Annotated in this window: 76 protein-coding genes (1 of these 76 running past the window's edge); 49 read left to right on the forward strand and 27 right to left on the reverse strand. The window is 69.8% G+C overall.

The window, feature by feature from the left end; genetic code table 11:
• The 4 genes from HV826_RS06600 to HV826_RS06615 all read left to right on the forward strand — a co-directional run.
• On the forward strand, positions 1 to 612 hold a 612-nt coding region (locus tag HV826_RS06600), incomplete at its 5' end, for a hypothetical protein (protein ID WP_176416153.1).
• 260 nt (positions 613 to 872) lie between these two features.
• Positions 873 to 1,289 (forward strand): hypothetical protein, encoded by a 417-nt coding sequence (locus HV826_RS06605; RefSeq protein ID WP_176416154.1) that lies wholly within the window; start codon positions 873 to 875, stop codon positions 1,287 to 1,289.
• Positions 1,289 to 2,314, forward strand: a complete 1,026-nt coding sequence (locus tag HV826_RS06610) for a peptidoglycan-binding protein (protein WP_176416155.1) — start codon at positions 1,289 to 1,291, stop codon at positions 2,312 to 2,314. The genes HV826_RS06605 and HV826_RS06610 overlap by 1 nt, the downstream gene beginning before the upstream one ends.
• A gap of 3 nt (positions 2,315 to 2,317) precedes the next feature.
• A complete protein-coding gene (locus tag HV826_RS06615) occupies positions 2,318 to 4,735 on the forward strand; it encodes a hypothetical protein (RefSeq protein WP_176416156.1) in 2,418 nt (805 codons plus the stop codon).
• Between the two features lie 51 nt (positions 4,736 to 4,786).
• On the opposite strand, the gene HV826_RS06620 is transcribed toward HV826_RS06615, so the two are convergent.
• The 3 genes from HV826_RS06620 to HV826_RS06630 are packed head-to-tail and all read right to left on the reverse strand — an operon-like array spanning position 4,787 to position 7,621.
• Entirely contained in the window at positions 4,787 to 5,899 is a 1,113-nt protein-coding gene (locus tag HV826_RS06620) for a hypothetical protein (RefSeq protein ID WP_176416157.1), read from the reverse strand.
• 1 nt (position 5,900) lies between these two features.
• Positions 5,901 to 6,737, reverse strand: a complete 837-nt coding sequence (locus HV826_RS06625; RefSeq protein ID WP_176416158.1) for an ABC transporter permease subunit — start codon at positions 6,735 to 6,737, stop codon at positions 5,901 to 5,903.
• Complete coding sequence (locus HV826_RS06630) at positions 6,734 to 7,621, reverse strand: ABC transporter ATP-binding protein (RefSeq protein ID WP_176416159.1); 888 nt, start codon at positions 7,619 to 7,621, stop codon at positions 6,734 to 6,736. The genes HV826_RS06625 and HV826_RS06630 overlap by 4 nt, the downstream gene beginning before the upstream one ends.
• A 299-nt stretch (positions 7,622 to 7,920) precedes the next feature.
• Here HV826_RS06630 and HV826_RS06635 point away from each other — a divergent pair, with 299 nt between their 5' ends.
• The 7 genes from HV826_RS06635 (at position 7,921) to HV826_RS06665 (ending at position 14,173) form a co-directional block, all read left to right on the forward strand.
• Positions 7,921 to 8,130, forward strand: a complete 210-nt coding sequence (locus tag HV826_RS06635; RefSeq protein WP_255217069.1) for a hypothetical protein — start codon at positions 7,921 to 7,923, stop codon at positions 8,128 to 8,130.
• Positions 8,131 to 8,192: 62 nt separating this feature from the next.
• Positions 8,193 to 9,161 carry a porphobilinogen synthase gene (hemB, locus tag HV826_RS06640; protein WP_176416161.1) on the forward strand — a complete coding sequence of 323 codons (969 nt, stop codon included), beginning with the start codon at positions 8,193 to 8,195 and terminating at the stop codon, positions 9,159 to 9,161.
• A gap of 192 nt (positions 9,162 to 9,353) precedes the next feature.
• On the forward strand, positions 9,354 to 9,743 hold the full coding sequence (locus HV826_RS06645; protein ID WP_255217070.1) for a hypothetical protein: 390 nt from the start codon (positions 9,354 to 9,356) through the stop codon (positions 9,741 to 9,743).
• Positions 9,740 to 10,384, forward strand: a complete 645-nt coding sequence (locus HV826_RS06650; protein WP_176416162.1) for an RDD family protein — start codon at positions 9,740 to 9,742, stop codon at positions 10,382 to 10,384. Before HV826_RS06645 ends, HV826_RS06650 begins: the two co-directional genes overlap by 4 nt.
• Positions 10,369 to 12,558, forward strand: coding sequence for an ATP-grasp domain-containing protein (locus HV826_RS06655; protein WP_176416163.1), 2,190 nt, complete (start codon positions 10,369 to 10,371; stop codon positions 12,556 to 12,558). Before HV826_RS06650 ends, HV826_RS06655 begins: the two co-directional genes overlap by 16 nt.
• Before the next feature lie 100 nt (positions 12,559 to 12,658).
• A complete protein-coding gene (locus HV826_RS06660; RefSeq protein ID WP_176416164.1) occupies positions 12,659 to 14,011 on the forward strand; it encodes a P1 family peptidase in 1,353 nt (450 codons plus the stop codon).
• 42 nt (positions 14,012 to 14,053) lie between these two features.
• Positions 14,054 to 14,173, forward strand: coding sequence for a hypothetical protein (locus tag HV826_RS06665; protein WP_002636551.1), 120 nt, complete (start codon positions 14,054 to 14,056; stop codon positions 14,171 to 14,173).
• A gap of 31 nt (positions 14,174 to 14,204) precedes the next feature.
• Here HV826_RS06665 and HV826_RS06670 read toward each other — a convergent pair whose 3' ends face one another.
• A complete protein-coding gene (locus HV826_RS06670) occupies positions 14,205 to 14,678 on the reverse strand; it encodes a hypothetical protein (RefSeq protein ID WP_176416165.1) in 474 nt (157 codons plus the stop codon).
• 104 nt (positions 14,679 to 14,782) lie between these two features.
• Here HV826_RS06670 and HV826_RS06675 point away from each other — a divergent pair, with 104 nt between their 5' ends.
• The 3 genes from HV826_RS06675 to HV826_RS06685 are packed head-to-tail and all read left to right on the forward strand — an operon-like array spanning position 14,783 to position 17,802.
• Positions 14,783 to 15,928: an AI-2E family transporter gene (locus HV826_RS06675; protein ID WP_176416166.1), complete on the forward strand. Its 1,146-nt coding sequence runs from the start codon at positions 14,783 to 14,785 to the stop codon at positions 15,926 to 15,928.
• Positions 15,929 to 15,988: 60 nt separating this feature from the next.
• Positions 15,989 to 17,239 (forward strand): hypothetical protein, encoded by a 1,251-nt coding sequence (locus tag HV826_RS06680; RefSeq protein WP_255217071.1) that lies wholly within the window; start codon positions 15,989 to 15,991, stop codon positions 17,237 to 17,239.
• A 50-nt stretch (positions 17,240 to 17,289) separates the two neighbouring features.
• The gene (locus tag HV826_RS06685; protein WP_176416167.1) at positions 17,290 to 17,802 is read left to right on the forward strand and encodes a hypothetical protein; all 513 of its coding nucleotides are present in this window, start codon (positions 17,290 to 17,292) and stop codon (positions 17,800 to 17,802) included.
• 16 nt (positions 17,803 to 17,818) lie between these two features.
• On the opposite strand, the gene HV826_RS06690 is transcribed toward HV826_RS06685, so the two are convergent.
• From HV826_RS06690 to HV826_RS06700, 3 genes are read right to left on the reverse strand one after another with little or no spacing between them, the layout of a single operon-like run.
• Positions 17,819 to 18,154, reverse strand: coding sequence for a Carotenogenesis protein CarS (locus HV826_RS06690; RefSeq protein ID WP_176416168.1), 336 nt, complete (start codon positions 18,152 to 18,154; stop codon positions 17,819 to 17,821).
• Positions 18,151 to 18,816 (reverse strand): DUF1109 domain-containing protein, encoded by a 666-nt coding sequence (locus tag HV826_RS06695; protein WP_176416169.1) that lies wholly within the window; start codon positions 18,814 to 18,816, stop codon positions 18,151 to 18,153. The genes HV826_RS06690 and HV826_RS06695 overlap by 4 nt, the downstream gene beginning before the upstream one ends.
• Positions 18,813 to 19,364, reverse strand: coding sequence for an RNA polymerase sigma factor (locus tag HV826_RS06700; protein ID WP_176416170.1), 552 nt, complete (start codon positions 19,362 to 19,364; stop codon positions 18,813 to 18,815). Before HV826_RS06700 ends, HV826_RS06695 begins: the two co-directional genes overlap by 4 nt.
• A 192-nt stretch (positions 19,365 to 19,556) precedes the next feature.
• Here HV826_RS06700 and HV826_RS06705 point away from each other — a divergent pair, with 192 nt between their 5' ends.
• Positions 19,557 to 20,321, forward strand: a complete 765-nt coding sequence (locus HV826_RS06705) for a ZIP family metal transporter (RefSeq protein WP_176416247.1) — start codon at positions 19,557 to 19,559, stop codon at positions 20,319 to 20,321.
• Positions 20,322 to 20,336: 15 nt separating this feature from the next.
• Here HV826_RS06705 and HV826_RS06710 read toward each other — a convergent pair whose 3' ends face one another.
• Entirely contained in the window at positions 20,337 to 21,533 is a 1,197-nt protein-coding gene (locus HV826_RS06710) for a metallophosphoesterase (protein ID WP_176416171.1), read from the reverse strand.
• Positions 21,534 to 21,704: 171 nt separating this feature from the next.
• On the opposite strand from HV826_RS06710, the gene HV826_RS06715 reads away from it, so the two are divergent.
• The 4 genes from HV826_RS06715 to HV826_RS06730 all read left to right on the forward strand — a co-directional run bounded on the left by HV826_RS06715 (position 21,705) and on the right by HV826_RS06730 (position 27,854).
• Positions 21,705 to 22,181: an FKBP-type peptidyl-prolyl cis-trans isomerase gene (locus tag HV826_RS06715; protein WP_176416172.1), complete on the forward strand. Its 477-nt coding sequence runs from the start codon at positions 21,705 to 21,707 to the stop codon at positions 22,179 to 22,181.
• A gap of 118 nt (positions 22,182 to 22,299) precedes the next feature.
• Entirely contained in the window at positions 22,300 to 23,490 is a 1,191-nt protein-coding gene (locus tag HV826_RS06720) for a cyclic nucleotide-binding domain-containing protein (protein WP_176416173.1), read from the forward strand.
• A gap of 437 nt (positions 23,491 to 23,927) precedes the next feature.
• On the forward strand, positions 23,928 to 26,036 hold the full coding sequence (gene fusA, locus HV826_RS06725) for an elongation factor G (protein WP_176416174.1): 2,109 nt from the start codon (positions 23,928 to 23,930) through the stop codon (positions 26,034 to 26,036).
• Positions 26,037 to 26,360: 324 nt separating this feature from the next.
• A complete protein-coding gene (locus HV826_RS06730) occupies positions 26,361 to 27,854 on the forward strand; it encodes a DEAD/DEAH box helicase (RefSeq protein ID WP_176416175.1) in 1,494 nt (497 codons plus the stop codon).
• A gap of 86 nt (positions 27,855 to 27,940) precedes the next feature.
• Here the strand turns inward: HV826_RS06730 and HV826_RS06735 are convergent, their stop codons facing one another.
• Genes HV826_RS06735 through HV826_RS06750 form a run of 4 tightly spaced genes read right to left on the reverse strand, consistent with a single transcriptional unit; the run spans position 27,941 to position 57,430 of the window.
• Positions 27,941 to 28,405, reverse strand: coding sequence for a DUF2269 domain-containing protein (locus HV826_RS06735; RefSeq protein ID WP_176416176.1), 465 nt, complete (start codon positions 28,403 to 28,405; stop codon positions 27,941 to 27,943).
• Positions 28,402 to 41,832, reverse strand: a complete 13,431-nt coding sequence (locus HV826_RS06740; protein WP_176416177.1) for a non-ribosomal peptide synthetase — start codon at positions 41,830 to 41,832, stop codon at positions 28,402 to 28,404. Before HV826_RS06740 ends, HV826_RS06735 begins: the two co-directional genes overlap by 4 nt.
• Positions 41,829 to 50,975 carry a non-ribosomal peptide synthetase gene (locus tag HV826_RS06745; RefSeq protein ID WP_176416178.1) on the reverse strand — a complete coding sequence of 3,049 codons (9,147 nt, stop codon included), beginning with the start codon at positions 50,973 to 50,975 and terminating at the stop codon, positions 41,829 to 41,831. Before HV826_RS06745 ends, HV826_RS06740 begins: the two co-directional genes overlap by 4 nt.
• Positions 50,972 to 57,430, reverse strand: coding sequence for a type I polyketide synthase (locus HV826_RS06750; protein ID WP_176416179.1), 6,459 nt, complete (start codon positions 57,428 to 57,430; stop codon positions 50,972 to 50,974). Before HV826_RS06750 ends, HV826_RS06745 begins: the two co-directional genes overlap by 4 nt.
• Positions 57,431 to 57,693: 263 nt before the next feature.
• Here HV826_RS06750 and HV826_RS37995 point away from each other — a divergent pair, with 263 nt between their 5' ends.
• Together HV826_RS37995 and HV826_RS06760 are read left to right on the forward strand one after the other, a co-directional pair.
• Positions 57,694 to 58,572, forward strand: coding sequence for a helix-turn-helix domain-containing protein (locus tag HV826_RS37995; protein WP_368670853.1), 879 nt, complete (start codon positions 57,694 to 57,696; stop codon positions 58,570 to 58,572).
• An 81-nt stretch (positions 58,573 to 58,653) separates the two neighbouring features.
• A complete protein-coding gene (locus HV826_RS06760) occupies positions 58,654 to 59,190 on the forward strand; it encodes a DUF2378 family protein (protein WP_176416180.1) in 537 nt (178 codons plus the stop codon).
• A 4-nt stretch (positions 59,191 to 59,194) separates the two neighbouring features.
• Here HV826_RS06760 and HV826_RS06765 read toward each other — a convergent pair whose 3' ends face one another.
• Both HV826_RS06765 and HV826_RS06770 read right to left on the reverse strand, forming a co-directional pair.
• Positions 59,195 to 62,797 (reverse strand): M1 family aminopeptidase, encoded by a 3,603-nt coding sequence (locus HV826_RS06765; protein ID WP_176416181.1) that lies wholly within the window; start codon positions 62,795 to 62,797, stop codon positions 59,195 to 59,197.
• A 9-nt stretch (positions 62,798 to 62,806) separates the two neighbouring features.
• Positions 62,807 to 63,688: an ABC transporter ATP-binding protein gene (locus tag HV826_RS06770; RefSeq protein WP_176416182.1), complete on the reverse strand. Its 882-nt coding sequence runs from the start codon at positions 63,686 to 63,688 to the stop codon at positions 62,807 to 62,809.
• Between the two features lie 66 nt (positions 63,689 to 63,754).
• On the opposite strand from HV826_RS06770, the gene HV826_RS06775 reads away from it, so the two are divergent.
• Positions 63,755 to 65,026, forward strand: coding sequence for a cellulase family glycosylhydrolase (locus tag HV826_RS06775; protein WP_176416183.1), 1,272 nt, complete (start codon positions 63,755 to 63,757; stop codon positions 65,024 to 65,026).
• A 16-nt stretch (positions 65,027 to 65,042) separates the two neighbouring features.
• Here HV826_RS06775 and HV826_RS06780 read toward each other — a convergent pair whose 3' ends face one another.
• The 3 genes from HV826_RS06780 to HV826_RS06790 all read right to left on the reverse strand — a co-directional run bounded on the left by HV826_RS06780 (position 65,043) and on the right by HV826_RS06790 (position 67,559).
• On the reverse strand, positions 65,043 to 65,783 hold the full coding sequence (locus tag HV826_RS06780) for a response regulator transcription factor (RefSeq protein WP_176416184.1): 741 nt from the start codon (positions 65,781 to 65,783) through the stop codon (positions 65,043 to 65,045).
• Positions 65,780 to 67,063 (reverse strand): sensor histidine kinase, encoded by a 1,284-nt coding sequence (locus HV826_RS06785; RefSeq protein WP_176416185.1) that lies wholly within the window; start codon positions 67,061 to 67,063, stop codon positions 65,780 to 65,782. The genes HV826_RS06780 and HV826_RS06785 overlap by 4 nt, the downstream gene beginning before the upstream one ends.
• A gap of 109 nt (positions 67,064 to 67,172) precedes the next feature.
• Positions 67,173 to 67,559, reverse strand: a complete 387-nt coding sequence (locus HV826_RS06790; RefSeq protein WP_176416186.1) for a hypothetical protein — start codon at positions 67,557 to 67,559, stop codon at positions 67,173 to 67,175.
• A gap of 122 nt (positions 67,560 to 67,681) precedes the next feature.
• Here HV826_RS06790 and HV826_RS06795 point away from each other — a divergent pair, with 122 nt between their 5' ends.
• The 7 genes from HV826_RS06795 (at position 67,682) to larE (ending at position 71,970) form a co-directional block, all read left to right on the forward strand.
• Positions 67,682 to 68,449: a HesA/MoeB/ThiF family protein gene (locus HV826_RS06795; RefSeq protein WP_176416187.1), complete on the forward strand. Its 768-nt coding sequence runs from the start codon at positions 67,682 to 67,684 to the stop codon at positions 68,447 to 68,449.
• Positions 68,437 to 68,676, forward strand: coding sequence for a sulfurtransferase TusA family protein (locus tag HV826_RS06800; RefSeq protein WP_176416188.1), 240 nt, complete (start codon positions 68,437 to 68,439; stop codon positions 68,674 to 68,676). Before HV826_RS06795 ends, HV826_RS06800 begins: the two co-directional genes overlap by 13 nt.
• 7 nt (positions 68,677 to 68,683) lie before the next feature.
• On the forward strand, positions 68,684 to 68,956 hold the full coding sequence (locus tag HV826_RS06805; protein WP_176416189.1) for a ubiquitin-like small modifier protein 1: 273 nt from the start codon (positions 68,684 to 68,686) through the stop codon (positions 68,954 to 68,956).
• 5 nt (positions 68,957 to 68,961) lie between these two features.
• Positions 68,962 to 69,603, forward strand: a complete 642-nt coding sequence (locus tag HV826_RS06810; protein ID WP_176416190.1) for a ThiF family adenylyltransferase — start codon at positions 68,962 to 68,964, stop codon at positions 69,601 to 69,603.
• Positions 69,600 to 70,013 (forward strand): M67 family metallopeptidase, encoded by a 414-nt coding sequence (locus HV826_RS06815; RefSeq protein ID WP_176416191.1) that lies wholly within the window; start codon positions 69,600 to 69,602, stop codon positions 70,011 to 70,013. The genes HV826_RS06810 and HV826_RS06815 overlap by 4 nt, the downstream gene beginning before the upstream one ends.
• A gap of 192 nt (positions 70,014 to 70,205) precedes the next feature.
• Complete coding sequence (gene cysC, locus HV826_RS06820; RefSeq protein ID WP_176416192.1) at positions 70,206 to 70,973, forward strand: adenylyl-sulfate kinase; 768 nt, start codon at positions 70,206 to 70,208, stop codon at positions 70,971 to 70,973.
• A 100-nt stretch (positions 70,974 to 71,073) separates the two neighbouring features.
• Positions 71,074 to 71,970, forward strand: a complete 897-nt coding sequence (gene larE, locus HV826_RS06825; RefSeq protein ID WP_176416193.1) for an ATP-dependent sacrificial sulfur transferase LarE — start codon at positions 71,074 to 71,076, stop codon at positions 71,968 to 71,970.
• Between the two features lie 42 nt (positions 71,971 to 72,012).
• Here the strand turns inward: larE and HV826_RS06830 are convergent, their stop codons facing one another.
• Together HV826_RS06830 and HV826_RS06835 are read right to left on the reverse strand one after the other, a co-directional pair.
• Positions 72,013 to 73,803, reverse strand: a complete 1,791-nt coding sequence (locus HV826_RS06830; RefSeq protein ID WP_368670854.1) for a hypothetical protein — start codon at positions 73,801 to 73,803, stop codon at positions 72,013 to 72,015.
• Between the two features lie 146 nt (positions 73,804 to 73,949).
• The gene (locus HV826_RS06835; protein WP_176416195.1) at positions 73,950 to 74,738 is read right to left on the reverse strand and encodes an AraC family transcriptional regulator; all 789 of its coding nucleotides are present in this window, start codon (positions 74,736 to 74,738) and stop codon (positions 73,950 to 73,952) included.
• A 78-nt stretch (positions 74,739 to 74,816) separates the two neighbouring features.
• Between HV826_RS06835 and HV826_RS06840 the strand changes: the two genes are divergently transcribed.
• The 3 genes from HV826_RS06840 (at position 74,817) to HV826_RS06850 (ending at position 76,200) form a co-directional block, all read left to right on the forward strand.
• Positions 74,817 to 75,308 (forward strand): DUF1772 domain-containing protein, encoded by a 492-nt coding sequence (locus HV826_RS06840; RefSeq protein ID WP_176416196.1) that lies wholly within the window; start codon positions 74,817 to 74,819, stop codon positions 75,306 to 75,308.
• A gap of 113 nt (positions 75,309 to 75,421) precedes the next feature.
• A complete protein-coding gene (locus HV826_RS06845; RefSeq protein ID WP_176416197.1) occupies positions 75,422 to 75,976 on the forward strand; it encodes a hypothetical protein in 555 nt (184 codons plus the stop codon).
• A gap of 59 nt (positions 75,977 to 76,035) precedes the next feature.
• On the forward strand, positions 76,036 to 76,200 hold the full coding sequence (locus HV826_RS06850) for a ribbon-helix-helix domain-containing protein (protein ID WP_176416198.1): 165 nt from the start codon (positions 76,036 to 76,038) through the stop codon (positions 76,198 to 76,200).
• Between the two features lie 27 nt (positions 76,201 to 76,227).
• On the opposite strand, the gene HV826_RS06855 is transcribed toward HV826_RS06850, so the two are convergent.
• Positions 76,228 to 77,073, reverse strand: a complete 846-nt coding sequence (locus HV826_RS06855; RefSeq protein WP_176416199.1) for a tRNA pseudouridine(38-40) synthase TruA — start codon at positions 77,071 to 77,073, stop codon at positions 76,228 to 76,230.
• A gap of 44 nt (positions 77,074 to 77,117) precedes the next feature.
• On the opposite strand from HV826_RS06855, the gene HV826_RS06860 reads away from it, so the two are divergent.
• From HV826_RS06860 to clpX, 3 genes are all read left to right on the forward strand, one after another.
• The gene (locus tag HV826_RS06860; protein WP_176416200.1) at positions 77,118 to 78,047 is read left to right on the forward strand and encodes an AgmX/PglI C-terminal domain-containing protein; all 930 of its coding nucleotides are present in this window, start codon (positions 77,118 to 77,120) and stop codon (positions 78,045 to 78,047) included.
• 27 nt (positions 78,048 to 78,074) lie between these two features.
• Positions 78,075 to 78,731, forward strand: a complete 657-nt coding sequence (locus HV826_RS06865; protein ID WP_176416201.1) for a hypothetical protein — start codon at positions 78,075 to 78,077, stop codon at positions 78,729 to 78,731.
• A 222-nt stretch (positions 78,732 to 78,953) separates the two neighbouring features.
• Positions 78,954 to 80,231 carry an ATP-dependent Clp protease ATP-binding subunit ClpX gene (gene clpX / locus HV826_RS06870; RefSeq protein WP_176416202.1) on the forward strand — a complete coding sequence of 426 codons (1,278 nt, stop codon included), beginning with the start codon at positions 78,954 to 78,956 and terminating at the stop codon, positions 80,229 to 80,231.
• Positions 80,232 to 80,298: 67 nt separating this feature from the next.
• On the opposite strand, the gene HV826_RS06875 is transcribed toward clpX, so the two are convergent.
• Positions 80,299 to 85,593 carry an ATP-binding sensor histidine kinase gene (locus HV826_RS06875; protein ID WP_176416203.1) on the reverse strand — a complete coding sequence of 1,765 codons (5,295 nt, stop codon included), beginning with the start codon at positions 85,591 to 85,593 and terminating at the stop codon, positions 80,299 to 80,301.
• A 178-nt stretch (positions 85,594 to 85,771) separates the two neighbouring features.
• On the opposite strand from HV826_RS06875, the gene crtI reads away from it, so the two are divergent.
• The 12 genes from crtI to HV826_RS06935 all read left to right on the forward strand — a co-directional run bounded on the left by crtI (position 85,772) and on the right by HV826_RS06935 (position 102,168).
• Positions 85,772 to 87,271, forward strand: coding sequence for a phytoene desaturase family protein (gene crtI / locus HV826_RS06880; RefSeq protein ID WP_176416204.1), 1,500 nt, complete (start codon positions 85,772 to 85,774; stop codon positions 87,269 to 87,271).
• Between the two features lie 1,412 nt (positions 87,272 to 88,683).
• Entirely contained in the window at positions 88,684 to 90,219 is a 1,536-nt protein-coding gene (locus HV826_RS06885; protein ID WP_368670855.1) for a radical SAM/SPASM domain-containing protein, read from the forward strand.
• A complete protein-coding gene (locus HV826_RS06890; protein ID WP_176416205.1) occupies positions 90,216 to 91,505 on the forward strand; it encodes a hypothetical protein in 1,290 nt (429 codons plus the stop codon). Before HV826_RS06885 ends, HV826_RS06890 begins: the two co-directional genes overlap by 4 nt.
• 128 nt (positions 91,506 to 91,633) lie before the next feature.
• Complete coding sequence (locus HV826_RS06895; protein ID WP_176416206.1) at positions 91,634 to 91,783, forward strand: hypothetical protein; 150 nt, start codon at positions 91,634 to 91,636, stop codon at positions 91,781 to 91,783.
• A gap of 125 nt (positions 91,784 to 91,908) precedes the next feature.
• Positions 91,909 to 93,207, forward strand: a complete 1,299-nt coding sequence (locus HV826_RS06900) for a hypothetical protein (RefSeq protein ID WP_176416207.1) — start codon at positions 91,909 to 91,911, stop codon at positions 93,205 to 93,207.
• 21 nt (positions 93,208 to 93,228) lie between these two features.
• Positions 93,229 to 94,461 (forward strand): arginase family protein, encoded by a 1,233-nt coding sequence (locus HV826_RS06905; RefSeq protein WP_176416208.1) that lies wholly within the window; start codon positions 93,229 to 93,231, stop codon positions 94,459 to 94,461.
• Positions 94,458 to 95,318: an arginase family protein gene (locus HV826_RS06910; RefSeq protein ID WP_176416209.1), complete on the forward strand. Its 861-nt coding sequence runs from the start codon at positions 94,458 to 94,460 to the stop codon at positions 95,316 to 95,318. The genes HV826_RS06905 and HV826_RS06910 overlap by 4 nt, the downstream gene beginning before the upstream one ends.
• Before the next feature lie 42 nt (positions 95,319 to 95,360).
• The gene (locus HV826_RS06915) at positions 95,361 to 96,458 is read left to right on the forward strand and encodes a cupin-like domain-containing protein (protein ID WP_176416210.1); all 1,098 of its coding nucleotides are present in this window, start codon (positions 95,361 to 95,363) and stop codon (positions 96,456 to 96,458) included.
• Complete coding sequence (locus HV826_RS06920) at positions 96,458 to 97,681, forward strand: arginase family protein (protein WP_176416211.1); 1,224 nt, start codon at positions 96,458 to 96,460, stop codon at positions 97,679 to 97,681. Before HV826_RS06915 ends, HV826_RS06920 begins: the two co-directional genes overlap by 1 nt.
• Entirely contained in the window at positions 97,681 to 98,571 is an 891-nt protein-coding gene (locus HV826_RS06925) for an arginase family protein (protein WP_176416212.1), read from the forward strand. The genes HV826_RS06920 and HV826_RS06925 overlap by 1 nt, the downstream gene beginning before the upstream one ends.
• Positions 98,572 to 98,579: 8 nt before the next feature.
• Positions 98,580 to 99,719 (forward strand): cupin-like domain-containing protein, encoded by a 1,140-nt coding sequence (locus HV826_RS06930; protein ID WP_176416213.1) that lies wholly within the window; start codon positions 98,580 to 98,582, stop codon positions 99,717 to 99,719.
• A gap of 7 nt (positions 99,720 to 99,726) precedes the next feature.
• Entirely contained in the window at positions 99,727 to 102,168 is a 2,442-nt protein-coding gene (locus HV826_RS06935) for an ADOP family duplicated permease (protein WP_176416214.1), read from the forward strand.
• Between the two features lie 76 nt (positions 102,169 to 102,244).
• Here the strand turns inward: HV826_RS06935 and HV826_RS06940 are convergent, their stop codons facing one another.
• The 5 genes from HV826_RS06940 to HV826_RS06960 all read right to left on the reverse strand — a co-directional run bounded on the left by HV826_RS06940 (position 102,245) and on the right by HV826_RS06960 (position 109,626).
• Positions 102,245 to 103,123 carry a protein-glutamate O-methyltransferase CheR gene (locus HV826_RS06940; protein ID WP_176416215.1) on the reverse strand — a complete coding sequence of 293 codons (879 nt, stop codon included), beginning with the start codon at positions 103,121 to 103,123 and terminating at the stop codon, positions 102,245 to 102,247.
• 6 nt (positions 103,124 to 103,129) lie between these two features.
• Positions 103,130 to 103,711, reverse strand: a complete 582-nt coding sequence (locus tag HV826_RS06945; protein WP_255208187.1) for a chemotaxis protein CheW — start codon at positions 103,709 to 103,711, stop codon at positions 103,130 to 103,132.
• A gap of 12 nt (positions 103,712 to 103,723) precedes the next feature.
• Positions 103,724 to 105,379: a methyl-accepting chemotaxis protein gene (locus tag HV826_RS06950; protein WP_176416216.1), complete on the reverse strand. Its 1,656-nt coding sequence runs from the start codon at positions 105,377 to 105,379 to the stop codon at positions 103,724 to 103,726.
• Positions 105,364 to 107,136 (reverse strand): chemotaxis protein CheA, encoded by a 1,773-nt coding sequence (locus HV826_RS06955; protein ID WP_176416217.1) that lies wholly within the window; start codon positions 107,134 to 107,136, stop codon positions 105,364 to 105,366. The genes HV826_RS06950 and HV826_RS06955 overlap by 16 nt, the downstream gene beginning before the upstream one ends.
• 348 nt (positions 107,137 to 107,484) lie before the next feature.
• Entirely contained in the window at positions 107,485 to 109,626 is a 2,142-nt protein-coding gene (locus HV826_RS06960; protein WP_255217072.1) for a carotenoid oxygenase family protein, read from the reverse strand.
• Between the two features lie 68 nt (positions 109,627 to 109,694).
• On the opposite strand from HV826_RS06960, the gene HV826_RS06965 reads away from it, so the two are divergent.
• Positions 109,695 to 111,767 carry a protein kinase domain-containing protein gene (locus HV826_RS06965; protein WP_176416218.1) on the forward strand — a complete coding sequence of 691 codons (2,073 nt, stop codon included), beginning with the start codon at positions 109,695 to 109,697 and terminating at the stop codon, positions 111,765 to 111,767.
• A 45-nt stretch (positions 111,768 to 111,812) separates the two neighbouring features.
• On the opposite strand, the gene HV826_RS06970 is transcribed toward HV826_RS06965, so the two are convergent.
• Positions 111,813 to 113,333, reverse strand: coding sequence for an Hsp70 family protein (locus HV826_RS06970; RefSeq protein WP_176411793.1), 1,521 nt, complete (start codon positions 113,331 to 113,333; stop codon positions 111,813 to 111,815).
• A gap of 279 nt (positions 113,334 to 113,612) precedes the next feature.
• Here HV826_RS06970 and HV826_RS06975 point away from each other — a divergent pair, with 279 nt between their 5' ends.
• A protein-coding gene (locus HV826_RS06975; protein WP_176416219.1) for a PrkA family serine protein kinase crosses the window boundary here: on the forward strand, positions 113,613 to 115,343 show its 5' portion. It continues 516 nt past the right edge of the window; only the first 1,731 of its 2,247 coding nucleotides appear in the window; its start codon is at positions 113,613 to 113,615; its stop codon lies off the right edge, out of view.

The following is a 115,343-nucleotide window of genomic DNA, read 5'->3' on the forward strand; positions in this document are numbered from 1 at the left end:
CGCTTGGAGTTGTCGTGGGGCTGGGGGTGGAAGCGGTTCACCGTCACCCTGGATGGAAAGGTCGTGAGAACGTTGGACGGCGGGGCGGCCGAGCTCAAGCGGGGGGTGTTCTTCAACCTCCCTGACGGAAGCACGCTGAACGTCCTGCTCCAGAGTGGCGCGTTTCGCACGGGCCTGGCGGTGGTGCGCAACGGGGAGGTCGTTCCGGGGTCGGACACGGACCCGGCGCAGCAGGTCAAGCGCGCGGCGCACCTGCTCTATTTCCTGGCGGGCCTGAACACCTTGCTCGGTGTCGTCGCCATGGTGGCGCGGAGTGACGTCCTGGAGGCCGCGGGGATGGGGTTGGGCTCCCTCCTCTTTGGGCTGGTGGTCGCGGTGCTTGGCTTCTTCACCTACCGGGGCACCCGGGCGGCGCCCATGCTCGCCGGCCTCCTGTACATCGCCGACGCGCTCTTCGTACTGGCGGACTCCGTCACGCAAGGAGGGCGCCTGCCCGTCTTCCCCCTTGTCATCCGCGCCGTCATCGTCGCCACGCTCTTCAAGGCGGCGAATGCAGCGGCCAATCTGCGCCGTCGCGAACAGGAAGATGCGGGCGCGTCGCTCCAGCCCTGACTCCTGGATCATCGACGCCCCCTGGCGAAAGCGCCAAGGGGCGTCGTGGGCAACGCGGAAGCGACCTCCCGCCCGGCCGGACGGACGCCGCTCGCGTCATGGGAGGACGCTCGTGCGTCCCGCTCGCACGCGGCCCCAGGCCACCCGGTCTCCAATGCCACCCATGTCCAGAGGCGGAGCCGGTGGCTCGCGGGTTGCTATGCCGATGAGCTCGTTGCGCCTCCGCTTTATTCGACGACTCGCTCCCCGGTCCTGGACACATGCTGACTCTCCGCGCCGAACAGCTTCGGGCGCTGGACGTCCACCGGCAGGACCAGTTCCTGACCGGCTTGGAAGGTCACCTCCAGCGTCACTTCCCGGCCTTCGTGGCCATGCAGCCCCGCGAATCGCTGCGCTCGTCCCTCCGCGAGGCGGTTGAAGAGGCCGTCTCAGTGGGACTGGAGACCCGGGGCGACGTGAGCGTCTACGTCAACCTCTGCGCGGTGCTCGGCTGGGACTTCGCGTCCGAACCCGAGAGCGCGTGGCTGGGCGCCTTGCTCCGTGACACATCCATCCCCTCCGCCTCGCACCGGCTCCAGTTGGGGGTTCAGGAGCTCCAGCGGCGCCTTGCGCTTGAGCTCCAACAGCGTGAGGCCCGGCAGCGGTTCGAGTCGGCCACGGACGCGGAGCGGCGCTGATGTTCTCAACACCCCTGGGCGTTTCACCCTTCCAGTTGGACACGGCGAACACGCAGTCGCGGAGCACCTTCGGCAGCACGCCGGTGTCTGGCTCCACGGTGCCGTGCCGGCCCGTGGACAAGATGGCCATCGAGGTCTTGGTCATCGACCTCCAGGGGCGGGTACTTCCTGGCCAGGTGCTCGAGCTGGCGTGGGGGCAGGCCGTGTACCGGCTGGAGACGAATGCCTACGGGGCGGTGCGCTTCGAGGGGCTGGAGGACTCCAGTTACCCGCTGACCTTGTGGGGGCTGGACCGGCGGACGTTGGACGTTCCGGTGGTCGAGTCTCTTTCATCCATGTGGGCGCGGAGCAGCCAGCCCGCGGGGTGGAGTGTGCTCGCGCCCTTGGCCTACCCGGAGGCGCTGCACGTCGTGCAGCCTGGCGAAGGGGTGGACAAGATTGCCTTTGGCTGGGGCCACCTCCCCGAGACCCTCTGGGACGCCCCCCAGAATGGGACACTGCGAGCCCGGCGGCGGTGGCGGAACCAGCTCGCTGCTCAAGACACGCTCTACATCCCTCCCAGGGAGCCCGCGACCCTCCAGGTCTCCACGGGATGCCTTTACGTGCTGCGTTTCAATGGCGGCGTGTCCCGGCTGCGGTTGCGGCTGGCGGTCGGGTTCGAGCCGCAGGACGGCGTTCCCTATCTGCTGGAGGTGCCAGACGCTCCCTCTCAGCAAGGGACCACACAGAATGGGTACATCGACACGGTGGTTCCCGCACAGACGACCCGCGTGACGTTGGTCCTCGACGGGGGAGCGACGCGCCTCGAACTCCCCGTGGACGCCTTGTTGCCGCTGTCGGACGACCGGGGCGTCCAGCAGCGGCTGCGCAACCTGGGGTTCCCGTGTGCGTCCTCCGATGGCACGTTCGACGACGTGGCCAAGGGCGTGCTGCATCGCTTCCGGTCCGCGGTCTCCCTGCCTCACTCGGACGTCGTCGATGACGACGTCCGCGGGGCGCTCTTCGCACTCCACGACCAAGGGTGATTCATGGCGGGCCCGTTGACTGTTGCAGAGGTTCTGGAGAAGCGGAGACAGGCGCAGCTCGAGCTCCACCAGGAAGCGCTCTCCGTGGTGGAAGGACGGAGCGTGGCCCTCTCGGACCCGGAAGGCCATACGACGGTCATCAACCTCCCCCTGCCGCCCGCGGTGTTCACGGTGGTGAGCTGGAACGTGCAGACCTTCGAGGCTGGGAGGAGCCTGGGGAACCCCTTCGTCAACAAGGTCATCAACAAGGTGCTCGAGGCGGTGAGCGCCGACGTCTGCATCTTGCTGGAGAGCCGGTCGGACTCCTACATCAACATGAACGCCATTGAGACGGGTCATGTTGGCGCCAAGGGGTGGAAGCAGGCCGTTGACGAGGAGGACCTGGATGACGACGGCGATGTCGATGAGGATGATGACGACGGCGTTGTCCCGGTCGACGATGAGGACGATGACGCCATCGACGAGGATGACGGCGGCGCGCAGTTCGACCTGCTCGACGGCGGCGAGCCGCTGACCTACCAGCAGAACGTCAGCGAGATGACGGGGAAGCGCTGGCTGCCACCCAAGAAGCTCTGCATCTATGAGCCCGCCATGGTGAAGCTGCAGCGGGACGTCCGGGATTTGAACCGCATCGAGAGCCTCGGGAAGAAGAAGAAGACGAAGAAGCTCACCAAGAAGGAGTCGGCGGCCCTCACGCGGCTCACAAAGAAGAAGGCCAAGAACCTGAAGGCGGACTCTCGATATTACGCTGCCGCGGAGCGCGCTCGGAAGAACGCGAGCCTGAAGAAGTTCCTGGGGGACTACGGCTATCACCCCAAGCTGCTCAAGGGCCTGTGTGTCGACTTGAAGGGCGCACCCGCGCAGGCGTGGATGGAGCAGCTGCGCGACGACGCCTTCCTCCCGGTGCGGAGCTATTACAAGCTCGTCTACGTCCAGGACGACTGGAGTGAGCAGGAGCTCGACTGGAGCACGGACATCTCCACGTGTCCGCCGCAGGACAACTGGCGCTTCGTGCTTCGTCTGAAGCGATGCGCGTGTGGCGAGTCCCTGGGGTCTGGCTCTTGTGGGAGCTGTGAGGACTTTGGGGCGTACACCACTCCGCTCCAGAACCTGCGACAGACCGTGGATGCGCTCACGTTCTACATGTGCACCTGTCAGGAGAGCTACTCCATCCTCCTTCGGCAGGGGACAGGCACCCAGAGCTCCAGCTCGATGGGGGTCTGGATGAAAGACAAGCTCGTGTCGGTGAAGTCCGCCGCGGCGCGGCTGGTGATGCGTGCGCCAGGCGAGGAGGACACGTCGCACGGCATGCCGGTCTTCAAGGCCGGCATGCTCCTTGGCTATCAGGACAACAGCATCGGCTTCTACGGGCGCTGTCCCTATCTCCTCCCGGTGGAGCTGTGGCTGCCGTATCGCGGCACCAGCCACATGATGTACCTCGTGGCCTTTCATGGCCCGTTCGGCCCGTCCACCAACGCGGGGGTGGAGCTCCGCGCCGCAGCGATGCGCGAGCTGATGAACGCCGGCACCGGGTCGACGAAGAAGCTCGAAGACGAAGAGGACGTGATGGTCATCGGTGACTTCAACCTGGACTGGGCTCCCGGCGTCCCAAAGCCCAGCGGGCAGCAGAAGATCGCCAATGCCCTGTACGAGGACTTCAGCACGCGTGGCTTCGAGCCGCTCATCCCGGATGGCATCGCGACCTCGCTGGCGAGCATCCATGGGGCCGCGAAGTGGAGAGAGAAGGCGCCAGACACCGCCGCCTTCACCAGCAGCGCCTATGACAACTGTTTCCTCAAGGGGAGCGCGCTGAAGTCGAGCGTGGCCTCAGCCGCGGTGCTGGATGTCATCTCCTGGATTGAGGCGAACCTTTCGGAGTTCGACCTCCCGGACGACGACCCCCAGAAGGGAAAGCTCGGAACGCTCTCCACGAAGCACCAGGCGTTCTACATCTACCGGAAGTACGTGAGCGACCACCTGCCCATCGTCTGCGACCTCCTGGTGGCCCCGCTGTCATCGCATACCCGGGCGTTGCAGGCGCAGGCGCGAGCCCTGACGAATCCCAATGTGGACCGCGAGGGAAGGGCGCGGACGCTCGCCTTGATGCGCTCGGTCACCCGGCCCTCCGTGGAGGCGGTGTTCCACTTCGACGAGATGATCGACTTCGGCGCAACGTCAGAGGCCGTGGACCAGTATCTGCCTTCCTATGAGGGAGAGACGCGCGTGGCGACCTGCGTGGGTCAGGTGGATCGGCACCAGGACGGGTACTTCGTCCTGAAGTGTGAGCCCTTCCAGGACCAGATTCTCTGGACGTCGTGGCGGCCAGATACGCGGCCGCACACGTTGGACAGGTTCCTGCGGTTCCATCCTCCGGGGACGCGTGTCCAGTGGACGATGCTCAATCCCCGGCCGGCGACGTAGCGCGGCCTTGACGGCAGCGTCGTGGGCAACGCGGGAGCAATGACTCGCGGCCTACCGCTCGGCCGCCTCCGCCGCGCTCCGCTCCTCCTTGCAGAACGCCAGCCGCTTCTGGATGACGTCGAGCGGCACCGCCATCTCCAGCTTGAACGACGTCCCATCCGGCTGGACGCGCGCGAAGTCGAGCAGCTGCGCCAAATCCTTCTCACCCTCCGCCTGCGCCTTGATGCGCGCCATGCTCAGCGCGGCGCCCAGCGTCTTGCCCAGGTCGGTGACTTCGTCGCCATTCGCGCCGCGGACCTCGGCGACCATCGCCACGTCGCCGCTCGCGTCCACGTGGAGCTCCACGTTCTGCGCCACCTGGCGGATGCGCTCCGCCAGCTCCGCCTGCTCCTTGGGCAACAGCCGCGCGAGCTGGTCCACGGACAGCACGCCGTACATCTCCCCGTAGGTGCTGCCCTCGGAGATGGCGGGCGGCTCGTCCGGGCCGCGTCCCTCCACCCGGTCCACCACCGCCTTCACCTCGTCCGGCGACTTGCCAATCACCAGCAGCTCGTTGTTCCACGTCGCCACCGCGGCTTCGCTTCGGCGTCGCGCCGTGCTCCCATCCGGCCGCGTCACCGTCATGTCGCCCGGCTCGTACACCCGGGCGCCTTCGCCGTAGTCCATGGACACGCGCTCGCCCAGCAGCTCCTTGAACTTCGCGTTGCCGAAGTTGCCCGACAGCATCATCCCTTCATCGGTGATGACCAGGCGGTCCAGGTCCTGGAGCGGGTCCACGCCGCTGAGGTTGCGCAGCTCCTCCAGCCGCTTCCCTCCATCCCGCATCAGGCAGTCCAGCAGCAGCTCACCAATGGGCGAGTGCCGCAGGGCGTTCGCCTCGATGACCACCGCCGTCTTGCCCTCTCCGCGGGGCAGGGCGGCCAGCAGGGGGTCCCTGGGCCGCGCGCGCTCCTGCGTGCCCGCGTCCACCTGCACGGGCAAGACCTGCGTCCGGCGCCGCTCCGCGCGCTCCCGCTCGGGGGCCCGCATCCGCCGGGGAAACTCCACCTTCGGCGTCTCCATGGCGGGCGCTTCACCCTGCCCGGTGAACATCAACACCGCGGCCACCACGAACAGCATCGCCGCCACGACGAGCCACACCCGGCGGCGTCCACGGTTGTCCATGTCAGTAGTCCTTTCCCTCGAAGCGCCAGAACCCCACCGCCAGGGCCCCGAATCCAAACACCAGCACGCCGAGCAACAACATGCCCAGCGAATGCACCTCCAGCGGCGTGGACGCGGCGATGTCGCCCGCGGCCATGGCCAGCGCGGACAGCCGCGGCAACACCAGCGTCACCGCCCGGAAGGCCTCCCGTCCGAAGCCTTCCTCGAAGAAGGGCGTCAGCTGCTGCCGGTAGCCCGCGATGATGCCTCCCACCAGGAAGACGAAGCCAGCGGCCGCGCACAGCGCCGCGCTGCGCACCAGCGTCGCCGCTGTCAGCATCACCGCGTACACCGCCGCGAAGCCCACGCACGCCAGCAGCCCGGCGATGAGCGGACCCGCCGTCCAGTACCCCGCCTTCACGCCGAAGATGAGCACCAGCCCCGTCGTCCCATACAGCGTCCCGCCCAGCGCCAGCACCATCACCCCCAGGAACGTCCCCGCCAGTAGGTGCCAGCGCTGAATCGGCAGCGCCAGCAGGTGCTCGATGCGCCCCGGTGACATCAGCGACGGCGCGAAGTCCGAGCACGCGACGATGCCGAACAGGATGCCGCCGTAGAACACCAGGAACGCCGCGGCCTGGTACACGGGCCGCAGGGCCACGTCGACGGAGCGGATGCTCGAGCGGAGCTCCTCGCCGAACAGCCGGGACGCCGCGAGCGCCCCATCCACCACCTCGATGCGCAAGCTCAGCGCCACCACGGCTAGCACCAGGGTGATGCCCACCATGAAGGCCAGGATGAACTTGCGCGACATCGCCTCACGGAGCACGTAGCCCGCGATTCCCAGGACGGGCTTCACGCCGCGGCCTCCACTGTTCCCATCAGCACCGACTCCAGGTCCGTTCCGTCACGCCGCAGCTCCACCATCAATGCCCCAGTCGCCCGTGCCCGGTCCAATGCGCCGTTGAGCGCCGCCGGGTCCTCTGCCTCGACGACGTACTGTCCCTCCGCGGCGCCTCGGATGAACCCCGCCGCCACCAGGGCCTCGGTGCTCGCCCCGGGGGCGAAGCGCACCAGCCACCGCACGCCGCCCCGCGCCAGGTCCTCCAGCCGGCCCTCGCGCACCACGCGGCCTCCCGCGAGGATGGCGACGCGATCACAGACCCGCTCGGTCTCCGCCAGCAGGTGCGAGTTGAGGAACAGCGTCGTCCCACGCCGCACCTCGTCCTGGAGGATGCGCCGCACCTCCATCCGCCCCATGGGGTCGATTCCGTCCGTGGGCTCGTCCAGCACCAGCAGGGAAGGGGTGCCCACCAGCGCCGCGGCCAGGCCCAGCCGCTGACGCATGCCCTTGGAGTACCCGCCAATGCGCCGGCCCACCGCGTCCGACAGGCCCACGCGCTCCAGGAGGCGCAGGTTCACCGCGGGGTCCACCGGGAGCCCCTTCAGCTGCGTCACCGTCGCCAGGAAGGCGGGCGCCGTCCAGGTGCCGGGCAGGTGCAGGCGCTCGGGCAGGTAGCCGATGCGGGCGCGGATGCGCGGGTCCTCGGGGGAGCCGCCCAGGACGCGGATGGCGCCCTCCGTGGGCTGGACGATGCCCAGGATGCTCTTGATGAAGGTCGTCTTGCCCGCACCGTTGGGGCCGATGAGGCCGAAGGCGCTGCCCTCCGGCACCGTCAGGTCCATGCCCCGGAGGGCCTCGGTGCCTCCCTTCCGGAAGGCCCGGTGGTACGTCTTCCTCAATCCCCTCACTTCGATGGCGGGTGCCTGGCTTGTCACGGTCGGGAATGTAGACGACCGGGCCGTCCACCGATTGCGTCAGGTTGCCGGGCGGTCGCCCGGGCGGGCGGAGCGGTCTCCTGGCGGCCCCCTGCGGCGCTCCGTTCGCGCCCGTGGGAAAGCCGCTTCGCACGCCTGCTGTGCCTGCCGCGCCGCGGTACCTCGTTGTTCCGGGGACTTGGCGGCTTCCATGTTCCTTGGAGCTCCACGGTCCGGCCCATGCATTGTCCGGCGGCGGACCCCAGCCCCAAGGAGCACGGGACATGACGTACGAGGACCGCATCGAACAGCAGCTGCTGGACGCCCGCCGCGAGCTGGCGCTGGCCGACCAGGACCTGGCGACGGGGACGGAGGCGGCGCGCGTGCGCTACGCCCGCGCCCTGCACGAAGCGGACATCGCCGAGCGCCGCGCCCAGCGCCACGCCCGGGAGGCGCGCAACCATCAGCGGAGCTGGAGGCTCGTCGCAGGCTGAGCAGGCGAGCAGGGGCCAGAAACGATGAAGGCGCGGCGCCGCCGGTTTATACCGGCGACGCCATGGCCTATCCCATCCACCGACCCCGCCGCCTGCGCCGCAACGCCGTCCTGCGCGACATGGTGCGCGAGACGCGCCTCGACCCGGGCGACTTCATCTACCCCCTGTTCGTCGTGGAGGGCCGGGACGTGCGCCGTCCCATCGTCTCCATGCCGGGCATCTTCAACCTGTCGCTGGAGCACGTCGTCGCGGAGGCCCGGCAGGCCCGGAAGCTGGGCGTGCCCGCCGTCCTCCTGTTCGGCATCCCGAACCACAAGGACGCCCGCGGCACCCAGGCCTACGCCGACGACGGCATCGTCCAGCGCGCCATCCAGGCCATCAAGGCGGCCGAGCCGGACCTCCAGGTCATCGTCGACGTCTGCCTCTGCGAGTTCACCGACCACGGCCACTGCGGCGTGCTGGAGGGCGGCCACGTCGTCAATGACGCCACGCTGCCGCTGCTGGCGAAGATGTCCGTGAGCTGCGCGAAGGCGGGCGCGGACATCATCGCGCCGTCGGACATGATGGACGGCCGCGTGGCCGCCATCCGCGCCGCCCTGGATGAGGCGGGCTTCGGCGAGCTGCCCATCATGGCGTACTCGGCCAAGTTCGCGTCCGGCTACTACGGCCCGTTCCGCGAGGCCGCCCAGAACACGCCGACCTCCGGTGACCGCCGGGGCTACCAGATGGACCCCGGCAACTTCCGCGAGGCCCTCCGGGAAGTGGCCCTGGACGTGGAGGAGGGCGCGGACCTCATCATGGTCAAGCCCGCGCTGGCCTACCTGGACGTCATCCGCGCCGTGCGTGAGCGCTGGGAGCTGCCCGTCGTCTCCTACAACGTGTCCGGCGAGTACTCGATGCTCAAGGCCGCTGGGCAGAACGGGTGGATTGACTACGAGCGGGTGATGCTGGAGACGCTCACGTCCATGAAGCGCGCCGGCTCCGACCTCATCATCACCTACCACGCCCTGGAAGCGGCGAAGCTCCTGTAGGCAACAGCCGGCCGGACTCGCGGCGGGTTGACGCTTGATCCGCCGCGCGCGTTGCGTCCAAATGTGCGTCGCACAATGCCAACCCCCAAGCGGCCTGGACGAAAGTCCCAGAAGCCCCCGCCCCAACGCCGGCGCACCGCGAAGCAGCGGTCCGGCGCCGGTCGCGCGGTCCGTGTCACCCCCCCAGGACCCTTGCAGTACAAAGTGGTCGAGCTGTCCACGGTGGACGAGGGCGCCCTGGAGCGCACGCTCAATGAGTGGACGGCCAAGGGCTGGAGCCTCGACGGCATCCAGTTCGCGATGCGCGAGTCCTCCAAGCGCCCGGCCATGGCCTTCATCCTCTTCACGCGCCAGGGCGGCCCCGCCGAGCACGATGAAGACGCGGCGCGCGGGCGGCTGATGCGGATGTCGGAGACGGGCAGCCCCACCGCGGCGCTCGCGGCGGAGTACACGCGCGAGCACGCCGAGTGGGCCGCGCCCATGATTTCTCCTTTGAGCGCCCACGAACGGCTGGCGCGCCTGGCGGGGCTGGACGAGCCCGAGCCGCGCGAGGAAGGCCTCACGCTGGAGCCGGAGGAGTGAGCACCGCGCGAAGCCGCGTGTTCATGGCGGCGAGCAGGCAGGGTGGCCGCGCCTTGCGGCTGGTGTCCGGAGAGGCGCAACCCGATTCCCCCTATCCCAAGGCCTCGCTCTGGCTGCGCGGCGGCGCGCGGGCGGTGGACGTGTCGGTGGCGTGGGGCCTGTACGTGGTGGGGGGGGCGGCGGGCGCGGTGGTGGCGCTGCTGTTCCTGCTGCTGGCGGACGGGATGCTCCAGGGCCAGAGCGTGGGCAAGCGCATCTTCGGCGTGAAGGTGATGCACCTGCCCACGCGCTCGGCGGCGCGGCACCGCGACAGCACCCTGCGCAACGCGCCGCTGGCGCTCATCGTGCTGCTGGGGATGATGCCCGCGCCGCATGGGACGGTGGCCGCGGCGGCGGGGCTGCTCGTCATCGGCGGCGTGGAGGCGTGGCGCGTGCTGAGGGACCCGCTGGGCTGGCGGCTGGGCGACACCTGGGCGCAGACGCAGGTGGTCGACGGGAAGGTTGTCGCGGGCGTAACCGTTGCAGCACGCACGCCGGTCGCGCATGAGCGCGCCTCCGGCAGGCTCATGTCCGCGGCGAAGGTGCGCCGTGGACGCTCGTTGTTCAGGAAGCGAAGGGGGTACCCGTGCGCATCGCGCTGACCCACAACCTCAGGCTGTCTGATTTGGAAGAAGAGGCGGAGTTCGACACGCAGGAGACGGTCAACGCGCTCGCGGCGGCCATCGAGCGCATCGGCCACCGGCTGGAGCGCTTCGAGGTGAGCGGCCCGGCCTCGCGCACCGTGGCGCGGCTGGAGGCCTACAGCCCCGACCTCATCTTCAACACCGCCGAGGGGCGCCGCGGCCGCTTCCGCGAGGCCTTCTATCCGGCCCTCTTCGACGAGCTGGGCTTCGCGTACACGGGCTCGGACGCGTACGCGCTGGCGCTGACGCTCGACAAGCAGCTCACCAAGCTGGTGCTGTCCAAGCAGGGCATCCGCACGCCCGGCTGGCAGTACGTGGAGAAGCTCAGCGAGCTGTCCGCGGAGAACCTGCGCTTCCCCGTCATCGTGAAGCCCAACTTCGAAGGGTCCTCCAAGGGCATCACCCAGGACTCCATCGCGGAGACGCTGGACGAGGTCCGCGCCAAGGTCGCCGCCGCGCTGGAGAAGTACCCGTCCGGCGTGCTGGTGGAGGAGTACATCTCCGGCCGCGACCTCGCGGTGCCGTTCCTGGAGTCGGTGGACAATGACTACGACGGCGTGCTCACCCCGGTGGAGTACGTCATCGACCCGGCCGTCACGCAGGACCGCAAGTACGCCATCTACGACTACGCGCTGAAGACGTCGCGGGAGGGCGCGGTCAGCGTGCGCGCCCCGGCGCAGATTCCGCCTCGCACGGCGGAGGACATCCGGCGGATGGCGCAGAAGGTGTACCAGGCGCTCGACTGTCGTGATTTGGGCCGCATCGACGTGCGCCTCAGCGACGCCGGCGTGCCGTACTTCCTGGAGATCAACGCGCTCCCCAGCCTGGAGCCGGGCGCGGGCATCTACGCGTCCGCGGAGCTGGACGGCCTGCACCTGGATGGGGTCATCAACTCCATCATCACCAGCGCGGCGAAGCGGTACAAAATCAAGGACTCGTCGCGCCGCCAGGGCAAGCCGGCGCGCAAGAGCGGTCCGCTGCGCGTGGGCTTCAGCTTCAACGTGAAGCGCGTGAAGCCCACGGCCACGGCGGAGACGGTGGAGGACAGCGAGGCGGAGTACGACTCGCCGAACACGCTCCAGGCCATCCGCGAGGCGATTGCGTCGTGGGGCCACGAGGTCATCGACCTGGAGGCCACGGCCGAGCTGCCCTCGGTGCTGTCGAGCACGCCGCTGGACGTGGTGTTCAACATCGCGGAGGGCTTCAAGGGCCGCAACCGCGAGAGCCAGGTCCCGGCGCTGCTGGAGCTGCTGGACATCCCGTACACGGGCTCGGACCCGGCCACGCTGTCCATCGCCCTGGACAAGGGCCTGGCGAAGAAGATTGTCCGGCAGGCCGGCATCCTCACGCCCAACTTCCAGCTCATGGCGACGGGCAAGGAGCGCCTCAACAAGGAGTTCACCAGCTTCCCGCTCATCGTGAAGCCGGTGGCGGAGGGCAGCTCCAAGGGCGTCGTCACCAAGAGCGTCTGCCACAGCGAGGCGGAGCTGCGCGAGGTGGTGCGCGAGATCGCCGGCAAGTACCAGCAGCCGGCGCTCATCGAGGAGTACATCCGCGGCCGTGAGTTCACCGTGGGCCTGCTGGGCGAGCGGCGTCCCCGCGTCCTGCCGCCCATGGAGATCGTCTTCCTGGACCGGGAGGAGAAGAACCCCGTCTACAGCTTCCAGCACAAGCTCGATTGGACGGACCGCATCCGCTACGACGCGCCGGCGAAGCTGGAGCCCGCGCTGCTGGAGCGGCTGCGCACGGCGGCGCGCAGCTCGTTCATGGCGCTGGGGTGCCGCGACGTCGCGCGCATCGACTTCCGCATGGACGACAAGGGGCGCATCTACTTCATCGAGTGCAACCCGCTGCCGGGCCTGACGCCGGGCTGGAGCGACCTGGTGCTCATCGCCCAGGGCGCCGGCATGGACTACCGGGGGCTCATCGGCGAAATCATGGCCCCCGCCATCCGCCGCTACAAGGAGCGCGAGGCGCGCCGCGCCGCCAGCGAGCACCCCGCTTCGGTGCTGCGCAAGAGCGTGCCCCTGGAAGAGGGGGCTCCCGCCGCCGCGCCGCCCGTAGCCGTGACGGCCCCCGCACCGGCATCCCCAGCGGCGGAGCCGTTGCCGCGCGTGGACGCGAAGGCCTGAGTCCCACGTGACGCCCCGGCCCGAGTCCGCCCACCGAGGCGGCGGGCGGGGCCGGGTGGAGTGGTTGACGGTGGGGAGCGGTCGGTTAGTGTCCCCCTCCATGGTGCACATCCCCGAGGAGACCGGTCCGCGCGTCCGGGCCCGTGAGCTGGGCCTGCCGCTGGGGCGCTTCAAGCCCGGCAAGTTCAACGCCATCACCGACGTGGAGGGGGTGCTCGTCGGGCACAGCACGTTGATACGGGGCGAGGGCCCGCTGCGCCCCGGGCACGGTCCGGTGCGCACGGGGGTCACCGCCATCCTCCCCAACCAGGGGAACATCTTCATGGAGCGCATGACGGGCGGCGGCTTCGTGCTCAACGGCGCGGGCGAGGTCTCCGGCATGACGCAGCTCATGGAGTGGGGCCTCATCGAGACGCCCATCCTCCTCACCAACACCATGGCGGTGGGGGCGGTGTCGGACGGCGTGGCGCGTTACCTGGTGGACCGCTACCCCGGCATCGGCGACGAGCACGACGTCATCATCCCCGTGGTGGGGGAGTGCGACGACTCCTGGCTCAACGACATCTCCGGGCGCCACGTGCGCGAGGAGCATGTCTTCGAGGCCATCCACACCGCCTCCAACGGCCCCGTGGCCGAGGGGAACGTGGGCGGCGGCACCGGCATGGTGACGTGCGACTTCAAGGGCGGCATCGGCACGTCCTCCCGCAAGCTGCCGGAGGTCCTCGGCGGCTACACGCTGGGGGTGCTGGTGATGTCCAACTTCGGGAAGATGCACAACCTGCGCGTGGGCGGCCTGCCCGTGGGCGAGGTGCTGGCGGAGAAGTTCAAGGACACACCCAAGCGCGGCCAGACGTACGGCTCCATCATCGCGGTGGTGGCCACGGACGCGCCGCTGCTGAGCCATCAAATCAACCGCCTCTGCAAGCGCGTGGCGCTGGGCATTGGCCGGGTGGGCAGCTACGCGGCGCACGGCTCGGGGGAGATTGTCGTCGGCTTCTCCACGGCGAACATCATCCCCCGGCGCACGCAGAAGATGGTCTACAAGCTGAAGCTCCTCCTGGACCAGCGCCTGGACCCCCTCTACGAGGCCGTCATGGAGGCCACCGAGGAGGCCATCCTCAACGCTATGTGCATGGCCACGTCCATGACGGGGGCCAACGGAAACCACTGCCCGGCGCTCCCCCTGGACGAGGTCCGGCGCTTCCTGGACGCCTACAAGCCGATTTTCGCCTCCGTGAAGAAGCGCCCCCAGCAGTCGAGCGCCCCGGCGGCCAGGGAGCGGCCCGGCACCGAGGACCGGGAGGGGGACGTGAAGGCGTCCACCGCCCGGCCGACCCAGGTCCGGAGCGCCGAGGGAATCCCGTTTCCCACCCGTCCGGCACCGGACGACCCCGGCGAGCCGGGGGGCCCAGAGGGTTCCTCTTCCGGGAGCCCGGCGGGTTCTGATAGTTAAGCCCCTCTTTTCACGTCTCCGTACGGAGCACAGGAGTCAAAGATGGCCCGCAGCAAGAGCAAGCACCGTCGCGTGCAGATGAAGATCAAGCAGGCCTGGAAGAAGCGGGCGAAGAAGAACAAGGCCGAGGCGAAGGCCGCCGCCGAGTCGAAGAAGAAGTAGTCGTCCCGACCGCGCTCGTGCGGCCCGTGGCTCAGTCCCGGGTCGCCGAGAACGGAGTGTTGACGTTGCAGCGCTGTCCCCCCGTGTCGGCCGCGCGCACGTAGCTGCCCGTGAGGACGCCGGCGATGGACGCCGTCCCGCCATCCGTCAGCGGCGCCATGTAGCTGCCGGTGAGCGTCAGCGTGTCCGTCCGGTTCGCCGTGGGCGCTCCCGTTCCCGTCAGCAGGAAGGTCCCCTGCGCGGTGATGGTGCCCCGGACAGGGACGCCCGCCAGTCGGCTGGCGAGGTCTTCGCCCGAGCGGGCGATGTCCAGGACTTCACCCGTGGGAACCTCCACCCCCAGGAGCGCGCACTCCGAGGGCACGCCCGCGTCCGGGTTGAACTGCAGCCGGTAGCGGCCTTCGACCGCGGGGCACTCCGTGCAGGGGGCGGCTCCTCCGCCACAGGCGCCGGTGGTGAGCAGGAGCAACCCGGCGAAGAAGGGGGCGAAACGTCCAGAAGTCATGACTTGATTCTCCTTGAGGCGGAGGCCGGACTTCCCGGTGGGACGGCTGGTTCCTACGTTGGGAAAGGGCGGCGTTCGGTGGGCTCGTAGGGTGGGGTGGGGCGGTGGCTGACTCGAGGCGGTGGTCCAACTTTGTATTCGCCGGGCTCTTCGCCCTGGCGCTGATCCTCTTCTCCAGGATTCTGCTGCCGTTCCTGATGCCGGTGTTGCTGGGCGGCTTCCTGGTGGTGCTGTTCATGCCGGTGCAGGACTCCCTGTGCCACAAGCTGGGGGGACGCAAGTCTCTCAGCGCCGGGGTGTCCACCGTCACCGTGTTCGTCCTCATCCTGGCGCCGCTGGCGCTGGTGGGGTGGATGGTGGCGCGCGAGGTGTTCCAACTGGTGGGCCAGGCGCAGGCCCTGCTGGAGCAGCAGCACCTGCGTCACCCGTTCCTCGCCAGCCTGCCGCTGGGCCTGGAGCGCTACCTCCGGCTGGACGCGGACAGCGCGGAGACGGAGCGGGCGCTCCTGGCCGCGGTGACGGGCGGCGCGTCGCTGCTGCGCGACGTGGCGGCGGCGGGCACGGACCTGGTCATCAACCTGTTCCTGATGTCCGTGGCCATGTACTACTTCTTCCTCGACGGGCGCCGGCTGGTGGCCGAGGTCATGCGGCTCATCCCGCTGGACCGGCGCTACTTCGAGGCCTTCGCGCGCGAGTTCACCGACGTCGCCTACGCCATCATCTATGGCAACACCCTCACCGCGCTCATCCAGGGCGCCGTGGGCTTCGTCGGGCTGCTCATCGCGGGGGTGCCACATGCCGGCGTGTGGGGCGCGGCCATGGTGCTGGTGGCGCTGGTGCCCGTGGGCGGCACGGCCCTGGTGTGGGGCCCCATTGGCGTGGTGCTCATCGCCGCCAACCAGGTGGGCGAGGGCGTGTTCCTCCTGGCCTGGGGCGCCTTCCTGGTAGGCAGCATCGACAACGTCATCCGGCCCCGGCTGTGTGGCTCGCGCATGGCGCTGCACCCGCTGCTCGTCTTCCTGTCCATGTTCGGCGGGCTGGCGGTGTTCGGGATGATGGGCCTGCTGGTGGGGCCGCTCATCGCCTCCATCTTCATGGCCATGGTCCGCATCTACCGCCGCGACTTCCTGGGCATTGGACGCGCCGAGGACCTGTCCGCTGTTGAGGGGAGCACGTCGACGCCTCCCATGTCCTCCCGCAGGCCACCCGCGGCGCAGGCGATGGGGCCCGCGGCGACGTTCAACGCCTGAGCGGCGGGAGCACCGCCGAGCCTGGACTTCCCCGAGAGGGTGGGTGAACCTCCCTGGAGAATGACGACCGCCCGACACTCGATGGTTCGCTGGGGGCTGTGGTGTGCCCTGGTGGTGGCGCTGGCCTCGCCGCAGGCCGCCGCGGCGAAGCCACGCGTCGTGGTGCTGACGGTGGAGGGTGACGCGCGGCGGCGGCTGGGCACCCAGTGGGAGTCCGCCCCGCGGGCCCCCGTGCCGTTGGCGCCCGAGTCCCCCAAGGCCGTCACGAAGCGGCCCGACGGCCCGGCCGTGCGCCCGCGGGCGCAAGTCGCTCCACGGCCGCGGCTGGAGGCGCAGTCGTTTCCGGACGAGGCCACGACGGCTGTCTCGTCGCGGGACGACAGGACGTGGGGCATGGAGGTGGACCCGGAGTCGCACACCACCACCGAGCCTTTCCTGGAGGTGTCGCTGGACACGGGCTCGGGCGGCACGGTGGGGGACGCGCCGGCGCGCCCGCCCCTGGCGAGGCTGACGCTGGGGGGCACGACGACGTGGCGCAACTCCTGCGCGCGGCCCGGCGTGAAGTCCTGTGGCGAATATGACCGGCTCCCGGCGAACGAGCGCCTGGGGGACACGGTGAGCTATGCGTCGTCGGTGCCGTACCTGGGCATCGCCGCCGAACTGGAGCTGCTGCCACTGGCGCACAGCGAGTCGCTGCTGCGGGGCCTGGGCCTGTCGCTGGGATACCGGCGCGGGTATTCCTCCACGAACGTGACGCTGGTGGGTGACGCCGGCCAGTCGACCACGCGCGAGGTGGTAGCCACGGACTCGGTGCTCACCGCGCAGGCGCTGTACCGCTACTCCTTCGGCGCGGGGGAGTCGAACGCGCCGCCAGGCTACGCGGGGCTGCGCGCGGGCCTGCTCACCCGCGCCTTCGACGTGGACGAGTCCGCCAACAGCCCGCTCGCCGGGTCGCACCGCCTGTTCCCCGCCGTGGGGCTGGAGGTGTCGGTGCCGCTGCTGCGCTGGGTCCGGCTGGAGGGCGCGGGACAGTTCTTCCTGAGCCCGAAGCCGGGCAAGGGTCTGGGCGGCGGCGCGGCGCTGGACGCGGAGGTCAGCGACTACGGCACGTCGGTGTCCAGCTTCGGCTGGGAGGCGGAGCTGGGCGTCGGGGGCGACCTCTGGGGGCCCTTCGGCTACTCGGTCCGCTTCCGCCGGTCCCGCTTCCAGGACACGTTCTCCGGGGCCGGCACGAAGCGAGGCTGGGATGAGGGCGGCGTGGCGGCGGAGACGTACTCCAGTCTGCACTGGGGCATCACCGCGTCCTACTGACGCGCGTTGCCGGCTCCCACTCCGGCGCGGCGGAGGCGTAGGGTGCGGACATGTCCGAGCACGTGTCCCCCCAGGAGCTGCGCAGGAAGTGGAAGCTGGCGAACGCGGAGCCGCTGGAGGGAGGGCACCGGCTCGACGCGTACCGCGCGCTGGCGCACGGCTGCCCCGCGTTCGTCCCCAACCTCCTGTCGTTGAGCCGCGCGTTGCTGGCCGGAAGGCACGAGGCGGCGGACCCGGAGGCCGCGGCGACCGAGGCCGAGCAGGTGCTCCGCTCCGCGTCGGACGTCTCCGCGGGAGCCCCGGAGCCCCTGCTGGCGCTGGGACACTTCCTGGCCTCGGTGCGACAGGCGCCCGACGAGGCGGAGCGGGCCTTCTCCTCCGCGGCCAGCGCGGCGATGGCCTTGCTGGAGGAGGCGTGGGCGGGGTGGATTCACGCGCTGGGCGCGCAGGGACAGCTGGACGCGGCGCTGGAGGTGGAGGAGCGGGCGCGGAGCCTCTTTCCCAGCTCCAAGGCGCTGACCCAGGCGGTGGCGTTCGCGCGCGCGCGGTCGGGGACGCGCTGACGCGGACTCCTCCCCGTCAGGACATGCGCTCCAGCGAGCTCCGGCCGCCGGCCCGCACGGCCTGGCGGTGCTGGGCAATCCGGTTGCGAGCCCACTGCGGGGCCAGCTCCAGCTCCTCCGGGAAGAAGAGGTCCTCGCCCATCCCCTTGACGCGCACCTGGATGAGCGGGTCATCGGGGTACTGCGTGGCCGGGTCGTCGAACACCAGCCCCACGACGATGCCCGTCTTGCCCAGGAAGCGCTGGCTGATGGTGCCGTCCCCGGAGTGCGGCACGACCTTCACCGTCGCGCCAATGCGCACCGGGGCGCCGTCCACGTCCTGACAGATGATGAGTGAGGGGTCCTGGGTCATGGCGCGTAGGAGCGGGGCTTGAGCGACTTCGAGATGACCACCAGCACGGCGGTGATGACGACCCATGCGAGCAGGTGGTGGGTGAGGACGTGCCGCGCGTCCTTCTCGCAGGCGAGCTCGCCGAGCAGCGCGCCCGTCGCACCCACGGACAAGCCCGCCACCACGGCGCGCAGCGGCTGGAAGAAGGCGCCACGCAGCGCGAACAGCGCGACCACCAGCGGCACCATGTCGATGGCCAGGTGACTGACGGTGCAGACCCAGCCCGGGAGTGATGAGGGGGCAGGCGGCGTGGGCCGGGCGAGCACCAAGGCCGCCGCGCTGACCACCGCCAGCCCCACGCCCAGCCGGCGCATCCAGCGGCCCTTGGGGGACAGCGCGCCCCAGGCGCACACCGCGCTGGTTCCCACCAACATGGCCAGCAGCGGCGCGCGCGCCAGGAGCAGCGGGCCGGTGACCGCGCCCACCGCGAGCATCACCACGGCCGCCAGCAGGCCCAGCCCCGCGGACGCCGCCATCAGCCAGACGGCCTGCGTGCGCCAGCGCCGCACCGGACGACGAAGCGCAAGCTCGCCCCGGGCCGCGGCGAGCACGCGCTCCAGCGCGGCGTTGTCCTTCGCGGGCGCCTGGGCGAGCAGCGGGTCCAGGTCCATCGGTGGCTTCATCGCGCCACCTCCAACGCCAGCTCGCCCAGCAGCTCTCGCAGCTTCTCGTAGCCCCGGTGCGCCCGCAGCCGCGCGGCGCCAGGGCTGATGCCCCGCAGCGCGCCAATCTCCTCGAAGGACCAGCCCTCCACCTTGCTGAGCACCACGGCTTCACGGTGGTCCGGATGGAGTCGTTGCAATGCGTCCAGCAGGTGCCTGCGCAGCGCCGGGTCGCTGTCATCCGGCGCCGGGGACGCGGGCGTCGCGGTGTCCTTCCGGGAGGCGTAGGCGTCCACGTGCCGTTGGTGCCTCAGCGCGTCGCGCGCGGCGTTCGCGGCGATGGTCATCAGCCACGGCGTGAAGCGGGTGCCGGGCTCGTAGCGGCCTCGCGAGCGGATGACGGACAAGAAGGTGGCCTGGAGCAGGTCCTCCGCGAGCGCGCCATTGCGCACCATCCGGGCCAGGAAGCCTTGGACCCGCGGCGCGTGCCGCTCGAAGAGGTCCTCGAAGGCGTCCTGTGCTCCGTCGCGAAACCGTTCCATGAGCTCTTCGTCCGTTTGGCTCCGCATCACCCGGCTCCTCTACGGGCCACTCGCGAAAGTGTTTCTGGCGGTCGCGATTCTCAAGGTCCAGCGGGGAAATCGTTGAAAAGTCGCGGGGTTGTGTGCGTCGTCAACATCCCGTCCTGCCCCGGAGGGCGAGGCCGTTAGTGTTGGGCGCGGAGGCACCTCGGACGCGTGGACCATTGGAGCATCGAAGGCATGGGGGCGGGGTTGGTGGCAAGCCTGCTGGCGGGCACGGCGACGGGACTGGGCGCACTGCCCGTGCTCGTCACCTCGGAGCTCAGCCGGAAGGCCCAGGACCGGATGCTGGGCTTCAGCGCGGGCGTGATGCTGGCGGCCACGTCCTTCTCACTGGTCATCCCCGCGATGGAGCTGGTGAGAGGGCAGGGCCATGACGGGCACTCGGCGGCGCTGCGCGTGGCGGCGGGGGTGTTGCTGGGTGGACTGTTCCTGCGCGTGTGGCACGACCTGATGCCGCACGAACATTCCCTCAAGGGCCATGAGGGCCATGGCGGCGCGAAGTGGAACAGCGTGCTGCTGTTCGTGCTGGCCATGACGCTGCACAACTTCCCGGAGGGCCTGGCGGTGGGCGTGTCCTTCGCCGCGCCGCAGCCGGAGCTGGGCCTGTCGGTGGCGCTGGGCATCGGCGCGCAGAACATTCCCGAAGGCCTGGTGGTGGCGCTGGCGCTGCGAGCCACGGGCGCGTCCGCGTCGCGCGCCGCGTTCCTGGCGCTGCTCACCGGCCTGGTGGAGCCGGTGGGGGCGCTGTTCGGCCTCCTGGCCTTGTCCCTCAGCTCCGCGCTGCTGCCGTGGGGACTGGCCTTCGCGGGCGGCGCGATGCTCTACGTCATCAGCCACGAGATGATTCCGGAGAGCCACCGTGGCGGCTTCGAGCGCGAGGCCACCACCGGCCTCATGTGGGGCTTCGTGCTCGCGCTGGTGCTGGACATGTCGCTGGGCTGACGGCGCCCGGTGGGGCTACGCGGGCAGCAGCACCAGGCGGGCAATCTCCGGGGGCGCGCCCACGCGCATGGGCGGGCCCACGAAGCCGCAGCCCCGGCTGACGTAGATGAGCGAGTCCCCCGTGCGGCTCAGGCCCGCGTTGCGGTCTCCCCAGATGAGGTCGCCCATCAGGTTGGCCGGGAACATCTGTCCGCCGTGCGTGTGCCCTGAAATCTGGAGCCCCACGCCGCGCCGGGCCACCTCGTCGAAGTTGGATGGCTGGTGCGCCAGCAGCACGGAGGCCCGGTCGGGGCGCACGTCGCGCAGCGCCGCGTCCAGGTCATAGCCGCGCTCGCCCATGCGGTGCGCGCTCCAGTCGTCCACGCCCGCCAGTTGGAAGGACGCCGCGCCGTCGCCAATGGACACGGAGCGGTTGCGCAGCACGTGGATGCCCAGCCCCTCCAGGAAGGCGACCCACGAATCGGCGCCCGAGTAGTAGTCGTGGTTGCCGGTGACGAAGTATGTGCCGTACCGCGCGCTCAGCTTCCCCAGGCTGGCGGCGAAGACGCCGAGCGACTCCACGGAGCCGTCCACCAGGTCCCCGGTGATGGCGATGACGTCCGGCTTGAGGGCGTTGGTGCGGGCCACCAGCTCATCCATGAAGCGGCGCTGAATCACCCCGCCGATGTGGATGTCGGTGAGCTGCACCAGCGTCAGGCCCTCCAGCTCGCGCGGCAGGTGGGGCAGCCGCACGGGGAGGTCGCGCACATCGGGTGGATGGTACGCGCGCCAGCCGCCGTAGGAGCTCACCGCCACGCCCGCGAGTCCCGCGCTCACCGCGAGCCCTTGCCCCAGCAAGGCCCGGCGCTCCGGCGAGGCGGGCGCGGAGGGGACTGCCGTCTGCGCGCGGGCCTTGCGGCGCTCACGCCACGCGGCCAGGGCCCGCACCGTGTCCACCGCCAGGGTGAACATGAGCAGGTAGAGGACCAGGCCAATCCACAGGAGGAAGACGATGCCCAGGCGCCGAGCACCCTCGGAGGGCAGCACGGAGCCAATGGCCCGCGCGCCCAGGGCGCCCACGAAGCCCACGGCGAACAGCCCCTGGGCGGTGCGCCGCAGCCACTTGCGCTTCGTCACGTCACGGACGAGCCGGCGGTAGAGATAGACATGGCCCACCGAGAGCACGGCGAGCACGGGAACGAAGAAGAGGAGCAGGCTGACCCAGCGTGGCATCGGGAACCCTGCATAACGGACACCTCCCCGCCGCGCTCCAGGATTCCGGGGGGGGCAGGCACGAAGGTGGCGCGGGCGCACCCCAGGCCCCTTTCCCACGCCGCCGGGCCGGGGCAGGCTGCGCCGTCCCGCGAGGCCGATTCCCGGTCCGCGCACTCCTTCGAGGTCGTCATGCTCCGCTCCCTGCTGGCTCCCATGCTCCTGGCTGTCTCGCTGCTCGGCTGTGGCGACGACGAGAGCGTCAACCCCGACTCGGGAGACCCGACCAAGGTGACGTACGCGGAGTCTCTCAACGTGGACCTGGCCGCGATGACCCGCCTGGAGAGCGGGCTCTACATCCACGACACGTTCCTCGTGGAGGATGGCGCGCTGGCCGAGTCGGGCAAGCGCGTGCAGGTGCGCTACACGGGCTACCTGCCGGACGGCCGGAGCTTCGACGCCACCGGAAATGGGCCCGCCCTTGGCTTCACCCTGGGCGTGGGGCAGGTCATCGCCGGTTGGGATGAAGGCATCGTCGGCATGCGCGTGGGGGGCCGCCGCCGCCTCATCATCCCGTCGTCCCTGGGCTACGGCGCCACCGGCTCGGGCGGCCGGATTCCGCCGTACACGGTCCTCATCTTCGACACCGAACTCGTCTCCGTCCGCTGACGGAGGCGAGGAACTCCGCTCGCCGACGTGCTATAGAATTTCCGAGTCTTCCGGGAAGTCCGGGCCGGCGTGGACCGGCCCGGAGGTGCGTGGTGACCCGGAATGGGGGAGGCGCGTGATGTCGCGGTCCGAGGCGGAGATGAATTTGGAAGGCCCCCGAGCAGCGGTCCCGGGGGAGGGCGCGTTCCACGTGCTGCTCATGCAGCCGTCGTCCGAGGTGGCGGCGCAGCTCTACGAGGAGCTGGGGAGCTCCCAGCGCGAGCGGCTCCAGAAGGAGGCCGCGCAGGCCGCGGTGGCGGAGCGCCAGCGGCTGGCGGAGGTCCTGCGCCAGGCCCGCGACTTCTCGGGCGCCGCGCGCCTGCTGGATGGCTGCGGCGCGGCGGCCCTGGTGGCGGAGCTGTACGTCCAGGGCGGGCGCTACGTGGACGCGGCGGAGGCGTACCTGCGCGCCGGTGAGGTGGAGCGCGCCGCCGCCGCCTTCGAGCGGGGCGGGGCCATGGAGCGCGCATTGGAGGCCTACCGCGGCCTGGGCGCGCGCGAGGCCATGGCGCACTGCCTGGTGCGCCTGGGCCGCCCGTATGAGGCGGCGCAAATCTACCGCGACCTGGGCCAGCCGCACGCGGAGGTGGAGGCGCTCGCGAGCGTGCCCTCGGGTGACCCGCGTCACCTGGAGTCCGTGCTGCGCATGTGCAAGCTGCTGGATGGCGAAGGCTTCACGCGGCGCGCGCTGGCGCTCCTGGCTGACACGATGCGCGGCTCGGAGACCGCCCGGGGAGACCCGGCGCTGGCCGCGGAGAAGGCCCGGCTGCTGCACCGCCTGGGCATGGACGCGGAGGCGAAGGCCGTCATCGCGCGCCTGCCCTCGAACTCGGCGGCGCCGGAGTCCAATGGCTACCACTACCTGAAGGCCATCCCCATCTTCGGGGAGCTGTCGCTCGACGACATGAAGGACCTGTACCGCGTGGCGCGGCAGGTGCTCATCCCGGCCGGCGCGGTGCTGCTGGAGAAGGGCTCGCCGGGCAGCGGCCTCTTCGTGCTCCTGGAGGGCGCGGTGGACGTGTTCAGCGGGCCGGAGCCGGAGGCGCGCCAGCTCAACACGCTGGGGCCTGGCGCGTACCTGGGGGAAATCTCCCTGGTGCAGGATGCCCCGGTGTCCGCGCAGGTCCGCGCGCGCACGGCGGTCCGCGCGCTGCGCATCACCCGCGCGGGTTTCCAGCACTACCTGGACACGCATGACGCGGCGGCGCTGCGCATCTTCCGCCTCTTCACGCACAACCTCGCGGCGCGCGTGCGGGCGCTCAGCACCTGACGGCGCGCATGTCTGTCATTCCGGGCTCGCGTGTTCACACTCGCGCCCGGATTGACAACACGGCGTCTGTGCATTACTTCAAACGCACCATGAGGCCCGTCTTCTTCAACGCCCTGCTGAGTGCGCGCACGTTCGCGCCGGCGGCGGACGTGTGCCTCGCCCCCCGTCACGAGGTTCTGCTCGACATTTGAGTTGGCGGACCGGTGTCCTCCGGCGCGCGGGTTGGCTGGTTCCCGTGTGCCGTGAGTCCCGGCTCCGCCCTCTCTCTCATGCCGCGTCCTCGTGTGTCCTCACGTGTCCCTGAGCGGGCCTGACGTGCCCCTCCGGCGAGCCGCGCGTGTGTGCCGCTGAGGCCTCCGCGGCGTCGTCCCTTCCTTTCAACCAGCGCCTCAACTCAACCCGCGGGCCTCGCTGCCCGACGGGAACGGGAGTCCTTCATGTCTCGCCACACACGCATCGAGCGGTATCGCAACATCGGCATCATGGCGCACATCGACGCGGGGAAGACGACGCTCACCGAGCGCGTCCTCTACTTCACCGGGCGCATCCACGCCGTGGGAGAGGTGCACGACGGCTCCACGGAGCTGGACTGGCTGCCGCAGGAGAAGCAGCGCGGCATCACCATCACCTCCGCGGCCACCACCGCGTTCTGGCAGCCCCGGCAGGGGATGGGCGCGGGTGTGCCCCACCGCATCAACATCCTGGACACCCCGGGGCACGTGGACTTCACCATCGAGGTGGAGCGCTCGCTGCGCGTGCTGGACGGCGCGGTCGCCGTCTTCGACGCGAGCCAGGGCGTGGAGCCCCAGTCCGAGGCGGTGTGGCGGCAGGCGGACCGGTACAACGTCCCGCGCATCGCCTTCATCAACAAGATGGACAAGGTGGGCGCGGACTTCGCCATGAGCGTCGCGTCCATCCAGGCGCGGCTGGGCGCGCGTCCGGTGGCCGTGCAGTGGCCCGTGGGCGAGGGCTCGGAGTTCCGCGGGCTGGTGGACCTGGTCCACATGCGGGCCGTGACGTTCGACGGGGAAGACGGGGGCTTCGTCGGCGAGCAGGGCGTGCCGGAGGCGGTGCGCGCGCAGGTGGAGGCGCAGCGGCTGCGGCTCATCGAGGCGTGCGCGGACGCGGACGCCGCCGTGCTGGAGAAGTTCGTGGACGGGCGGTTGGAGGACATCACCGCCGATGACCTGGAGCGCGCGCTGCGCGCGGGCACCCTCGCGCGGGCGCTGGTGCCGGTGCTGTGCGGGTCGGCCTTCAAGAAGAAGGGAGTGCAGATGTTGCTGGACGCCATCGTCAACTACCTGCCCGCGCCGTCGGACCTGCCCGCAGTGGAGGGCTTTGTCCCGGGCACGGAGGAGCGTGTGTCCCGGCCCGTGTCCGATTCGGGGCCGCCCTGCGCCCTGGCCTTCAAGCTCATGAGCGACAAGGCCGTGGGCGGCATCGTGTTCCTCCGCGTCTATTCGGGCACGTTGCGCGCGGGCACCGTCCTGCTCAACCCCGCCACCGGGCGGCGTGAGCGGGTGGGGCGCTTGATGTTCATGCACGCCAACCGCCGCGAAGAAGTGGCGGAGGTCCATGCGGGAGACCTCTGCGCGGCGCTCGGCCTGAAGGGCGTGCGCACGGGCGACACGTTGTGCGACCTGGCGGCGCCCGTGGTGCTGGAGTCGCTGGGCGTCATGGAGCCCGTGGTGCAACTCGCCGTGGAGGCGCGCTCGCCCGCGGAGCTGACGAAGTTGGAGGACGGCCTTCACCGGTTGGCGGCGGAGGACCCGTCGCTGCGAGTGGGCGTGGACCCGGAGAGCGGCCAGGTGCTGCTGTCCGGCATGGGTGAGCTGCACCTGGAGGTGGTGGTGGACCGCTTGAGGACAGAGCATGGCGTGGAGGCCCGCGTGGGCCAGCCCAAGGTGGCCTGGCGCGACACGCTCCGGCGCCCGGTGCGTCAGGAGTACCGCCACGTCCGCCAGTCGGGCGGGCCCGGACAGTACGCGTATGTGGTGCTGGACGTGGGGCCGGCACCGCGTGGCGCGGGGCTCGTCTTCACGGACGACACGCGCGGGGGCACCATTCCCAAGGAGCTGGTGCCCGCCATCGAGAAGGGCGTGGCCGGGGCCATGGCCCGAGGCGTGCGGGACGGCGTGCCGCTGGTGGACGTGGAGGTGCGGCTGGTGGATGGCGACACGCACGTGCGTGACTCCACGCCCCAGGCCTTCGCAGTGGCCGGCTCCCTGGCGCTCCAGGCGGCGGTGCACAGGGCGGGCGTGCAGCAGCTGGAGCCGGTGATGGAGGTGGAGGTCACCACGCCCGAGGAGTACCTCGGCGAGGTGTTGGGAGACCTGGCGGCGCGGCGGGGGCGGGTGCTGGGCATGGAGGCGCGCGGCGGGGCGCGGCTCGTCACCGCGCGGGTGCCCATGGCCAGCCTCTTCGGCTACGTCACCGGGCTGCGGGGCCGCACCCAGGGCCGGGCCCAGGCCAGCATGCGTCTGGGCGCGTACGAACCGGTGCCGGAGGCCCACCAGGCCCCTTCGGCGGCGGAGGCCCGGGCCTGAGGTGAAGGGCGGCCCCGGGAGCCAGGAATGGCTCCCGGGGCCGGCAGGGCATTCCGGGTCTTTCGACTTGGAAGGCTCTGTGGACGCAAAACCGGCAAGCAAGCTGTTGATTTCACGGGACTTCCGGGGCGGGAAAGTGCAGGGTCCCCCGCGATTCTCCGGAATGGGTAGGGGAGACCCCCTGTTTCCATCCGCTCCCAAAGCGGTTCGGCCGGCTGGGCCCGACCGCGCACCGCCAGGCGCCCCGGACATGTGTCCGACTGGGCGCGCTGCGCGGGCTTCCTCCCCTGGGAGGGAGTGGGCTTACCTCAACATCAGGAACCCATGACTTTCGACGAACTTCAGCTTCACGACACCCTCCTGCGCGCCGTCAAGGCGGAGGGCTACACCACCCCCACGCCCATCCAGCAGAAGGCCATCCCCCATGCGCTGGCCGGGCGCGATGTGCTCGGCGTGGCCCAGACGGGCACGGGCAAGACGGCGGCCTTCGCGCTGCCCATCCTCCAGCGGCTGTCCGCCAAGGCGCCCGCGGGCGGGGCGCGCCCGGTGCGCTGCCTGGTCCTGACGCCCACGCGCGAGCTGGCGGGCCAGGTGGGCGAGAGCTTCGGGACCTATGGCAAGGGGCTGCCCTTGCGTCACGCCGTCATCTTCGGTGGCGTGGGCCAGAATTCGCAGGTGCAGACGCTGCGCAGTGGCGTGGATGTCCTGGTGGCCACGCCGGGCCGCCTGCTGGACTTGATGGAGCAGGGCTTCGTGTCGCTGCGCTCGCTCGAGGTGTTCGTGCTCGACGAGGCGGACCGCATGCTCGACATGGGCTTCATCCACGACGTCCGGCGCGTCATCAAGGCGCTGCCGCCCAAGCGGCAGACGCTGTTCTTCAGCGCCACGCTGCCCGTGGACATCGTGGACCTGGCGCGCAGCATCCTCACGGACCCCATCCGCGTGGAGGTGTCGCCCGCCTCCAGCACCGCGGAGACGGTGAGCCAGCAGGTGTACTTCGTGGAGCGCGAGCAGAAGCGCGGCCTGCTGACGCACCTGCTGACGGAAGGCAATATCTCCCGCGCGCTCGTCTTCACCCGCACCAAGCACGGCGCGAACCGGGTGGCGAAGCAGCTGGAGGGCGCGGGCGTCAGCTCGGCGGCCATCCATGGCAACAAGAGCCAGAATGCCCGGGAGCGCGCGCTCGACGAGTTCCGCTCCGGGACGCTCCGCGTGCTCGTGGCCACGGACATCGCCGCGCGCGGCATCGACATTGACGGGCTGAGCTACGTCGTCAACTACGACCTGCCCAACGTGCCGGAGCAGTACGTGCACCGCATTGGCCGCACCGGCCGCGCGGGGGCCAGTGGCACGGCCGTGTCCTTCTGTGACGCCGAGGAGCGCGCGTACCTGCGCGACATCGAGCGCACCATCCGCCGCAACGTGCCCGTGGTGGAGAATCACCCGTACCGTTCGGGCCAGCCCGCGCCGCGTCCGGTGAGCCATGCGTCCGGCGCCGCGCCGGAGGCCCGGCCTTCGGGCAACGGGGGGCGTTCCCAGGGCGCGCCGCGTCCCGCCGGTAATGGTGGTGGAGGCGGGCACTCCGCGGGCGCTTCGCGGCGCCGCCGGGGTGGTGGCGGCGGAGGCCGTGCGCAGGGCCGTCCCGAGGGTGGCCGCTCGGCCCAGGGCTCGGGTGGCTCTGGTGGCAACGCCAGCCGGGGTGGACAGGGCGGCTCCAGGGGTTCGGGTGGCGGCCGTGCCGCGGTGGCGCAGGCGCCGGCGAAGGGCCCCGAGGCCTCGCCGCTTCCTCCGCGTCGCCCGTCGCCCAAGTGGTTCTGAGCGACTGAGGCCAGGCGGCGGCCAAGGCCCGCCGTGAAGTCCAGGAAGGGAGCTCGCACCTTTGGGGGCGGGCTCCCTTTCTCGTTTCAGTGGAGGACCATCAGCGCCATGGAGCCGAAGGCGAGCGCCATGGCCAGGATGCCCCAGCGGAACCACTTCTTCGTGAGCAGCAGGTAGTCGTCGAACGAGGCACCGGCGTCCCCGAGCGCCTCGGCCATGGCCAGCTGCCGCGCCTGGATGGGGCGCAGCGTCTGGCTCCAGACGATGCCGCACAGCATGAAGCAGACCTGTCCCGCGGCGAGCGCCGGGCTCGTCCACAGGGGGATGCCCTGGAGGTGCGCGCGCAGCATGCCGGTGGCGGCGAGCGCGAAGACGCTGGGCACCAGCAGGTACTTGTCGGTGAACTGCACCAGCCGCAGGGCATAGGCAATCACCCGGGGCTCGCGTGTCCTGTCCGCGAGCAGCCGCCACACGGCCGTCACGACGATGTCGCCCAGGAACACCACCACGGCGATGAGGTGCAGGAGCTTCAGGAGGTTGTGGACGTTCATGGGGCGGGTGCCGGACGGGGAATGAGCGCGAGCAGGTGCTGGGCGAGCACCGCCGCGTGCGGGTCGCGGAGCAGCGACAGGTGTGTGCCAGGGACGGGCCAGGCCGAGCAGGCCTGCTGCGTCAACCGGCTCCAGCCGAGCGTACCGTCTTGCACGAGCGCGTCGAGCGCCCCCGTGCTGGGGCCACTGCGGTCCTCCGCGCGGAACACCGCCAGGGGCACCGGTTGTCCACGGCGGGGCTGGTAGTTCAGGGCGTCATGGGCCCGCGCCACGTTGAGGATGCCCTGCACGTGGACGGGCTGCGCGCCTTCGGGGAGGACCGCCGCGGCCTGGAGCCGTGCCACGAAGAACTGGAGCCGCTCGGCTTCGCTCATGGCCCGCACCTCGGACAGGACGAGGTCTATCTTCACGTTGAAGAACGCCTCCATGATGCCGGCGAGGTGGAGCATCCACTGCGCCGTGTCCCAGCCCTCGCCCTGGGGCCGGGTGACTTCGGGGAAGGGCGCCAGGGTATCCAGCATGGCGACCACGCCCACCTCGCGTCCGCGGGCCTTCAGCTCCTGGGCCAGCTCGTAGGCGATGTGTCCGCCCATGGAGTGGCCACCGACGCAGTAGGGGCCTTGGGGCTGCATGGCCAGGATGGCGTCCGCGTACCACGCGGCGATGGCCTCCACCGTCTCATGCGGCGGCGCCTCGCCGTCCAGGCCCTGGGGCTGGAGGCCGAACACGGCGACGCCTTCCAGGTGCCTGGCCAGGGACAGCAGGTAGAACGGCGTCGAGCCTCCACCGGGCACCAGGTAGAGCACCGGCGTCCGGTTCGAGTCCGTGGCGCCGGCCATGAAGGCGTGGGCCTCCGGGGTGAGCGGCACCAGGGGAGAGACGGCCGCGTCCTCGGTCCGGAGCACCGCCGTGAGCTGCGCGGGCGTCGGGTGCCTGAACAGGGACACCAGCGGGAGCGGGCGGCCCAGGCGCTTCTCCACCGCGAGCTTCATCTTGAGCGCCAGCAGCGAGTGGCCGCCCAGGTCGAAGAAGCTGTCGTGGATGCCCACGGCGCGCACGCCGAGCACCTCCTCGAAGAGCCGGACCAGCTCCAGCTCCAGGGCGTCACGCGGCAGGCCCTCCAGGGCGGTGACGCGCGCGTCGGCGAGCTCCAGCGCGCTCAGCGCGCGCGTGTCCACCTTCCCGTTGGGCGCGAGCGGCAGCGCATCCAGGAGGACGAACTGCCCGGGCACCATGCTCGCGGTGAGCTGCTGCTCGGCGAAGCTCCGGAGCTCGGTGGGCTCGGGGCGCCGCGCGGACGCATGGGGCACCACGAAGGCCACCAGCCGGGAGTCCCCACCCGTGCCGCGCACCAGCGCGACGGCTTCACGCACCGCGGGGTGCCGGGCAACGGCGGCTTCGACCTCGCCCAGCTCGATGCGATGCCCACGCAGCTTCACCTGCCGGTCGGCGCGGCCCACGAACAGGAGCGTGCCATCCGCCAGCCGGCGGACCACGTCACCCGTCCTGTACATGCGCAGCGTCGGGCCTCCGGGGAAGGCGTGTTCGATGAAGCGCGACTGCGTCAGCTCGGGGCGGTTGAGGTAGCCGCGCGCCAGGCCGGGCCCGGCGAGGTAGAGCTCTCCGGGGACACCCTCCGGGACGGGCCGAAGCCTTCCATCCAGGATGAGCGCTTCCATCCGGTGGATGGGCAGGCCAATGGGCTCGGTCGGGCCGTGCGCGCCCACCTGTCCAGGCTGGCACCGGTGCGCCAGCGCGTCGATGGTCGCCTCCGTCGGCCCGTAGAGGTTCCACACCTCCGCCTTCGAGCGGCTGAAGAGCGTGGCGACAGTCGCGGAGGGCAGGGGCTCTCCGCCGACGCAGACGCGCCGGAGCGCCGGGAGGTTCGCGAAGCCGGGCTCCTCCACCAGCGCCGTCAGCAGCGAGGGCACGAGTTGGAGCACGGAGACGTCGCGCTCGCGCAGCACGCGGGCCAGGTGCTCCGTGTCCGCGCCAAGGCCGTGCGGCGCCAGCACCAGCCGGGCACCCACCATCAGCGGGGCGAACAGCTCCCAGACCGAGGCGTCGAAGCTGAGCGACGTGCGCTGGAGCACCCTGTCGCCTGCGCCCAGCGGCATGGCGTCGCTCATCCACGCCATGTGGTGGGCCAGGGCGGAATGCTCAATCAGCACGCCCTTGGGCTGCCCCGTCGACCCGGAGGTGAACAGGCAGTACGCGAGCGCGCCGCGCCGTGGCTCGAACGACTCCTGGGTGTCGTCCCCGAGCACCACCACGTCGGCCCCCGGGAACCGCGAGGTGAGGTGCGCTTGCGTGAGGACCACCCGCGCGCCGCTGTCCTCGAGCATGAACGTCAGCCGCTCGCGGGGGTAGGCCGGGTCGAGCGGGACGTAGGCCGCGCCCGCCTTGAGGATGCCGAGCAGCCCCGCCACCATCCCCACGGAGCGTTCCACGGCGAGGGCCACCAGCGCCCCCGGCGTGACGCCGCGCTGGACCAGCGCCTGGGCCACGGCCTTCGCGTGAGCCTCCAGGGCCGCGTAGGTGAGGGCGCCGTCCTCGGCCTCGACGGCGATGGCCGCAGGCGTCTTCGCCGCCTGGGCCGCGATGACCTCGTGCACGGCGGGCAGGGGCGGTGTCGCCTCCGGTGCGCGAGGCGTGAGACGGGCACGCTCCTCGGCGCCCAGCAGGTCGACGTCCACGACCTTCGACCGTGGCTCGGCGGCCAGCCGCGCGATGAAGCCCGTGAGCTGGCGCACCATCGCCTGGACGCGCCAGGTGTCGAAGAGGTCGCAATCGTACTCCAGCACGCCTTCGAACCCCTGGGACGTCTCCGACAGCGTCAGGGTGAGGTCGAACTTGGCGGCGCCGCTCGGGATGGCCACCGGCGTGACCTCCAGGCCCGGCAGCGCCATCTGCGCGGTGTGCGTCTGCTGGTACGCGAGCATCACCTGGAAGAGCGGACTGGTTCCGAGCACGCGCTCCGGCTTGAGCACCTCGACCAGCTTCTCGAAGGGGACGTCCTGGTGCTCATGGGCATCGAGCACCTGGCGGCGGACGCGCTGGAGGAGCTCGAGGAACGTGGGCTCGCCGCCCAGGTCGATGCGCAGGGGCAGCGAGTTCACGAAGAACCCGATGAGCGGCTCCGTCTCCGCGACGCGGCGCCCCGCGAACGGCGAGCCGATGACCACGTCGTCCTGCCCGCTCACCCGGCCCAGGTAGGCGCCGAAGGCGGCGAGCAACGCCATGTAGGCCGTCACCCCCTGCTCGCGGCAGAGCGAGGTGAGCGCCTGGGCCGCGTCGGGAGCCAACGCCAGCGGCTCGGTGGCGCCCCGGTGACTCCGGACCGCGGGCCGGGGTCTGTCGGTGGGCAGGTCCAGCACTGCGGGCGCACCGGCGAGCGCCTTGCGCCAATGGCCGAGCTGCTGCTCCCGGGCCTCGCCGTCGAGCCAGCTCCGCTGCCACGCCGCGTAGTCCGTGTACTGGATGGGGAGGGCCGGGAGCGCCAGGGGCTCGCCCCGGACCTCCGCGGCGTAGAGCGCCGTGAACTCACGCATCATCACGCCGAAGGACCAGCCGTCGGACACGATGTGGTGCATGGCCACCAGGAGCACGTGTTCGTCGTCCGCGCGCTTGAACAGATGCACGCGCACCACGGGGCCCACGTCCAGCGCGAAGGGCCGTGCGGACTCCTCGGCCAGCCGCTGGTCGAGGCTCGCCGCGCCGGCGTGGCGGAGGTCCTCTGACGTCAGCGTGAGCACCGCGTCGGCCACCCGGGCCACCGGGAGACCGTCGACGAGTGGGAAGCTCGTCCTGAGGACCTCGTGGCGCTGCAGCACGCGCTGGAGGCTCCGTCGCAGCGCGGCCTCGTCCAGCGAGCCCCGCAGTGTGAACGCGATGGGGATGTTGTAGGCCGCGCTCTGTCCTTCGAGCTCCGCGAGGAAGCGCAGCCGCTCCTGCGCGAACGAAAGGGGCCGGTCCCCAGGGCTCGTCAGCCGGACCAGCGGCGGGAGCCGTGGCGCGGCCTCCTTGGAGGCAATCAGCGCCGCCAGCGCCGCCAGCGTCGGCTGCTCGAAGATGGCGGAGAGGGGCACGTCGACGCCGAACGTCCTCCGCACGCGGCTCATGACCTGCGCGGCCAGCAGCGAGTGCCCACCCAGGTCGAAGAAGTGGTCCTCCGCGCCAATTGGACGGCGCTCCAGGAGTGACTCCCACAGCGCGGCGAGCGTCTGCTCGGTGGGCGTACGCGGGGGCACGAAGCGCGTCTCGCTCGCGGACGCCTCGAAGCGGGGCGGCGGCAGACGGCGCTTGTCCACCTTGCCGCTGGACGACAACGGCAGCTCTTCCAGGTGGATGAACTCCGCGGGCACCATGAACTCCGGGAGCTTCCTCCGGGCGTACTCACGCAGCGCGTGCGCCTCCACGGGCTGGGCCGAGACGACGTAGGCGACGAGGGCCTTCACGCCCCCCTGTGCGCCCGCGGAATGTACGGTGGCCACGGCCTTCGCCACGCCGGGAAAGGTGGCGAGCACCGCTTCGATTTCACCCAGCTCGATGCGATAGCCACGGAGCTTGACCTGGTGGTCGATGCGCCCGAGGTACTCGAGGTTGCCATCCTTGCGCCAGCGGACCAGGTCTCCGCTCCGGTACAGCCGCGCCTCGGGCTTGAACGGGTGCGGGATGAACTTCTCGCGCGTGAGCTCCTCACGGTTCAGGTAACCGCGGGCGACACCGACGCCTCCAATGTGCAGCTCGCCCGGGACGCCAATGGGCAGCAGCGCGCCGTGACGGTCGAGGACGTACCCCTCCAGGTTGAGGGCGGGGCGCCCGATGGGCGGAGCACCCGGGTCATCCTGCCGGCAGTGGCCGAGCGTGCTGATGATGGACACCTCGGTGGGGCCATAGGCGTTGACGAACTGGACGCCGGGCCGCGCCCACGTGTGTACGACTTCGGGTGGAAGGGCCTCTCCCGCGGACGTCAGCATGCGAAGCGCGGGGTACTCACGGTCGGTGGGGAGCGCCGCATACGACGTCGGAGGCAGCACCATGTGCGTGACGCCGTGAGCCAGCAGCACGTTGGCCAGCTCGTCGCCCGCGAGCAGCGTGTCCGCGGGGGCCACCACGAGCCGGCCCCCGTTGGTCAGGGCCATGACGATCTCCCAGACCGAGACGTCGAAGGAGATGGAGGAGAACTGCAGCATGACGCAGCTCGCGTCGGCGCCCAGCTCGTGCCGCTGCATCTCGATGACGTTCGCCAGGCCCCGGTGCTCCAGAATCACGCCCTTGGGCCTGCCCGTGGAGCCCGAGGTGTAGATGACGTAGGCGGCGTTCTCCATGCGAACGCCACTGTCGGGGTTGCCGGTGGGCGCGGCGTCCGCGGGCGCGTCCAGCCAGAGCGTCCGCGCCCGCGGCGCTCGCCACCGCTGCTCCGCCGCATGGGTGCTCACCAGGAGCGCGGCGCCCGAGTCCTCCAGGATGCCGTCCAGCCGCTCCTTCGGGTACGCGAGGTCGAGCGGGACGTAGGCCGCCCCCGCCTTCCAGATGGCGAGCAGGCCGATGATCATCTCGAACGACCGGGGCACGGCCAGGGCCACCAGCTTCTCCGGGCCGGCGCCCATCGCGATGAGCTGGTGCGCGGCGCGGTTGGCCCGGCGGTTCAGCTCGCCATACGTGAGCGTCTCCTGACCCAGCTCGAGCGCGATGGCCTCCGGCGTCCGCCCCGCGTGCTCCTCCACGAGCCGGTGGGCCGGGACGTGCCGCGTGGGCGCCACCACGCGTCCCTGGGTGAACGCGGCGACGACGCCGCGCTCCTGCTCGGGGAGCAGCGCGAGCTCCGACAGCCGCTTCTCCGGATGCGCCACCGCGTCCGCGAAGAGCACCTGGAGGTGCGCGACCATCCGCTCGATGCGGTCCGCGTCGAAGAGGTCCGTGCTGTACTCGATGACGCCGGCCAGGCCCTCGCGCGTGGGCTCAAAGCTCAAGGTGAGGTCGAACTTCGCGCTCTGAATCTCCAGGTCGATGGGCTCCAGCGCCAGCCCCGGAAGGCTCAGGTGGCCCTCCGGGGTGTTCTGCAGCATCAACATCACCTGGAACAGCGGGGCGTGGCTCAGGTTCCGCTCGACCCCAAGGGCCTCGACAATCTTCTCCAGGGGCACGTCCTGGTACGCGTAGGCCTCCAGCGCGGAGGCCCGGACGCGCGCGATGAGCGCCTCGAAGGTCGGGTTGGCGGACAGGTCGATGCGCAGCGGCAGCGTCCCAACGAAGAACCCAATCAGGGACTCCAGCTCCGCGTGGTCCCGGTTGGCCACGGGCGTGCCGATGACGATGTCCTCCTGCCCGGTGATGCGCGCCAGGTAGGCCGCGAAGCCTCCCATGAGGACCATGAAGCTGGTCCCTCCCGTGCGCAGGCTCAGGGCCTCGATGGCATCGCTCAGCCCCTTGCCCAGGGTGATGCGCTCGGTGGCGCCGCGCATGCTCGTCCGAGGTGGCCGAGGCCGGTCCATGGGCAGGTCCAGCGCCGACGGCGCGCCATGGAGCCTCTTCCGCCAGTGCTCGAGCCGCTGCTCCAGCACCTCGCCTTGGAGGTGCCGCCGCTGCTGGTATGCGAAGTCCAGGTAGTCGACGGGGAGCTCGGGCAGCGTCACCGGCTGGCCGGAGACACGCCCGGCATAGCGCTGGGAGAGCTCTCGCACGAGCACGCTGATGGACCAGCCATCACCGACGGTGTGATGCATCACCGCGACGACGACGTGTGCCGCCTCGTCGAGCCGGAACAGCTTCGCGCGGAACAGCGGGCCATTCGTCAGGTCGAACGGCCGCGCGGCCTCCTCCTCGATGAGCAGGCGAAGCGCCTCGGGGGACGTCTCTCCCAGGGTGACCTGCTCGAAAGGAACGTCCTGGTTCGCTCGCGGCTCCTGCCACACGCCGCCATCCCGTTCGACGAAGCGCATCCCGAGCACCGGGTGCCGCCGGACGATGTCGGACAGGCTCTCCTGGAAGGCGCTGACGTCCAACGTGCCCGTCAACCGCAACGCCATGGGCAGGTTGTAGGCCGCGGTGCCGGGGTAGAGCTGATCCAGGAACCAGAGCCGCTCCTGGGAGAATGACAGCGGAATCGCCGCGCCCTTGGGCGCCGGTTCAATCCGGGCGAGCGTCAGCGTCTGACTTCCCCGGCGCCCATCGAGCACCCGGCTCAAGGCGGCGATGGTGGGATTCTCGAAGAGGTCGGTGACGCGGAACGCGGCGTCCACTTCGCCGCGAATCCGCGCGACGACCTGCATCGCGAGCAACGAGTGCCCCCCCAACTGGAAGAAGTCCTGGTCGCGTCCGACAGCACCGCGGCCCAGGACCTGCTCGAAGGCCCGCGCGACGGCCGCTTCCGTGGGCGTGCGGGGCGGCTCGGAGGTGGTCTCGGCCTCCGCCAGCGCGACGGGGGCGGGGAGCGCGCGACGCGCGACCTTGCCACTGGGCGTGCGGGGCAGCTCGGGCAGCGGCACGAACAGCGCGGGGACCATGTACTCGGGCAGGTCCCTGGCGAGGAAGCCGGGCAGCTCGGCCAGCCGCACCGTCTCCGGGACGACGTAGGCCACGAGCCGCTTCTCGCGCGAGCCCTCACCGTCGACGATGACCGCCGCGTCGCGGACGTCGGGGTGGGCACACAGGGCACGCTCAATCTCGCCGGGCTCCACGCGGAAGCCGCGAAGCTTCACCTGGTCGTCGGCGCGGCCGAGGAACTCGAGGGTCCCCTCCACCGTCAGCCGGCCGAGGTCGCCCGTACGGTACGCCCGCACAGGGGGAGACAGCGGCAGGTCGACGAACCGCTCTGCGGTGAGGTCCGGCTGGGACAGGTATCCGTCCGCGAGGCACGCGCCCGCCAGATAGAGCTCTCCGGGGACACCCACCGGAACGGGACGCTGGTTCGCGTCGAGCACGTGGACCGCGGCGTTGGCGATGGGGCGCCCGATGGACGGCAGCCCGGGCCAGTGCCGCGGGTCGCCCTCCAGCTCGTGCGCCGTCACCACATGCGACTCGGTGGGGCCGTAGTGGTTGTGAAGGCGCTTGCCACCTTCCTGGAACCAGCGGCGGATGGGGTCGGTGATGCGGAGCTGGTCTCCCGCGGTGATGACCTCCGCGAGTCCCGGCACGCGGTGCTCGGTGCGCAGCGCGGCCTGTGCCAGATGGTGGAGCGCCACGGCCGGCAGGAAGAGGCGCTGGACGCGCGCCGCTTCGAGGAACTCGGCCAGGGCGTCCGGGTCGCGTCGCGTGCCTTCGTCGATGAGGACCAACGTGCCACCCGAGCACCAGGTGGAGAAGGTCTCCTGGAACGACACGTCGAAGTTGAGCGGCGCGAACTGGAGCGTGCGCAGAGGGCGGGCCTGTTCGGTCTGCCACTCGATGAGGTTGACCAGGGCCCGGTGCGGCATGGCCACGCCCTTGGGCTTGCCCGTCGAGCCCGACGTGTAGAGGACGTAGGCCAGTTGCTGCGGCTCCACCCGGGGCCGCGGCGTCTTCGCGGCAGGCGCCGCCGTGTCATCCAGCAGGACCTGCGTCAGGCCCTGGGACGGGAGCAGCCCGCTGTACTTCTTCTCCGTGAGGAGCACGCGCGGCCTGGCGTCCTCCAGCATGTAGCGAAGGCGCTCAGGCGGGTACGTCGGGTCGAGCGGCACATAGGCGCCGCCGGCCTTGAGGACCGCGAGGAGGGCGACCTGCGCATTCACGGAGCGGTCCAGACAGATGGAGACCCGGACCCCCGGGCCCACGCCCAGTGCGCCCAACCGGTCGGCCAGGGCTTCCGCGGCCTCCTGGAGCTGCCGGTAGGTCCGTGTCTCGCCCCGGTGCTCCAGCGCGACCACGTCCGGCGTCTTCTGGGCCTGCCGCTCGAACAGCTCGGGGAGGGTGCGACCGGTGTACCTGCGCTCGGTGCGGTTGAGGTCGGCGTACAGGCGCCGCTCCTCGTGGGACAGGAGCGGGAGCTCGGAGGTGTGAAGCTCGGGCTCCTCGGCGATGGCCTGAAGCAGCCGGCCGAGGTGCGCGGCCATCCGGTCAATCCGGTCCGCGTCGAAGAGGTCCGTGTCGTACTCGATGCTGCAGGCGAGCGCGCCCTCGCGCGGCTCCACGAAGAAGGTGAGGTCGAACTTCGACGTCGCGCTCTCCGGCGCTTGAAGCTCGGCGCGGACACCCGGGAGCTGGAGCTCGCCACCGCTCTGGCCCTGGAGGACGAACATCACCTGGAACAGCGGGTTGTGCGCCAGTCCGCGCGGCAGCTCCAGCGCGGCCACCAGCTTCTCGAAGGGCACGTCCTGATGCGCATAGGCGTCGAGCGCCGCCTTCCGGACGCGCAGCAGCAGCTCGGAGAACGTCGGGTCTCCCGACAGGTCGACGCGGAGCGCGAGCGTGTTGAGGAAGTACCCGACCACTCCCTCCGTCTCGTGCCGGTCGCGGTTGGCGACAGGCGAGCCAATCACCACGTCCTCCTGGCCACTGATGCGCCCGAGGTACGCGGCGAAGGCGCCAAGGAGGGTCATGAACAGCGAGGCCCCCGCGCTCCGGGAGATCGCCTCGAGCCGCTGGCCCAGCGGCGCTTCGAGCACGAAGGCATGGGTCTTCCCATGGAACCGCTGCCGTTCGGAGCGCGGACGGTCGGTGGGGAGCGGGAGGACGGGCGGGGCGTCCTTCAAGGCTTCACGCCAGAAGGCAACGCTCCCGTCCAGCCGTCCGGACTCCAGCCGCCGCCGCTGCCAGGCGGCCCAGTCCGCGTAGCGAACGGGCAACGCGGGCAGGGCCGGCTCCGTGCCGCTCACGAGCGCGGCATACACGACGCAGAGCTCGCGCAGCAGGACCCCGACGGACCAGGCGTCGGCGATGATGTGGTGCTGGTTGAGGACCAGGACGTGGCTGTCGGGCGCGAGCTGAAAATGACGCGCCCGGAAGAGCGGCCCCTCCGTGAGCGAGAAGGGCGCGGCGACCTCCTCGGCGATGCGTGCGTCGAGGAGGTCGGGGGCGATGTCCTCGCTCACGAGCACGGAGGCGGCGGTCGCCTGGACTCGCAGGACGGGCATGCCTCCACGGTCATGGAAGGTGCTCCGGAGCGCCTCGTGGCGTTCAACCAGGAGCTGGAGCGTCCTCGCGAGCGCGCTGCTGTCGAGCGTCCCCTGGAGCCGGAGCACCAGCGGGACGTTGTACGCCGCGCGGTCCCCTCCGAGCGCGTCGATGAACCACAGGCTCTCCTGGCCCGGCGCGACGGGCGTGTCTTCCGACAGCTCCACACGCGAGATGGGCTCGAGCGCCGCGCCCTGTCCCGAGAGCGTCTCCGCGAGCTGCGCGATGGTCCGGCGCTCGAAGATGGCTCGGACGGGAATGTCGACGCCGAAGGCCTCGCGGGTGCGCGCGATGACCTGGGTCGCCTTCAGCGAATGGCCCCCAAGGTCGAAGAAGTCATCGTGGATGCCCACTCGCTCCTGGCCGAGCACCGCGCTCCAGATGCCGGCGAGAATCTCCTCATGGGGCGTGCGGGGCGCGGCCGAGGCCACTTGCGGCTGGGCCTCCAGCGCACGCGCTTCGAGCGCCGCGGCGTCGACCTTCCCGTTGGGCGTGAGCGGAAGCCGGTCGATGACGATGACTCGGCTGGGAAGCATGGCGGCGGGGAGCTTCGACGCCAGATGGTGCGTGAGCTCGGCCGCGTCGGGCTGGGGCACACGGTCGCTGGCCACGAACGCAATCAGGCGAACGTCGCCGTTCTGCCGCTGCGCCTCGCTCACCACGGCCGCGGCGGTGACCCCGGGGTGGGCCGCCAGCGCGGCCTCGATTTCGCCAGGCTCCACCCGCACGCCGCGAATCTGGACCTGACGGTCCGCGCGGCCGTGGAACGCGATGGTTCCGCCCGGAAGGAACCGGGCGAAGTCGCCGCTCGCGTACATGCGCGCTTCAGGCACGCCCGCGAACGGGTCGGCGACGAAGCGCTCCGCGTTCAGGTCCGGCCGGTTCAGGTAGCCCCGGGTGACGCCCGCGCCGCCGATGTACAGCTCTCCGACGACGCCCGGAAGGACGGGACGCCGCTGGCGGTCGAGGATGTAGATGCGGGCATTGGCCACCGGCCGCCCAATGGAGGGCAGCCCTTGTCCGCCATCCGGAGCGACGGTTCCGGACGTCGCCACCACCGTCGTCTCGGTCGGGCCGTAATTGTTGACGAGCTGGAAGGGGAGCCCCGCGGGCGGTGTGGCGTGGAGCCGGTCGCCACCCGTGAGCACGAAGCGCAGCGCGCACGGCGAGGGCCACGACAAGGCCAGCACGGCCTCGGCGACCACCGTCGGGAGGAAGCTGATGGAGATCTGCTGAGCCACCAGCCAGTTCGCCAGGTCGGCGGGCGCGCTGGAGAGCTCGGGCGGGACGAGGTGCAGCGTGGCGCCCGCCGCGAGCGTCGGCCAGATTTCCCAGACGGCGGCGTCAAACGCGGTGCTGGCGACCTGAGTCGTCCGGTCCTTCGCCGTGAGCCCGAAGGCCTCCGTGTGCCAGGAGACCAGGTTCATCAGGTTCCGATGTGTGACCAGGACGCCCTTGGGCGCGCCGGTAGAACCCGAGGTGTAGATGACGTAGGCCAGGTCATCCAGGCGCGCCGGCTCCTTCGCGGGGGCGTCGGGCGTGACTGTCTCCATCAGGACTCGGGAGACGTCGAGCCGGGGAACGCGCGTGTCCTCAACGGGGTCCGCGCCCGTGTTGAGGATGGCGACCGGGGCCGCATCGCCCACGATGTAGGCGAGCCGCTCGGCGGGGTAGTTGGGGTCCAGGGGCAGGTAGGCCGCTCCCGCCTTGAGCACGCCCAGCAGGGCCACCACCAACTCCACGGACCTGCCAATGCACACGCCGACGATGCGCTCCCGTCCGGCGCCCAGTTGGCGCAGGTGCCGCGCCACGCGCTCGGCGCGACGGTCGAGCTCGCGGTAGCTGAGGGACTGTCCGTCGGGGCCCACCACGGCCGTCGCGTCGGGCGCGGCCCGCTCCAGCAGCGTCGTCACAGGGGCGGTGACATCGAACGCGCGGGGGTTCTGCCCCCACTCCGCCAGCACGCGCTGGGTGGCCTCTTCCATCAGGTCGATATCGCCGACCGTCTTCGCGCCCGGCAGCGCTTCGAGCGCGGCTTCCAGCAACCGCGTGATGCGCTCGGCCATGGGCCGGGAGAACGCGTCCGCCGCGTACATGACGCGCAGCTCCAGCGACTCACCCGGGATGGCGACCAGCGCCAGCGGGTAGCTGATGCGGTCGTGCGTGTTGACGGAGCTGATGGTGAGGCCGCTGCGAGGCAGGAGCGTCGAGGCGTCGAGCGGATAGTTCTCGAACACCAGGATGCTCTCGAAGAGCGGCCGGTCCTTCGGCGCGTCCGACCAGTGCTGGATGTCCGCCAGCGAGGAGTAGCTATACGGCTCGACCGCGCCCTGTTGGGCCTGAAGCCCCGCCATGAAGGCGGCGACGGGCGCCGTGCCGTCCAGCCGCGCTCGCAGGGGCAGGGTGTTGATGAAGAGCCCGACGATGGACTCAGAACCAGCCAGGTCGGCGGGGCGTCCGGAGACCGTCACGCCGAAGATGACGTCGTCCGTGCCTGTCGCCCTCGCCAGCACGAGCGCCCACGCGCCTTGAACGAGCGTGTTGAGCGTCAGCCGGTGGCCCTTCGCGAAGCCCGTGAGCCGCGCGGTCAACCCTGGCGACAGCAGCCGGGTGACCTCCGGCTGCGTATCGCCCGCGGGTCCGCTGACGTCCTGCCGCTCGGTGAACGGCAGGGGCGTGGGTTGCTTGAAGCCCCGCAGCCTTTCGCGCCAGAAGGACTCCGCGCGGGCGGGGTCCTGCTCCTGGAGCCAGGCGATGTAGTCGCGGTAGGGGCGCGCGGCTGGCGGCAGCGACGCGACGCCCTCCTCGAAAGCGCCGAGCACCTCGCGGAGGACGATGGAGAAGCACCAGCCGTCCAGGAGCAGGTGGTGGTACGTCCACACGAACAGGTGGCGCGCGTCGTCGAGCCGGATGAGGGCACAGCGAATCAGGGGCGGGGTGCCCAGGTCGAAACCCTGGAGCCGGTCCTCGCGCAGGAAGTCGTCAACCCACCGCTGCCGCGCGTCCGCTGGCACGTGTCGGATGTCCTCGACGCGCCAGGGGACCTCGGCCTCCACCGCGACGACCTGGAGCGGCTTCTCCAGCCCCTCCCAGAGGAAGCCCGAGCGCAGGATGGGGTGCCGGGCGAGGACGTGCTGCCAGGCCTCCTTCCAGCGGTCGATGGGCAGGTCCCCCCGGACCTCGCAGCTCAGTTGCTCCACGTACATGCCCGCGCCGGGCTCCATCAGCGCGTGGAAGAGCATGCCGTGCTGCATGGGGGCGAGCTCGTAGATGTCTTCAATCGACTCTTCTGACGTCATGGCGCTGTCCTGCCCCTCACCATCCACCTGGCTCATCGCGGCTTCTTGGTCAGCGTGAGCACGCGCTTCAAGTCCTTGGCGCTCAGACGCGCCGCCGGGAAGTCGGACGCCACCCGGACCGCCGCGGCGGGCTCCGCGCGCTCGCGAATCATCGCCCGCACGTTGGCGTGGAACTCCGCGTTCAGCCGCTCAATGGTCTCCTTGTGGAAGACCTTGGCGCCGAAGGTCCAGTCGAGGCGGAGCCGCTGGCCCGCTTCGACCACGGCGTTGAGCTCGATGCGGTGGGGCCGGGCGGCGCTCGGCGCGTGTAGCTGGCCCAGGCCCTCCCTGGCGCGGCCTCGCACCACGCCTTGCGTCGGCACGGCGCCCATCTGTCCCAGGTAGTTGAAGACGATGCCTGCGTTCGGAATCGCGCCGAGCCTCGAACGAATCGAAGCATCCGGCGACAGCGCACGGAGCACGCCGTAGCCAAGGCCGCCACGAGGCGTCCGGCGCAGCGCGTCCTTCGCGCGGGCCAGCGTCTCACGCACCCCTTCCCGGGCGCCCACGTGCAGGCGGAGCGGGAAGAGCGCGGTGAACCAGCCCACCGTGCGGCTCAGGTCCACGTCCTCGAACAGGAACTCGCGTCCGTGGCCTTCCAGGTCGATTCGGACGGTGCTGTTGCCGGACCAGCCCGTGAGCGTCCGGGCGAGCGCGGCAATCAGGGCCTCGTTGACCTTGACGTCATACGCCGTCGGGACCTCGCTCAGCAGCAGCTGGGTCTCCTCCGCTTCCAGCCACGACACGAGCGTGCCCGCGTCGCTGACCGTGTCCGGGGCGTGTGGGTCGTTCAACGGCAGGTCCTGCGAGTCGTCCCGCTGCGCCGTGGCGAGCCACGCGTCGAGCTCGGCCCGGGCGTTCTGCGTCGCCGCATACGCTTCGAGCCGCTTCGCCCAGTGCTGGAAGGACGTCGTCTTCGGCGGGAGGCCGACCTCCTGGCCATTCGACAGCTGGCTGTACGCCGTCAACAGGTCCTCGATGATGATGCCCCACGACACGGCATCCACGACGAGGTGGTGGGCCACCAGCGCGAGCCGCGCGGAGTCCCCGCCCAGCCGCAGCAGGGCGGCGCGCATGAGCGGGCCCTGCTCCAGGTCCAGGGACTCGTGGAGATCGGCGAGCGCCTCTTCCACGTGCTCGCTCCCTTCCACGTCCAGCGTGTCCAGGGGAATGCCGGTCTGCGCTTCCTCCTCCGCATGGAACTGCGTCCAGCCGTCACCGACCTTGCGGTAGCGGAAGCGGAGCGCGTCGTGGTGGCGCTCCACCGCATCGAGCGCGCCGCGAAGCGCGGCCAGGTCGATTCCTGGCTCCACGTCGAGCATCACCGCCATGTTGAAGTGCTGCGGCCCGGCGCGGTCCTGGTCGAAGAACCAGCGCTGGATGGGGGTGAGGGGCGCGCTGCCCGTCACGCGCCCCTGCTCGGCGTTGACCACCTGGGTGCTGGAGGCCACGCGCGCCAGCTCGGCGATGGTCTGGTGCTCGAACAGCTGGCGCGGACGCAGCCGGAGGCCCTGCTGGGTGGCGCGGGAGATGATCTGCAGCCCGAGGATGGAGTCACCGCCCAGCGCGAAGAAGTTGTCGTGGATGCCCACGGACTCCTTCTTCAAGACGGTGGCCCAGATGCCGGACAGGACCTGCTCCTCCCGCGTCCGCGCATCGGCGAAGGCGGCGGGTGCCTGGGCCTGCACGGGGTCCGGCAGCTTCTTGCGGTCCACCTTCCCGCTGGGCGTCAGCGGGAAGGACTCCAGCACGACGAAGTGCGCCGGCACCATGTAGTTCGGAAGCTGGCCCATGGCGTGGTCGCGCAGGGACTGAATCGTCAGCGACGCGCCCGGACGGCCCACGGCGTAGGCCGCGAGCTGCCCCTGGTGGACCACGATGACCGACCGCTGAACCGCGGGGTGACTGTCGACGACGGCCTCCACCTCACCCAGCTCGATGCGGTAGCCGCGCAGCTTCACCTGGTCGTCGATGCGGCCCAGGAAGTCGATGCTGCCGTCGGCGCCCCAGCGCGTGAGGTCGCCGGTGCGGTAGAGGCGGGCATTCGGCGCGTCGGAGTAGGGGTCCGGGATGAAGCGCGTTCGGGTGAGCTCGTCGAGCCCGTGGTACCCACGCGCGAGCGCCACGCCGCCCACGTACAGCTCGCCCGGAACGCCGATGGGGACCCGCCGTTTGTCGGCATCGAGGATGCGCGCCACGAGCCCCGGCAGGGGCCGGCCGATGGGCGGAACGCCCGTGTCGCCCTGCTTGAGCTCGGCGACCGTCGCGATGACGGTTGTCTCCGTCGGGCCATATGCGTTGACGAAGCGCCGGGTGCCCGTCACCCACTTCTTCACCAGCTCCGAGGGGAGCGCTTCTCCGGCCGTGACGAGCACGCGGAGGTCGGGATAGGCCCCGTCCGGCAGCGTCGCGAGCGCGGAGGGTGACAGCACCACCTGGGTGATGTGCTTCTCCGTGAGCACCGTGGCCAGGGCCTCGCCCACGCGCGCGGTCTCATCGGTGGGCAGCACCAGCCGGGCGCCGCTGGCGAACGCCATCACGATGTCCCAGACGGACACGTCGAAGGACAGCGACGCCGCCTGGAGCAGCCGGCTGTCCGGTCCGAGCCCGAAGCGCGGGACCGAGGCCACGGCGAGGTTCGCCACGCCCCGGTGCTCCAGCACCGCGCCCTTCGGCTTCCCGGTGGAACCCGAGGTGTAGATGACGTAGGCGGCCGAACTCGCGTCGGGGAACGGCAGGGTGGACGGCGCGGCGTGCTCCGGCAGGGGCTCGTCCATCCACAGCGTCTGGCCCCGGAAGCCCGGCCGCTCGCCCAGGGCGCGCTCCGTGAGCAGCACCTCCGCGCCCGAGTCTTCCAGCATGTGGCCCAGGCGCGCCTGGGGGTACTCCGGGTCGAGCGGCACGTATGCGCCGCCGGCCTTCCACACGCCCAGGATGCAGGTGATGAAGTCCACCGACTTCGGCAGGCAGATGGCGGCCCGCTTCTCCCGGCCGAAGCCCAGCGAAACGAGGTGCCGGGCGAGGCGCGTGGCGCGCCGGTCGAGCTCGCCGTAGCTCAGGCGGACGTCGCGATGCTCCAGGGCAATGGCCTCCGGTGCTCGCGCGACCTGCGCCTGGAACAGCTCCACCACCGAGCCGGGCGCGGGAGGGGCGCTGGGGCCGTGTTCCCACTTCGCCACCAGGCTGGCTTCGCTCGCACCCAGCAGCGCGAACTCGGGCACCCGGCGCTCCGGCGCCTGCACCGCTTCGCGGAGCATGACGACGAGGTGCTCGGCCATCCGCTCGATGCGCTCACGGTCGAACAGGTCCGTGCTGAACTCGAGCAGGCCGGCGAGGCCATCCGTGGACTCCTGCATGGACAGCGTCAGGTCGAACTTGGCGGTGACGCTGTCCAGGTCGAGCAGCTGCACGTCGAGCCCGTCCAGCGCGGGCGGTGAGAACGGCGCGTTCTGGAGCGCGAACATCACCTGGACCAGGGGCTGCCGGCTGAGGCTGCGCTCGGGCGCGACCACCTCCACCAGCTTCTCGAAGGGCACGTCCTGGTCCGCGTAGGCGTCCAGGGCCGTGCGCCGGACGCGCGCCAGCAACTCCAGGAAGCTGGGGTCGCCGGCCAGGTCCATCCGGAGCGCGAGCGTGTTGACGAAGAAGCCAATCAGCGGCTCCGTCGCCGCGCGATTCCGGTTCGCCACCGGCGAGCCGATGATGAGGTCCTTCTGGCCGCTCAGCCGCGACAGGTAGGCGGTGAAGGCCGTCAGCAGCGTCATGTACAGCGTGGCGCCTTCCCGGCGGCTCAGCTCCTTCAGGCGCGCCGTGAGGGAGCGGTCCACGTCGAAGCGGACCACGCCGCCGCGGTACGTCGGCGTCTCCGGCCGGGGCCGGTCGCTGGGGAGGTTGAGCGACGTGGGCGCCCCCGCCAGGCGCTGCTTGTGCGCCTCAATGGACTCCGCGAGCGCACCGTCCCGCAGGAGCTGCCGCTGCCACAGCGCGAAGTCCGCGTACTGGACCTGGAGCGGCGGCAAGGCCAGCTCACGCTGCGAGCGCAGCGCGTTGTAACCGGCCGCGAGCTCACGCGCGAGGATGCCCACGGACCAGCCGTCGGAGACGACGTGGTGCATGGTCAGGACCAGCACATGTTCCACCTCCGAGATGCGGAAGAGGCGCATCCGGAGCAGCGGACCTCGCTCGAGGTCGAACGGCCGGGAGACCTCCAGGCCCGCCTGGACCTGGATGAGCTTGAGCAGCTCCGCCTCCGAGGCTCCGGCCGGGCGGACCAGCTCCTCAGCAGGCGGAAGCTCGACCGTGACGTTCGTGGAGATGGCCTGGAAGGGCTGCGCGCCCTCCGCCGGGAAGCAGGTGCGGAGCACCTCGTGCCGCTGGACGATGGCGTCCAGGCTCTGCCGCAGGGCCTCGTGGTGGAGGGGTCCGCGGAGCCGGAGCACCAGCGGGATGACGTAGATGGGAGCCCGCGTCTCCTCGATGCGGTCCACGATCCACAGCCGCTCCTGGGAGGAGGACAGCGGGATGCGCTCCGGGCGCTCCATGGGTCCGGTGAAGTCGACCGCGGCCGCTCCGGGACGCTGGCGCTGCTGTTGGACGGCCGCCACGAGCCCCGCGACGGTGGGACCCGCGAAGAACGTGCGCAGGGGAACCTCCACCCCCAGCACGGCGCGAATGCGGGACACGACCTGCGTGGCCAGCAGCGAATGGCCGCCGAGGTCGAAGAAGCTGTCATGTACGCCCACACGCTCCGCGCCGAGCAGCTCGGCGAAGATGCTGGCCAGGATCTCCTCCTCGCCGTCGCGCGGCTCGACATAGGCCGTCTCCAGTCCCTGTGAGACGGACGGGAGGGGCAGGGCGCGCCGGTCGACCTTGCCGTTTTCGGTCAGCGGAATCCGGTCGACGACCATGATGCTCGCGGGCACCATGTACTCGGGGAGATGCGCTTGCGTCCGCTTGCGCAGCTCGCTCTCCAGGCGGCGGTCCACCCGGCTCCGGAGCGGGTCATTGGCGCGGCGCGCCCCCGCGACGACTTCCGGTGCGCTTCCGAAGAGGGCCACGGGCCCCCGCGTCGCCTTCGCGGCCGGGGTGAAGACCGCGTCGAAGGAACCGTCCACGCCGCCGCGCGACCAGTCCAGGGCGACGTCGAGGGACAGGGCCTCCGCGAGCTGGTGGAGTGACTCGGGGTCGATGCCAGGCTCCGGGTCGCTCGCGGGCGTCGTGGCATCGCGGTCCAGCACACGCCGGCGGAGCTTCTCGAAGGAACCGGGCCGCGCGGACGCTCCATCCGTCACGCTCGCCAGCGCGTCCAAGGAAGCCTCGACGCGCGCGTTCCGGATGCCGCGCAGGCCGACGCGTCGCGTGCCGTCCTGGGCCAGCCGGGCGCGGAGCTCGGGCAGGCTCACGTTGCCCGGGCCCCAGGCCACGTCGGCTGCGGCGCTCGGCGGGGTGTCCAGGTGGATGAGCACGTCGTAGCGGAAGCGCGTCAGCTCGTTCAGGCACGCGCCCCGCTTCGGGCGAATCTCCACGTGGGTGAGGCGGGGGATGCGCTGCTTCAGGGCCCAGAAGAAGTCCGGGGCGAGCACCAGCTCCTCTTCCGCCGCCATGCGCTGCGCCACGCGGTCCTTGAGCACCTGCGGTTCGAGCGTGCCAGACGCCTGCGCCAGGACGATGGACGCGTGGAACGCCTCGAGCAGGCGGAAGTTCCGCACGTCACCGACGAAGATGACGCCGCCCGTGTCCAGCCGCTGTGCGGCCTTCTCCAGGGCCTGGGCGAGGTACTCCGCGCTCGGGAAGTACTGGACCACCGAGTTCAGCATCACCGCGTCGAAGCGCATGTCGCCGAAGTCGATGCTGTCCAGTTGGTCCGCCGCGCAGTGGAAGAGCTTCGCGTGCTCCAGCCCGGCCGACTTCGCCGTGACGCCCCGGAGCATGTCGACGACGACCCCCGAGACGTCGGTGGCCCAGTACGCCTCCGTGGACGGCGCGATCCGCGTGAGGAGCAGCCCCGTGCCGCAGCCAATCTCGAACACGCGGCGGGGCGCCCGCACGAGAAGCTGGTGGACCGTGTGGTCGACCCACTCCTTCATCGCCTCCGCGCTGAGCGGCGCGCCAGTGTAGCTGCTGTCCCAGCCCGCGATGTTGAAGCGGGGGTCCAGCTGCGGCTCGCTGGCCGAGCGCGCATAGAGGTCGTCGTAGAGCGCCTTCCACTCGCCCACGTGCGTGTCACCGACGCCGCCGTCCGCATCCGAGGACAGGAGCGTCTGAGCGGCGTTCTCCCTGGGCACGACGTAGGCGGCGATGCGCCGGTCGTCCGCGCTGCGCTCATGCGTGGTGACGTAGGCATCCGCGACCGCCGGGTGCGTGGCGAGCACCGACTGGATTTCACCCAGCTCGATGCGGAACCCGCGAATCTTCACCTGGTCGTCGATGCGCCCCAGGTACGTGAAGCCGCCATCCGGGAGGCGGATGGCGAGGTCGCCCGAGCGGTAGAGCCGCTTGCCCGGCGAGGACGGGTCTTCGATGAAGCGCTGCGCGGTGAGCTCGGGACGCTTCAGGTAGCCGCGCGCGACGCCAGCGCCGCCGACGTACATCTCTCCCGGGACGCCAGCCGGCACGGGCTGACCGTGCTCGTCGAGCAGGTGCAGCTCGAGGTCCGGGAGCGGGCGCCCGATGGGGCTCGCGGCGGAGGTGAGGTCGGCCTCGGTCACCCGGTAGTACGTGACATGCACCGTGGTCTCGGTGATGCCGTACATGTTGATGAGCTGCGTGTCGGCGTCGCCATACCGGTCGAACCATGGGCGGACGGTCGCAGCGTCCAGCGCCTCGCCGCCGAAGATGATCCACTTGAGGCTTCGGCCGCCCTTGCCATCCGCGATGGACGGCGCGCGCGTCAGCGCACGGAACGCGGACGGCGTCTGGTTGAGGACCGTCACGCCTTCACGCGCAATCAGCTCACCGAAGGCCTCGGGCGCGCGCGTCATCCAGTGGGGCACGACGACCAGGCGCCCGCCGTACAGCAGCGGCCCCCACAGCTCCCAGACGGAGAAGTCGAACGCCGCGGAGTGGAACAGCGTCCAGACGTCATCCGGCCCGAAGCCATAGAGCGGCTCCGACGTGGTGAACAAGCGGGTGGCGTTGGCGTGGGTGACGATGACGCCCTTGGGGCGCCCCGTCGAACCGGACGTGTAGATGACGTAGGCGGCGCTCTCCGGCGTGATGGCCGGCTCGGGGTTCGGCGCACGCCGGCCGCCCTGCCAGTCGAGCGCGTCCACGAAGACGGTGGACACACGCTGCGTGGGGAGGTCACCGGTGCGGCTGGACTCGGTCACCAGCGCTGCGACCTCCGCGTCCTCCAGAATCAACGCGAGCCGGTCCTTCGGGCTGGCGGGGTCCAGCGGCACATAGGCGCCGCCGGCCTTGAGCACGCCAAGAATGGAGACGACCAGCTCCGCGCCGCGATCGACGCAGATGCCCACCAGGGACTCGGGGCCCACGCCGTGGTCGCGCAGCGCGTGCGCCAGGACGTTCGCCCGGGCGTTGAGCTCGGCGTAGCTGAGGTGCGTCTCGCCGAACGTCAGCGCGGTGGCGTTCGGGCTGCGCTCGGCCTGGGCCTCGAACCAACCCGCGAGCGTCCGCGCGGCGGTGACGGCCGGGGCGCTTTCAACGCGAGCCTCGTATACGGGGGCCGGGGCCTTGACCGCCAGGGACAGCCGGGCGACTGGCGCGTCCGGCGCGCGGACCATCTCCTCGACCAGCTTCTCGAAGTAGCCGCGCCACAGGGCGACGGTGTCGTCGTTGAAGAGGGCGCGGTTGAAGCGCAGCACGCCGGAGAAGGCGCCCCGCGTCTCCCACAGCTCCAGCGTGAGGTCGAACTGCGATTCCTGATCGCTGATGGGGAAGGGCTCCAGCTCCAGGTTGCCCCAATAGACGCGGGCGTCCTCGTCAGGCGAGGCCCACAGCGCCATACCGCCGCCGCCCTCGCGCGACGCGTGGTGGACGATGGACGCTTGGAAGAGGGGAGACACGCCCGGACGGCGCTCGATGCCCAGCCGCTCCACGAGCGACGCGAAGGGGAGGTCCTGGTGGGCGAGCGCCTCATGGACGACGGTGCGCATCCGGCCCAGCAACGTCCGGGTGGAGGGCGCACCGGAGAGGTCCGCGCGCAGCGCCACCGCGTTGGCGAAGTAGCCCACCACGTCGTGGAAGGCCGAGCCGGGCCGGCCCGCCGTGGGCGAGCCAATCAAGATGTCCTCCTGCCGCGCCAGGCGCCCCAGCAGGGCGGCATAGGCGGACACGAGCACGACGAAGGGCGTGGCCTCGGCGCTCTGCGCGAGCGCCTTGATGCGGGCCGTCAGCTCCGCGGAGAGGCGGAAGGGGCTCGCGCCGCTCCGGTTCGCGGCGATCGCGGCCCGGCTCCGGTCGGCGGGCAGCGCCAGGATGGGAAGCTCACCGGCGAGCTTCCTCTGCCAGTAGTCCCAATGGGCGCGCCCCGCGGCACCCGACACCGTCTCCGCCTGCTGCGCGACGAAGGCGGCGTAGCTGCCCGAGACGGGCGGCAGGGACGGCTGCTCGCCGCGCGCGATGGCCTGATAGAGCTGGTTGAACTCCTGCTGGAGGATGCCCGCGGACCACCCGTCGTAGACGATGTGGTGGACGGTCATCAGGAGGACGTGGTCCTCGGCACCCAGGGAGAAGAGGTTGCAACGGAGCAGCGGGCCCCGCTCCAGGGAGAACGGCTGACGGTAGGCGCGGGCCACCTCGGCCTGGAGCTGCTCGGGGCTCCAGCCTTGCGCGTCTACATGGGTGAAGCTCGGCTCGAGCGCCGGGTGGCACGTCTGGACGAGCTGGCCTTCCGCGGTGGACGAGAACGTGGTGCGCAGGGACGCGTGGCGCTCGGCCAGCATTCCGAACGCGCGCTTGAGCGAGGCCACGTCGATTCGCGAGCGGATGCGCAGCGCGAAGGGCGTGTTGTAGGCCGCGCTCTCCGGGTCCTGCTGGTGCAGGAGCCACAGCGCCTTCTGTCCGGACGCGAGCGGGGAGAGGCGGGGAGCCGCCTTCCCGGACTTCGCCATGAGCTCGGCGAGCAGCTTGCGCTTCGCCTCGAGCGAGAGGCCCTTCATGTTGTCAGCCGGGGTGCTCATGCCGTCTCCCTCTCCTGCGCCGTCTGCGCGGCGAGCATCGCCTGGAGGATCGTGTCCAGCTCGCTCTCCGACATGCTGTTCACCTGCTGCTCGATTTCGGCTTCCTCCGTCACCGGTTCCGGCGGGGGCGCCGCGGCGGCGGCACCGGGCCCGTCGAACTTCGACGACAGGTTGGCGGCGACCTCCACCAGGCTCCCCGCGCGCAGCAGCTCCAGCGCGGGAACCTCGATGCCGAGCGCCTCGCGGATGGTCCGCTGGACCTGCATCGACAGGAGCGAGTCCACGCCCAGCAGCGACAACGGCTTCTGTGGTTCCACCCGCTCCATGGGAATCTGGAGGATGGCGGCGAGCCGCTCGATGAGGAACTTCTGCAGCTCCGGCTGCCGTTCATCCGGGGCCAGGCCCGACAGGTGGCCACGGAGCTGCTCCGCCTCGCTCTGGGCACCGCCCTGGGTACTGCCCAGCAGGTGTGACGTCCTGGCGGACTTGCCCAGGTGCGGGGCGGCGCGGCCCAGCTTGGACCACTGCACGTCGAAGAGGCCCAGCTGCGGCGTGCGCAGGCGCAGCACCCGCTTGAGCGCGGTCAACACGGCGGCGGGCGCCATCGGGTTGAGGCCGAGCGATTCGAGGTACGTCCGCACCGCTTCGTCCTGGGCCATGCCGAACTCACCCAGCACGCCCCATTGGATGCTGATGGCCGCAAGCCCCCGCGCGGTCCGGTGCTCCGCGAGCGCGTCGAGGAAGCTGTTCGCCGCGACGTAGTTGCCCTGCCGCGGGTTGCCAATCAGCGCGGCGACGGACGAGAACAGGACGAAGAGGTCCAGCGGCCGGTCCTGCGTCAGCTCGTGAAGAATCCACGCGCCGCCCGCCTTGGGCGCCATGACGCGCTGGATGCGCTCGAGGTTCAGGTCGGGCATCGGCGCGTCGTCCAGCACGGCCGCCGTGTGCAGCACGCCCTTGAGCGGCGGGTGCGTGGCGTCGATGCGCGCAAGCAGCGCCCGCATGTCGTCCATGCTGCTGACGTCCGCGGCGGCCGCGGTGACGCGCGCGCCAGCCGCCTCAAGCTCCTGGACCAGCGCCCTGGCTTCCGGCGTGGAGGCGCCCTTGCGGCCGGTGAGCACCAGGTGGCGCGCACCCTCCGCGACCATCCAGCGGGCGAGCGCGAGGCCGAACCCGCCGAAGCCTCCGGTGACGAGGTACGTGGCGTTCGCCTCGAAGAGCGGCTCGTCCGCCGCCGGAGCGAGCGCGAGCGGCTCACCGTCGGTGAACGTCAGCGTGAGCCGGGCCAGGCCCTGGTCTCGCGAATGCTCCGCCAGCCAGGCCGGTGCCTCTCCCGCGCGGGCGACGGGCCAGGCCTCGGACGGCAGCGCCGGCAGCGTCGGGTACCGGCCGAGGACGGACTGGAGCCGCGCGGCGGCGTCCTGGGGGCGCTGGCGCAGCATGGCCGCGACGTCCACGCGTGCGCAGGCCGCGCCACGAGGCCAGGCGGTGGCGAACAGGCCCTCCGCTGGAGCGAGCGGGCCCGCGTCGACGAAGCGCCCGAAGGCCCCGAGCACACTGGTGAGGGTGGGCTCCGCGTCGCAGGACGCGTTCACCAGCAGGTCCACGCCCGCGCCGTCCGTCCACTTCAGGAGGTCTTCCGGGAGGGAAGGGGAGCGCCGGTCGAAGACGCGGACACCGTCCGGCACCTGGTGCGTGCCGGCGTCCAGGATGATGGCCGTCCGGGCTCCCGCCGCGCGGCCGAGTTCGACCACGGCGGTCCCCACGCCACCAGCGTCCCCGATGACGAGGAGCCGCTCGGAGGGCTGGAGGTGACCATGCACATGGAGCGCGTACTCCGCGCCGAGGAAGGGCAGCAGCCGGCCCTGAGACGCGCCGGCGCTGACGAAGTCCCGGTCCAGGCGCAGCACCACGTGCGTCCCGACAACGGGCGCTTCTTGCGCGACCAGCGCCTGCACCACCTGGCCGGCCGTGAAGCCCTGCGTGGCCTCGCCCACCGCCACGACGACACCGCCCACCTCCAGCGGCCAGTGCGTGTCGGACGCGCGCCGGCCCTGCACGGCCGCGGCGCGGGTCAGCGTCACGTGGGTGACCTTGATTTCGACCTCTCCGCGCGCGGGCTGCTTGCGCGTGGCACGTCGAGGCCGGCGCTCGGCGCCGTCGAGGGCGATCTCGAACACCTGCTCCACCCCAGCCGGCGCGGGCGTCCCCTTCGTCTGGGCCTCCCACTCCGGCAGGGGCTTCGCGCTGAGGCGGCGGACGAAGCGGCGGGAGTCGCGCAGCGCGACCTCCTCCTCCTGCGTCTCCGCGAGCAGCTCGCTCGCGAGCCGTTCGATCAGCTCCGACTGCGACGCCGAGGCGCCCTTCGGCAGGTCGATGGAGCGGGTCCGCAGGTGCGGGAACTCCGCGGGGACGACGCGCGCGAAGCCAATCAGCGGCGTGGCGGACAGCGCGCTTGGCGCGTCGCCCGGGGCCGCGCGCTGTGCGTCGCGGGTGACGATTCGCAGCGACGCGCCATCGCCCGGCGCCAGGGCCAGCACCACGTCGAGCAGCGCCTGGACGTCGTTCGACTCAACCCCCGGCTGCGCGTCCAGGCCGGCGAGGTAGGCAACGTGCTGGATGCGGACACGGCCCACGGCCTCCACGACGGCACGGACGTCCTCCGCGTTTCCGGGACGAATCTGGAAGCGGTGGTTCGACTCGCGGACGAACGTCTCGCCGCGCGTCACCAGGACCAGGTCCTGGATGCCGGTCCGCTCGAGCTCACGCGTCAGCTCGGCACCGATTCCGCCCTGGTCGGCGAAGACGAGCCAGGTGCCCTGGCTCTTCGCGGGCAGCTCCTCGGCGGTGGCCTCGAAGGCGTGCGTGTACATCCAGTCGTAGAACGCCGGCCTGGGCACGGACTCCTCGCGGTCCGCGAGCGCGGCGCACTCGACGCCCGTCAGCCTCGCGGCCACGCGGCCCTCGCCGTCCAGCAGCGTGATGTCGCACTCCAGCGTGTGGGCGGTGCGCGCGCGAATCCGGGCATGGCACCACAGCGGCGCGTGGGGCGCGGGCGGGGCGGAGAGCTGGATGCTCCGGCAGCCCATGGGCAGGTAGAGCCGCGCGTCGTCCTCGGGGAGCCAGGACACCATGGCCTGGAGGCACGGGTCCAACCACACGGGGTCGAGCAGCATCCGCGAATCGGCGGTGACGCGGGCCACCTCCGCGTCGGGGAGGACAATCTCGGCCAGCAGCTCCTGCTCGTTGCGGCGCAGCGTGCGGATGCCGCGCAGGCTGGGGCCGTACTCGAGCCCGCGCGTCGCCAGCATCCGGTACAGCGCCTCGGTGTCGAGCGGCGCCTCGGCGTGGATGCCGAGCTCGCTCACGCGGGCCTGCGTCTCCGGCGGCGTGTCGACATTCCGGCGGATGCGCGCCGTGGCGTGGCGGGTCCACGCCGTGCGGTTGTCGCGCGGCCGGCTGTAGATGGTCACCGTCTGAGCCGCCTCGTCGTACGTGGTCCGGACGACGGGCTCGTCATGGCCCGTGACGACGAGCGCGTTCTCGAACCGCACCTCTTCCAGTGCATGCGGCGCGGAGAGGCCCATGGCGTGACGAACGGCGAGCGCCAGCTCGACGTAGGTGGCGCCAGGGACGACGAGCGAGCCCCGGACGCGGTGGTCCTGGAGGCACGGCAGGAAGCGCGCGTTCAGCCCGCGCTCCCAGGAGGGCAGCGGCGCGGAGACGCGGGGACCGAGCAGCGAATGCTCGTCCGAGCCCCGGCGGTCCGTGAGGGCCTCCTCTGACTCGTGCCAGTGCTTCTCACGCTGCCAGGGGTAGGTGGGGAGCGAGGTGTAGCGCGAGCCTCGCGGGTAGAGGCCGCTCCAGTCGATGGGGATGCCCGCGACGTAGAGCTCCGCCAGGGCCTTGGTGAACGTCTTGTGCTCGGGCTCCTGCCGCCGGAGGGAGGTGAGGACGCGGCCCTCGACGCGGGCCTCCGCGCAGCACTCCTTGATGGACGCCAGCAGCACGGGGTGGGGCCCCAGCTCGATGAAGAGCCGGTAGCCGTCCTTCAGCATCTGCCCCGCGGCCTTCGCGAAGAGCGTGGGCTCGCGGATGTTGTCGCACCAGTACTCCGCATCGTAGGCGATGCCCTCGACGCGCCCGCCCGTGACGGTGGAGTAGGTGGGCAGGTGCCCGGCGGAAGGCTGGAGTGAAGCCAGGCAGCGGCGCAGCTCCGGCTTCAGGCCCTCCATGGCGGGGCTGTGGTACGGCACCTCGACCTTCAGGATGCGCTGGAACACGCCGCGCGCCTCCAGCTCCGCGGCGATCTCCTCGATGGCCTTCGCGTCACCCGACAGGGTCACCGCGTTGGGGCCGTTGATGGCGGCGATGGACACCAGGTCCTCACGCCCCCGGATGGCGGCGCGCGCGCCTTCCTCGGAGAGCCCCACGGCGGCCATCTTGCCCTGACCCGCGGCCTTGGCCTGGATGCGGCTGCGCTCGTAGATGACGAGCATGGCCTGCTCCAGCGTGAAGCGGCCGGCGGCATAGGCTGACGCGACCTCACCCGCGCTGTGGCCAATCACCGCCGCGGGGGTGACCCCCGCGCGCCGCCACATCTCCAGCAAGCCAAGCTGGAGGAACGTGTTCGCGGGCTGCGCGATGTCCGTCCGCGCCATGTTGGAGGACTGCTCGTCCGCGAGCATCTGCTCCAGCAGCGACCAACCCGCCAGCCGCTGGAAGAGGGCGTCGCAGCGGTCCAGGGTGGCGCGGAACAGCGCGTCCTGCGCGTAGAGCTCCCGGCCCATGGCCCACCACTGGGGCCCCATGCCGGTGAAAACGAAGACGGGCCGGGCATCCGCGGCCTGGAGCGTCCGGCCGGAAGCGCCCAGCTCGGCGGGGTTGCCCGACGCGAAGGACGTCAGCCGCGCCGTCAGGTCGGCCACGTCCTCCGTGGCCAGCAGCGCCAGCCGGTGCTCATGGTGGCCGCGGCGCGTGGCCGCGGAGAAGCAAATGTCCGACAGCGAGGCAGACGACGGAGCGGCGAGCAGCTCCGCGTAGGACTGGGCCAGGGCGCGCAGGGCCTCGGGGCCGCGGGCGGAGAGGGGCAGCAGCAGCGGCGCCGGGGGGCCGTCGGCGCGGGCCCGCGACTCGGCGGGCGGGGCCTGCTCGATGACGCAGTGGGCGTTGGTGCCGCCATAGCCGAAGGAGTTGACGCCCATCCGCAGCGGCTCGTCCTTCCGGGGCGCGAGCGTTTCGAGCGCGCGCGGGATGCGGATGCCCAGCGTGTCGAAGGGGATGGCGGGGTTGAGGTCGCGCAGGTTGGCCTGCGGGGGCAGCTGCCGGTGCTGCAGGCACAGGCTCGCCTTGATGAGCCCGGCGACGCCGGCCGCGGCCTCCAGGTGCCCGATGTTGGCCTTGAGCGAGCCGACCCAGGGGCCCTGGCCGTCCTCGCGCTTGGAGACGGCGCCCAGGCCCCCCAGCTCCGCCGGGTCTCCCACGGCGGTGCCCGTGCCATGGGCTTCGAAGGCATGGAGCTCAGTGGGGTCCAGCGCGGCGCTGGCGCAGACGCGGCGAATCAGCGCTTCCTGCGCGCGGGAGCTCGGCGCCGTCATGGACTCGCTGTGGCCGTCCTGGTTGACGCCCGTCCCTCGAATGACGGCGTAGACGCGGTCCTGGTCCCGGACCGCGTCGGAGAGCCGCTTGAGCACCACGATGCCGGCGCCCTCGCCGCGGCCGTAGCCGTCCGCGCGCGTATCGAAGCTCTTGGAGTGCCCGTCCGCCGACAGGAACTTGCCCTTGCTCATGGCCACGAAGATTTCGGGCCGGAACATGACGTTGACGCCACCCGCCAGCGCCAGCGACGTGGTGCCGCTCCGCAGGTCCTGGCACGCCAGGTGGACGGCGACCATGGACGAGGAGCACGCCGTGTCCAGGGAGATGCTCGGCCCCTGGAAGTCGAACATGTACGACAGGCGGTTGGAGAGCACCGTCATCGTGGAGCCCACCGCCGTGTGCGGTCCGATGAGCTCGCGGTTCATCGGTCCCATGTGCGTGAGCATGCTGTCGAGCATGAACCCGCCGACGTAGACCCCCGTGGGGCTGCCCGCGAGCTTGTCCGCCGGAAGGCCCGCGTCCTCCAGGCTCTCCCACGCCACCTCCGCGAGCAGCCGCTGCTGTGGATCGAGCGTCGCCGCCTCACGGGGCGAAATGGAGAAGAAGGCCGCGTCGAACGTGTCGATGGCCTCCTGCAGGAAGCCGCCCGCCCGCACGTACGTCTTGCCGGGCTTGTCCGGGTCCGGGTCGTAGTACCGGCGGTGGTCCCAGCGCTCCTTCGGGACTTCCACGATGGCGCAGCGGCCCTGCGTGAGCAGCTCCCAGAGGTGGCGTGGTGACCTGGCGCCCCCTGGAAAGCGGCAGCCGATGCCAATGATTGCGATGGGGTCTTGTTCAATATTGGACGCTGCGCTCATATCCAAAACCTACACCAGTAACGGATTATCCGTAAAGTCAAGGTTATATTCTCAACTCTTGAGAGTGATTGTGTATGAATGGGTTACAGTTTGTGTCACAGCCGCGTGCCCTCTGAGACACGACGTTTCAGATCCGTGAGAAAACGGTCGACGCCGGGTTCCTTCACCCCATTCTTGATACGGATGTCGTGTGGGGCTCCCCCTCTGGCATTGGCGCCCAGGGACATCCTCTCAGCCCTGTCTGACACCTGTGAGGCTTCGTCGTGTCCCTTGCCCCTTCTTCGGTTCGCGTCTTCCGGCATGAATCGGAATTCGGCCGCTGGGAGATGGTGGAGGGCGCGCCGGACGCCCGGCTCCGTGGGATGGTGGCGGGGTCCTATTGGGGCTACGACGAGCGGACGCCGGTCCCCATGCGCCGCCGCGAGCTGCCGTCTCCGCAGGTGGTGCTCATCATCGACTTCGGGCCGTGGCTCCGGATTCTCGACCCGCGAGACGCCTGTGTCGCCGCGCGCCACACGGATGGCTTCGTCGCCGGGTTGGATGACTCGTTCTCACTCACTGAGACGCCGGGCGCGATGCGCGGCCTCCAGGTCAATTTCACGCCCATGGGGGCGCGGCTGTTCTTCGGGATGCCCCTGCGCGTCCTGGCGCGGCGGGTGGTGGGGCTGCGCGACGTCCTGGGCGCCCAGGCCTCGCTGCTGGCGGAGCAGCTCCAGGAGTCGCCAGGCTGGGCGGCCCGCTTCGCGTTGCTCGACCAGTTCCTGCTGAAGCGCATCCACGAAGCGCGCGCCATCGCGGCATGTGTCCCTTGGGCCTGGGAGCGGCTGGTCGCGAGCGGGGGTGGGGTGGAGATTGGCGGGCTGGCCGGCGAGCTGGGCTACAGCCAGAAGCACCTCATCACCCGCTTCAACGAGGAGTTGGGGATGCCGCCCAAGCTGCTGGCCCGGCTGCTTCGCTTCGACCAGGTCATCCAGCGGCTGAAGGCGGGCGGCGTGACGGGCACCTGGGCCGAGCTGGCGCTGGCGCACGGCTACTACGACCAGGCGCACTTCAACCGCGACTTCCGTCAGTTCACCAGGCTGACGCCTCGGGAGTACGTCCGGCTCCAGCTTCCGGACCACGGCGGCCTCCGCGGCGACTGAGCCCGGACGTTGGCGAGTCAAACACCGCCAGTGCCTCCGCTTCCCCGAGCCCCTTGACTCCCCTAGGGTGCCGCGCCACCGATGCCATCCGAAGTCACTGTTCAATCAACGTTGTTTGAATCCCTGGTCCGCCTGGCCCGGCCCGACGCGAAGCTCCAGGCGGAGTTCCTGGCCGCGGGCTTCGACATGGACAAGCCCCGGGCCACCTATCCCGCGGCCGTGTTCGCGGGGTGTCAGGAGGCGACGGTGCGTCACCGCTACGCGGGCCTGGACCGCAAGGCGGCCTACCGGACGCTGGGGCGGGAGCTGGTGCGCAGCTACTTCGACACCCTGGTGGGCAAGGTGGTGGGCATGGCCCTCAAGGTGGCCGGGCCCGAGCGCGCCATGAAGCGCGTGTCGCTGAGCTTCAGCTCCGTCTTCTCCCCGGTGGACATCCAGGTGGAGTCACTGGGCCCGGCGGACTGGCGCGTCCGCTTCCGGAGCTACCCCTTCCCGGCGGAGGCCGCCGCGGGCACCTGTGAAGGTGCGCTGCGGCAGGCCGGCGCCACCGAGCCCCAGGTGAACGTGGAGCGCTACGAGCCGCCCGACGGCTTCGACCTGCGCATCCGCTGGAGCTGACCCGTCAGGGTGAGGACGGGCCCCCCAGCGCCACCGCGGACACCACGGTGGGCTCCGTCACGTTGTCGGTGGACGTACGGTCGATGAGCACGTTGAGCGGATCAATGCCCACCTGGACGGGCTTCACGGGGACGGTGAAGGTGAGCTCCGATTCGCCCTTCGTCACCCGGCGCTTCTCCAGGAAGATGGCCTCGCCGCGCTCGTCGAGCGCGCCCACGTCCATCCAGTCGTTGAAGTCCACCTCCGTCTGTTCCCCCTGCTCGTCGGCGCGGAACTTCTTCGCCAGCACCTTGAGGGTGACATCCCAGGTGCCCTGGTCGTTCTGCCGCGCCCGCGCGGAGACGGCGCGGTTGTCGTAGAGGGTGATGGTCTCGAACAGGTCCTCGATGAGGTACTGGTACTCCGGCGGCGTCTCTTCCCGGAGGAAGCCCAGCAGCTCCGTGGAGCCGGTGTACGGCGGGCCCTGGAAGCGGACCTTCTCCACATAGCGGCGCAGGGCGCGGTTCACCCGCTCCTCTCCGATGAAGTCCTGCAGCGCGTACATGACGAGGCTGCCCTTCTGGTAGTGGATGTACGCCTGCTGTTCCACCCGGGCCAGCGGCACCTCCTTCTTCGACTCGAACGCGCGGCCAGCGAGGTAGCGGTCCAGCTCGAACTTGAGGAAGCGCTTCATCTTCTTCGGCCCGAAGCGGTGCTTCATCACCATCAGCGCGGCGTACTGCGACATCGTCTCCGACGTCATCGTGGCGCCCTGCGCGCGCGCGCCCACCACCTGGTGCGCCCACCACTGGTGGGCGATCTCATGCGCGGTGACGTAGTACGGGTAGTCCACGTCGTCGGCGCGTCCGTCCTCCACGCGGGCGATGAAGCCCAGCGCCTCCGAATACGGAATCGTATTGGGGAAGGCCTGGGCGAAGCTCGCGTAGCGGGGGAACTCCAGGATGCGGGCCTGCCGGTGCTGATACGGTCCGAAGTTCTCGCTGCAGTACGCCAGCGTGTCCTTCATGCCGCGCATCATCCGGTCCAGCGCGAAGGTGTGCGTGGGGTGGTGGTAGATCTCCAGCTTCACGTCGCGCCACGTGTCGCGCATCACCTCGTAGCGCGCGGACAGGACGGAGAAGAAGTTGAGGATGGGCTTGTCCATCCGATAGCGGAAGAAGCGGCGGTCGCCCTCGGTCCACTCCTTCTCCAGGTAACCCGGGGCAATGGCAAGCTGGTCCTTCGCCGTGCTCACCGTGGCCTCGAAGGCGATGAAGTCCGAGTCCTGACGGATGTAGTTGTCCTGCTTCGCCTTCGGATCGTCGCGGTCCGGCAGGCGCTCGCGAGGCGGCAAGTCGTAGTCCTTGCGGTCCCGGTCGTCCTCCAGCTCCGCGTCCTTCTGGTAGCCCAGCACCGGCAGGTTCATGTTGTTGAAGAAGGTGCCGTTGCCCACGATGTCCGTGCGCGCCCCGCCGTGCTTGAAGCCCTTCGTGCCGAACTCCAGGTCGAACACGATGGCGGAGTCGGCGCCGGGCGCCAGCGGCGTGGGGAGCTCGTAGACGAAGATGCCGAGCTCGGCGTCATGCACCGCGGGCTTCGTCACGCCGGCCAGGGACAGGCCGCGCACCCGGGCGTCGTCCGGCAGGGTGAGCATCACCTTGGAGATGGGTACGTCCGTCTTGTTGCGGATGCGGTAGCTGCCCAGCGCCTCCAGGCGCAGCGCTTCCGGGTGGATGTGGAAGGTGACCTGCGCGGCGGTGATGCGCGGGTGGGGCAGGGCGGCGAAGGACGCGTAGTCCTTTTCGTAGCGGGCCTGCTGCCGCTCCCGGTCCTTCCGAGTGACGTACGGGTTGAGGACGTGGGTGTTGTAGTAGATGAACGCGCCCGCCCCGACGAAGACGCAGAGCGACAGCGCCGCGGCCACGGTCCACGCGCCCGTGCGCCGCGCCTTGGCCGCCGCCCAGCGCTGCTTCCAGCGCGCCTCCCGGCCCCGGACGGTGAGCAGGTAACCCGCCGCCACGAGCAGCGCCGCCAGCCCGTACCAGTAGACGCGGTGCCACACGAGCGCGGGGATGCTGCCGCCGAAGCGGTTCAGGTCGGAGTAGCGGAGCGTGGGCTCGGAGCCGTAGCGGACCAGGGCGTCTTCCACGCCCATCAGGCCCAGCGCGGCCTGGAGGACGAAGTAGAGCACCATCACCAGGTACGCCAGGTACTTCTGGTGGATGAGGACCTGCGCGAAGAAGGCCAGCACGCACAACAGCGCGTCATGCGGGAAGTCCAGCAGGAAGAGCTGCGTGGCGTAGAGGTTCCACTCGACGTCGAAGTAGCCGCGGAGCACCTGGGAGAGCAGCGCGGACAGCAGCGCCACGACCTTGAGGGAGAAGGCCACCAGCAGCAGCGCCCCCAGCTTCGCGCCATAGGTGACCCAGGACGGCACGCGCGTGGCGTCCACGATGTCGGCCAGCCCCGCGTCGCGCTCCTTCCACACCAGCTCACCCGCATAGAAGGTGATGGTGATGAGCAGGAAGGGCTGGAAGGTGCGCGTGGCCGTCTCCAGCACCTGCCACGTCACCGGCCAGGTGGCGGTGCCGAACATCTGCTTCGAGAGGGCGATGCCCATGGTGCCCATGGCGAGCCCCGCCACGACGAAGGACCAGAACACCGGGGAGCGGAGGATGTCGCGGTAGGCCAGCCAGGACGTGGCGACGGCCGTGCGCAGCCAGCTGCCCGTCGTGGGCGCCGCCCCGGTGGCGGGGAGGGTGACCGGGGCGGAGGCGTCCGCCTCCTTGAGCGCGCCGCGTCCCCGCTGCTCCTCCACGGTGGTGCGGAAGCGCAGGACGGCCAGCCCCAATATCGCGGCGCCCACCGCGCTCCACAGCAGCCGGTTGGCGAGCAGCAGCCCGGTGAAGGGGATGCGGTCCCGGTTGCGCTCGGCCGCGGTCCAGTAGCGGGTCGCGTTCTCGAAGGTGAGGAAGCCGAACGGGTCCAGCAGGGACGCCAGGTCCTGGTGCTGCACGTCGGACATGGCGGCGCTGAGCACCAGGTACCCCATCACCAGCACCACGACGCCCACGTACACGGGGGCCATGCGCCGCGTCAGCGCGGCCAGCGAGAAGAAGACGGCGCCAGCGAAGAAGAGCGTGGGCCACACGCCGATGACGTAGGGCCAGAGGTACGAGGTGAGCTGGAACGAGGTGAGCCGCTCGGAGTCCACCAGCCACACGCCCGCGGCGCCCACCAGCAACCCGGGGATGATGGCCAGCATCAGCGCCGCGCTGAAGAGGTACGCGCCCAGGAACCGGCCGAGCAGGTACGGGCCCTTCTTCACGTTCTTCGTGAAGATGAGCATCCAGGTGTTGTGGCCGAAGTCCTGGTAGGCGGCCTGGCCGAAGACGGCGGCCACCATGAAGAGGCCGAAGTAGGCCAGGCTGGTGGTGAAGTTGAAGATCGTGTGGGGGCTGTTGACGCGGACCAGCTCCGGGCCCGACGCCACGGAGAAGCCCTTGAACACGGCGCCAATCGCCAGCGTCATCAGCGCGGCGGCGGCGGCCAGCACCAGGGCGTAGACCCAGGTGGAGATCATCTTCATCCGGCGCCGCAATTCGAAGGTCAGGAGGGCGGTGAACATGGCGGGCCCTCAGGACTGCTTGGACGCCCGGGATAGCGCGTGGAAGTAGACGTCCTCCAGGTCGGGGGCGGCCGGCTCGAAGCCCTCCGGCGGAGCCTCCGCGTAGACGTGGACCAGGCGCTGTCCGGCCACGCGCCGCACGGCGATGACCTCCAGGTCCTTCATGAGCGCGTCCAGCTCCTCCTGGTGGGTGACGAAGCGCTTCCACACGCGCTGGCGCAGGGCCTCCACCAGCTTCAGCGGGTGGCCGCTGGCCACGACGTTCCCCTGGGCGAGGATGGCCATGTTCTGACAGAGGTCCGCCACGTCGGAGACGATGTGCGTGGACAGCAGCACCACCACGTCGGTGCTGATCTCCGCCAGCAGGTTGTGGAAGCGGAAGCGCTCGGCGGGGTCGAGCCCGGCGGTGGGCTCGTCCACGATGAGCAGCCTGGGGTTGCCGAGCAGCGCCTGGGCGATGCCGAAGCGCTGCTTCATGCCGCCGGAGAAGCCACCGAGCCGCCGGTCGCGGTGCTCCCAGAGGTTCGTCTTCTGCAGGAGCGCCTTCACCGTGTCATGGCGCGGTCCGCGCTGGGCCAGGCCCTTGAGCTGCGCCAGGTGGTCCAGCATGTCCCAGGCCGTCACCTTGGGATACACGCCGAAGTCCTGCGGCAGGTAGCCCAGCACCTCCCGCAGCCGGTCCTTGTCCCGGCGCAGGTCGATGCCGTCGAAGCTCATGGTGCCCGCATCCACGTCCTGCAGCGTGGCGATGCTGCGCATCAGCGTGGACTTGCCGGCGCCGTTGGGCCCGAGCAGCCCGAACATTCCGCGCGGAATGGTGAGGTTGACACCCTGCAGCGCACGGGTGCCGTTGGGGTACGTCTTCGACACGCCTTCCAGTCTGAGCTCCATGGTGGCGAACCTAACCCAGTCCTCGGGACCGATGCGTGGAGCGCGTGGCGTCGTTACCATGCAGGCATGCCCCTCCCTCCCCGGACCTCCACCGCCACCGCGGCCGTCGCCTTCCTGCTGGGGGCCTGCGGAGAGGGGGACCCGGTCATGCTGGAGGCGGTGGCCGCGAGCTGCTCGGGCGGCCCGGCGCAGCACCTGGACCGGCTGCCGTCCGGCGCCATGGTCCTCAATGCCTACTTCCTGCAGGAAGAGGCCACCCGGGACGCGCGGCGGGGGGCGACCGAGTCCCCGGTGCTGGAAGAGGTGCTGGCCAAGGCCGCCGCGCTGGGCGTGCGGGCGCTGCGCACCAACGGACACAACGACGCGCTGTCGAAGGTGGGGGACACCGCCATCCAGGTGGCGCCGCTGGAGTACGACGAGGTGGCCCTGGTCGGCCTGGACTGGGTGCTCGCCCGCGCCCGCTTCCATGGCGTCCGCCTGGTGCTGACGCTGGGGAACTACTGGGATGCGTATGGAGGGGCGCGCCGGTACGTGGAGTGGGCGGGGCTCCCCCGGCCCGTGGAGGGGGACGCGCGCTTCTTCACCGACCCGGCGGTGGTGGCGCACTTCAAGGCGCACGTGGCGCGGCTGCTCAACCGGGTGAACACGGTGGACGGCATCCGCTATGGCGACCACCCGGCCGTCCTGGCCTGGGAGCTGCTCAACGAGCCGCGAGGGCGGGGACTGGACAAGGAAGGGGCGCGGCTGCGCGCGTGGATTGATGACGTGGCGCGGGAGGTGAAAACGCACGCGCCCGGTCACCTGGTGGGCACGGGGGAGGAGGGCTTCGAGCCGTCTCCCGAGGGGTACGACGCCGGCTTCTGGTCCCGGTCCGGCTCGCCGGTGCTCCGCACGCCGGGGGCCAGCTTCACGCGCAACACGGCGTCCCCGTACATCGACTTCGCGTCGGTGCACTTCTATCCGGAGTCCTGGGGCCTGGGTGGCATCGACACGGCCGAGGCTGGCGCCCGGTGGATTCGTGAGCACGCCGCCATCGCCCGGAGCCTGGGCAAGCCCTTGTTCGTGGGCGAGCTGGGGCTGCGCAACGAAGGCGCGTTCGACGTGTCGCAGCGGCGCGCGCTCTATCGCGGCTGGCTGGAGTGCATGCGGAAGGAAGGCGTGGGCGCGGGGGCGCTGTGGATGTTCGCCAACGACGCCCGGCCGGACGCCTGGGACGGCTACACCTTCTACTATCGGGACGGCACGCTGCCGGGCGACCCGGTCAACCGGTACGCGGACCTGGTCATGGAGGCCGCCGCCGCGGAGCGTCCGGGCGCGGCGGTCTCCACGAGGCGCTGAGCGTGGGTGTGCCGGCTCAGACGGAGATGAGGCCCTTGCGGATGCCCTCGGTGACGGCCTCCACGCGGTTGGTGACCTCCAGCTTCCGGTAGATGTGCTCCAGGTGCGTGCGGATGGTGGCCTTGCTGAGGTCGAGCAGGCGCGCCGCCTCGCTGTTGGACACGCCCTTGGCGATGAGCTGGAGGATTTCGCGCTCGCGGTCCGACAGCGGCTTGAGCAGCGGCTCCTGGGCCGCGTCGTAGGCGGACGGCGCCGGCGTGGAGGGCGGCGAGGGGACGGGGCTGGCGTCGGGCTCCACGCGGAAGTGACGGAGCAGCCGGCGGGCCAGGTTGGGCTGGATGACGGTGCCGCCCGCGCGGACCTCCTTGATGGCCTCGATGATCTTGTCCACCGGGGCGCCCTTGAGCAGGTAGCCGGAGGCGCCCGCCTTCACGGCCTCCAGCACTTTGTCCTCCTCGTCGAAGATGGTGAAGATGAGGATTTCAATCTGCGGGAAGCGCGCCTTCACCTCGCGCGTCACGTCGATGCCGCTCATGCGGGGCAGGCCCAGGTCCAGCAGCAGCACGTCCGGCATCAGCCTGGGCACCTCCTCCAGCGCGGCTTCACCGGAGAGCGCGGTGCCGATGATGTCCATCTCCGGGTGGCTTTCGAAGAGGCGGAGCTGGTTCTTGAGGATCTTCGTCTGATCCTCGACCACGAAGACGCGGATGGGCGGCGAATCGGGAGGCTGCGGGGCGTCCACGGGAGCTCCGGTCATGACGGACGACAGGGGAGGGAGAATGCCACCTGGGCGCCAGCGCCGGGTGACGAGTCCACGATGAGCTGGCCACCGAGCTTCATGGCGCGCTCACGCATGTTCAACAGGCCGTAGTGGCCGCGCGGCGTCCGGGATGGGTCAAAGCCCTTGCCGTCGTCGCGCACGACGAGGTTGACGCGGTCCTCGCTGAAGTCGAGCCGCACCTGGACGCCCTTGGCCTCCGCGTGCTTCACCGCGTTGGACAGCGACTCCTGGAGGATGCGGAACAGCGCCAACTGCGCGTCCGGGTTCAGCTTGCGCTGCAGGCCGGTGCGCTCGAAGCGGATGTCCAGGCCGGTGCGCTCGCGGAACGTCTTCGCGTAGTCCTCCAGGCCCTGCGCCAGCTCGAAGTCCTCGCGCATCATCCGCAGGCTGCGCCGCAGCTCCTCGATGGACTCCTCCGCGGTGAGCTTCAGCTCGCGGATCTCCTCGCGCAGGCCCTCCTCGCGCGCCAGGTTCAGGATGTACTCGGATTGGATGATCATCGACGACAGGGATGCGCCCAGGCCGTCGTGGATCTCCCGCGCCAGCCGGTTGCGCTCCTCCACCACGGCCAGCTCCTTGAGGTCTCCCTGGAGCGACACGACCTCTCGGTGCGCGGCGGCCTCGCGCTCGTTCAGGTACACGAGCACGTAGACGATGATGAAGTTGAGCGCCAGGTACCAGAGCAGCGTCAGCAGCTCCACCGCCGTCACGGAGCGGTTGAGGAGCAGGTCCAGCCGGGTGGTGATGGGCAGCGCCAGCAGCGGCGGGAGGATCGCCAGCGGCTTGGGGTAGAGGATGGCGAAGAGCGTGGTGAAGAGCAGCTGCGTGGCCAGCAGCGGGCTCTGGAGTCCGCCGCCGACGTGCGGCTTGACGATGAGCACCACGCTGATGGCCACGTCCAGGCAGAGGGTGATGTACGTCACCCAGCGGCCGGCCTTCGGGTGGTCGATGACCAGGAGGTTGGCGACGCTGTAGAGCAGCATCGCGAAGTAGCCCACGAAGGCGAAGGGCCCGGTGAGGCCGAAGTAGCCGCTCCAGGCCGGCACCGCGAGGATGAGCAGGCCCAGCGTGAGGAACATCATCCGCGCGTAGAAGAGCGCGCGGGCCCGGGCCACGAAGCGGTCCTGCTCCCACGAGGCGGTCGCCTGCTCGGCCGACACGCTGTCCGTCAGCTTGCGGCGCTCCAGGACCTTCCGCACCCGGGCGCGCAGGTCGTTGGCAGGCGTCTCCTCGCTCAATGCGAGTTGGGAATCCATTCGTCCGGCACTCTACGGGAGCAACCGGGGGGGCGGGAATCCCAGAGGTGGCCCGCCCCGCCTTCTGGAGGGCGAGGGAGCAGGCCCCGCGCCCGGCGGAAGCACCGCGTTACTCCGCGGAGGCGTCACCCGCGCACGCCTGGCGCGCCTCGGGCTTGCTCTTGAAGATGAACTCCAGCCGGTCCGTCCGCTCGCCCGTCCGCTCGTCGAAGAGCGGCGTGCCTCCCGCGTACATGGTGCCCTGCGGGTTGCCGTAGGCGTCCAGCCCCTGCTTCTGGAGCCACGCGTCCACGCAGGCCTCCCGGGCCGCGCGCGCCGTTCCGCCCGTGCCTGCGTCCTCCGCTCCCAGGGCCCCCTTGCTGGCGCCGGTGCGCGCGGCTTCGTCCGTCGCGGCGGAGGCGTCGGAGGGCCCCGGGGCCTCGCCCGTCTTGCGGGTGCAGCCAGGCGCCAGGAGGAGGACAGCGGAAAAGACGAGCACGCCGGTCAGGTTTTTCATATGTCCTGGCAGGTGGGGGCCGCGCGGACGCGGGACGGTGGAGAGGCACCTGCGTCCTTCTGCAGGGTGGTACGCAGGCGGTCACACCATATTCGTTTCCGACCGCGTGGAGCAGTCATCCGATGCATGGCCACGGTACAGACCACCATCCCCGAGTTCCCCATGCGTCCCGGCTGGAGCGCGCGCGCGTCCTGCTGGTGGGGGCTGGCGGGCTCGGGTGTCCGGCGTCACTGGCGCTGGCCCAGGCCGGTGTCGGGCACCTGACGCTGGCGGATCCGGACCGCGTGGACGTGACGAATCTGCCGCGCCAGCTCTGGCACCGGGGCGAGGACGTGGGCCGGAACAAGGCGGAGTCCGCGACGGCAGGCCTGGCGCGGGCCTTCCCTGGCCTGAGCACGGAGGCCATGACCGAGCGCGTGGACGCTACCAACGCGGAGGGGCTCTTCCGTGCGCACGACGCCGTCATCGACGCCACGGATGGCGTGGCCACCAAGTTCTTCCTGTCGGACGTGGCGGTGCTGACGGGCGTGCCGCTCGTCTATGGCGGGGTGCTGCGCATGCAGGGACAGGCGATGCGCGTGGACCCGGGTGGGCCGTGCCTGCGCTGCCTCTATGAAGCGCCGCCTCCGCCGGACGCCGTGCCCACGTGTGCCCAGGCGGGGGTGCTCGGCTCGCTGGCGGGGCTGGTGGGCGCGGTGCAGGCCCTGCTGGCGCTGGAGCTGCTGTCGGGCGCCGCGCGGGGTGGGCAGGGCGAGGCCACGCTGCATGTGCTGGATGCGGTGTCGCTGCTGGGGCGGAGGACGCGCGTGACGCGGGCACCGGACTGCGAGGGCTGCCGCGTCACGGCCATCCCGGCGTACCCGGAGTCTCCGGAGGCGTGCGCGACATGACGGCGACGCTGGACATCACCCGCGAGGTCTGTCCGATGACCTACGTGCGGACGAAGCTGAAGTTGGAATCACTGGAGTCGGGCACGTTGCTGGAGGTGCTGCTTCGGGGCACCGAGCCGCTGAAGAACGTGCCTCGCAACGCGCGCGACGAGGGCCACGAGGTCGTGTCCCTGGACGCGCTCCCGGACGGGACGCACCGGCTGGTGCTCCGCAAACAGGGCAGGTGAGTGAGCCATGGCGACCCTTCGTATTCCCACCCCCATGCGGGGTTTCACCGGCAACCAGGCGGAAGTCGTCGCCCCCGGCGCCACCGTGCGCGAGGTGCTGAACAACCTGGACGCGCGCCACCCGGGCATTGGCGGCCGGGTGTTTGACGAGCGCGGCGCGGTGCGGCGCTACGTGAATGTGTTCCTCAACGACGAGGACATCCGCGCGCTGAGCGGGCTGGACACGCCGGTGAAGGACGCTGACCGCATCATCCTCATCCCCGCCATGGCGGGAGGCTGAAGGCCGTGGCGCTGCGTGAAGAGCAGATCCTGCGCTACTCCCGGCAGATCCTCCTGCGCGAGGTGGGCGGGCGTGGCCAGGCGTCGCTGCTCGCGGGCTCGGCGCGGTTGGATGGCATTGGCGCGTCGGGGCTGACGGCGGCGGCGTACCTGGCGGGAGGTGGCACGCCGGTGACGGGCGCGGGCTCGCTGACGCTGGGGCCCTGGGCGCCGGGCTTCCTGATGGGGCCTTCCGACGTGGGCCTGCCCGTGACGGAGGCGCTGGCCCGCGAGGTGCCCGCGCTGAACCCGGACGCGGCCTCGGTGGGGCAGGGGGGCGGACTGGTGGCGGAGCTGCCCGCGGCGTGGAGTGGCGAGGCGCCCTGGGTGGCCCTGGGCGGTGATGGCATGCGGGCCGCCGTCGTCTTCCGAAGCGCGGAGGGGTGCCTCTGGTGCTTCGGTGAGACGGTGCGGCACCTGGGCTCGCCCCCGGATGGCGCGCTGGGCGTGGCCGTGGGGGCGCTGGGGGCGCTCGTGTTCCAGCGGCTGCGGCTGGGCCTGGGGCCCGCGTTGGGGGGCCGGTGGCTGGTGGCGCCCGGCACCGTGGAGGAGTTGGCGCTGCGCAGGTGCTCACGCTGCGTGGGCCGTGAGGCGCCTGGCGCGCCGTGAGTCGCTGGCCCGGGCACATCCTCACCGAGCTCGGCCGGCACCTGGAGGCCGCGTATCCCCTCGAGGGCTGTGGGGTGATCCTCCGCGCGGAAGGGACAGGGGCCCTGCGCATCCGTCCCTTGCGTAACGCCGCCGGGAACCCGCGGATGGCGTACGCCTTCGCGCCCGAGGAGTGGCTGGCCGTCTGCATCGAAGCGGATGCACGGTCAGAGCGAGTGGTGTGCGTGTTCCACTCGCATGTGGATGCACCGGCGACCTTCTCCCAGGAGGACCTGCTGCGGGCGGCTCCGGACGGGTGTCCGTTGCTCCCCGATGTTTCCTATCTCATCGGATCCATACACCGCGGCTGTGTTCACTACGTGTCGGAGTATGAGTGGCGTGCGGGAAACTTCGTGTCACGGACGCCCTGAAAAGTTCATTGCAGAATCGAAAAAGCCTTGTCTGAGCAGGCACTTGAATGCCCGTCACCCCCACCTGCGGAAAGGTGGGCGCGAATTGTCAAGTGGCCGGGTTTTCGTCTATAACCGCGTCCATCTTCTGGATCTGCGGCGTCCCTACGAGCTTGCAAGAAGTGCTCCGGACGCAGGGAGTAGACGACCCATATGGCCTCCAACACTGGTTTCACCCTCTGGCTGACCGGCATGTCCGGTACCGGGAAGAGCACCACCGCCGCCTACATCGCCGCGCGCTTGCGGCAGGTGGGCCGCAACGTCGAGATCCTCGACGAGGGTGAACTCGGCGAGGCGCTCTGGGCGGGGCTGGGGGATGGCAAGGAGGACCGGACGACCGTCGTGAAGCGGCTGGGCTTCGTGGCGAGCCTGCTGACGCGCAACGGCGTGGCGGCGCTGGTCCCCTGCGTCAGCCCCTACAAGCCGGGCCGCGAGGAGAACCGCCGGACCATTGGCCGCTACATGGAGGTCTACGTCGACTGCCCGACCGAGAAGCTCATCGAGCGCGACAGCACGGGCCGCTACAAGAAGGCGCTCAACGGGGAGATCCCCAACTTCATCGGCATCACCGAGCCGTACGAGCCGCCCAACTCGCCGGAGGTCACCATCCACTCCGACGTGGAGTCGGTGGAGGACGGCGCGGCGAAGATCTTCCAGTCGCTGCTGGACCTCGGCTACATGACCACCGAGGAGCTGAAGATCATCACCGGCAAGAAGATGAAGGCCAACCCGCTGCCGGCGAAGGGTGAGAAGGCGGAGAAGGCGGAGAAGGGCGGCGCCAAGGCCCGCCGCGCCGAGGAGTCCAAGCCCGCGGCGAAGGCGCCGAAGGCGGACAAGGGCGCCAAGGCCCGTCCGGCCACGCGCGCGGCTCGGGTGGCGAAGCCGGCGGCGAAGAAGGCCTCGAAGCGGAAGGCTCGCTAGGCGGCTGGGCTTCCGGGCCTTGGGTTTCATTCCTGAAGGGCTCCAGGTTGCCGCGCAACGACGCGTGCAATCCGGGGCCCTTTGGTTTTAGGAGAGCTTCATGTTGAGCCCCGAGCGGATCCAGTCCCTGTGTGAGTCCTCGCGCCCCAAGCTGGAGTCGATGCGCGCCGCGCTGCGGGTCCATGGCAGCGCGCTGGTGGCATTCTCTGGCGGCGTGGATTCGACCTTCGTGCTGAAGGTGGCGGTGGAGGAGCTGGGCGACCGGGCGCTCGCGCTCACCGCGCTGTCCGCGTCCGTGGCGCCGGAGGAGGCCGACGAGGCGCGCGCGCTAGCGGAGCGGCTGGGCGCCCGGCACGTGGTGCTGGGCAGCAACGAGCTGGCGAATCCGGAGTACGCGGCCAACCCGACGAACCGCTGCTACTTCTGCAAGACGGAGCTGTATGACATCTGCGAGGCGCAGCGGAAGTCGCTGGGACTGGCCGTGGTGCTGGACGGCTTCAACGCGGACGACTTCAAGGACCACCGGCCCGGCCACAAGGCGGCGCAGGAGCACCGGGTGGTGTCACCGCTGGCGCAGGCGGGGCTGACGAAGGAGGAGATCCGCGCGTGGAGCCAGTCGCTCGGGCTGCCGACGTGGGACAAGCCGCAGATGGCGTGCCTGGCGTCGCGGATTCCGTATGGCACGGCGGTGACGCGGGACCGGTTGCTGCAGATCGCCGCCGCGGAGTCGGAGCTGCGCAAGCTGGGCTTCCGGCAGTTCCGGGTGCGGTACCACCAGGACGTGGCGCGGCTGGAGGTGGCGGCGGAGGAGTACGAGCGCTTCCTCGCGGCGGACGTGCGGCAGCGGATCAACACCGCGTTCCTATCGCTGGGGTTCAAGTTCGTGGCGCTGGATTTGGAGCCGTTCCGCTCTGGCCGGATGAATGACGCGGCGGGGGTGGTGAGGCCGGGGGCCACGGGCAAGCCGGACGGGTTCCCGCTGCCCGTGGTCAGTTGAGCCGCGTCTCGTCGGCGGTGGTCATGCGGCTTGGGGAGCGGCTCACCGCCCGGTGATGAGGTGGACGCCGCGCTCCCGTGCCAGGGCCTCCCTGGCCTCCGTGGAGACCGCGGTGCCTCTCAAGTCGAGCTCCCTGAGACGCGGCAGCTTGCGCAGCGCTGGCAGGCCGGCGTCGGTGACCTTCGTGCGTGTCAGGTAGAGCGTGCGGAGCGAGCGGGGGAGGTGGCCGAGCGCTTCATCGCCGGTGTGTCCGCCCGCAAGGCTCAGCCAGACGAGCCTTGAGAAGCCCTGGAGCGCATGCTGTCCCTTTACTTCGAGCCAGGTCGCGCCCAGGTCGAGCGTCGTGAGCCGCGCCAGGGTGTGCAGGCTCGCGAGGCCGGAGCCATTGACGAGCGTTCCCGCGACATGGAGTGCCTCCAACTCTGCCAGCCCGGCGAGTTGGCCCAACCCCACGTCTGTCAGGAGCGTGCGTTCAGCTTTCAATGAATGGAGGCTGGGAAAGGCTTGCCGTATGGCTGGCACCCATTCGTCAGTGAACCCTGTCTTGCTCAAGTCCAGATGTCGCAAGCGTGGGCGGGACCCCAGGTTGTTCAGCGCCTCCAGCCCAATCGGCGTGTGGCTGAGCGCGAGCCTCGTCAGTTGGCTGAGGGGCGCGAGTGCCATGAGGGAGTCGTCAGTCAGCGCGAGCCCTGTGAGCCAGAGCGCTTCGAGCGCCACCAAGGTGCTCAACTCTTGAAGTCCCGTGCCCGTTACGGCCGTGCGCGAGAGGTCAAGCTCTCTCAATTCGTTGAGTCCTCGAAGATGGCACAGCGCTGAGTTGCCCACGAGCGTGTCGTCGAGGTGGAGCGCCTCCAGTCGAGAGCTGCCCGCGAGGTGGCGAAGGCCCGCACCTCGGATTCGCGCCTTGCTGAGAACCAGCGCACGAAGCGCGGGCAGGTTCGCGAGGTGGAGCAACCCAGCGTCCGTCACCTGCGTGCTGCCCAGGTGGAGGGCTTCCAGTTCACGCAGCTCCGCGACGTGCACGAGGCTGGTGTCCGAGGCGGCGGTGCGGGCAAGGCCCAGCCGCCTGAGGGAGGGCATGTCGTTGAGGCCGCGGAGCCCGGCGTCCGTGACTTTCGTGCCGCTGAGGTTGAGCGTGTGCAAATGGGCGCCCGGAAGCAACGCAAGGATGGTGTCGTCCACCGCGGTATCGGAGAGGTCCAGTTCCTCCAGCCCCGGTTGCCTCGCGAGGAATCCAAGTCCCTGGGATGTGACGGCTGTTCCAGCGAGGCCCACTCGACGCAGGGTGGTGTGCTCCGACAGCGATGCAAGGCCTTCGTCCGAGACAGGCGTTTCGTTCAGCCGCAGCACAGCCAGCTGTCGCATTCGTTTGAGAGGAGCCAGCCCCGCGTTGGTGACCCGGGTGGCATCGAGGTGCAGGGCCTCGAGCTGAGTCGCGTGTTCCAGCGAGGCAAGGTGCGCATTTCCGAAGTCCGTGCCAGACAACTGTAGCGCGACGACACTGGACTCCTGGAGCAGGGCCGCGAGCAGCCCGGGTGCTGGGACGCCGACAGCGCCAAAGGACAATTCGGGCACGCGATGCTCGCGCAACACGGCGGCGATCTCGCGAGCCTCCGCTTCGGTACGCACGGGGCGCAATGGTTCTGCGTACCAGTTGCCCATGTCAGGCGGGGTGAAGCCTTCGGGCCCGGGTGGTAACTGCCCGAACTCAACGCTGGTCCCATCCGGCTCCAGGCGGAACAGCGTGAGGAGCGGACCGGGATCCGTCAGCACGACGGGGCGCGAGGAAGGAGAGGGAATGACGAGCGCGGGACGGGTGGCGCAGGCCGTCACGACGAGAATCAGTCCTGCGAGCCATGGAGTTCCCATATGCATAGTGAGAGATCAATCCCTCCAAGCGATCAGGTCAATGTGTATCCTGTATGTGTGGCGGTGCCATGTGGGCGTGCGAACGGGGGCCCACCTTGCACCTGGTTGCCTCAGCGCTGGTCGCGGCGGATGACGGCCGGAGTCAGTCCGGTGAGCCGGCGGAACACCGTGGTGAAGTGGCTCTGCGAGCTGAAGCCAACCGCGAGCGCGATGTCCCCCAATGGCAGCGACGAGTTGCTCAACAAGTCGCGCGCCCGCTCCACGCGGCGTTGCTGCACCCACGCGTGCGGCGTCATGCCGGTGGACTGGCGGAAGGCGCGGGTGAAATGAAAGACGCTCAGCCCGGAGCGCTGGGCGAGCTCACCCACGCGGATGGGCTCAGCAAGGTGCGCGTCCGCGTAGAGCTGCACACGGCGGAGCGCGGCGGGGGAGAGCCCGCCTCGCTGGCGTGCCGCCCGTGATGTCCCCGGCTCCTGGAGCAGTCTGGCCACCCGCGCCGCGTGCCGGTCCTGGATGGCCCGCGCCGCTTTCAGGAACCCCGCGATGATCCGCAGGTGCTCCTCCGGCAGCGCCGCCATGAGCTGGTGTCCGTCCGCCTGCAGCGGCCCCCAGAGGGTGTCGATCCACTCCCGAGCATGCGCGGTGAGCACCAGCCGCTGGCCACCACCGGCCGCTTCCCGCTGGACGTAGCCCGCCAACTCCAACCGCGCCACGTCGGCTTCTCGGGCGACGGCGTCCAGGGGCGTTGGGCCCCCGAAATGAAGCTGCGCCAGGCACCCAAGATCCGCGCGCCCGAGCGCCAGGACCTTCCCGACGGTGGCATCGAACTGCGCGGATGCATCCTGGAACTGCACGACGTCCGAGCCAATCTGTTCGAGCAGGGCGGGGCGGGGGCTCATCGGGAACTCCGCAGGAAGGCGAAAAACGACGCAAGGGCACGAAAGACGCTCGCATGCCCAGGACCGCATCCTGGCGGCATGATCAACCTGAAGCCCACCATCGCGGCAACCGTCCTGTGGCTCTTCGTCATCGTCCTGGGCATCGCCTTCGGCGCGGGCCTCTATGAGCACCGCGTCTCGTTGCCCCGATGGCTCGACACCCTGGGTGGACACTGGTCCGCGGACGCCGCGCGGCAGGACAACGTGGGCCTTCGCTTCTGGGCCTTCGTCACCACGGGGCCGCTGACGCTGCTCACCCTGGCGAGCCTCTACTTCGCATCCCAGGCCACCGGCCCGCTGCGCGTCTGGTGGCTCGGAGCCGCGTTGGCGGCGCTGGCCGACCGGCTCCTGACCTTCTCGTATTTCATCCCCACGATGGTGCGGCTGCTGCAATCGCCCGACAACGCCGCCGCCGTGGAGACCGCGATGACCTGGGCCCGGATGAACCACTTGCGCCATGCGCTCAGCGCGGGGGCCTGGCTCTCCGCGCTCCAGGCGCTGTCATGGCTCCGGTGGAAGGGCGGCGCGTAGGCACACCATTCGGTTCCGGGTGATGTCCCACGCCCGGACGCGCCACGACAGGGCAGGGGACCCTGGACGGACGCATCCCAAGCCCGGACCCTGTTAGAACCGAGAGCCGCGCCATGGCCCGCGAACACTCCCCATCCCCCCAAACGGCTCTCCGCCTGATCAGCACCTGCGCCGTGCTCCTGCCCGTGGCCGCCAGCGCCGCGGAATACGTGGACGCGCCGTACGCGGATCGCCGCGCCTACTCGCTGATCCTCGGCCCCGGCGCCTCCTATACAGAGTCCATTGATCGCTCAGAGTCCGACGCCGAGAAGGGCGGGGACGCGCACCTGGACCTCGGGGCCAGCCGCACCGTGGGCTACGACGGGGACGAGGTCTTCGTGGTGATCCGCGGCAGCCTGCGCGGCCCGGATCTCTCGGTGGCCGGAGGCTTCCGGAACTTCTACGGCGATGGGTCCTGGCAGACCTTCTATGATCTGGGCCTGCTGATCAGGCCGTTTTCTGGGCCGTGGCTGGGGCCTCGCGTAGCGTTGGGCATGCGACACACCTTCTCCGAGCGGCTCGCGGTGTTCGGGGGACTCGGGCTTTCGCTCGGGTTTGGCGCGGGCCTGCGCGGAGACGCCGAAGCCTTCACCGGGGTTCAGTGGATCTTCCCGGTCGGATCGAAGTGAATTTCTTGCGATCAGACCGACCTGTGAGAATGTGTGTGCATCTGTAGGAGGTCGCGCACATGGAAATGAATCCCCGCCTTACTTCAGTGGTCTTCCGGCTCAACCGCGAGAAGCTCGACGCCCTCAAGGATCTGTCGCGCACCACGCGCATCCGTCAGAGCGAGTACCTCCGTGAGGCGATCTCCGATCTGCTCGCGAAGTACGAAGAGCGGCTCGTCGACTGAAGACGGCCGTCCGGGCCCCACCGCGCGTCACCCGAGGTGGAAGGGTGGCTCCAGCGGAAGCCCCGGGGGATGGAGACGCTCCCCGGCGCTGAAGGGGTCCACACCGGGAGGGTAGCGGACCTCCCAGAGGACCAGGCCGTGCGCGGGCGCCTTGAAGCCCTCCATGGCCCGCCCCGTCTCGAGCGCCGCGAGCCACGCCTCTTCCGGCAGCAGCCCCGCGGCCACCTTCAACGCGCTCCCCATCAAATAGCGGATCTGGTAGCGCGCGAAGCCGTCCCCACGCAGCCGAGCCTCGTAGAGCCCACCGCCCAGCGCATGCAGGGTGGCGGACTCCAGCGTGCGAGGCTTGCGTGGACTGGACTTCTCATGGAACGCGATGAAGTCCCGCGTCCCCTCCGCCGAGCGCAGCAGCGCCCCCAGCCGCTCCGGCGTCACCGCCGTGGCCTGGAACAGCGGCTCCGCGGACACGTCCAGCGCATAGGGCGCCCACTCGGGCGTCACGGCCCCACCCAGTTGGAGCCGGTAGCGGTACTCCTTGCCGCAGGCGCTCCACTGCGCATGGAACGACGTGGGTCGGCGTACCCCACACAAGCCCAGCCCCGGCGGCAACCGGGGCGGGAGCCGTTTCTCCAGGGACTCCGCCGAATCACCCGCTTCCAGCCGGACGCTCACCACCTGCATCCGGGCGTGGACGCCCCGATCCGTCCGCCCTGAAGGCATCAACGTCGCCGGCACCCCCACGGACCGCAGCGCCTCTTCCAGGGCTGACTGGACGGTGGGGCCCTCGGGTTGGCGCTGGAAGCCACGGAAATTTCCGCCGCGATACCAGATCCACAGTGCGACGGGAATTCGCTTGGAGGAGGAGGGGAGCACGCCGTTGCTTGGGTGTGGGGAACCACGGGATACTCGCGCGCGAAATGGCGGCTGGACAAGACCTTGCGGCGGACGTGGACGGACTCTGGCTCTTCAAGCACGGGGACCTCGTCCTGGGGCCTGTCAGTGGGACCCAAATCGTGGAGAAGCTCACCTCGGGTGAGCTGACGCTGGACACCCTGGTGGCGCCCGCCGGAGAGCGGGACTTCCACCCCATGTCGGAGGTGGACGCCTTCCGCGTGCACGTGGCCCGGGCGGAGGCGCGCGCCCGCGTGGACGCCGCCGTCGTGGTGGAGCGAGCGAAGTCCGCGAAGCGCCTGAAGATTCTCGGCGGCGCCGCCGTGGTGGGCGTGGTGGTGCTGGGCATCTTCGGCGTCCAGGTGGCGCGCAATGCCGCGGTCCACGGCTGGTTCGGCGGCGGCGAGGTCCAGACGGACGACTTCGAGATGGGCGAAATCACCATCCGCGTGGCCCAGGCCCGCGTGGATGAGGAGGAGCTCTTCGAATACCCCGGCCATGTCGCCCGCCGTCCGGGCACGGGCGAGCCCGGTGTGAAACCCGCCACCGGCAGCAGCAGCCCTGGCAAGGTGGCCATGGCCTCCACCACCCGGGCGCCGGTGGACCGGAAGCCTCGCCCCGGGGGCAGCGTGAGCACGGACCCGGAGGGCATGGAGATGACGCAGCAGTTCGACCAGTCCGCCATCAACCGGGTGGTGGCCAGCAACAAGTCCACGCTCTTCCGCTGCTTCAAGGAAGAGGCGGCGCGCACCCCGGGCCTCTACGCCAAGGTCCCCATGGAGTTCGTCATCGGGAACGATGGCCGGGTGAGCAAGCTGTGGGTGGACAACCACCAGTTCAAGAAGGGCCCACTCTACGAGTGCATGCTGGCGGAGATGAAGAAGTGGCCGTTCCGCGCCTACGAAGGCGAGCAGGCCACGGTGGGCCTGTCGTTCACCATCGGCAAGCGGGGGTAGGGTCACTTTCTTGCCGGCACCCCGGGCATGCCCGATACCGTGGGCATGTCCGCCGCATCCGTTGCTGAGACCGAAATTGCGAAGAAGGCGCTGAGCGTCCCGCCGGGAACCTTCCGTCACACCGTGCTGACGGCCGCCAAGCGCTTCAAGTCCACCTGGGCCGAGCTGGGAAAGCTCCTGGTCCAGGTCCGGGACGAGGCCAAATTCGAGGAGTGGGGCTACCCCTCCTTCGAGTCCTATTGCCTCAAGGAACTGCACATCAAGAAGCAGACCGCCTTGAAGCTCACCCGCTCGTTCAGCTTCCTGACCAAGCACGAGCCCGAGGAGGAGCTGACCGCACAGGAGTTCCCCCAGCGCGCACCCGCGTTCGAGGTCATCGAAGTCCTCGCGGACGCGGAAGAGCGGGGCCAGTTGTCGCCCACTGAATACAAGTCCCTGCGCGACAGCATCTGGAGCCCGGAGAAGAACCCGGCCGAGCTGAAGAAGGAGTTCGCCGAGCGCTTCCCCCGTCCCCCGCCGGAGCCGCCTCCGGAGAGCGCCCAGGTGCGGAAACTGGCGCAAATGGCCCGCAAGCTCGCGAGCGAGCTGTCGGGGAGCCGTCGGATTCCGAACGCCGTCGCCGAGCGGGCAGCCGCCCTGGCCGAAGACCTCGAGGACATCGCCTCGGGCGTGACGGACGCCTGAGCCGCTGTTACTGAACGCTGACCCGTGGCCGGGGCTGTACGCTCGGCAACGGGCCTGTACCGCCGGGCTTCCTGCCCGAAGGGGAGGGCCCTATAGTGGTTCAGGGCCGCGTGAAGGTGGGCCTGACGGCTGTTCGAGACGTGGGCAGGCCGTGCGGGTAGGGGAGCGGTGGACGGCGAAGGAGGCTCCGGGTGTCCGGAGCCGGCGAACTCGGAGGCGGCAGTGAAGAAGGAGCACCACGTCAACCTGTCTTGTTCGTTCTGCGGCAAGTCGCAGCGCGAGGTCCGCAAGCTCATCGCGGGCCCGACGGTCTACATCTGCGACGAATGCATCAAGCTGTGTAACGACATCATCGCGGACGAGAACGAGCGCGAGGAGGGCAAGCCCCAGGTCAGCTTGCCGACGCCGGCGGAGATCAAGGCGTTCCTCGACGACTACGTCATCGGACAGGACCAGGCGAAGAAGGTCCTCGCGGTGGCGGTGTACAACCACTACAAGCGCATCTATCAAAAGAAGCCGACCTCTCGGCCGCGTCCGGGCGTCAAGGGCCCCACCGGCGAGGAAGTGGAGCTGAGCAAGAGCAACATCCTGCTCATCGGTCCCACGGGGAGTGGCAAGACGCTGCTGGCCCAGTCGCTGGCGCGCTTCCTCAACGTGCCCTTCACCATCGCCGACGCCACCAGCCTCACCGAGGCCGGCTACGTGGGCGAGGACGTGGAGAACATCATCCAGAACCTCCTCCACAACGCCGACTACGACGTGGAGAAGGCCTCGCGCGGCATCGTCTACATCGACGAAATCGACAAGATCGCCCGCAAGGGTGACATGCCCAGCGCCACCCGCGACGTGGGCGGCGAGGGCGTGCAGCAGGCCCTGCTGAAGATCATCGAAGGCACCCGGGCCAACGTCACGCCGCGCGGCGGGAAGAAGTACAACCAGCAGGAGTACGTCCAGGTCGACACGACGAACATCCTGTTCATCTGCGGCGGCGCCTTCCACGGCATCGACGGCGTCATCAAGCGCCGCGTGGGCGAGAAGGGCCTCGGCTTCGGCGCGAAGATCACCCACCGCGAGGAGCGCAGCGTGGGTGAGCTGCTGGCGCTGACCGAGCCGGAAGACCTGATGCGCTTCGGCATGATTCCGGAGTTCATCGGCCGCCTGCCGATGATCGCCACGCTGAACGACCTGAAGGAAGAGGACCTGGTCATCATCCTCGCCCAGCCGAAGAACGCCCTGGTGAAGCAGTACCAGAAGCTCTTCGAGATGGAGAAGGTGAAGTTGACCTTCACGAAGGAGGCGCTGCGCGCCATCGCCCGCGAGGCGATGCGCCGTCACTCCGGAGCGCGCGGCCTTCGCGCCATCCTGGAGGATGCCATGCTGGAGATCATGTACGACGTGCCGTTCCGCGAGGGCGTCAAGGAGTGCAAGATCACCGAGCAGGTCATCACCAAGCACGAGGCGCCCCAGCTCGTCATGGAGAAGGAGAAGAAGACGGCCTAGCGGCGTCTGCCTTCTCCAGGTGTCCCGAGGCCCTGCTTCCCTCACGGGAGGTGGGGCCTTCGCTTTGTCAGGGCGCGGGCAGGGTGATGATGAACTCGGCCCCGGCGCCGGGCGCGCTCTCCACGCGGATGTCGCCCTGGTGCTCCTGGACGATGTCGTGGCACAGCGACAGCCCCAGCCCCGTCCCCACGCCCGCGGGCTTGGTGGTGAAGAAGGGGTGGAAGAGCTTCTCGCGGAGGTCCTCGGGGATGCCCGGCCCGTTGTCGCGGATGCGCAGCTCCACCTTGGCTCCGACGCGGTGGGTGCTCAGGTGCACCTGGGGCGTGAAGCCCGCGCCCGCCTGCTGCTGATGTTGCGCCGCGGCGTAGAACGCGTTGTCGAGGATGTTGGTGAGCAGACGGCTGATGTCGCTGGCCACCAGCTCCACGATGCCCACGGTGGGGTCCAACGTGGTCTCCATCTTCACGCTGGCCCCGCCCGGACGGCTGCGCAGGCCCTGCACGGCCAGGTTCACGCTGTCGCGCACCAGCAGGTTGAGGTCCGACTTGGAGCGGGTGCCCTCTGACTTGCGCGAGTGCCGGAGCATCGTCTTGATGATGTCCGAGGCGCGCTTGCCGTGGCTGTGGATGCGCTGGGCGTTCTGCTTCAAGTCCTGGAGCGTCTCCAGCACGTCCTCGCGGGCCTCGCTGTCGAGCCGGTCCGCCATGCCCTTCAGCGACTCCTCCAGCTCGCCGGCCAGCCGTGAGGACAGGTTCGAGAAGTTGTTCACGAAGTTGAGCGGATTCTGGAGCTCATGGGCGATGCCCGCGGTGAGCGCGCCCAGGGACGCGAGCTTCTCCTGCGCCACCAACTGGCGCTGCATCTCCTGCAGCCGGGTGAGCGTCTCCGCCAGCTCGGCGTTCTTGTGCTGGATTTCGGCCGTGCGCTCCTCCACGCGGCGCTCCAGCGTCCGGCTGTACTCCTCCAGGCTGGCGTAGAGGTCGGCGTTCTCCAGGGAGATGGCCGCCTGGAACGACAGCAGGCGCAGGACCTCCAGCCGCTCCGGGGTGAAGGCGCCTCGCGTGGCGTCGTTCTCCAGGTAGAGCACGCCCGTGAGCGCGCCCTGCTTCAACAGCGGGCTGCACAGCAGGGACTTGGGCTGGGCGCTGCGGACGTAGGGGTCCTCGGAGAAGGGCTCTTCGGCCGAGGCGTCGTGGAGGAGCACCGTCTCTCCGGTGCGCACCACGTAGTGGATGATGGAGGTCGGCAGCGACGCGGAGGCCTCCATGGGGATGGGCGCCTCGAGCACCACGCCATCGCCGTCCACGGAGCCCTCCGCCGCGATGACCAGGCCCTCGGTCCGCTTCAGCAGCAGCAGGCCCCGGCGCGCGCCCGCGTTCTCGATGACCAGCGTCATCAGCTTGCGCAGCAGCTTGCCCAGGACGATTTCGCCGGACAGCGCGCGCGCCGTCTTGATGACGGACGCCAGGTCCAGCGCGGCCAGTGACGTCTCCGTGAGGGCATCCGTGGGCGTGGGCGTCGGGGCGGACGGCAGGAGCCGGGGGTGCTCCCGCTCCAGCCGTGCCGCGACGGCGCGGGCGCCCCAGCGCAGGTAGGCGGCGCGGGCTTCCTCCAGGTAGGTGCGGGCCACGCGCTCGCGGGCCTGCGTCAGGTGGAACCGTGCTGCGGCCTCGCAGGCCACGCCCTCGTCGAGCGACAGGCCGTATTGCCGCGCCAGCCGGATGGCCCGGTCATACGCATCCGCGGCCGAGTCCCCCTGGCCGTCCAGGCGGGCCCGCTCCGCGTCCAGCAGCTCCGCCCGGGCGCCATAGTTCATCGGGGCGATGCGGGCCCAGCCGCGCATGGACTTGCGGATGGCGTCGATGGCCCGCGACGAGCGAAGCCGGTCCAGCGGCCCCAGCGTGGGGTGGACGGCCATGAGCGCCAGGCCCTGGAAGAACTTGTACCAGGGCAGGTAGATCTGCCCGGCGATGAGCTCCACTTGCGTGTCCACCGCCGCGGCGCTCTCCAGCGCGCCGCGCGCGTCGCCCCAGAGCCACCGGCGCAGGGTGCGCAGCACGTCACAGGTGGCGATTCCGTTGCCGTAGTCGAGCTGCCGGTACGGCGCGACCAGCTCCTCCTCGCGGGCCTCCACGTTGCCGGTGAACGCGCCCGTGAGCGAGTCGAGCGTGTGGCGCATGTACTCGGTGAAGAGCACGTTCTTGTGCCGGTGCGTGGCCAGCGTGTCCCGGAACCGGTCCATGCGCGGGCCACCGTCGGCCAGGCCGTCCCGGGCGATGAGGGCGGTGGCGCAGCCCGCGCTGGACGCATAGCCGAAGTACTCGATGTCGCCCGTCTCCTGGCCCTTCTGCGCGGCGGCGAGGAAGTCGTCGACGCAGGCGGACAGCGGCTCCTTCCAGTGCCGGATGAAGAGGTTGAAGACGAAGGTCACCATGGCCCGCAGGCTCTCCGCCTGGAAGCGGTCCAGCGTCTTCAGCGCCAGCCGGCCGTAGCGGAAGCCCTCCTCGGGGTTGCCCAGGTGCACGCTCAGCATCAGCCCGTAGCCCACGTAGCCGAACGCGGCCACGCCCGTGGCGCCGTGGCGGATGGTGAGCTGGAGCACGCGGAGCACCACCAGCGGGAAGAGGAGCGGGCGGGCCATGAAGGCCAGCGAGGACAGCTTCACCAGCAGGCGCAGCGTGGCGAGCAGGAGCGGGTCGGTGCACTCGGGGAGGGCCGCCAGGTCCTCGGGCTTGCGCAGGCCCAGGCGCAGCTTCGTCTTCGCCACCGCGGCCAGGACGTGCGGCTGCTTCGGATTCGCGGGCAGGGGCTGGCCCAGCTTGCGCAACACCTCCAGGCCCAGGTCCACGCCGCGCGAGTGCTCGCCCCGGTGCGCGAGGCATTGGAGGCGGACCTCCTGCACCCGGACCTCCTCCGCGCCATCCACCGCGTGGGCCAGCGCCGCCGCCGCCAGCCGCTCCATCAGGTCGAAGTCCGCCGCGAGGTACGCCGCTTCGGCCGCGTCGACGTGCAGGTCGAAGGTGAGCCGCCGGTCCTTCCGCCAGCCGTCCTCGCCGAGCAGGGACAGGCCCGTGCTCAGCAGGCGCAGGGCCGCGGACCAGGCGCCTCGGGACTTGGCGCTGCGGCCAGCGCGCAGGTCCAGCTCTGCCACGCGGTGGCGCTCCTGCTCGTCGTGGAGCACGGGCAACGCCAGGTGGAAGTGGCTGACGAGCTCGGGGAGTCCTTCGTCGAGCCGCTCCGGGGGCGTGTGCCGCAGGAGCAGGCGGCCGATGCGGGCATGGATCTCCGGGTGCACGTCCGCCGGGATCAGCTCCAGCGCGGCCTGCTGCACGCGGTCATGGGTGAACTGATACGTGCCCCCGCTGTCGAGGTCGGCGTCGTCGATGGGCGTCACCAGACCCGCCTGGAGTACTTCGACGAGCCCCTTCTCGGCCTCCTCTTCCGTCCGCTCCAGGACGATGGCCAGGCTGCGCAGGTCGAACGTGTGGCCCAGCGCCGCGGCCATGGGCAGCAGCGCCTGCGCGGCGGAGCTCAGCTCGCGAATGCGGGAGGTGAGCAGCGCCACCACGCCGTCACTGAAGTCCTGCCCACGCAGCGCGCTGGCATCCCACCGGAAGCCGCCGCCGTCCGCGTCGAAGCGCACCAACCCCCGCTCGTAGAAGGTGCGCAGCAGCTGCACCGCGTGGAACGGGTTGCCTTCCGTCAGCGACAGCACCAGGTCGTCGAGCTGCGCGTCGGGTTGGCCCTCGGCGGGGGGGAACACGTCCGCGACCAGCTTCGTCATGTCCTCGGGCGACAACGGTGCCAGGTCGATTCGATGGACGGGCGTGCCGTGGTCCTGCAGCGCGCGCGCGAGGGACTCCACGGGATGGTCGGGGCCCAGCGCTTCCGAGCGGCAACCCGCGACCACGAGCAGGTGCTCGATGTCCCGGTCCGTCAGGAGCAGTCGCAACAGTTGGAGGCTGGCGCTGTCCGCCCACTGGAGGTCGTCCAGGACGAGGACCAGGGGATGCTCCCGCGTGGAGAGCGCGGCCACCAGCTTGCGGAGGACGAGCTGGAAGCGCAGCTCCGACTCCGCGGGCCCCAACTCGGGCACGGGAGGCTGGTCCCCGAGCACCAGGGCCATGCGAGGCACCGCGTCCACCACGAGCCGGCCCATGCCGCCCACGGCTTCGAGGAGGCGGTGTTGCCAGGTCGCCAGCTCCTGCTCCTGTCCGCCCAGGAGTCCGCGAGCCACTTCGCGGAAGGCCTCGAAGATGCCGCTGTAGGGCGTGTCCCGGATGAGCTGGTCGTACTTGCCGCGCGCGAAGTGGCCCTGGCGCTCCGCGACGGGACGCTTGAGTATTCCAGTGAGGGCCGACTTGCCCATGCCCGCCGCGCCGGAGACGAGGACGAAGGCGGAGCGGCCCGAGGCGGCGCGCTCCAATGCGCCGCGCAGGGCGGCCTGCTGGGGCTCGCGGCCGTAGAGCTTCTCGGGGACGGCGAAGCGCTCGGGGACGTCCTTGGCGCCCAGCATGAAGGCGGGGACGGGGCCCGGGCCCTCCAGGGCGCTCAGGCAGCGTTGGAGGTCCGCCACGAGCCCGTAGGCGCTCTGGTAGCGGTCCTCCGGGGACTTGGCGAGCAGCTTGAGCGCGATGTCGGACAGGGGCTGGGGGAGCTCGGGTTCGACGCTGACGGGCGGCGGCGGGGGCAGGGCGACGTGGGCGTGGATGAGGCCCAGCGCATCCGTGTCCGCGAAGGGGCGGCGCCCGGTGAGCAGCTCGTAGAGCACCACACCCATGGAATAGAAGTCCGCACGCGAGTCGACGCTGCGGTGGGTGCGTCCGGTGCCTTCGGGGGAGAGGTACTCGAGGGTGCCTTCGAGGCGCTCGGGGGCGAGCGGAGCGACCTCGGCGCGAGGCCTGCGCGTGGCGAGGGTGAAGCTGGTGAGCTTCACGGACTCGCCATCCGAGTCCACGAGGATGCTGCTGGGGGTCAGGTCCCGGTGGAGGATGCCCTGCTCGTGGATGGCGCCCAGGGCGCGCGCCAACGACAGCGCGATGCGGCATGCGGCGCGTGGCTCCACGCGGCCATGGGACAGGCGTTGGGCCAGCGTCGCGTCACCAAAGCCCTCCAGGACGAGCACGGGAGCGCCGTCCCGCGCCTCGGCCCAGGCCAGGGGCTGGAGGACGCCGTCGAGACTCAGTGCGTGCGTCAGCTCCCACTCGTGGCGAAGCCGGGTGGTGGCGGAGGGGCTCCGCGCCGCGTCGGGGACCTTGAGGATGACCGAGGCGCCGTCTTCCTCGCGTGTGGCGCGCATGAGCTGGAAGGCGCCTGCGGTGGTGACTTCTCTGCCAATGCGGTAGCCGGGTACATCCATCATTGCTTCACCCGTGCGCGAAGGAGCGCACTCCCCGTTGAGGCGGGGAGGGTAGCCCTGGCACTTGGGGGCTCGCAACCGAGCGCGGGGGATGTCGGCACGGAGGCCTGGCAGCAGGCCGGAGTGGAGCGGGCCTCGAGGGTGTGCGATGGATCGAGTCACCGTGCTGAGACCCTCTGGGATGGCTGGCCTGGCTGCACGAAGCGGCGGACGACGCGCGCTCGTCATTGGGAGTGGTTTCGGAGGATTGGCCGCGGCCATCCGGCTGGCGGCCCGTGGGTGGCGTGTCACGGTGCTGGAGCGGAGGGACGGACCGGGCGGGCGGGCGAACGCCTTCCAGCAAGATGGCTTCACGTTCGACGCGGGCCCCACGGTGATTACGTGTCCGCACCTGCTGGAGGAGCTGTGGGCGCTGGCGGGGCAACGCATGGCGGACCACGTGGAGCTGCGGCCCGTGGTGCCGCTGTACCGGATGCGGTTCTCGGACGGCTCCACGTTCGACTACCACACGAACCGCGAGGCGATGCGCGAGTCCGTGCGGCGGCTGTCTCCGCGGGATGAGGCGGGCTTCCTGGCGCTGAGCGCACGAGTGGAGCGGATGTACGAGGCGGGCATTGGCACGCTGATGAGCACGCCGGTGCCGGACGTGCTGAGCCTGGCGCCGTTCACCCCCGCGCTGGTGCGAGACGAGGCGTTCCGGTCGATGTTCGGGCTGGTGTCGAAGTACATCCGCGACGAGCGGCTTCAGGAGGCGTTGAGCTTCCATCCGCTGTTGATTGGAGGCAGTCCGTTCGCGACCGCGAGCGCGGTGTACACATCGATTCAATTCGTGGAGCGGCGCTGGGGGGCGTTCTTCCCGGTGGGCGGCACGGGGGCGCTGGTCCGTGGATTGGTGTCTCTGCTGGAGGCCCTGGGGGGCGAGGTCCGTTACGGCAGTGAGGTGACGGAGATTGCGTTGGAAGGGCGGAAGGCGACGGGCGTGAGGCTTGGAGATGGCTCGGGGCTGGCTGCGGACGTGGTGGTGTCGAACGCGGACGCGGCGTGGACGTACCGGTATCTGTTGCCGGGGCATGTGCGGAAGCACTGGACGGACGAGCGCATCAACCGAGCGCGATATTCGATGAGCGCGTTCCTCTGGTACTTCGGGACGCGGCGTCAGTACCCAAAGGTCGCGCATCACACGCTGCTGTTCGGGAAGGACTTCCGGGGGATGTTCTCGGGGTTGGAGGGGCCTGGGCAGCCGTCGGCGGACCCGTTGCTCTATCTGCACAGGCCCACCGCGACGGACGCGGCTTTGGCTCCGGCTGGAAATGACGCCTTCTACGTATTGGCGCCAGTTCCGCACCTGGGGACGGGCTCGGAGTGGAAGCAACGGGCGGAGTCATTCCGACGCGAGTTGGAGGAGCGCCTGTCGCGGACCGTGTTGCCGGGTCTGAGGGAGGAGTTGGTGACGTCGCGGATGGCAACGCCGGAGTATTTCCGTGACGAGCTGCGGTCATTCCGCGGGGCCGCGTTCAGCTTCGCTCCGACGTTGATGCAGACGACGTTCCTCAGGGCACAGGCCCGGAGCGAAGACGTGGACCGTCTTTATATGGTTGGAGCGGGGACGCACCCTGGAGCCGGACTACCCGCCGTACTGTGTTCCGCCAAGATCGTGGACACCGTGATTCCACTGGCATAGCGGATTTTTCGCGAGGCACGGGATGCAGTGATGCATTGAGCCGCGGATGGGGGCTGTCCTGGGTTTAGCTGTGTGGTAGGATTTGCAGCGCAGTCCCATTGAAAGGATTTGTCATGCGCAAGGGAATCCAGAAGTGGGTCTTTGTCGTGGGCGTTGTGTTTGGAGGTGTGCTGGGCACGGTCCGTCCGGCAGAGGCCCAAGCCAGCGCGGATTGGTGTCAGAACCAGTGCGCCGATGAGAGCTGTACCTGTGTCTATCAGTGCTTCCAGATGGGATCACGCTGCCTCTGTGAGCAGTTCCCTGTTTGTTTCTGAGACGCAGGGCTCCCTGTGCTGCGCCTGATGGGTCTTTCTCGTGGGAAAGACCCATCTTCCTCGTGATGGCCACATGCGCACGGCCGCCCTCCGTCCGAAGGCGCTATATTTCAGTTGATACATCTGCGGGACATCCGGCGCTCCTGTTGGAGGAGTGGGTTTTTATGACGTGGCTCTTCTTGGTACGGAACTCCCGAGATACGAGCCAGCCGAGGTGAAGGATCGACACAGCGGTGAGTATGAGTTTGAGGCTGTTGCGTAGCATGGAGTAGAGGCTTTCGTGGAGCGGCCTTCCCAGGCGGTCAAGTCCCGAAGCTTGTGGGGTTGGTTCGGAGGGGCGCGGGCAGCGCGCGGTCGTCCCAACCTCCAGTGACGCTCAGGTCGACGGAAGTGATGAAGCGCGGCGCGCTGACGGCCCAGCCTCTCCTGGAGGGACTCCAGTCGCTTCCTGGTGTCATGGAGGCTGGGGGCCTCGAAGACGGTTACGCGACGGCGGCGTTGACGCGTGGAGCGTGGCGGGTGAAGGCGGCGCGGCTGACATTTTCGAGCCGACCGCTGGGGCTTGGCTGCGCAGGGCGCCGCGGAGTTCGTCAAGCCAGGTCATGCGCTGCGCTGACGCCCTCGTCGTTGAACTCCTGCGCCGCATGATGAGGGCGATGTCCGAGCTCCGCTCCCAGGTCATCTGGCCCTGGCGCCGGGCGCCACGGTGTCGCGGGCACCGAGACCGGACTCGCTGGAATCGGATGAGTCGCCTGGTCCGACACTGGCTCCCACGCGCGAAGAAGCAGCATCCATGGCCCGAGGAGCGATTCAACGTCAGAGCCCAATGCTAGAGCCGGACGCGGTAGTGCCGCCTATTGCAACGGCGCGGGTGGTGGAGGACCGTGAGGTTCGTCCCGTCCGCGACCTTTTTGACCCAGGTCTGGTGCAATCATGACGCAGCGCCCAATAAGTTGGAATCCGTGTTTTAAGCAGTGGGCCTGTTGCAACTCAAATTTAAGCGTGGTAGCAAGATAAAGCGGGAATGTATCTGAAGTCGCGCCTCGCGCTGTTTCGCCTGTATGGGGCTCGATTCGGTCCGGGTATCAAGGAGGTCGCGTGGCAACGGGCAAGGACATCCTCTTCAAGTCCCCTCTCGATCGAATTCCGCGTACTTCGGTCGGTGAATCATCCGCGAGCGCACCTCTCACGCCGGTCGCCGCGAAGCGGGACTGGAAGCCTTCGCGCTTCAATGTCCAGGCGCTAACGGACGATGGTTGGCTGCTGCTGTGGAACACCTATTCGGGGTCGCTGAACGCGTTCCGCCCGGCGCAACGCGAGTCGGTGCTCGAGTTGATCAGCCAGAAGGGGCTCAGCTCCAACGGCGACGGTATCGTCGGCTACCTCTCCAAGAGAGGCTTCCTGATCGCGAAGGAGGCCGACGAGGTGCGTCGGGTCCAGTACGCGTTCGGCCAGGCGAATCACCGCAATGACATCCTCGAGCTGATCCTGCTGGCCTCCGAGGATTGCAACTTCCGGTGCACGTACTGCTACGAGGACTTCAAGCGCGGCACGATGCGCCCCGATGTGCGCGCGAGCATCAAGAAGCTCGTGGAGAGCCGTGTCCGGACCCTGCGCGAGTTCAACGTCTCCTGGTTCGGGGGCGAGCCGCTGTACGGGATGGAAGCCATTGAAGACCTGGCGCCGTTCTTCGCTGAAACAGCGAAGCGCGAGGGGATTCGGTTCTCCAGCCACATGACCACGAACGGCTACCTGCTGACGGAGGACGTGGCCGGTCGCCTCCTCTCGTGGGGCATCACCGACTTCCAGATCACCCTGGATGGCCTTCCGGAGCACCACAACCAGCACAGGCCGGCGCGCGACGGTGGCGGCACGTACCAGACGATCTACGACAACCTGGTGAAGCTGAGCGAGCGCGCCGACGACTTCTCCGTCGTCATTCGAGTCAACTTCGCCAAAACGAATGTCGAGGGCCTGGAAGAGTTCCTGCAATCCCTCAAGGACAAGTTCAGCGACGACGACCGCTTCACCGTTTCCTTCCACGCGGTAGGGAGGTGGGGCGGGAGCAATGACGCCAACCTGGACGTCTGCGGCAAGGACGAATCTCATTCCGCGCACATGCGGCTGAAGGCCGCGGCCCGGTCGCTGGGCCTGCGCGTCACCAGCGGGTGGCGGCCCGGCGCCAGGGTGGGGACGGACGTGTGCTACGCGGTCAGGCCCTACAACTTCATCGTGGGCGCCCACGGCGACCTGATGAAGTGCACGATCGACCTCAACAAGAAGGATCGAAACATCGTCGGGAAGATCCAGCCCGACGGCTCGCTCGACTTGAACACAGACAAGATGGCCCTGTGGACCGAGCCGGCCTTCGAGCGGGATACCGGCTGCCAGAGTTGCCACAATCTACCGGCTTGCCAGGGCGTGCATTGTCCGCAGATCCGCATGGACTACAATCAGCGCCCCTGTCCGACCATCCGCTTCACCGCCAAGCGGGAGATGGTCGACTACTTCAAGGCCACACAGGCCGCAGCGCAAAGCGCGGCTGTCTCTTCGGCGGCCGTGCCTGCGCCACTCGACGGAGGAGAGGAGCGGGAGTCGCCGACGCCGCCCAACGCCAAGCAGAGCGCGCCATGACGATGCCCCAGGGAACGGCCTCCGACAACGCCGCCACCTCCACATCGACCAGGCTCGACCGGGTCAATCACCTGCTCGCCCGGAGCGACGCGAGCAAGAGTGAGGTGTTCGACCTGGTCCAGTCGCTCAGCGACGACGAGCTCCTGCCATTCGGGCTGCGCGCTTACCGTCTCAACCTCTTGTCGCTGTTCGGCCGGGATTGGTCGCGGGAGCGGATTGCGCGAGCCGCGCGTGCCGCCGCGATCAGCAAGATTCTCGGTGGGTGGGAGTACCACCAACATTACCTGCCGAGGTTGACGCAGGCGCCCGACGGGCCGCAGTTGAAGGGGGAGCACGTCGAACAGGTTCGCGCGCTGCTCGAGCGCGGCCGTGGGGTGGTGGGCGTTTCTTTTCACTTCGGCCACATGCGCTTTCTCCCCTCCGACTTCGCGCATGCGGGGATCGCGACGCACCTGCCGCTCGCGAGCGATTCGTACAATGACTATTGGACCGCGCGGGCCAGCAATCCGGACGCGGCGCTCTGGAAACGCCTCAACTTTGTCGACGTCGAGGCGCGCGCTGGCGCGATTGGGCTGGCCAAGGGGCTCGCCAGGGGCGAGCTGGCCTTCTCCACCATCGATGGAAACACGGGCAGTGACGGTACGCGGGGCGACGCGCGGCGCTCGACGGTGGCGCTGCTCGGGCGCGAGTGCCGGGTCAAGAACGGGTTGTTCGCCATGGCGGCACGGTTCGGTTCGCCGGTCATCCCGATGGTGGCCCACCATCTTGACGGCGAGCGGGCGTGCAGGACGGGGCCGGTCCACGATCCGGGCGGGCCGCTGCGCGGCGCGGACGCGGAGCGCTTCGTGGAGGAAGCAGTGCAGAGCGCCTACACCTTCCTGGGCGAAGCGTTGAACGCGTACGCCGACGAGTGGTGCGGCGGCGACTTGTTCCACCAGTGGCGGCTTCCAATTCCCTCCACCAAGCATCCGGTCGAGGAGATCGAGCGGAGCCTGACCGAGCACCTGAGGACTGGCGGCCGGGTGGCGATGGACACACGGCGCATCATCGAGCTCCCGGGTGATAACGACATCGTCTGGACCGACGCCATGACCGGCCGCTGCTACAAATTTCCGTTCGCCAGTATAGACTTGGCGACGCGCCTCGCGGACGAAAGCCAAGGCGTGGACCTGCAGTGGCTGGACCGGCACCCGAGCGACGAACGCTCGCGGATGTGGAGCCTGATATGCCAGCTCGCGTCCCGGGACGCCGTTCGGTGTCACGGGAGCGCGGAAGCAACGCGCTGAACTCGAATTGAATCTGGCCGGAGCGCGGCTTGCCGTGCCTCACCGGCGAACCAGAGTTGCCACCCTCCGATGCACGGGGATTGGTAATGCAGTAGCAAAGACAGTGCATCTCCCCAGAGGAACATCAAATGAACAACGACAAGAACGCCGTGGCGGTTGAGAAGAACGAGACCCTGCTGGTTGACGAGTTCGAGATCATCGAGCTTGAGGACCGCCTGGAGCTGGCCGGCCGCTGCAACGGCCGCTGCGACTCCCAGGTCGAGCGCTCGGTGGAGTAAGCAGTACGACTTTCGGCGCCTGCCGATAGTCTCTAGGCCGGATCGGGCTTGGGCCCGATCCGGTCGCAGATCGCTCGAAGCGCCCGAAAGGTCTGCCTGGAAGGCGAGTTCAGGAAGCTCGGACCATGACGCAACCCGCCCGGCTGTTGGCCAATCCCCTCATCGAGGTCTCCGATTTCGACTCGGATGCGTCGAAGCCGATGGTGATGTGCGCCGTCCCCGATGGTAACGACGCGGTGCGCTTCGCGCTGCCGACGGCCTACATGGAGCTGGTGCGGGAGTTCGACGGCGTCCGGACCACCGACGAAGCCATTGACGCGTTTCTGCAGCGCGGGCAGGGGACCTTCGAGCGGGATTGGCTCCGACGCCTGGTGGAGAAGTCCCTGCTCCCCAAGGGCATTCTCATTCTCCCGGACCAGGACGCCTCGCGTGCGGGCGTCAGCTCGCAGCCCAAGCGCGCGTTCCTGTTCATCAAGCTCCCCATCATCCCTCCGAGCGTCGTCGAACCGATAGCGCGGCGCCTGGGTTTCATGTTCAAGACCCCGGCGCTGGTGCTCGGCTTGATTCTGGCTGTTCTCTCGCACGCCTACGTGTACGGCGTGTTGCTCACGGCTCAGCGCGTCGACTTCAACCAGCTCGACGCCACCAGCGTCCTGGCCGTGATGCTGCTCTCCACGCTGGGAACCCTCTGTCACGAGTTCGGACATGCCAGCGCCGCCGCCTATTACGGCTGTCGGCGGATGACCATCGGGTGGGGCGTCTACATCATCTATACGGTCCTTTGGACGAACGTATCAGACGCCTGGAAGCTCCCACGCCGGCAGCGCGCGGTCGTGGATATCGGCGGGGTCTACTTCGAGTCGATCTTTCTGCTCTTGACCCTGGCGCTGTTCCTGCGGACCGGAGACATCGTCTTCCTCGTCGCCTTTGTCCTCATCGATCTCTCGATCGCGACGACCTTCAACCCGTTCCTCCGTATGGACGGCTATTGGCTGATGAGCGACTTCTTCGGCATCGTGAACCTGCGCAAGCAGCAGATGCTGTGGATGCAGCACCTCGGCGGAAAGCTCTTCGGAGTCAAGGAGTCGGGGCCGAAGATCGACCTGACCCGCAGGGCGAAGTGGGCGCTGGGAATCTATACGGCCTTGGGCACGCTGTTCCTGGCCTACATCCTGAAGGTGATCTTCCAGTTCGTGATTATGAGCATCGCCAAGGAATATCCCGCGTTGTTGCGCGCCTTCGTCCAGGCTGTTGGCGACGGAGCGCCGTTGGTCGAGCTGCTCAAGGCCTTCCTGGAGGTCTTCTGGCGTTCGTTGATGCTCGCGGGCGCGGCCGTCACGCTGTGGAGCCTGGCGACACGCGCCTTCAGCCTGCTCGGCAAGCTCAGGACGTTCCGGGCCCAGGTCCGGCACAGCGGGGCCTGAGCGATCTGGGCGAGAGCGAACATGCGCAACCCGGATTTCCCAGTCGACGCGTCTATTTCATCCGCGGAGCGGGGTGACCCGTCCGCGCTCCGGCTGGTGCTGTCCGACGATTGGATTTTGGAGAGCCAGGACGAAACCCACGTCACGGTCGCCAACCTCGCCTCGGCGGCGCGCATGAAGTTGTCCATTGCCGCCTACCAGTTCCTGAAGGCGTTCGCGAAGCCGCGCAGATTGGATGAGGTGGTTCCGCCCGGAGCCATGGCCGGCGCTCGCGCGCGGGTCGGGAAGCTGCTGGAGAAGCGGCTCCTCCTTGACGCCGACGCGCCTCGCGCGGACCGCGCGCTCCGCCTGCGCACGACAGTGCCTTATCGATTCTGCAACGCGCCGGCCTACACCACGGCCAGTGACTTCGTGGTGCTGGGCGTGCCCTACGATCTGGCGGGCACCGTCGACTGCCGTGGGGCGCCGACGGCGATCCGGCAGAAGTCGCTCGATTATCTCTACCGGATGCGCATCACCGACGGCCGGCCAAACGGCTGGTTCGACGCGAACCGGGAGACCTGGATCCTGCGGGGCGCCACGCTGGCGGACGCCGGCGACGTCTACGTCGAATACGGAGAGGACCAGGCCGAGCTGTTTGGAAGGATCTCCTCGGCCCTCGAAGCGCTTGGCGAGGGCGCGGTGCCGGTTGTCCTCGGCGGGGACAGCTCGGTGACGTACGCCGTTGCCGCGGCGCTGCGTCGCCGCGGTCCGCTGACCGTCGTCCAGCTCTCCGCCGAGCCGGTGACGGGTCCTTCGTCGTCGTCCGAAGTCATCGGGACGGACGAAGTCGCGGCCCGTCTGCTGCAACTCGACGGGATCGAGCGTTTCGTGAGCCTGGGCGGGCTGAAGACGCCCTCCGCGAGCCTGGGCGACCGCGTGATGCTGTACGACGTGCAGACGCTTCGCCGAGCACCCTTGGACACCTTGACGTGCGACTGGGGCGGGCGGACCGCCGTCCATCTGTCAATCGACCTCGGGGTCACGAAGCCGGAGTCCATGCGGACGGATGAACACGGTGTCTCGGCCGGGCTGTCCCAGTCCGAGCTCAGGGACATCATCACCGCGCTGGGCCGGAGGCACCGAATCGTTGGCATCGACCTCGTTGGCCTGGAAACGCGCTCAACGTTCGCGCACCTGTCCACCGCGGTCGCCTGTGATCTCGCGCTGACCGCGATGGAGGCCTCCCGAGGGCATGATGAGGCGGGGCGATGAGCGAAGCTGGACCGCGAGCGTCGCTCTTCGGCTGGCCGGACCGGAACCTCGCGCCGACCGAGCCGGGGATGCTCTGCGTCGTGGGAGCGCCGACGAACCTCGGCAACCCGATTGCTCGCGGCGCGGCGAAGGGACCCGCGGCGATACGCGAGGCGAGCCGGCTCCTGGCGCCCCCCCGTGTCGCGGGCTGCGATTGGGGTGACGTGGAAGGGCCGGCGAATCTCTCGCGCTACCTGGAGCGGTTGGCGGAGACGACGAAGGAGATCCTGGAGCGGGGCCTGCGCCCCTTGTTCCTCGGCGGCGACCACTCCATCAGCTATGCGCCCGTTTCGGTGCTGCAGTCCTCCGGGGACTTGTGCCTGGTCTGGATCGACGCGCACACGGACTTCAGCCCGTGGCAGGGAGCCGCGTTCCACGACCACAAGCAGGTGCTGCGCAGGCTGTCGAAGCTTCGCGGCGTGCGCAGGATCGTGCAGATCGGCTACCGGGGAATCACGGTGGGGGATGAGCGCTCGCTGGGCGATGGCGCGGTCGTCGTCACGTCGTCGCGCGCGCGCGGCCTGACCGACGCCGAACTCCTGGCGCTCGTGCCGGAGGACTTGCCGTGTTACGTCTCCATTGACATTGACGCCGTCGACCCGTTCCTCGCGCCCGGTACCGGCGCCCCGGTGCCGGACGGCCTGCACCCGCTGCACCTGCGCCGGATCCTGAGGACGCTGGTGCGCAGCCGCAGGCTCGCAGGTCTCGACATGGTCGAGGTCAACCCGGTCCTTGACGTCCAGGCGTCGACGAGCGCGATCGCCGCGGAGTTCCTTCGCGACGCCGCGGACCACTGGGGTTTTCAGCTCGCGAGCTAGCCTTACTTCTCATCATCCGCGTCAGGCACGAGGAACCGCCGAATGGAAGCCACACCAATTCCTGCCTATGACCTCGAAGGGTTCCGCCAACTGGTGGAGAAATCGCCGGACGTGCTCACCCGGCAGCCCTGCGTGGTGCGGGGCTTCACTGACAAGTGGCTCGCCAGCAAGCGCTGGGGTGACCTGGACGCGCTCAGCGAGACCTTCGGACACCTGCCGGTGACGGCCGGCGCGCCGCAGTTCGTGACCCACAAGCAGGCGAAGATGTGTCAGGTCATGACCGACTTCGGCACCTACCTGGAGTACGTCAAGGCCCCGGAGCGCATCGACGCGCTCTTCGACGGGAAGTGGTCGAAGGGCAGCGCTGAGCTGCTGCGTGAGCTCGGCCTGCCCCTGTATTGCGGAAATCTCCGGCTGGTCCGCCACGCCAAGGAGGAGGTCTTCTCGCAGCTCGATCCGATCCTCCCGGAGCCGCTGGAGCACTTCAACAACGAGATCCCGTACTACTACCAGTCGGGCAACCACGTCTGGCTGTACGTAAGCCTGAAGGGCGCGCTCACGCCGCTGCACCAGGACAACAACGCGGTCATCGCCTACCTGGCGCAGCTGCGGGGACAGAAGCGGGCGATCCTCTACAGCTCCGAGGACAAGCCCCACTTCTACAACCCCGACGTCGGTTATCTGGATCCCCTGAATCCCAACGACGACGAGTTCCCGACCTGGCGCGAAGCCCGCCCATGGACCGCGTTGCTCAATCCCGGCGAGCTGCTCATCTGGGGACCGAACTGGGCGCATCACGTCGTGACGCTTTCGGACTCGACCACCGTCAGCTTCGACTTCATCAACGACCTCAACCTGCGCGCGTACGCGAAGTCGGTCGACTGGAGAGACGAGCTGGGCCGGTTCGCGAAGAAGAACGCGGAGCTGATTCGCACCCGGATCCCGGACCGCCGCATGCATGACGCGCTGACGGACGCCAGTCACCCGGAGCTTGGGCGCGAGCTGATGATCTGTGTCCTGCGCAGCGCGCTGGCCGCTCCGCAGTCGGAGAAGTCGGCGCGGGTCCGGCGTGAGTTGCTGGCGGCGCTCGAGGAAGACGCGCCGTCAGCAGTCAAGATGGCGGCGCCGGGAGCGGTGTGATGGCGGACGCTCTGTCTCCGGCGGTTCCGGGTGAGGCGACTGGCAGCGCGGACGACGAGCGGCTGGTCGTCTCGCCCGCGATGCAGGTCGAAGAGCTCGACGCCAGGTTCGCTACCATCTATCTGCAGTTGGATGGGACGCGGATCCGTATCCCTATCGCGTTGCACAGGCTCCTCCTCGAATTCGAGGCGCCCCGCAGCGTGCGCGTCGTCCTCGGTGACGGGAAGTACGGCGCCAAGGCGGGCGCCGCGCTCGAGAGCCTGCGCGCGAAGGGGTTCCTGGTCCGCGAGGACGCGACCGCGACCAACCGCAGGCTGCTCACGGATGCGCCCGTGCGGATCTTCGATGCGCCCGCGCAGAAGCTGGAGCCCTCGCGTTCGGACTTCGTCGTGCTCGGCGTCGCCTACGATCTCAGTGACCGCTCGGCCGCCGGCGCCCGCGAAGCGCCCGCCGCGCTTCGGGAGTCGTCGCTGCAGATCCTCTACGGCGTGGACCGCCATGACGGCAAGCCGCTGGGCTGGTACGACAGCGACCGCCGACGCCCGATCCTGCGCGGAGTGACGATCTCCGACTGCGGCGACGTGTTCGTGGCGCGCGGGGAGGATCAGGCGGCATTGTTCGCCCGCGTCGAAGAAGCGTTGGGCACGGTAACGGGCGCCGGAAGCCTGCCCGTGCTGCTCGGTGGCGACGCGTCCATCACCTATCCAGCCATTCGCTGTCTGCAGGGGCGGCAATCGATTGCGGTCGTCAGGATCGCGGCCGACGCGCGGAGTCGTGGGGCCGTCCATCCCTCCTTTGTCTCACCGGTCACCTTGCCTGCGCACGCGCTGCGCCTTCCCGGCGTGACGCGCTATGTGCATCTGGGCGCCGCCGGCTCGGCGGACCCAACCCTGGCGGGCCTCGCCGTCCTCTCCGCTCCGGAGCTGAGAGAAGCGGGGGGCGAGGAGGCGCTGGCCCGCTGTCTGGCGGACTGTCCACGGGTGTATGTGAGCATGGACATTCGCGCGCTGGCGCCGCCGGGAGGGCGCGACGACGGCGTCGAGCCGAGCGCGCATTTCGAGTACGCCGAGCTGCACAGGCTGCTTTGCCAGATTGGCGCCCAATGCCAGATTGTCGGCATGGACCTGGTCGGCTGCACACCGATGGCGCGCTGCTGGGGTGTCACCTCGATGACGGCCCTGCATGTGCTCTTGACCGCCATGAGCGCGGCGAAAGATCGATAATGGGATGGCGGAATGAGGCGACGACGAGCTCCGGCGACGAGACGTCCCTATCGCTGTTCGGCTGGCCGCGCGCAGAGGAAGGTTCGCCGCGCGCCCGCATCGAGGTGATTGGCGTCCCGAGCGACTGCGGGAACGGCGGCGCCTCCGGCGCGCGCTTCGGTCCGGAGGCGATCCGGCGCGCCAGTCAGGGCTTCCGGCTGGAGGTCGCCGGCGTCGATCGAGGCGACGTGGAGGGCGTGCATGGCCACGACTGGTCCGAGGTCCTGGTCAGCGCGCAGCATGAGATTGAGCGCATCGTCGAGGGCGACGCGCTCCCGATCGTGCTCGGCGGCGACCACGCCATCTCGTACGCGGCGGTCGCCGCGCTGCGGCGTCACCCAACGCTCAATATCGTCTGGTTCGACGCGCATACCGACTTCTGCGCCTGGTCAGGCGGCCGTTGGCACGACCACAAGCAGGTCCTGCGGCGGATCGCGGGCTTGGGCCACGTCGGCCGGATTTTGCAGATCGGCCACCGCGGCATCACCTATTTCGATGAGAGCGCCCGCTCCGACAAGATGACCGTGATGTCAGCGAACGCCGCACGATGCGCGCCGCTGGAGAGCGTGGTGGCCCCGTTGCCCGAAGGCGAGCCGGTCTACATCTCGGTCGACGTCGATGCGATCGATCCGCGCCTGGCGCCGGGGACTGGCCATCCGGTGCCGGGTGGGGTGAGCGGGGAGTTGATTGAGAAGATGGTCGGCTTCATCGCGTCCCGGCGTCGCGTCGTGGGCCTCGACGTCATGGAGGTCAATCCTCTTCTCGACCATCGGGACAGCACCAGCGCGCTCGCCGCGAAGATGCTCGCCGCGGTCGCGCCCCACCTCGCCCCGTTTCCTCCTTCCAAATGAGCTGAGCCATGCAGACCCAGCAGATACCGGTGGTGTCCAGCGAGGAGTTCCGCCGCCTGGCGGAGGGCAACCCGAGGTTGCTCCATGAGAACCCGTGGATCGTCGAGGACTACATCAAGGCCTGGCCGGGTTTCGAAGCCTGGCAGCGCCTGGACTATCTCGAATCCCGCTTCGGGCAGCTCAGCGCTTTCGCCAAAGCGCCGAACTTCATCACCAATCGCAAGTCGAGCCTGGTCAGCGTCGAGACTGAATTCAGCCGCTACCTGGACTACATCCGCCATCCTGAGCGAGCGCGGGAAATCTACGACGGGCGCTGGATGGAGGGCGACTACGAGCAGTTTCTCGCGCAGGACCTGCCGTTGTATTGCGGCACGCTGAGGATCGTCCACAAGGCCGACGACCCGGTCTTCGCCGAGGTTGCGCCGCTGGTCCCGGCGCCGCTGGTGCCCTGGAACCACGCGCTTCCCTACTACTACTCCCTGTTCAACCACTTCTGGCTGCTGGTCAGCCTGCCCGGGGCGCTGACACCGCTGCACATCGACAACAACGGGACCATCGCGCTGATCGCGCAGCTCAAGGGCCGCAAGCGGGCGACGCTGTATTCGCCGGACGACCTCCGCCACGTCTACAATCCCGACGTCGGCTACATGGACCCCGTGCAGCCGGACGAGGCCGACTTCCCGACGTGGCGCGAGGCGGTCAAATGGAGCGGTGACCTGGAAGTGGGCCAGGTGCTCTTCGTCGGCACGCGCTGGGCCCACCATGTGCAGACGCTGGACACGTCCATCTCGGTCAGCTTCGACTTCATCGACCAGAGCAACCTGCCGGACTATGCCGTCTCGGCGGGGTGGGCGGAGGTGTTCGGCAAGCGGATCAAGTCCAGCCCCGAGGCCGTGCGGCAGAAGCTCAGCGGGGGCGTGCCGCTGGCCGAGTTCGACCGGCTCTCCTCGGTCGAGTTGGGACGACGCAGCATGGCCGAGGTGCTGCGCGCGGCGGTGAAGGCGCACGACGATTCCGAGGTGGCGCGCATCCGGCGCCTCTACCTCGCCCACCTCGAGCAATGTCTGGAGCGTACCGATTGCGCCGCCGAAGGCCCGATTTCTGGCGTCACTCAAGTGAGTGGCGGCGACCCCCTTCGGCTACGATGAGGGCCCTATGAACTCGCTCGGCGTCATGCTCGAAGAGGCGCGCCAGTCCTGGCGCGGATTGCTGCGCCGCCCCGGCTATTTCGTCCTCGCGGTCGCGACGCTGGCGCTGGGCGTCGCCACGGTCACCATCGCGTTCTCGCTGCTGCATCAGGCGCTGCTGAAGCCGTTGCCGTTCCCGACTCCTGAGCGGCTGGTCACGCTTGGGATCATCGTCGAGCAGAACCACAACATCGCCGCGCCGCGGTACTACCCGCAGCTCAAGGCGATGCGCAGCGTGGAGTCGGCCGGAATCATGATGGGCTGGGCGACCAATACGAACATCGCGTTTGGCGACCAGGCCGAAGTCGTGACGGCGCTGCGGGCAGATCGTGGCTTCATCGAGACGTTGGGGCTGCCACCCGCGGTCGGGCGCAACTTCAACAGCGAAGAGGATCGGCCCAACGGGCCGGAGGCGGTGATCCTCGGCCACGAATTCTGGCGCACGCGCTTCGGCGCGGATGCGTCGGTCGTGGGCCGGAGTCTGCAGATTGAAGGCCGGGCCGTTCAGGTCGTCGGCGTGCTCCCCGAAGCGTTCCGTTGGCCGGATCGCTTCGACCTCATCCAGTCACTCCAGCCGGACCCGGTCAGTCGCGACCTCTCCACGAACCAGATCGTGGTGGCGAGGCTCAAGCCCGACGCCACGGTCGCGGGCGCGGCCGCGGAGACGCGCGTCGTGCTGAGCGCCATGCTGGAAGACAGCGGGGGCGCGACGGAGCGTCAGCAGGAGTATCTGCGGAAGAATCCTCCGTCGGCGCTGCCGCTCTCGACGAGCGTGTTCTCGCGCCGCTCCGGAGACACGCTCTGGCTGTTCCTGGGGGCGGCCGCGTGCGTGCTGGTGATCGCGGCGATCAACCTCGCCAGCCTGATGCTGCTGCGCGCCCTGGCTCGGAGTCACGACGGCGCGGTGCGCGCCGCGCTGGGTGCCCCCCTGTGGCGCCTGGGCTTGCCGGCGCTGGCGGAGGGCGCGCTGGTGGGGCTGGTCGGCGCCGTCACCGGCCTGGGACTGGCGTGGGTGGGCTTGCGGCTGCTGGGCGGGCTGGTCCCTTCGGAGTGGCTGCGCGGCGAGGCCGTCGCGCTGGATGGCGCCAGCCTGGCGTTCGCGCTCGCGGCGGGGCTGGCGACGGCGGTGGTCGCGGCGACGCTGGGCATGCTCCGGAGCCAGCACATCGACCTGGCGCGCGAGCTGAGCGGAGGAGGCCGTGGCGGCTTGAGCCGCCAGAGCGGCCGGCTGGGGCGCGTGCTGGTGGTCGCGCAGATCGCGGTGGCCGTGGTGCTGCTGCTGGGCGCGGCGCTGTTCATGCGCAGCCTGCAGGAGCTCGAGTCCGTACCGATGGGCTTTCAGAGCCGCGCGATCACCACGTTCACCTTGGCGCCGGTCAAGGAGCGCTACGTCAAGGCGGGCGATGCCATCGAGCAGACCCGCCGCATCCTCGAGCGCCTGCGGGCCTTCCCCGGGGTGGAGAACGTCGGCGCTTCGACGAACCTGCCGACTGGCTCCCAGCTCAACTACAGCATGGTGCTCCCCGACCAGCGCACCATCACCGGTCAATACCGGCTCATCAGCCCGGGCTTCCTGGAGACCTTCAGCATCCCCGTGCTCGCAGGGCGCGGCTTCGACGACCGCGATGACGCGGGGGGCGAGGTGGTGTGCCTGGTCAGCGCCGGCTTCGCCCGCGCCTACCTGGATGGAGAGCCCCTGGGGAAGATCGTCACGCTGCCCATGGACGAGGGGCCGAACATCTCGATGCGGGTGATTGGCGTGGTCGGCGACATGCGCCAGTTCGGTCCGGGCGAACCGATGCCGCCGACGCTCTACGCGCCGCTGGCGCAGATCCCTCCGCCGATCTGGGCGCTGTTGCGCGAGTTCGGACCGCTCAGCTATGGGGTCAGGCTGCGCTCCACGACCCTGGGGATGAACGAGCGCGAGCTGCGTGGCGCGATCCAGGAGGTCGCGCCGCTGCAGCCGATCTCCAACCTCCAGCCCATGGAGACCATCGTCGCGACGACGACGAGCGAGCAACGGTTGAATCTGTTGCTCGTGGGGCTGTTCGCCGGACTGGCGCTCTTGCTGGCCTCGGTCGGGTTGTACGCGGTGATGGCGGTGGCGGTCGCGTCGCGTCGGCACGAGTTCGGCGTGTGCGCCGCGCTGGGGGCGCCGCAGTCGCGAATCCTGCGGGACGTGCTTCGCGAGGCGGGCTGGCAGATCGGCCTGGGAATGGCCATCGGGCTCGCGCTCGCGATGGCCTTCTCACAGCTCGTGCGGAGCTTCCTCTTCGGCGTCAGCGTGGCCGATCCGCTGGCAATCGTAGCGGTGCTGACGGTGCTCGCCCTGGCTGGATTCGTGGCCAGCCTGGTGCCTGCGCTCCGGGCGGCGCGAGTCGACCCGATGCAGGCGCTGCGGAGCGAATAGGCCGCGGCCTCGGCGGGCCCAGCCGCGCCGCCCGCCGAGCCGCCAGGGCTGCCGCCCTGAGGGGGCCTGGCGACCCTCAGGGCGGGCCTGACGCTCCGGTCCAGGGCATGTACACGTTCGCGCTCACGGACCGGACGTCCACGTCGACGCCAATCAGGCTCTCCGCGTGGCCCAGGAAGAAGTACCCCGTCGGCGGGAGCCGCCGCAGCATCCCTTGAATCACCCGGCTTCGGGCCTCCGCGCCGAAGTAGATGAGGACGTTCCGGCAGAAGATCAGGTCGAACGGCCCCGCGGGCCACGCGTCCGGCGCGTTCAGGTTGACGCGGCCAAAGCGCATGATGGCGCGCAGCTCCGGGCCCGCCTTCATCAAGCCCTCCTGCGACCGCACGCCCTTGAGCATGAAGGCCCGCAGCAGGGGCGGCGGAATCGTGGCCGCCCGCTCCAGGCTCCAGAGGCCCTCCTGCGCCCGCTCCACGGCCCAGGTGGACAGGTCCGTGGCCAGCACCTCCAGGCTCCAGCCGGAGCCCTTCGGAAACGCCTCCAGCAGGCTCATGGCGATGGAGTAGGGCTCCTCCCCGGTGGAGCACGCCGCGCTCCAGACGCGGAGGTTCTTCGACCTGCGCCCCGCGTTGGCCTGGGCCACCCACTCCGGGAAGACGCGCTCACGCAGCAGCGCGAAGTGCTGGGGCTCGCGGAAGAAGGCCGTCTCGTGGGTGCAGAGGCTGTCCAGCATCCGCACCTTCTCCGCCTCATGCCCGCGCTCGGTGACGTACGCATAGTACGCGCTAAACGACGAGAGCCCCAGCTCCCGCAGCCGGCGAGCGAGCCGGTTGGCCACCAGCGCGTCCTTGGCCGGAGACAGGTGGATGCCCACCTCCCGCTCCACCAGCGCCTGGAACAGGGACAGCTCCCGGGCCGTCAACACTGGCGGCGCGGTTGGCAGGGGCGCCGGCATCTCCCGTCAGCCGTTCCCCGTGACTTCGTCCGGAGCGCGCTCCGTGACGACGTCAACGGTGGCCGCCACTTCGACCTCGGGCGCTGGAGGAACATCGTCCGTGGTGGACATCAGGCTGAGCAGCTCGGTGACGGACAGCAGCCGGTCCAGGTCCAGCAGCATGATGAACTTGTCCTCATGCCGCCCCATGCCGAGCAGGAAGTCCAGCCGCACGCGGGTGCCGAAGGCGGGCGGCGTCTCGATGTCGTCCGGCCCCAGCTCCAGCACCTCGCTCACGGAGTCCGTCAGCAATCCGATGGCGGTCTGCTGTCCGTCGAGCGTCACCTCGACGATGACGAAGCACGTCCACCGGCTGAGGGGCCGCGGCGGCAGGCCGAACTTCACCGCGAGGTCCACCACGGGCACCACGCTGCCTCGCAGGTTGATGACGCCCTGCACGGCCGCGGGCATGCCCGGGACGCGCGTAATGGGGCGGTGTTCGATGATCTCCCGCACCCGCAGGATGCCCACGCCGTACTCCTCTCCCGCGAGCATGAAGCTCAGGTAGTTGGAGCGGGCGGCCTTGTCGTTGGAGTCTCTCATGGGCATGGACGCCTCCGCCTAGAACCGCTGGAAGTCCTGGTTCGAACCCGGCGCCGGCGGGACGGGCAGGTGCCCCTGCGCCGCCGCGAACAGCGACTTCGCCGGGGACCCCGGCAGCCGCGGCGCGGGAGTCATTGACGTGCCGCGCGTCACGTAGCCATTGCCATCCGCCAGGCGGAAGAAGGTCATCATCTGGAGCAGCGACTCGGCCTGCGTCGCCATCTCCTCCGCCGTGGAGGACAGCTCCTCCGCCGCGGACGCGTTGCGCTGGGTGACCTGGTCCACCTGCACCATGGCGCGGCTCATCTGCGACACGCCAATGGCCTGCTCCTTCGACACCGTCGTCACCTGCTGCACCAGCTCCGCGGTGCGGCGGATGGCCGGCACCAGCTCCGTCAGCAGCTGCCCGCTGCGCTCCGCCACGCGGACGCTGGAGGTGGCCATCGCGCCAATCTCCTTCGCGGACTTCTGGCTCCGCTCGGCCAGCTTGCGCACCTCGGTGGCGACGACGGAGAAGCCCCGGCCGTGCTCCCCGGCGCGGGCGGCCTCCACCGCGGCGTTCAGCGCCAGCAGGTTCGTCTGGTACGCGATCTCCTCGATGATGGAGATGCGCTCCGCGATGGCGTTCATCGCCTCCACCGTCTCCTTCACCGCGCGGCCACTCTCCTCGGCGTCGCGGGCGCCCTTGAGCGCCATCTGCTCCATCTGCCGGCTGTTCTCCGCGTTCTGGGTGATGGTGACGTTGAGCTGCTCCAGGCTCGCGGTGGTCTCCTCCACGGAGGCGGCCTGCGTGCTGGTGCCTTGAGACAGGCCCTGTGAGGCGGCGGCCACCTGGGTGGACGCGGAGGACAGCGAGCCCGCCGCGCCGCGCACCTCGCTGATGACCCCCGACAGCCGGTGAATCATCTCCCGCATGCCCGTCATCATCTGCCCCGTCTCGTCCTTGCCGCGCACGAAGATGGTGGCAGTGAGGTCACCACCCGTCACCTGGTCCGTGACGTGCACGGCCTCGGACAGCGGCCGGACGATGCTGCGGGTGAGGATGAAGGACAGCAGCCCCGCGAGCGCCACGCCCAGGGCCCCGCCAAAGATGAGGGTGTCGTAGAGCAGCGCCACCAGCTCGTTGATGGCCACCGTGCGCCTGGCCTGGAGCGCGGTCTCCTCGTTGGCGACCTCCGTGAAGATGGTGCGCATCCGGTCGGCGCGCTCCTTGCCTCCGGCCGCCTTCACCACGTCGAAGAGGGCGGTCAGGTCACCCCGGCCCGCGTTGACGTCCCGGCGCTGGGTGATGGAGTGGTCGATGTGCTGGCTCAGCCACTGCTGGAACACGTCGCGGCCTTCCTGGAGCCGCTCCTGCTGACGGGGGTTGTCCGCGGTCAGCTCCCGGATGTGATTGAGGTTCTGCACGAAGCTGGTGCGGGCCGCCGTGTAGGGCTCCAGGAAGCGCTCGTCGCCGGTGATGAGGAACCCACGCTGGCCCGTCTCGACGTCGGCCAGGTCGCCCTCCAGGGTCCGGAGCGTCATGAGCACCTCGGCGCTCCGCTTGTTCTCCACGTCCGCGTCCGCGGTCCGGTTCAGCGTCGAGTACGTGGCCATCACGATGGCGATGAGGATGGCCACCATGGTGGTGAACGCCAGCAGAAGCTTCCGGGTGATGCTCAGGTTGTCGAACATGGTGACGGCTCCGTGCTGCGGGATGACGGATTTCGGGGGGAAGCCGCGGGGCTCGCCGACTCGCTCCACGCGTCATCGGGGGGGGCGTTGGCCCGGCGGATGGCCCTGCGCACCAGCGTGGGGGTGTCGAGGATGAGGCCCACGCGGCCATCCCCCAGAATCGTCGACCCGGAGATGCCCGGGGCGTTCTGGAACAGCCGACCCAGCGGGCGGATGACGCGCTGGGCGTCTCCCTGGAGGTGGTCCACCGCCAGCCCCACGACGCCATCCGGGTGGCGGAGCACCACCACGTTCTCCCGGCTCGGCGCTTCACCGCCCAGGCCGAAGACGTTGCGCAGCCGCAGGTAGGGCAGGGGCTGTCCTCGCAGCGACAGCATGCCGGCCTCCTCGCGGGTGCGGCTCGCCGCCGGCAGCTCCAGGCACTCCTGCACCAGCTCGATGGGCACCACGTAGATCTGGTCGCCCACGCCCATGGCGAAGCCCTGGATGACGGCGAGCGTCAGGGGCAGGCGGAGCGTCATCGCCGTGCCGTGGCCCTCCTGGCTCCGGATGGCCACCGTGCCTCGCATGGCCTCGATGTCGCGGCGGACCACGTCCATGCCCACGCCGCGGCCCGACAGCTCCGTCACCGTCTTCGCGGTGGAGAACCCGGGCTCGAAGATGAGGCGGTCCACCTCTTCGTCTCTCAGCCGCTCCAGCGCGGACGTCAGCCCCCGCTCGCGTGCTCGTTCCTTCACCCGCTCGCGCTGGATGCCCCGCCCGTCGTCCGACAGCTCCACGACGACGCTGCCCGCGTCATGGAAGGCACGCAGGCGGAGGCGCCCACAGGCCTCCTTGCCCGCGGCCTGGCGCTCCGCTGGCGTCTCGATGCCGTGGTCCAGCGCGTTGCGCAGCAGGTGGAGCAGGGGGTCGCGCAGCGCCTCCAGCACGGCCGTGTCCATCGGCACGTCCTCGCCTTCCAGCTCCAGCAGGGCCAGCTTGTCCTGCGCCCGCGCCAGGTCCCTCACCGTGCGGAGGTGCTGCCGGAACAGGGGGCCGACGGGTACCATGCGCACCCGCATCACCTCTTCCTGGAGCTCCTGGAAGAGCGGGTCCATCTCCCGCTGCTGGGTGAGCGCCTCGTCCCAGCTCGCGCCAGAACCCTCTGCCTCCAGGAGGAACTGCGTCATCCGGCCTCGCGCGATGGACAGCTCCGCGGCGAGGGTGACGATGCGATCCAACCGTTCGACATCCATCCGCAAGGAGCGCCCTCGAGACGCCGCGCGCGCCTCTACCCGCTGGGACCCGTCCTCCAGCGCAACGGCCACGGGGGGCGGTGCGCCCGCTGCTTGCGACCTTCCGGTGGCGCCGCCTTCACGCAGCCGCGTGAGCCGGGCCTGGTGCGCGGGGCCCAACTGGTCCACGCCCGCGAGCGCGGCCCGAGTCAGCTCGCGCAGGTGGTCCACCGCCTCCAGCAACAGGGAGACCCACGGCTCCCCCACCGCGAGCCGTTGGTCGAGCAGCGCCTGGATGAGGTCCTCGACGCCGTGGACGTAGTCCGTCAGGGCCTCGAAGCCCAGCGAGCTCCCGCTGCCCTTGAGGTTGTGGGCCAGCCGGAACAGCGTGCGCAGGCGCTCGTCGTCGGGACGCGCCTCCAACGCGATGAGCGTCTCCTCCATGGAGGAGAGCAGCTCCTCCGCCTCATCGGCGAAGACGGCCAACACCTGCTGCCACTCCGGCCCCAGTCCGGGGGGCGGGCCCCCTGCGTTCGCGCTCATGACACCGCCTCCGGGTGACGCACACGCGTCTCCCAGCGAAGGTGCCCCGGGCCGGGGGCATCCCTGAAACAGCGCATCATGTCGGCGGTCATGCAGGTACGCGTCGAGCGGCAGGAGGACGGGCTGTGCCCACGACGCTCCGTCCACGCGGAGCCTGCTTCCGCGCGGAAGGACCAACCCGCGCGTGGGGAGTGTCACGAACCGGACACCACCCTATCGCGGGTTGAGAAAAGTTTCAATGTATCAACATAACTCCTGTCAAACCCGAGGAGTGTGTAATTGAGCAGGCATTGAGGGGTGCTTTGGACCTTGGCTGGGGTGTGTTGGACCCGCAAATTCCAGACACAATCACCTGCGCGGAAAGTGTGGAAACACATCCTCCTGGAGCACCTGGCGCAGCTTCGGGAAGTTCAACGCCCACCTCACGCCCAGGCGCCACGGGGCGAACAGCACCGGGGGCACGCGGGGGAGCAGCGTCTGGGGCCACTCCAGGTACGCCTGTTCAATGGCGTCCATGTCCAGGTCCTGCTGTACGTCCACGCAGTAGGGGGCCACGTTGCCCGGAGGCTGGCCTTCCAGGAGGTCTGGCAGGCCCGGGGGCAGGAAGGTAGTGTGCAGCGTCATGCCCACGTCGAAGTTGCGGCTTCCCAGCCGGCAGATGGGGCCCTTGGTCAGGTCCTCGGAGTCGAAGACCCAGACCTCGTCGCCCGTGGAGTTCTCAGGCAGGTCTGGCGTCGGGTCCGACACGACGAGCGCCACCACGTAGCCCTTCCAGTGCGGCACCTGGGGGAACCGGGCGCTGGGGACGAACTGGGGCGCGAAGCCGAACCAGCCGGTGGGCAGCACGTAGCCCTCGAAGCGGCCGGAGTCGACGAAGAACTTGAAGAAGCTCGCCGCGCGCCCGTCGCGGATGGGCAGCGCGGACTTGTCCCCGACGACGGGCTTGTAGAGCTGGTAGAGCGCCTCCGGGACCATGTCCGCCGTGAAGCCGTCCGAGTTGAGGTAGAGCGCCAGCTCCTTCGAGGGCACCTTGCCATTCATCACGTGGCCCAGCAGCCGGAGGTGCGCCTCCAGTTCGCCATTCACCAGCCCGGCGTTGGAGAAGACCGTCAGGCCCCAGGTGAAGTCGTCATGTGAATACAGATTGGACTGGATGCGCTGCCGCTTCATGTCGATGCGGTGCACCCCCATGGAGCTGCGCGTGACGGGCACCGCCGTGGGCATCCCGGCCTGCCAGTCCTGCACGCGGTTGCCATTGATGAGCAGCTCGCCCGGCTCCAAGGTATGCGACAGGTCCTCGGTGGGCGAGTGCCCCACCACCAGGGTGATGACGTCGTCGGGGTTCTCATAGATGGCGGCGAAGTGCAGCCCGCCACCCCCGGCCTGGAAGCGGTGCGCGGACACGAGCGGCGGATTCTCCGGGTCCAGCGTCCCGGGTGACGTCTGGAGGTCCGCGCGACGCACCACCCAGAACACCGCCTGCGGGGCGGCGGGGGACGCCGTCAGCCACTCCACCGCGCGCTGCACCCGCGGCAGGAAGGGCACCGCCGCCTGCGCGGCGATCTGCCAGAAGTTGATGGGGAAGTTGGCGTCCAGCAGCACCACGTAGTCCCGCGTGGCGGCAATCTGATGCAGCGACGACGCCACCACCGGCTCGCCCGTGGCCGCGTCCATCAGCTTCCAGTGGTTCAGCCGGTTCTCTTCCGTGTCCCAGCTCACCAGCTGCGTGAAGCCCGGCCCCAGCGGCCACTTGGGCGCGTGGTTGGTGAAGAAGAGGCGGGGCCGCTTGTCGTCGGTGCGCGGTCCCATGCGCTCGGCGGGGTCGAAGGCCGGGTGGGCCGTGCTCTGCAGCAGCGGGAAGACCCACGGCGTGGGGAGGGCGCGGTTCCACTCGCGCAGGTAGCCCAGCGGCGTGTACGCCTTCAGCGTCTTGGGGTGGATGGCCCACGGGCGGCCCGCGTCCGTCGTCACCAGCAGCATCCGCTCGCCCTCGACCAGGAAGGGCGCCGTGTTGGGCGTCTCCTGCGGGCCCAGCGTGAGCGACACGTCCGCCAGCGTCGTCTCTCGGAAGCGGTTGAGCAGCCGCGTCAGGGGGCCTCGCGCCGTCGCGCCCGCGTCCACCTGCTGGCGTGTGAAATACGACGGTGTGCGCATGGTGGCGGAGGTGAACCGGGCGCCGCCCACCTGGAAGTCCAGGCGCATCACGAGCCCGTCCGAGGCCAGGGCCGGTGAGCCCGCGTGCACGCTGGGCCCCGCGACATAGACGTGACCCTGCAGGTCCGCTGGCAGCGCGCCGGCGAGCACCTGCAGCGGCTCGTTGACGTACTCCACCGGGCTGGTGGTCATCGCGTTGCGCGGCATGCCGGGCCTGAGTCCCGGTGGGACGTGCAGCCCGGGGAGGGCGTGGCCGTCCGGCTCACGCGAGTGGGAAGGGGACGCTTCAGTCGCCGCGGGGGCGGGGGACTTCAGGACGGATTCAGTGTCGGGCATGACGCCTCCGGAGGTTGGGTGAGTGCACGCCGTATCGGGTTGGGGGCGGGGACCGTAGCACGCGCGTCGTGACAGGCCGGTCAAGGCCGAACGGCCGGCCGCCGTGGGAGAGGGCGGCCCGCGGTACACTGCGAGGGGCCGGTGTGAGACACTCCCCGCTCCCCATGGTCGAAGACTCCAACTCAGAGCGACAAGTCGTTGGCGACCGCTACGTCCTGGAGCGGCGGCTGGCGGGCGGTGGCATGGGCACCATCTGGGTGGCGTTGGATCCCAAGCTCCAGCGCCGCGTGGCCCTCAAGCTGATGGCGGCCCACTGCGCGCCCGCGCCCCTGGCGCGCCAGCAGTTCGAATGGGAAGCGCAGGCGATTGCCCGCCTCCAGAATCCCCACGTCATCCAGGTCCACGACTGCGACCTCTCCGGCGAGACGCCCTACATCGTCATGGAGTGGCTGGTGGGCGAGGACCTGGAGGCCCTGCTGAACCGCCGCGGTCGGCTGTCCCTGGCCATGGTGGAGCGGTTGGTGACGCAGACGGCCCGCGCGCTCACCGCCGCGCATGCCGCGGGCGTCATCCACCGTGACCTCAAGCCGGCCAACCTCTTCCTCGCGCGCACGGAGCATGGCGAACAGGTGAAGGTGCTGGACTTCGGCCTGGCGCTCCTGATGTCCGGCGGCGCGGCCCGGCCGCACCCCGAGGAGGAGATGGCCGGCACGCCCCGGTACATGAGCCCCGAGCAGCTCCGGGGGCTGGCGCCGCGGCTGGACCACCGCTGTGACCTCTGGGCGCTGGCCGTGGTGGCGTACCGCGCGCTGACGGGACAGCACCCGTTCCCCCTGGAGTCGCTGCGGCAGATGCGCCTGGGCAACGTGCCGCCGCCGCCCGCGACGCCGTCCAGCCTGGCGCCGGAGCTGGGCACGGAGGTGGACGCCTTCTTCGCGCGCGCCCTGGACGTGGACCCCGCGCGCCGCTTCCAGTCCGCGCACGAGCTGGCCTCCGCCCTCACTCACGCGGTGGACGCGGGCCGGCCGTCGCGCCCGGCGAAGATCCTGGTCGTGGATGACGAGCCGGACATCGTCGTGCTGATGGAGCAGAGCTTCCGCAAGCAGATCCGCCGCTCCGTCTACCAGTTCCTCTTCGCCGCGGACGGCGAGGAGGCGCTGGAGGAGCTGCGCCAGCACCCCGACATTGAAGTCGTCCTGTGCGACATCAACATGCCGCGCATGGACGGGCTGACGTTCCTGTCGCGCGTGGGGGAGATCAGCGCGCTGACCCGGGTGGTCATCGTCTCCGCGTATGGCGACATGAGCAACATCCGCACGGCGATGAACCGCGGCGCCTTCGACTTCATCACCAAGCCCATCGACTTCCCGGACCTGGAGGCGACGCTCGTCAAGACGCTGAAGCACGTGCGCGAGCTGCGCCGCACCGTGCGCTACACGGAGGAGAACGGCCTGCTGCGCATGTTCGTCCCGGGCGCGGTGCTGGAGCGGCTGCCGCCGCTGCTCCAGGGCTCGGACGCCATGGCGGGTGAGTGGGTGGACGGCACGGTGGTGTTCATCGACGTGGATGCCTTCACGCCGGTGCTGCACCAGGAGGCGCCGCCGGAGTCCCTGCGCCGCCTCAACGCCAACTTCGAGGCCATTGTCCCGGAGCTGCTCGCGCGCGGCGGCATCGTGGACAAGTTCATGGGAGACGCGGTGATGGCCGTCTTCCGGGGCCCCGGGCACGTGGACCTGGCGCTGGAGGCTTGCCACGCCATCCACCGGCAGCTGGGCACGCTGGCGTCGCGTGGTGGCGAGGGCGCGCCCTACGCGCATGGCGTCTGCATGGGCCTGGACTCGGGCGACCTGGTGGCCGGCAGCGTGGGCGCGAAGGCCTCCGGCCGGCTGGACTTCACGGTGCTGGGAGACGTGGTCAACACCGCGGCGCGGCTGGCGGTACGGGCCGGGCGCGGGCAGGTGCTGGTCAGCGGCCGGGCCCAGGCGCGCGCGGCGTCACGCGTCCACCTGGTGCCCGTGGAGACGGGCCTCTTCGAGCTGGCCCGCGACGAGGGCCACGGCCCGCCAGGCACGGAGGACGCGACGGCCTTCCTGGCCCCGGCAACGGCGGCGAAGGGCCGCGGAACCACCCGGGGCGGCTGAGGGTGCTCCGCTCCCGGCGCACGGGAGCGGGGCAGGGGAGGCGAATCAGGCCTGGGTGACGCGCACCGTGGTCTTCATCTCACGGCCGGACGCCGGGTCGCGCGCGCGCATGGTGAGGATGCCCTCCACATTTACATCGAAGGTGATCTCCACCTGCGCGGAGCCGGCGCGGCCGGGCTGGATGCCGGAGAAGGTGAACTCGCCCAGCATGTCGTTTCGGGCCACCAGCTCGTTGTCGCCCTGGAAGATGCGCACGGCGAGCTCGGTCTGGTTGTCCATGCTGGTGGTGGCCAGCAGCTGCTTGGCGTTGGGAATGGCCGCGTTGCGCGGGAAGACGACGTGGAACGCGCCGCCCGCCTTCTCCAGGCCAATGGCCATGGGAATCACGTCCAGCAGCTGGATGCGCAGGTTGGTGTCGTCCTGCAGCGAGTGCGCGTAGAGCGCGGCGCCAATGGCCACCGCCTCGTCCGGGTGCACGCCCTTGCTGGGCGGCTTGCCGAAGAACTTGGTGAGCCGGTCCTGGACGATGGGCATGCGCGTCTGGCCACCCACGAGCATGACCTCGTCGACGTCCTTGGTGGACAGCCCCGAGTCCACCAGCACGCGCGCCACCATCTGCAGGGTGCGGTCCACGAGCTGGTTGGTGAGCTGCTCCAGCATCTTCCGGGTGAACTTCATCTCGATGTTCAGGGGCTGGCCCTGGGACGTCATCGTGATGAAGGGGATGTTGAAGGGGACCTCCTCGCGCGCGGACAAGTCGATCTTCGTGCGCTCGGCCAGGTCCTTGATGCGCTGCATGGCCACCGGGTCCGTGGCGAGGTCGATGCCCGTCTTCGCCGCGAAGTCCTTGAGGACGTGGTGGATGATGGCGTTGTCGAAGTCGATGCCGCCGAGGAACACGTCACCGCCGGTGGACTTCACCTCGAAGACGCGGTCGCGAATCTCGATGATGGAGACGTCGAAGGTGCCGCCGCCCAGGTCGTAGATGACGACCTTCTCCTTCAGCCCCTTGCCCACGCCGTAGGCCAGGGCCGCCGCGGTGGGCTCGTTGATGATGCGGACGACCTCCAGGTCGATGAGCTTGCCCGCGTCCTTCACCGACTGGCGCTGCCTGTCGTTGAAGTAGGCCGGCACCGTCACCACCGCCCGCTTGATGGGCATCTTCAGGTAGTTGGAGGCGACCTCGCGGATCTTCCCAAGAATCTTGGCGCTGATCTCCTGGAGGGTGAACTCCTTCTTCCCCACGTCCAGGGTGACGTCGCTCTGCTTGCCGGGGCGCATGTTGTACGCCACGACCTTCTTCATCGTGTCGACGACCTCGCTGCCGAAGCCCCGGCCCACCAGCCGCTTGGAGCCGTAGACGGTGTTGCGCGGGTTGAGCTGCCACTGGCGCTTGGCCTCGTAGCCGATGAGTTCGTTCCCCTTGTCGTCGATCGCGAAGATCGAGGGGATGGTGTACTCGCCGCCCTTGTAGGGGATGAGCTTGACGTTCCCGCTGTCCTCGACGATCGCCGCGCACGAGTTCGTCGTGCCGAGGTCGATGCCGATGATGGGCTCCTTGTGCATCTTGCTTGGACTCCGGGTGGGTAGGCCGCAGAGGAAGAAAAAGACCGTAGCGCACCCTCGCGTCGCGCGCGAGTTCACACACCGCGACGTTTGCCGCTCCCCGGGAATGCGGACCCGGGCTCCCTGCTTCCCCAGGAAGGGGCCGTGGCCCTCCCGGTGCCCGCCCGGTGGCCAGCAGCGCGTGCCCCAGCCGACAATGGCGGCCGGGGTGCTGGACATTGGTGGCCCGGGCGGAAAACTTGGTGTTGGTGGTGGATGACTGACCAGAGGAGAGTCAACTTGGACGCGAAGGGTTATCTGCAGGAAGTGGGCGCGCAGGTGAACGCCGACTTCGTCAAGAACCGGTCGATTCTCTCCTTCGAGGAGTATCTCTCCCTCTTCTTCAGCGACCCGAAGGGCCAGGCCCGCAACGCCGCGCAGTACCTGCGGGACGTGATGGACCACTTCGGCACCACCACGGTGCCGCACCCCACCGGCACCATCCGGCGCTTCCACGTCTTCGACGCGCCCGGCGGCGACCGGGACGACCGGGTGGCGGGCCAGGAGGAGGTGCAGAACGCCATCTACCGGCTGCTCGGCAACTTCGTGCGGGCTGGCCGCATCAACAAGCTCATCCTCCTGCACGGGCCCAATGGCAGCGCCAAGTCCACGCTCGTCAACGCCCTGAAAGAGGGCATGGAGGCGTACTCCCGGCAGCCCCAGGGGGCGCTCTACCGGCTCGCCTGGGTGTTCCCGTCGGAGAAGCTCATCAAGGGCTCCATCGGCTTCGGGGAGCGGGACACCGTCGGTGGGGAGATGACCACCTTCGCGCACCTGGAGGCGGAGTCCATTGACCTGCGCATGCCGTGCGAGCTGAGGGATCACCCGCTCTTCGCCGTCCCGCCCGGCGAGCGGCGCAAGCTGCTGGAGACCGCCCTCAAGAAGAAGGGCCTGGGCAACGGGGACGGGGAGAGCGGCGACTTCATCCTGTCCGACTACGTGCGGGACGGCGAGCTGTGCTCCAAGTGCCGCCGCATCTACACCGCGCTGCTCAGCTCCTACGGCGGGGACTGGCTGAAGGTGATGCGCCACGTCCAGGTGGAGCGCTTCTACGTGTCGCGCCGCTACCAGGTGGGCACGGTGACGGTGGAGCCGCAGATGAGCGTGGACGCCGTCGTCCAGCAGCTCACCGCGGACCGCACCCAGCTCAACGTGCCCGCGCCGCTGCACAGCACGGTGCTCTTCGAGCCGCACGGCCCCCTGGTCCACGCCAACCGGGGCCTCATCGAGTACGCGGACCTGCTCAAGCGGCCCCTGGAGGCCTTCAAGTACCTGCTGGGCTTCAGCGAGACGGGCGAGGTGCCGCTGGAGCCCTTCGTCCTCCAGCTGGACGAGGTGCTCATCGCGTCAGCCAACGAGAAGCACCTCAACGCCTTCAAGGAGCTGCCGGACTTCGCGTCGTTCAAGGGCCGCATCGAGCTGGTGCGCGTGCCCTACCTGCGCCGCTACCGCACCGAGCAGCAGATCTACGACGCGCAGATCACCTCCACCACCGTGGGCAAGCACGTGGCGCCCCACGCCACGGAGCTGGCGGCCATGTGGGCGGTGCTCACCCGGCTGAAGAAGCCCATCCCGGAGCGCTACCCGCAGGACGTGAAGGAGCTCATCGACCAGGTGACGCCGGTGGAGAAGCTGCACCTCTACGAGGAGGGCGCGCCGCCGGACCGGCTGAGCCTGGCCAACACCAAGGAGCTGCGCAAGCTGCGCGAGGAGCTGTTCACGGAGTCGGACGCGTACCCCAACTACGAGGGGCGCTCGGGCGCCAGCGCGCGCGAAATCAAGACGGCGCTCTTCAACGCCGCGCAGAACGCCGACTACAAGTGCCTCAACGCGCTGGCGGTGTTGGAAGAGCTGTCCGCCATCTGCAAGGACAAGAGCGTCTACGAGTTCCTCTTGCAGGAGGTGGTGGACGGCTACCACGACCATGACGCCTTCGTGCGGCTGGCGGAGGCGGAGTACCTGGACCGGGTG

Origin of the sequence: Myxococcus sp. AM010, from assembly GCF_013372585.1 — a bacterium.
GTDB classification, from domain to species: domain Bacteria; phylum Myxococcota; class Myxococcia; order Myxococcales; family Myxococcaceae; genus Myxococcus; species Myxococcus vastator.

What these genes read in the sequence shown, in the direction of transcription:
- HV826_RS06605 (WP_176416154.1), top strand. Translation starts at nt 873, where the DNA reads ATGCTGACTCTCCGCGCCGAACAGCTTCGGGCGCTGGACGTCCACCGG.
- HV826_RS06610 (WP_176416155.1), top strand. Translation starts at nt 1,289, where the DNA reads ATGTTCTCAACACCCCTGGGCGTTTCACCCTTCCAGTTGGACACGGCG.
- HV826_RS06615 (WP_176416156.1), top strand. Translation starts at nt 2,318, where the DNA reads ATGGCGGGCCCGTTGACTGTTGCAGAGGTTCTGGAGAAGCGGAGACAG.
- HV826_RS06620 (WP_176416157.1), bottom strand. Translation starts at nt 5,899, where the DNA reads ATGGACAACCGTGGACGCCGCCGGGTGTGGCTCGTCGTGGCGGCGATG.
- HV826_RS06635 (WP_255217069.1), top strand. Translation starts at nt 7,921, where the DNA reads ATGACGTACGAGGACCGCATCGAACAGCAGCTGCTGGACGCCCGCCGC.
- hemB (WP_176416161.1), top strand. Translation starts at nt 8,193, where the DNA reads ATGGCCTATCCCATCCACCGACCCCGCCGCCTGCGCCGCAACGCCGTC.
- HV826_RS06660 (WP_176416164.1), top strand. Translation starts at nt 12,659, where the DNA reads ATGGTGCACATCCCCGAGGAGACCGGTCCGCGCGTCCGGGCCCGTGAG.
- HV826_RS06665 (WP_002636551.1), top strand. Translation starts at nt 14,054, where the DNA reads ATGGCCCGCAGCAAGAGCAAGCACCGTCGCGTGCAGATGAAGATCAAG.
- HV826_RS06670 (WP_176416165.1), bottom strand. Translation starts at nt 14,678, where the DNA reads ATGACTTCTGGACGTTTCGCCCCCTTCTTCGCCGGGTTGCTCCTGCTC.
- HV826_RS06680 (WP_255217071.1), top strand. Translation starts at nt 15,989, where the DNA reads ATGACGACCGCCCGACACTCGATGGTTCGCTGGGGGCTGTGGTGTGCC.
- HV826_RS06685 (WP_176416167.1), top strand. Translation starts at nt 17,290, where the DNA reads ATGTCCGAGCACGTGTCCCCCCAGGAGCTGCGCAGGAAGTGGAAGCTG.
- HV826_RS06690 (WP_176416168.1), bottom strand. Translation starts at nt 18,154, where the DNA reads ATGACCCAGGACCCCTCACTCATCATCTGTCAGGACGTGGACGGCGCC.
- HV826_RS06695 (WP_176416169.1), bottom strand. Translation starts at nt 18,816, where the DNA reads ATGAAGCCACCGATGGACCTGGACCCGCTGCTCGCCCAGGCGCCCGCG.
- HV826_RS06700 (WP_176416170.1), bottom strand. Translation starts at nt 19,364, where the DNA reads ATGCGGAGCCAAACGGACGAAGAGCTCATGGAACGGTTTCGCGACGGA.
- HV826_RS06705 (WP_176416247.1), top strand. Translation starts at nt 19,557, where the DNA reads ATGGGGGCGGGGTTGGTGGCAAGCCTGCTGGCGGGCACGGCGACGGGA.
- HV826_RS06710 (WP_176416171.1), bottom strand. Translation starts at nt 21,533, where the DNA reads ATGCCACGCTGGGTCAGCCTGCTCCTCTTCTTCGTTCCCGTGCTCGCC.
- HV826_RS06715 (WP_176416172.1), top strand. Translation starts at nt 21,705, where the DNA reads ATGCTCCGCTCCCTGCTGGCTCCCATGCTCCTGGCTGTCTCGCTGCTC.
- HV826_RS06720 (WP_176416173.1), top strand. Translation starts at nt 22,300, where the DNA reads ATGTCGCGGTCCGAGGCGGAGATGAATTTGGAAGGCCCCCGAGCAGCG.
- fusA (WP_176416174.1), top strand. Translation starts at nt 23,928, where the DNA reads ATGTCTCGCCACACACGCATCGAGCGGTATCGCAACATCGGCATCATG.
- HV826_RS06730 (WP_176416175.1), top strand. Translation starts at nt 26,361, where the DNA reads ATGACTTTCGACGAACTTCAGCTTCACGACACCCTCCTGCGCGCCGTC.
- HV826_RS06735 (WP_176416176.1), bottom strand. Translation starts at nt 28,405, where the DNA reads ATGAACGTCCACAACCTCCTGAAGCTCCTGCACCTCATCGCCGTGGTG.
- HV826_RS06740 (WP_176416177.1), bottom strand. Translation starts at nt 41,832, where the DNA reads ATGAGCCAGGTGGATGGTGAGGGGCAGGACAGCGCCATGACGTCAGAA.
- HV826_RS06745 (WP_176416178.1), bottom strand. Translation starts at nt 50,975, where the DNA reads ATGAGCACCCCGGCTGACAACATGAAGGGCCTCTCGCTCGAGGCGAAG.
- HV826_RS06750 (WP_176416179.1), bottom strand. Translation starts at nt 57,430, where the DNA reads ATGAGCGCAGCGTCCAATATTGAACAAGACCCCATCGCAATCATTGGC.
- HV826_RS06760 (WP_176416180.1), top strand. Translation starts at nt 58,654, where the DNA reads ATGCCATCCGAAGTCACTGTTCAATCAACGTTGTTTGAATCCCTGGTC.
- HV826_RS06765 (WP_176416181.1), bottom strand. Translation starts at nt 62,797, where the DNA reads ATGTTCACCGCCCTCCTGACCTTCGAATTGCGGCGCCGGATGAAGATG.
- HV826_RS06770 (WP_176416182.1), bottom strand. Translation starts at nt 63,688, where the DNA reads ATGGAGCTCAGACTGGAAGGCGTGTCGAAGACGTACCCCAACGGCACC.
- HV826_RS06775 (WP_176416183.1), top strand. Translation starts at nt 63,755, where the DNA reads ATGCCCCTCCCTCCCCGGACCTCCACCGCCACCGCGGCCGTCGCCTTC.
- HV826_RS06780 (WP_176416184.1), bottom strand. Translation starts at nt 65,783, where the DNA reads ATGACCGGAGCTCCCGTGGACGCCCCGCAGCCTCCCGATTCGCCGCCC.
- HV826_RS06785 (WP_176416185.1), bottom strand. Translation starts at nt 67,063, where the DNA reads ATGGATTCCCAACTCGCATTGAGCGAGGAGACGCCTGCCAACGACCTG.
- HV826_RS06790 (WP_176416186.1), bottom strand. Translation starts at nt 67,559, where the DNA reads ATGAAAAACCTGACCGGCGTGCTCGTCTTTTCCGCTGTCCTCCTCCTG.
- HV826_RS06795 (WP_176416187.1), top strand. Translation starts at nt 67,682, where the DNA reads ATGCATGGCCACGGTACAGACCACCATCCCCGAGTTCCCCATGCGTCC.
- HV826_RS06805 (WP_176416189.1), top strand. Translation starts at nt 68,684, where the DNA reads ATGGCGACCCTTCGTATTCCCACCCCCATGCGGGGTTTCACCGGCAAC.
- cysC (WP_176416192.1), top strand. Translation starts at nt 70,206, where the DNA reads ATGGCCTCCAACACTGGTTTCACCCTCTGGCTGACCGGCATGTCCGGT.
- larE (WP_176416193.1), top strand. Translation starts at nt 71,074, where the DNA reads ATGTTGAGCCCCGAGCGGATCCAGTCCCTGTGTGAGTCCTCGCGCCCC.
- HV826_RS06835 (WP_176416195.1), bottom strand. Translation starts at nt 74,738, where the DNA reads ATGAGCCCCCGCCCCGCCCTGCTCGAACAGATTGGCTCGGACGTCGTG.
- HV826_RS06840 (WP_176416196.1), top strand. Translation starts at nt 74,817, where the DNA reads ATGATCAACCTGAAGCCCACCATCGCGGCAACCGTCCTGTGGCTCTTC.
- HV826_RS06845 (WP_176416197.1), top strand. Translation starts at nt 75,422, where the DNA reads ATGGCCCGCGAACACTCCCCATCCCCCCAAACGGCTCTCCGCCTGATC.
- HV826_RS06850 (WP_176416198.1), top strand. Translation starts at nt 76,036, where the DNA reads ATGGAAATGAATCCCCGCCTTACTTCAGTGGTCTTCCGGCTCAACCGC.
- HV826_RS06860 (WP_176416200.1), top strand. Translation starts at nt 77,118, where the DNA reads ATGGCGGCTGGACAAGACCTTGCGGCGGACGTGGACGGACTCTGGCTC.
- HV826_RS06865 (WP_176416201.1), top strand. Translation starts at nt 78,075, where the DNA reads ATGCCCGATACCGTGGGCATGTCCGCCGCATCCGTTGCTGAGACCGAA.
- HV826_RS06875 (WP_176416203.1), bottom strand. Translation starts at nt 85,593, where the DNA reads ATGATGGATGTACCCGGCTACCGCATTGGCAGAGAAGTCACCACCGCA.
- crtI (WP_176416204.1), top strand. Translation starts at nt 85,772, where the DNA reads ATGGCTGGCCTGGCTGCACGAAGCGGCGGACGACGCGCGCTCGTCATT.
- HV826_RS06890 (WP_176416205.1), top strand. Translation starts at nt 90,216, where the DNA reads ATGACGATGCCCCAGGGAACGGCCTCCGACAACGCCGCCACCTCCACA.
- HV826_RS06895 (WP_176416206.1), top strand. Translation starts at nt 91,634, where the DNA reads ATGAACAACGACAAGAACGCCGTGGCGGTTGAGAAGAACGAGACCCTG.
- HV826_RS06900 (WP_176416207.1), top strand. Translation starts at nt 91,909, where the DNA reads ATGACGCAACCCGCCCGGCTGTTGGCCAATCCCCTCATCGAGGTCTCC.
- HV826_RS06905 (WP_176416208.1), top strand. Translation starts at nt 93,229, where the DNA reads ATGCGCAACCCGGATTTCCCAGTCGACGCGTCTATTTCATCCGCGGAG.
- HV826_RS06910 (WP_176416209.1), top strand. Translation starts at nt 94,458, where the DNA reads ATGAGCGAAGCTGGACCGCGAGCGTCGCTCTTCGGCTGGCCGGACCGG.
- HV826_RS06915 (WP_176416210.1), top strand. Translation starts at nt 95,361, where the DNA reads ATGGAAGCCACACCAATTCCTGCCTATGACCTCGAAGGGTTCCGCCAA.
- HV826_RS06920 (WP_176416211.1), top strand. Translation starts at nt 96,458, where the DNA reads ATGGCGGACGCTCTGTCTCCGGCGGTTCCGGGTGAGGCGACTGGCAGC.
- HV826_RS06925 (WP_176416212.1), top strand. Translation starts at nt 97,681, where the DNA reads ATGGGATGGCGGAATGAGGCGACGACGAGCTCCGGCGACGAGACGTCC.
- HV826_RS06930 (WP_176416213.1), top strand. Translation starts at nt 98,580, where the DNA reads ATGCAGACCCAGCAGATACCGGTGGTGTCCAGCGAGGAGTTCCGCCGC.
- HV826_RS06935 (WP_176416214.1), top strand. Translation starts at nt 99,727, where the DNA reads ATGAACTCGCTCGGCGTCATGCTCGAAGAGGCGCGCCAGTCCTGGCGC.
- HV826_RS06940 (WP_176416215.1), bottom strand. Translation starts at nt 103,123, where the DNA reads ATGCCGGCGCCCCTGCCAACCGCGCCGCCAGTGTTGACGGCCCGGGAG.
- HV826_RS06945 (WP_255208187.1), bottom strand. Translation starts at nt 103,711, where the DNA reads ATGCCCATGAGAGACTCCAACGACAAGGCCGCCCGCTCCAACTACCTG.
- HV826_RS06950 (WP_176416216.1), bottom strand. Translation starts at nt 105,379, where the DNA reads ATGTTCGACAACCTGAGCATCACCCGGAAGCTTCTGCTGGCGTTCACC.
- HV826_RS06955 (WP_176416217.1), bottom strand. Translation starts at nt 107,136, where the DNA reads ATGAGCGCGAACGCAGGGGGCCCGCCCCCCGGACTGGGGCCGGAGTGG.
- HV826_RS06960 (WP_255217072.1), bottom strand. Translation starts at nt 109,626, where the DNA reads ATGCCCGACACTGAATCCGTCCTGAAGTCCCCCGCCCCCGCGGCGACT.
- HV826_RS06970 (WP_176411793.1), bottom strand. Translation starts at nt 113,333, where the DNA reads ATGCACAAGGAGCCCATCATCGGCATCGACCTCGGCACGACGAACTCG.